Here is a 111,786-nt window from a genome sequence, read left to right as displayed (position 1 = left end):
TCACGCGCATGGGCCTGCAGGCGATCCCGATGCGCGCCGACACCGGCCCGATCGGCGGCGACCTCAGCCATGAATTCATCATCCTGGCCGATACCGGCGAGAGCCAGGTGTTCTGCCACCGCGACTTCCTCAGCCTGCCGGTACCGGGCGCTGAGACCAATTTCGGCGACGACGCCCAGATCGGCGGCATCGTCAAGGAATGGACGACGCCCTATGCGGCGACCGAGGAGATGCACGACGAGGCGGCGTGGGCCAAGGTGCCGGAAGGCGACAGGCTGTCGGCGCGCGGCATCGAGGTCGGCCACATCTTCCACTTCGGCGAGAAATACTCGAAGCCGATGGGCGCCAAGGTGACCGGCCCCGACGGCAAGGACCACTTCGTGTCGATGGGTTCCTACGGCATCGGCCCGAGCCGCCTGATCGCGGCGATCATCGAGGCGAGCCATGACGAGAACGGCATCATCTGGCCGGAGGCGGTGGCGCCGTTCGACATCGGCCTGATCAACATGAAGGTTGGTGACGGCGACTGCGACCGCATTTGCGGCGAGCTTTACGAAGCCTTCGCCAAGGCGGGCAAGGACGTGCTCTACGACGATACCGACCAGCGCGCGGGCGGCAAGTTCGCCACTGCCGACCTGATCGGCCTGCCGTGGCAGGTGATCGTCGGTCCGCGCGGGGCTGCAGCCGGCGAAGTCGAGATCAAGAACCGCAAGTCCGGCGAGCGCGAGACGCTGCCGGTGGCGCAGGCGCTGGCCAAGCTGGGCGCCGGCGCATGAACAAAGTGGCGGGGGCCAAGCCGTCCGGAGCGGGGCCGTTCTCGGTGTTCGAACGCATGGTGGCCTGGCGCTACCTGCGGGCGAAGCGCAAGGAGACGGTGATCTCGGTCATCGCCTCCATCTCCTTCCTCGGCATCATGCTGGGCGTCGCCACGCTGATCGTGGTGATGGCGGTGATGAACGGCTTCCGGGCCGAGTTGCTGACCCGCATCCTGGGTGTCAACGGCCACCTGATCGTGACGCCCGTCGACAATCCGCTCGAGGACTATGCAGCGGTCGCCGACCGCATCAACGGCGTGGCCGGTGTCAAATATGCCATTCCCCTCGTGGAAGGGCAGGTGCTGGCGCAAGGTGGCGTCGGCGGCGGCACGGGCGCGCTGGTGCGCGGTATCAGGGGTGATGACCTCGGCAAGGTGACGATCGTCGCCAACAACCTCAAGCAGGGCTCCATCGTCGGTTTCGACGGCAGCGAAGGCGTCGTCATCGGCAAGCGCATGGCCGACAGCATGGGTCTGGTGCTCGGCGAGAGCATCACGTTGATCTCGCCGGAAGGCGACGTCACGCCGCTGGGGACGACGCCGCGGGTCAAGTCGTACCCGATCGTCGGCATCTTCGAGGTCGGCATGTCGGAATACGACAGCTCGATCATCTTCATGCCGATCTCCGAGGCCCAGCTCTACTTCAAATCCGAGGGCAAGGCCGGGTCGATCGAGATCTATGTCGACGACCCGGACAATGTCGACGCGCTCCGGGCGAAGGTGGAGGAGGCGGCACAAAGGCCGATCTTCCTGACCGACTGGCGCCAACGCAACCAGACCTTCTTCTCGGCACTGCAGGTCGAGCGCAACGTCATGTTCATGATCCTCACGCTGATCGTGCTGGTGGCCGCGCTCAACATCATCTCGGGCCTGATCATGCTGGTGAAGGACAAGGGCCACGACATCGCGATCCTGCGCACGATGGGTGCCACGCGCGGGGCGATCATGCGCATATTCCTGATGACGGGCGCGGCCATCGGCGTGACAGGTACCGTCGCCGGCGTCGTCCTCGGCATCGTGATTTGCCTCAATGTCGAGCGTATCCGCCAGTTCTTCTCCTGGCTGTCGGGCACCGTGCTCTTCAATCCCGAGCTCTATTTCCTCAGCCAGCTGCCAGCCAAGATGGATGTGGGCGAGACCGTTTCCGTGGTGCTGATGGCGCTCGTGCTGTCGTTCATTGCAACGCTGTTCCCGGCCTGGCGTGCAGCGAGGCTCGATCCGGTCGAAGCGCTGAGGTACGAGTGATGGCCGCCCCCGTCATCGAGCTCAAGGGCGTCGAGCGCCACTACGAGCAGGGTTCGCGCCGGCTGACTATCCTCAGCGGCACCAATTTCGCGCTGAACCCCGGGGAAATGGTGGCGCTGGTAGCGCCGTCGGGCGCCGGCAAGTCGACGCTGCTGCATACCACAGGGCTGCTGGAGCGGCCGGACGGCGGCGACGTCATCGTCAATGGCCGCGCCTGCGGCCGGCTTTCGGACGACCAGCGCACCGCGATCCGGCGCAACGACATCGGCTTCGTCTACCAGTTCCATCATCTCCTGCCGGAATTCTCGGCGCTCGAGAACGTGATGATGCCGCAGCTGGTGAGAGGGCTGAAGCCGTCCGAGGCGAGCGCGAGGGCTGCCCAACTGCTCGACTACATGAAGATCGGCAAGCGTGCCCAGCACCGGCCGGCAGAGCTTTCCGGCGGCGAGCAGCAGCGGGTGGCGATTGCCCGCGCGGTTGCCAATGCGCCCCTGGTGCTGCTGGCGGACGAGCCGACGGGCAATCTCGACCCGGTCACGGCCGGATATGTGTTCGATGCGCTTTCGGCGCTGGTGCGGCAATCGGGCCTCGCAGCCCTGATTGCGACCCACAATCATGAACTCGCCGCACGCATGGATCGCCGGGTGACCTTGTCCGAAGGCAAGGTCGTGCCGCTGCGCTAGACGCTGTGCCGCTCGCGGTCGTGCCCGTCTGCCGCGTGGTGGACGGGCTTGGCCCTTCGACCTCTCCCTGTCGCCCAGATCCTGGCCATTTGACCGATCCTTTACGGATCGCGGGCGGCGCACGTCCACATAAATCCTTTGTTTACCCTCGATTCGCTGGCCGCAACTTGAAGCGGCCGGAGTGCAATGGCTCGCGTTGACATTTGAACAGAAATAGAACAAATTGAGAACATATTAAAAACAGGAGCGAGTTATGACCGATCTCATCCAGGATGTCGTCTCGATGGTCTGCATGAGCACCTTCCTCGTCACCATGGCGCTGTGGATCGGCGCGCTCTGAAGCAGGCGCCCGCCTGGAAACAAATCCGGGCTTGGAATGACGGGCGGCGGGGGATATCCCCGGCGCCCAATACGGGACGGTACGGCCGATCGCATTGTTCGGTAAGCCCTGCGGGCGGACGAACGCGGAAGCCTGTCAGGCAGTCTTGCGGATCGCGTCGTCGGTCGAGTTGGCCGGCCCGAAAATCTCCTCGAATGCGATCTTGAGCGCGACGTCGAGATCCTGCATCTGCACCGGAAGGCCGAGGTCGACCAGGCTGGTGACGCCGTGGTCGGTCACCCCGCACGGCACGATGCCGGAGAAATGGCCGAGGTCGGGTTCGACATTGATGGCGATGCCGTGGAAGCTCACCCAGCGCCGCAGGCGGATGCCGATTGCGGCGATCTTGTCCTCGGCGGGAGAGCCGTCGGGAAGGGCCGGGCGGTCGGGCCTGACGACCCAGACGCCGACGCGGTCCTCGCGCCGTTCGCCTTTCACGTTGAAGGCTGCGAGCGCCTCGATGATCCAGGCTTCGAGCGCAGCGACGAATGCGCGGACGTCCTCGCGCCGGCGCTTGAGGTCGAGCATGACGTAGGCCACGCGCTGGCCCGGGCCATGGTAGGTGTATTCGCCGCCGCGCCCGGACTTGAATACCGGGAAGCGATCCGGATCGACCAGGTCCTGTTCCTGGGCGCTGGTGCCCGCGGTGTATATCGGCGGGTGCTCGACGAGCCAGACCAGCTCGCCTGCGGTCCCCTGGCGAATCGCATCGGCCCGTTCCTCCATGAAGGCGAGTGCCCGATCGTAGGGCGTCAGCCCCGGTTCGATTCGCCACTCGACGGGGGGCGAGCCCGGCAAGGGCAGGAACGACGTGGCGATCTGGCTGCGTTCGGTCATCTTCAGCGTCCGTTGTTGCGCCAGATATGGCGGCTGATGCCGGAAACGTCCAGTGCGGAGCCTGCTGGCGGCGGCTTTGAGGCCAAGTTCACCGTCTTCCCCAAGGGCATGCAAGAATGATGGACGAATATCGTTCAGGACGCTTGTTTCCCCGGAAACGATTTGCTACATGCCGCGAGCCGGTTCGGACCGGCCCTTTCGTGACGTGCGGTCGTGGCGGAATTGGTAGACGCGCAGCGTTGAGGTCGCTGTGGGGCAACCCGTGGAAGTTCGAGTCTTCTCGACCGCACCAGTCACTCTCCGGTGACATTTCGCTTCGATGCGTGGCCGTGAGGCCACGATGAGAAACGGCTCGGAAATTGTTCGAGCCGTTGCGTTTTTCCGAAGATTTTCCAAGAGATTGTCGAGCGTTCCTGCCATTCAGGATCGCATTGTCCGCGTGGCTATACGCCTCGGCAGGAAAACGTCTGCCCGGAGCGGGAGGAGAGGCTCCGGGCAGGCTACGCCGGCTGCTCAGCGGCCGCGCCAGCCCAGCAGGCGCATGGCGTTGGCGGTGACGAGCACCGTGGCGCCGGTGTCGGCGAGGATCGCCGGCCACAGGCCGGTGAGGCCGGCAATCGTCGTCACCAGGAACACGGCCTTGAGGCCGAGCGCGATGGTGATGTTCTGGGCAATGTTGCCCATCACGGACTTGGACAGGGCAATCATGTCGGGGATGTCGGAAACCCGGCCGTGAAGGATGGCGGCGTCGGCTGTCTCGAGTGCCACGTCCGTGCCGCCGCCCATGGCGATGCCGAAGTCGGCGGCGGCCAGGGCGGGCGCGTCGTTGATGCCGTCGCCGACCTTGGCGACAACCTGACCCTTTTTCTGCAGTTCGCGCACGATGTTCTGCTTGTCGTCGGGGAGCAGGCCGGCGCGGACATCTATGCCGAGACCCTTGCCGATCGCCTGCCCGGTGGCCTCGTTGTCGCCGGTCAGCATCACGGTGGCGATGCCTTCCGACTTCAGCCTGGCCAAAGCGGCTATGGCATCGGGGCGCGGCTCGTCACGCATGGCAAGCAGGCCGGCCGCCTGGTCGTCGACCAAAAGCACCGAGACGGTCTTGCCGTCGGCATTGAAGGCGGCGATCCGCTGCTTCATCTCGGCCGACAGGGCGCCCAGTGCTTCGGCCGCATTCGGCGAGGCCAGGAAGACCTCTTCGCCGCCGACCTTTCCGGTCACGCCCTTGCCGGGGACCGCCTTGGCCGCGACCGCCGGCGGTATGGGCGTGCCGTCCGCCTTGGCACGGGCCAGGATGGCGAGCGCCAGCGGATGATTGGAGCCGGTTTCGAGCGCCGCGGCAAGCGAGAGCACCTTCGCCTCGGGGCGGCCGACGCTGACGATATCGGTGACCTTGGGCTTGCCTTCGGTCAGGGTTCCGGTCTTGTCGAGCGCCACCGTGGTGACGGAGCGCATCCCTTCGAGCACCGCGCCGCCCTTGAGCAGAAGCCCGCGGCGCGCACCCGCCGAAAGACCGGCGGCGATCGCAGCCGGGGTCGAGATCACCAGCGCGCACGGGCAGCCGATCAGAAGGATGGCTAGGCCCTTGTAGATCCATGCCGACCAATCGCCTCCGCCGACGAGCGGCGGCAGGATGGCGACCAGCGCGCCTACCACCAGCACCGCAGGCGTGTAGTAGGTCGAGAAGCGGTCGATGAAGCGTTCGGTCGGCGCCTTGCTCTCCTGCGCCTCTTCGACCAGCTTGATGACACGGGCGATGGTGTTGTCGGCCGCCGCAGCCGTCACCCTGACCTTGAGCACGGCATCGGTGTTGATCGTACCGGCGAAGATCGCGTCACCGACGGATTTCGATTTTGGAACGCTTTCGCCGGTCACCGGCGCTTCGTCGAGCGTGCTCGTGCCTTCGACGATCATGCCGTCGGCGGCGACGCGGTCGCCGGGTCGGATCAGAATGATGGAGCCGACCGCCAGCCCCTCCGCCGGTACCTCCCGGGTGGCGCCGCCTTCATCGAGCAGCGCGGTCTTGGGCACCAAGTCGGCAAGGCCCCGGATGCTGGCGCGCGCGCGCCGCGCGGCCACGCCCTCCAGAAGCTCGCCGATCAGGAACAGCAGCACCACCATCGAGGCTTCCTCGGTGGCGCCGATGAAGACCGCGCCGACCGCGGCGATGGTCATCAGCGTTTCGATCGAGAACGGCGTGCCGGTCCGGGCCGCGACAAGGGCACGGCGCGCCACCGGAACGAGACCGACCGCGAGCGCCACCAGGAAGGCCCAGTGGCCAAGCTGCGGCACGAACTGCCCGATTGCATAGGCGGCGATGAGGGCCGCGCCGCAGGCGATCGTCAGCTTCGCCTTGCGCGACGACCACCAGGGGCCCTCATCGAGGTCGAAATGGGCGTGGCCCGTCGTTTCGTCCGCCGTGCCATCGCCATGGGCGTGGCCGGCCGACGTGCCATGGTCGTGCCCGGAATGATCGTGGCCGGCATGGTCATGGGCACCGTGATCGTGGCTGCAGCTCGGCCTATGCACATGCTTGTTCGAGCTACCTTCGTTCGGCCGTGCTGCGCCGAGCTCCGCGACCGTGTAGCCCAGTGCCTTGACCTGCCGGGAAATCTCCGCCGAGGGAGCCTGGCCCTTGTGGGAGACGGTCATGGTGCCGGCTGAAACCGAAATGCCGACTTCGGTGATGCCGGGCAGGCGGTTTACTGCGTTCTCGATCTTGGTGGCGCAGGAGGCGCAATCCATGCCGCCGACGCGGAAACGCGTCTTGGCGATGCTGGCATCGTTCATAATCGGTCCTTTCATCCTATATGAAGCGATGCTAGAATCTCTAGTCACTATAGGATCAAGAGGAATTTGCGATGAATTTGCCCATTGGCGAGCTGGCGCGGCGCACCGGAGTCAAGGTGCCGACGATCCGCTTCTACGAGCAGATCGGGCTGATCGACGCGCCGCCGCGCACCGAAGGCAACCAAAGACGCTACGGCAAGACCGAGGTCGACCGGCTGAACTTCATCCGCCATGCCCGCGAACTCGGCTTCGAAGTCGACCACATCCGCGAATTGCTGGCGATGTCGCAGGAGCCGCAGGCCTCGTGTCACCAGGCCGACAGCATCGCCAAGTCGCATCTGCGCGAAGTCGACAGGCGCATCGAGAAGCTTCAGGCGCTGCGGGTGGAGCTTGCCCGCATGGTCGACGAATGCGGCCACGGCCGCATCTGCGACTGCCGCATCATCGAGGTCCTCGCCGACCACAGCCAGTGTACGGCAGAGCATGTGTCCTGATTGAGACAGGGCTGAAACCGGCTGTGGCCGCCGCTCCTCTCAAGGCGCATTTCATTTGATATTCCGGCCCTTTGCGGTCTAGGGATAACCCACCTCGAATCCCGAAAATCCGCAGACGGGAAGCGCCGATGGAAGCCCAGCAAGACCAGATGCACGGCGCTGACGCCGAGGCCACCGGCGCCGAGATCTACGGCGAGGACGGGGCAATCCTTCACTCGTTCCTAGCCCATATCGGGGCTGCGATCGCCGATCGCGACACGCTGACGCTGAAGCGCGACGCCGCCGGACTGCACCAGTCCGAGCTCGGCGATCTTCTCGAGGCGCTGCTTCCGGAACAGCGCCTGGCGCTCGTGGAACTCATGGGCTCCGACTTCGACTTCTCGGCGCTGACCGAGGTCGACGAGGCGATCCGCCTCGACATCGTCGACAATCTGCCGAACGAGCAGATCGCGCAGGCCGTGCAGGAGCTCGATTCCGACGACGCGGTCTACATTCTCGAAGATCTCGACGCCGAGGATCAGAACGAGATCCTGGCGCAACTGCCGTTCACGGAACGCATCCGGCTGCGCCGCTCGCTCGACTATCCAGAAGAATCGGCGGGTCGGCGCATGCAGACCGAGTTCGTCGCCGTGCCGCCTTTCTGGACCATCGGCCAGACCATCGACTACCTGCGCGACGACAAGGAGCTTCCCGACCGCTTCAGCCAGGTCTTCGTCATCGATCCGACCTTCAAGCTGCTTGGCGCGATGGATCTCGACCAGATCCTGCGCAACAAGCGCGCGGTGAAGATCGAGGAGGTGATGCACGAGACGCGCCACGCCATCCCGGCGACGATGGACCAGGAGGAGGAGGCGCGCGAGTTCGAGCAGTACGACCTCTTGTCTGCCGCCGTCGTCGACGAGAACGAGCGCCTGGTCGGCGTGCTCACCATCGACGACGTCGTCGACGTCATCCAGCAGGAAGCCGAAGAGGACCTGCTGCGCATGGGCGGCGTCGGCGACGAGGAGCTGTCGGACACGGTGGCAGCGACGTCGCGCTCGCGTGTCCCGTGGCTTTTGGTCAATCTCGGCACCGCCTTCGTCTCGGCTTCGGTCATCAGCATGTTCGGCGCCACGATCGAGGAGATGGTGGCGCTCGCCGCGCTGATGCCGATCGTGGCTTCGCTGGGCGGCAATGCCGGCACACAGACGATGACGGTGACCGTGCGTGCGCTCGCCACCCGCGACCTCGACATCTACAATGCCGGTCGCGTCATCCGCCGAGAAGTAATGGTCGGGCTTCTGAACGGTGCGGTCATCGCGTCGATCCTCGGGCTGGTGGCTGGCACGTGGTTCCAGAGCGTCGACCTCGGCTTCGTCATCGCCACCGCGATGATCCTCAACATGCTCGCCGCGGCGCTCGGCGGAATTCTCATTCCGCTGTTCCTGGACAAGCTGGGTGCGGACCCGGCCATCTCGTCATCCATCTTCACGACGATGATAACCGACGTCATCGGCTTTCTCGCCTTTCTCAGCCTCGCCACGTGGTGGCTGCACCTTGGCGCGCAGTCCGGCTAGGCGCGTCAATTGACTTTTACGTAAGTCGCGTGCGAGAATCACAGAGTCTAAGAATTTGCCCGGCTGCGCGGCCGTCTGCCGGCGCGTCCGCCCCGGCCAGCGCCCCGGCAATGTGAGGAGGCGGCGCGGCATGGCCCGCCGGGTGGAGTGGGAATGCGGGAATACTATTCGATCACGGAACTGACCCGCGAATTCGACATCTCGACGCGGACGTTGCGCTTCTATGAGGACGAGGGGCTCGTCTCGCCGGTTCGCCGCGGCAGGACGCGGCTGTTCCGGCCCTCGGACCGGCATCTCATCCGCCAGATCATGCGCGGCAAGCGACTCGGCTTCTCGATCAACGAGATCCGCGAGATCATCCAGATGTACAAGGAACCGCCCGGCGAGGTGGGGCAGCTGAAGCTGATGATCAAGCGGATCGAGGAGAAGCGCGAGGATCTGCGGCAGAAGCGGCGCGATCTGGAAGAGACGCTGGCCGAGCTGGATCAGGCGGAAGAGTCCTGTGTCGAGCGCCTGGTCGAACTCGGCGTCACCACCTGACGCCTGCTGCCGCAGGCGCCAGAGGCACGGTCAGATCCAGCGCCTGACCCTTTTCGCGTAGTCGATGTATTTCTTGCCGAAGCGGGTCTGGAGGTGCTTTTCCTCGCGCTCGATGGCGAGCTTCTGGGTCGCGAAGGCTGCGATCAGGGCCAGGGCGATGAACCAGATGCTCCCCGCGATCAGGCCGATGCCGATCATCATCAGCGTGTTGCCGAAATAGATCGGGTTGCGCGTCAGGGCGAAGGCGCCGTCCGTGACCAGATGGTCGGAAGCCTTGTCCGGCCTGATGGTCGTGTTGCCGCGCTTGAGCGCGCGCATCGCCGAAATCTCGATCGCCACGACCGCCACCACGGCAAGACCGCCGGCGGCGAACAATAGATCGGAAAGCGGCTCGGTGATCCACGGCAGCGGGAGGAACACTTCGAGCAGGATCGCGGCAGCGATCGCGGCAAGATAGATGATCGGCGGCCACGGCACCTTGTTGGGAGCGGCGGAACGATCTGTCATTGCACTCCTCCATTCTGCATTTCGCTGTCCGAGCGCGCCGTGCACATGGCCGTCGTCTCACGCACGCGGGTCGTCAGCGCCGCGCTCTGCTCACCAGCATAGAAGCGATCGAACGAATCGTCCTTCTGCAGGTCGTCGAGCACGCATGCACAGTAGCGCGCGCAGAATTCGGTGTCGCGGGTCTGCTCGCAGGACAGCTGGCAGGAACTGAGGAACGTCACCTCCCGGGTTTCGACCTGCGCGGGGAAAAATTGCGCAAAGGCCCAGACCAGCGAGATCAGCACCGGCTGGTGGATGAGATAGGCGGCGAGGCCGTGCCGTCCGACGAAGGTCAGCGGCCGCGACCATGCGCCTGCCTGCAGTGCCGCGAGCTTCTCGAACAGGCCGGCCCTCTGGGCAAGCCCGGCAACGCCGATGCCCGCCAGGACTGCGCCGAACCACGGGAACAGCGGCACGTAGTCGTTGGAACGGGGGACGACGGTCGACAGGCCGACCCACCACAGCGCCGGATGGTTGAAGATATCCGCGCGCAGGAACTGGGGCGCGGCGATGACCAGCACGGCGATGACCAGGGTCAGCAGGGGCGGCAGGCGCAGGAAGGCGAGTCCGAGTACGCTGGCGAGCGTGATCTGATGCAGGATGCCGAAGAAGATGAACGTGTTCGGCATGGCGAACCATGTCGCCACGGTGATGAGCAGCGCCGCAGCCGCCACCATGGCAAGGCGGCGCCAGTACCTGCCCCAGTGAAAGCCCTTGGTGTAGGCCATCACCAGGCTCACGCCGACCAGGAAGAGGAAGCTGGAGGCGATGGAGCGCGCGAATATCTTCCAGCCGCCATAGGCGGTCGTGCCCGGATCCATGTAGCCGAAGAACTCCAGATCCCAGGCAAGGTGGTAGATCGCCATGGCGACGAAGGCGACGCCACGGGCGATGTCGATTGTCGAGATGCGTTTCGAACGGGCCGGAGCCAGGTCGGCGGACAGTTGGATCGTCATGGATATCACTTTGCAGTCTGGAGCGTTCTTGCGCCAATGCAGTACTATAATGGTTTAAACTGGGCGGTAGTGAGTAGAGTTGCGGCCGATGCACAGAGTTTCAGCGAACCGCGCAGCAAACGCGGCCATCGCGATCGCTTCACGGATATTAAGGGGCCATGCCTGCGTAGGGCTGGTGTCCGAGGGGCAGCCCTTGGGTACCGCAACATCGGTGCCGGCAGATGCATGGTCGTTTTCGATTTTGACTTGTAAGACGGCGAAAATGGCCGCCATCTCGACGCCGTCGACCCAGACATCCACGGTCGTGCGATTGTGATTTCTCTCCAGAAGGGGATTGAATACCGGGTGGAGCGAGAGGTGATTATGACGGCGCGCATCATGTCGCTGACAGAGGAACTGGTGGCGCGCTGCCATCGCGACGTCTCCGACGAGGGGCCGGACCCTGCCGCGCAGCATCTCGACGAAGACGACTATGCAAGGATGATCGAGGAGACCTTGGCCAGCCGTCCGGACGACGGTCCGCTGTGGCTTTTCGCCTACGGGTCGCTGATCTGGAAGCCGGAGGTGGAGCACACCGAGGAGAAGGTGGCGCTGGCGCGCGGCTGGCATCGTTCATTCTGCGTCAACATGACCCGCTGGCGGGCCACCCAAGCCCAGCCCGGGCTCATGATGGCGATGGATCGGGGCGGCCAGTGCAAGGGCGTGGCGCTGCGGCTCATGGATGGCGACCGCCGCCAGCAGCTGGACAAGCTGTTCCGTCGCGAGATGACGCTGAAGCCGTCGACCTACAAGCCGCGCTGGCTGAAGCTCGCCACAGCGGAGGGGCCGCTCGTCGCGCTCGGCTTCGTCGCCAACCGCAAGGGGCGCGCGTATGCCGGCGGCATTTCCGAGGACGAAGTGGTGGAGCGCATCGCCACGAGCTGCGGACACTGGGGCTCGGCCGCCGACTATCTCTACAATGTCGTGAAAAACCTCGAGCAGCGGGCAATCCACGACCGGCATCTGTGGCGCCTGCAGCATCTGGTCGCCGAGCGGATTGCGGCGAGAGCCTAGTGGGCCGACGCCGCATTCGCGCCTCCCGGCGTCGGAATTTGGTTTGCCGCTCCCGGCTTTTGTTTCTATAATTGCCGCCATCGTCGGTTCCGTTCGGAATCAAGAGGGAATGCGGTGAGGGCGTTTTTTGCCCGAAGCCGCGGCTGCCCCCGCAACTGTATGCGGTTAGCTCTCCCCAAAGGCCACTGAAGCTTGCTTCGGGAAGGCGGGGAAGGGTGTCGATCCGCAAGCCAGGAGACCTGCCGGCGACGGGAAATGAACTCTGTGCCCTCGGGTGGAGGGCGAAAGGACATCGACATGACGACTGTTTCTTCCGCGATCGGCGCCGGCGTTTCTGCTCAGTCGCGCAACATGCAGCTTGCCATGGCGGCGCTGCTCGGCCTGTTCTTCGTCGGTTTCCTCGGCTTCTCGCAGATGGAAGTGGTGCACAACGCCGCCCACGACTACCGCCACTCGATGGGCTTTCCCTGCCACTGACGAAGGCCTTCCGACATGTCTGTCTTTCGCAACGTCGTGTTCGTCGCGGCGATCAGCGGCCTATTGGCCGGCGTGATCCTGGCTGCGCTTCAGACCTATTCGACCGATCCGCTGATCTTCAAGGCAGAAACCTACGAGAACGCCGGCGGCCATGACCATCTCGCGGCGCCGGCCGCCGGGACCGAAATGTCCGCCCCGGCCGCCGACGCCCAAGCTGCGGCACCGCAGGAGCCCGAGGCGGAGGCCTGGGCGCCAGCCGACGGTATCGAGCGTTTCGCCTATTCGGCGCTCGCCAACGTGGTGAGCGGCGTGGCCTTCGCCCTGATCCTGGTCGCGGCCTCCGAGTTTGCCGGCGGCATCGCCAACTGGCGCCAGGGCGTGTTCTGGGGCTTTGCCGGCTTCGCCGTGTTCACGCTCGCGCCCGGCCTCGGATTGCCGCCGGAACTGCCGGCAATGCCGGCCGCCGATCTCGGCGACCGCCAGGTCTGGTGGACGCTCACGGTGCTCGCCACCGCCGCGGGCCTCGCGCTCATCGCATTCCGCAAGTCGCTGCCGCTCGCCATCCTGGGCGTCGCCCTGATCGTCGCGCCGCATGTCGTGGGCGCACCGCAGCCGGCGAGCCACGAGACGCCGATCCCGGCGGATCTGCACCGCAGTTTCGTCGTCGCCACCACGATATCCAACCTCGTGTTCTGGGTCGTCCTCGGTGCCGTTGCAGGCTTCGTGCGCGGCCGCTTCATGGGTGAGCGAGGCGAAGCGCTGCGCGGGCATCTTGCCTGAGAAGCTGACTTTCCTGCTCGGCGGGGCGCGCTCCGGCAAGAGCGCCCACGCCGAGCGCCTCGTGACCCAGCATCCCGCGCCGTGGACCTACATCGCCACGGCGCAAGCCTATGACCAGGAGATGCGCGAGCGCATCGACATCCATCGCGCCCGGCGCGGTGAGGGGTGGCATACGCTCGACGCGCCGCTGGATCTTACTGGCGCGCTCGGCGGCGTCCCGGACGGTGCGCCGGTGCTGGTCGATTGCCTGACGCTCTGGCTTTCCAACCACATGCTTGCGGACCATGACGTCGAGGCAGAGAGCGCGAGCCTCGCGGCGCTTCTGGCGCGGCCGCGCGGCCCGTGGTTCGTCGTCGCCAACGAGGTCGGCCTCGGCATCGTGCCGGACAATGCGCTTGGCCGCCGTTTCCGCGACGCGGCCGGACGGCTCAATCAACAGGTGGCGGCAGGTTCCGACGAGGTACTGTTCATGGTCGCCGGCCTGCCGATGAAGGTGAAATGACATGAAGACCATCGACGACCAGGAAGCCGAGCGGCACCGCGCCAAAATGGCCAAGCGCAAGGCGGTGCAGGACGCCGAGGTGGCAGGCAAGACCATCGTCGAGAAGGGCCTTTTGATCGTCAATACCGGTCCGGGCAAAGGCAAGTCGACGGCGGCCTTCGGGCTGGCGCTGCGCATGCTCGGCTACGGCCATCGGGTCGGGGTGGTGCAGTTCATCAAGGGTGCCTGGCACTCGGGCGAGCAGGACGCCTTCGCGGCCTTCGGCGACCGCGTCGTCTGGCACACGATGGGCGAGGGTTTCACCTGGGAGACCCAGGACATCAAGCGCGACGTCGCCGCCGCGGAAGCCGCATGGGCGAAGGCGCAGGAGCTGCTGGCCGATCCGAGCATCGCGCTCGTCGTGCTCGACGAGCTCAACATCGCGCTGCGCTACGACTACCTCGACCTCGACGCCGTGGTTGCAGCGCTCAAAAGCCGGCGCGAGGGGCTGCATGTCGTCGTCACCGGCCGCAACGCCAAGCCGGCGCTGGTGGAGGCGGCCGATCTCGTCACCGAAATGGGCGCGACCAAGCACCATTTCTCGGCGGGCGTGAAGGCGCAGAAGGGGATCGAGTTCTGACCATAGGGCCGTCTTAGAGCCAGAAAGCTAGTCCGACCAGTCCGATGGCGCCGACCAGTACAGCATCGGCGGTCCAATAGAGACGCAGGGCGGCACGGATGTCTGCGGCGTTGGCTTCGCGCCTGCCGCCGGCGCCCATGAAGGTGTCGTCGACCATCACCCCGCCATAGCTGCGCGGACCGGCGAGCGCCAGGCCGAGTGCGCCCGCCATGGCGGCTTCCGGCCAGCCGGCATTGGGCGAGCGGTGCTTCTTCGCATCGCGCCAGATCGCGTGCCAGGCCGCCTTCGGGTCGGCGCCGGGCACCACGAAGGCGGCGAGCACGATTGCCAAGGCCGTCAGGCGCGAGGCCGGCAGGTTGATGAGGTCGTCGAAGCGGGCGGCCGCCCAGCCGAAGGCCTCGTGGCGCGGCGTGCGGTGGCCGATCATCGAATCGGCGGTGTTGGCGGCCTTGTAGGCGGCACCGCCGGCAAAGCCGAGGACGGCCAGCCAGAAGGCCGGGGCGGTGATGCCGTCGGAAAAGTTCTCGGCGAGGCTTTCGATGGCGGCGCGGCTTACACCGGCCTCGTCGAGGCGTTCCGGGTCGCGTCCGACGATCTGGGAGACGGCCTTGCGGCCGGCGGCGAGGCCGCCGCCGTCGAGCGCGTCGGCCACGGCACGGACGTGGATGCCGAGGCTGCGCTGGGCGACGAGACTGCTCGCCGCGACCGCCGTCAAGAGAATGCCGAAGGGCAGGAGGCCGAAAAGGCGCTCGATGGCGAATGCGATGGCGGCGGGAACGGCGACGATGACGACGAGGGCTGCCACGCCCCAGATGCGGCGTATGGCGTCGGTATCGGTGGCGCGGTTGAGGCTCTTGTCGAGAAAGGATATCAGCTGTCCGATCCAGATGACCGGGTGGCCGAACTTGCGCACGAGCCGGTCCGGATAGCCGAGGCCGAGTTCAACCAGAAGCGACAGGAAGGCAAGCGGAAAAGACATGACGCTTCTTGCAGGACGAAGGACTGGGACGGTCGATCACGGCGGCAGCCTGGAGCGGGCGAGGGCGCTGTTTCCGGGAGCGCCCGAGCCGTTCGTCGACCTTTCGACCGGGATCAATCCGCACTCCTATCCGCTTTTCGACCTGCCCGCCACAGCCTTGTCACGCCTGCCTGAGCCTGGAAGGGCGCGCGATCTTTCGGCGGTGGCGGCGACGGCCTACGGCGCGCCGTCGGCAGCCAACGTCGTGCCGGCGCCGGGCACTCAGATTCTCTTGCCGCGCATCGCGTCGCTGGTGCCACCGGGCCGCGCCTTCGTGCTCGGCCCTACATATCAGGAGCATGCCCGAGCCGCCGCCATCGCCGGTCACGAGGTGGCCGAGGTCCGCGACTTCGCGCGCCTCGCCGATGCCAACCTCGCGGTCGTGGTCAACCCGAACAATCCTGACGGGCGGGTGGTCACGCGCCTGGAACTGCTCGGCCTTGCGGAGAAGATGCGAGCGAAGGGAGGGCTGCTCGTGGTCGACGAGGCCTTCATGGATGTCGGCCCCGGCGCTGAAAGCCTTGCCGGCGACGTCGACCAGGGTGGCATCATCGTCCTGCGCTCCTTCGGGAAGTTCTACGGGCTTGCAGGAATTCGGCTCGGCTTCGCGCTCGCTCATGGCTCGATCGCTGAACGGCTCGAGGAAGAGCTTGGCCCCTGGTCGGTGGCGGTGCCGGCGCTGGAATACGGCATCAAGGCGCTCTCCGACGGCGCCTGGCAGACGGACATGCGTGCGACACTCGCCCAGGCCGCGCATCGGCTCGACCAGGCGTTCGCGCGCGCAGGCGTGGTCACTACGGGAGGTACCTCGCTGTTCCGCCATGTCGATATCGCCGACTCTGCCGGGCTGTTCCGGGCGCTCGGCCGCGAGGGCATTCTCGTGCGCGCCTTCGCCGACCGGCCGACACAGCTGCGCTGCGGCTTGCCCGGACATGAGGTCGAGTGGCGGCGGCTCGACGTGGCGCTGGGCGACTGGGCCCAAGACCGCCAGGCGGTGCGAAGATGAGCAATTCGACGATCCATGTCTGCCCGCTGTCGAAAGTGGACGAAACCGTCCTTCGCGTCGGCGCCGGGCGGCTGATCTCGCTGCTTTCGGCCGGCACCGAGATGACGCGGCCGGGATCGCTCCGCGCCGAGGATCACCTGCTCTTGAACATGCATGACATCGCCGCGGAGCAGGACGGCATGACGCTGCCCGGCGAGATCCATGTGCGCCGGTTGCTGGATTTTGCGGAAAGCTGGAACCGGGCGCGGCCGCTGGCGATCAACTGCTATGCCGGCGTCAGCCGCTCGACGGCCTCCGCCTACATCATTGCGGCGGCGCTTGCGCCGTCGCGCGACGAGGCGGAACTCGCAGCACGCCTGCGGCGCCTGTCGCCGACCGCCACGCCCAATCCGCGGCTGATAGCGGTCGCCGACCAGATTCTCGGCCGCAATGGCCGGATGATCGCCGCGGTCGCCGCGATCGGCCGCGGCGCAGACTGTTTCGAGGGCGTGCCCTTCTGCCTGGAGATTTAGGGCAGCCAGTCGGAAAGCTTGGCCTTGCGGATGTCGTGCATCAGCCGAACGAAGCCCTCGGCCTGATGCTCGGCCGTCAGCCGGCCTTTTTCGGCCGTGGCGATCGCGGCATTGCCGACCACGCCATGCGGGTTGAGGTCGGAGGCGACCCAGGCGTAGGCGTGGGTGCCTGTCTGGCGCAGCAGCTCGAACGCCTCCTCGGCACGCGCGACGTTCGAGATGAAATTCTCGGCCTTGCTCATGTCGACAAGGTCGGGCCGGAAATGCAGCATCAGCGAGGTCTCGACGTCACCGCCATGGATGCCGTGGCGGTCCTCCAGCTCTGGATACATGCCGGCCGGCCGGCCGAAGCGCTGCCAGCTCGTCTTCACCGCGAGCATGTCGAAGCGCACGCGCATTTCGCGCGTGACGATGCCCATGATCTCCTCGTTGCCGCCGTGCGAATTGACGATCACGAACTTGCGGATGCCGGCACGTGCGATGGAGACGCCAAGTTCGGTCCAGGCCTCGATCAGGGTCGACGGCGGCAGGGTGATGGTGCCCGGCGCATGGACATGTTCATTCGACTTGCCGACTGCCTGGATCGGCAGAAAACGCACGTCGAGCTCGTCGGGCAGGCGCGCGATCACTTCGTCGAGCATGCCGGCCATGATGGTCGTGTCGGTCGAGACGGGCAGATGTGGTCCGTGCTGCTCGATCGCCGCGACCGGAAGCACCGCGATGGTGTTCTCGGGATCGATCGATGCGTATTCGGTGGTCCGGTAGTCGCCCCACCATCTTCTCTTGCCCGCCATCGTCCGATCCTCTTCCTCGATGCTGTTGACGATCTACGTCCTGAGCCATGCCGGCGCAATCAGCCGGCGGCGATCACCTCGATTTCCACCTTGAACTCCGGCCGGGTGAAGCCGGACACGATCATCAGCGTCGAAGCCGGGGCGGGGTCGGAGAACAGCCTGTCGCGCACGTCCATGTAGGGCCGCATGTGGATCCGGTCCGTCACATAGGCATTGATGCGCACGACGTCGTTGAGGGTCAGGCTCGCCTCGCCGAGGATTGCGGAGATGTTGCGGAAGCAGAGCTCGGCCTGCGCGCCGGCGTCCTCGGGCACCGTGTCGTCGGGCCCGACGCCGAGCTGGCCAGAGCACAGCACGAGCCGCTTGCCTGCCGGGACCTCGACGCCGTGGCTGTAGCGCGCGAATGGCGCCTTGATCGATTTGGGCAGCAGAAATCTCAACATAGGGCTCTCCATTCACGTGGAGCCTAAAGCCGTCACCACCTTCGTTTCAAGATACTCTGCGCCGATCAGCCCGTCATGGACAGGCGCCCGAAAAATAGGCACTGTGCCGTTCCGAAGGCATGAACCATCCGGCCTTTCCGCGCATGTCGAGGCCAAGCATGTCGAGGCCAAACCCAAGCAGCCGGCGCGGAGCGACATTGGCATGTGCCTTGCTTGAAGCAACGTTGCGGTCTTGACCCCGGCGCGGTCGGCAGGGGCTAACGGAGGGTGGTGCTTATGAGCGAATTTCTGAAAGTGTCGGCAGGGGCGGCGGCAGTGCTCGTCGCCGCTTCGTTCGGCGCCGGGGCGGCCGAGAAGGTCACCTTCATGACCAACTGGCTCGCCCAGGCCGAGCATGGCGGCTACTACCAGGCCGTTGCCGACGGCACTTATGCGGCCTGCGGCCTCGACGTGACGATCGCCCAGGGTGGGCCGCAGGTGAGCGGACGTCCGCTGCTGCTCGCCGGCAAGATCGATTTCTATATGGGCGGCAACCTGCTCCAGGCGTTCGACGCCGTGCAGCAGAACATTCCGCTCCGCATCGTCGCGGCATCGTTCCAGAAGGAGCCGCAGGTGGTGATGTCGCATCCCGGCCAGGGATTGGACAAGTGGGAAGACCTGCCGAGGGCCGAGCAGTACATCATCGGCGACGAAGGCGCCCAGAGCTTCCTGCTGTGGATGGCCACCGACCACGGCTTCGACGTCTCCAAGCGCGTGCCCTACACCTTCAATCCCGCGCCCTTCATCGCCAATCCGAAGTCGATCCAGCAGGGCTATGTCACGTCCGAGCCCTTCGCGGTGGAAAAGGAGGGTGGCTTCAAGCCCAACGTCTTCCTGTTGGCCGACTACGGTTTCGACACCTACGCCACGACGATCGAAGCGATGCAGAAGACGATCGACGAGCGTCCGCAGGTGGTGCAGTGTTTCGTCGATGGCTCGGCCAAGGGCTGGTACAATTATCTCTACGGCGACAACAAGGCCGCCAACGAGATGATCAAGAAGGACAATCCGGACATCACCGACGAGCAGATCGGCTTCTCCATCGAGCAGATGAAGAAGTACGGAATCGTCGATTCGGGCGATACGGAGAAGTTCGGCATCGGCGCCATGACCGACGAGCGGATCAAGAGCTTCTACGACAAGATGGTGAAGGCAAAGGTCCTGCCTGCGGGCATCGACATCGCCAAGGCCTATACGCTCGACTTCGTCAACAAGGGTGTCGGCATCGACCTCAAGAAGTGAAGCCAGCCGAAACATGATGCCCCAGCAGACCAGCATGGCAGGAACCGGGGCAGTGGAGGGCGGCAATCCGCTGCTTGTCCTGCGCGGCGTCGGGAAAAGCTTCTCGAACGGCGTCGTCGCATTGCGCGACGTCGACCTGACGATCCGGGAGGGCGACTTTGTCAGCCTGCTCGGGCCGTCCGGCTGCGGCAAGTCGACGGCCTTGCGCATCATCGCCGGGCTGTCTTCCCCGAGCTCGGGCGCTCTCGACTGGCATAAGGCCCTCGGAGACGACTGCGTCGGCTTCGTCTTCCAGGAGCCGACGCTGCTGCCCTGGGCCAGCGTGTTCGACAATGTCTGGCTGCCGCTGCGGCTGCGGGGCGTGTCGCGGGAGGCGGCGGGGCCGGCGGTGATGGAGATGCTGGAGCGGGTCCACCTCGCTGGCTTCGAGGCGGCGGTGCCGCGCGAACTCTCGGGCGGCATGAAGATGCGCGTCTCGATCGCGCGTGGGCTGGTCACCAAGCCGCGGCTGCTGCTCATGGACGAGCCGTTTGCCGCTCTCGACGAGATCACTCGCTTCCGCCTCAACAACGACCTGCTGGAGCTTTGGCAGGACGAGCGCTTCACCGTGGTCTTCGTCACCCACAGCGTGTTCGAGAGCGTGTTCCTGGCGAACCGGATCGTGGTGATGGCGGCGCGGCCGGGGCGGGTGTTCGAGGAGTTCGCGGTCGACGCGCCCTATCCCCGGGACGAGACGTTCCGCACCTCTACCGACTACGCGGCACTTTGCCGGCGCGCGTCCGCCGTGCTTTCCTCGGCTATCCATTCCACGGGTGGGGCGAGCCATGGCGATCATTGAACAGGCAGGTGTCGTGCTCGATCCGGAGGAAGCTCGGCGTGTCCGCGCCGAGCGGCTGGAGCGCCTGGGCAAGTGGCTTTTGCCGCTGGCGATCATGGTGGTCGCCATCTGGCTGTGGGATCGCATCTGCGTGTGGAACGAGATCCCGCAATACATCCTGCCGCGGCCGGGCGTGGTGCTGGACACGCTCTTCAAGGACGCGCCGCTGTTGTTTTCGTCGCTGCTGGTGACGCTTAGGATCACCTTCCTCAGCCTGCTGCTCGCCGTCGTCGGCGGCGTGGGGCTTGCGGTGCTGTTCGCCCAGTCGAAATGGGTCGAGATGTCGTTCTTCCCCTTCGCGGTCGTGCTGCAGGTGACGCCGATCGTGGCGATCTTTCCGCTCATCAACATCTATGTCGACAACCAGACGGCCAAGCTCTTGCTGTGTGCCTGGATCGTCGCGTTCTTCCCGATCCTGTCGAACACGACGCTCGGTCTCAATTCCGTCGACCGCAACCTGCGCGACCTGTTCAAGATGAACGGCGCCACGCGCTGGCAGCAGCTGTGGCACCTGCGCCTGCCGGCGGCGATGCCCTATTTCCTCGGCGGCCTGAAGATCGCCGGCGGCCTGTCGCTGATCGGTGCGGTGGTCGCGGAATTCGTCGCCGGTGCTTCAGGGCAGTCCGCGGGGCTTGCCTCTCGCATCATCGAGGCCGGCTATCGGCTCAATGCGCCGCGCCTCTTCGCGGCGCTCATCCTCATTTCGGTGACCGGCATCCTGATCTTCCTCGTGCTGTCACTGGTTTCCCACCTGGTTCTGCGGCGCTGGCACGAAAGCGCGCTCAAGCAGGAGCGCTAGCCGTGACCTTTCCGAATTCCGGCACTTACCGTCTGTCCAGTGGGCGTTTCCATTCGTCGCTCGCGCCCGGCCTGTCCCTGGTGGTGGACGGCGATGGGTTTGCGCTGGTCGACATCGAGGTGGCGGAGGGCAGGATAGCCCACATCGGTGCTGCTACGAACGCGCCGGGCGGCTTCGACCTGAAGGGCCGCATCGTCCTGCCCTGTTTCGTCGACTGCCACACCCATATCGACAAGGGGCACATCTGGCCGCGCCGACCCAATCCCGACGGCTCGTTCATGGGCGCGCTGGCCGCGACGGAGGCCGACTGCGCGGCGCGCTGGAACGCCGAGGACGTAGCGCGCCGCATGGATTTTTCGCTGCGCACCGCCTACGCGCATGGCACCAGGGCGATGCGCACGCACCTCGACAGCGCAGCACCGCAGGAAGAAATCTCCTGGCCGGTCTTCGAAGAAATGCGCGAACGCTGGCGCGGCCGCATCGATCTTCAGGCCGCCTGCCTGTTCGGCATCGAGGCGGTACGCGACCGCGACTGGTTCGCCGGCATGGCGCGGCGCGTCGCCGGGGCACATGGCGTGTTGGGCGCGGTGACATACATGATGCCCGACCTCGACGAGCTGCTGGACCTCATGTTCCGTACTGCCTCTGAGCACGGCCTCGATCTCGACTTCCATGCCGACGAGACGGACGACGTCGACGCCGTGTCGCTGTGCAAGATCGCCGAGGCCGCGCTGCGGCATCGCTTCGAGGGCAGGATCCTCGTCGGCCATTGCTGTTCGCTGGCGCGCCAGCCGGACGGAGAGGTTCTCGGCACGCTGGACAAGGTCTACAAGGCCGGGATCGGCGTCGTCTCCCTGCCGATGTGCAATCTCTACCTGCAGGACCGGCGGCAGGACGCGACGACCCCGCGCTGGCGCGGCGTGACGCTGCTGCACGAGATGAAGGCGCGCGGCATCCCGGTCTGCGTCGCCTCCGACAATGTCCGCGACCCCTTCTATGCCTATGGCGATCTCGACATGCTCGAGGTCTATCGCATGGCGACGCGCATCCTGCATTTCGACCACCCCGTGGCCGACTGGCCCAGGGCTGTTACCGCTACCCCTGGACAAATGATGCGCCTCGACGGCGCGGGCGTGCTCGCGGCGGGCGGTCCGGCCGACTTCATCGTCTTCAAGGGCCGCAACTGGACCGAGCTCCTGTCTCGGCCCGAGTCCGACCGGATCGTCGTGCGCGACGGACGGCCGATCGATACCGCATTGCCCGACTATTCCGAACTCGATGATCTGATGGGGTGAGACGATGGACCTTGCCGGGCTGAAGCGCGATCTCGACGGGCTGAAGATCGAGGACAACGAAAAGATCGTGCAGCAGAAGAGCCGCGACTTCTACTGGTACAGCCCAGTGCTGAAGCGCCAGCTCGACCATGTCACCGGCGACCTGATCGTTTCGCCCAGGAACGAGGCGGAGGTCATCCGCACGCTCGCCGCCTGCTACAGGCATGGCGTGCCGGTCACCCCACGCGGCACCGGCACGGGCAATTACGGCCAGGCGATGCCGCTTTCGGGCGGCGTCGTGCTCAGCCTCGCCGAGATGAACCAGGTGACGGCGATCTCGCCGGGCCGGGTGGTCAGCGGGCCGGGGGCGGTGCTGGCAGACATCGACCGCGCCACACGCGCCCATTCCGGCCAGGAACTCAGGCTTCACCCCTCGACTTACAACACCGCCTCCATCGGCGGCTTCATCGCGGGCGGCTCGGGCGGTGTCGGCTCGATCAATTTCGGCGGCCTGCGCGATTTCGGCAACGTGATCAGGCTGCGCGTCGTGACCATGGAGGCCGAACCGAAGGTCCTCGAACTCACCGGCGAGGCGCTGCACAAGGTCACCCACGCCTACGGCACCAACGGCCTCATCACCGAGGTCGAGATGCCGCTGGCGGCATCCTACGACTGGGTCGACGTGATCGTCGGCTTCGACAGCTTCATGGGAGCTGCCCGCTACGGCAATGCGCTGGCCTGCCAGGACGGCATCCTTGCCAAGCTCGTCACGCCGATCGCGGCACCCGTCCCCTTCGCCTATTTCAAGCGCCACCAGCGCTTCCTGCGCGAGGAGCAGAGCATCTGCGTGGTCATGGTCGCGCCGCATTCGCTGGATGCGTTTCTCGCCTTCACCCGCCGCGAGGGCGGCGAGGTGGTGTTCAACGCGGCGACCGCCGACGACACCAAGGGCCTGCCACCGGCCTATGAGCTGGCCTGGAACCACACGACGCTCAGGGCCCTGCGGGTCGATCCGTCGATCACCTACCTGCAGTCGCTCTATCCATTCCCGAACCAGCTGGCGCTGGTGGAGAAGATGGACGCGATGTTCCCGGGCGAGGTCTTCTCGCATCTCGAATTCGTGCGCTTCGACGGCAACATCACCTGCTTCGGGCTGCCGCTGGTCAAGTTCACCACGGAAGAGCGGCTCGACGAGATCGTCCGCCTGCACGAGGACAATGGCTGCCCCATCTTCAACCCGCATCGCTTCACCCTGGAGGAGGGCGGCATGAAGCAGACGGACGACGTCCAGCTCGCCTTCAAGCGCGAGGCCGACCCGAGCGGGCTGCTCAATCCTGGAAAGATGATCGCCTGGGAAAACCCGAACTACGATTACCGAAGCGGCAAGACTTTTCTCTTCAAGGGCTTGCAGAAGGCAAGCTGAACTGCGCGATGAAGATCCTCGTGCTCTATGCCCATCCCGTCGAGACGAGCTTCAATGCCGAGCTTCACCGGCTCATCGTGCAGCGGCTGGAAGCCGCCGGGCACGAAGTGGACGATTGCGATCTCTATGCCGAGGATTTCGATCCGCGGCTGACGCGGGCCGAGCGGCTCGGCTACCACGAGGCGAGGTCGGACGGCGATGCGGTCGCGTCCTATGTCCGGCGCCTGCGCAGCGCCGAGGGGCTGGTGCTGTGCTTCCCGGTCTGGAACTATGGCTATCCGGCCATATTGAAGGGGTTCTTCGATCGCGTGTTCCTGCCAGGGGTGTCGTTCAGGCTAGTCGACGGCAAAGTGGTGCCGATGCTGCACAACATCCGCAAGGTCGTTGCGGTCGCCACCTATGGCGGCAGCAGGCTGCGCGCCATGCTGATGGGCGATCCGCCGCGCAAGCTCGTCGGGCGGGTGCTGCGCGCCAACGTCCGTCCAGGTGCGCCGGTGGCCTACCTGGCGCACTACTCACTGAATCTCTCGACCGACAGGACGCGCAAGGCCTTCATGCGCAAAGTGGCAGACAGGATGGACCGGTTCTGATGCGGGTGCTGATCGTCTATTGCCATCCGGTGCCCGACAGTTTCTGCGCCGCGGTCTGCGAGACCGCACTGGAAGCGATCAAGGCCAAGGGGTGCGAGGCGCGGCTGCTCGACCTCTATGCCGAGAACTTCGATCCGGTGATGCGCTGCGACGAGCGGCGGTTCTACAACGACCGCGCCCCGATCGATCCGACCCTGCAGGTCCACATCGACCACATCAAATGGGCGGAGGAAATCGTCTTCATCTACCCGACCTGGTGGTACGGGTTGCCGGCGATGCTCAAGGGCTGGCTCGATCGCGTCTGGGCGACCGACGTCGCCTTCGAACTGCCCAAGGGCAAGGGTGCGATCAGGCCACTGATGACCAACATCTCCAAGATCGCGGTCGTGACGACCTGTGGCGCACCGCGCCTGTGGTCGCACCTCGTCGGCCATCCCGGGCGGAAGACAATCCTGCGCGGCATCAGGGCTCTGTGCGCGAGGCGCTGTCGCACGCTGTTCCTGGCGCATTACCTCATGGACAGTTCGACGCCGGAATCGCGCGGTGCCTTCCTCGACCACGTGAAGCGCAAGCTCACGGCCTTCTGACCTACACGCGTACGCGCTCGGCCCTGGGATCGTACATGGGCCTGAGCGAGGCCTCGGCAGCGAAGCGATCACCGGCGATCTCGATCTCGTAGCTGGAGCCAAGTACGTCGGCTTCGGTCTCGTTGGCGCATGGCACGTAGCCGAGGCCGATGGCGCCGCCGAGGTGGTGGCCGTAGTTGCCCGAGGTGATCGTGCCGACGATCCTGCCGTCGCGGACGATGGCCTCGTTGTGGAACAGCAGAGGCTCGGGGTTCGTCAGCCGGAACTGGACCAGTCGACGGGAAAGGCCTGCCTCGCGCTTGCGCAGCACCGCGTCGCGGCCGATGAACTCGCCCTTCCCGGTCTTCACGGCAAAGCCGAGGCCAGCCTCAAGGACATGATCCTCGTCGGTGATGTCGTGGCCGAAATGGCGGAAGGCCTTCTCGATGCGACAGGAATCGAGCGTGTGCAGGCCGCAGAGTTTCAGCCCGAGATCGGCTCCGGCCTCCTCGATCGTTTCGAACACATGGGCCGCCTGGTCTGTCGGGACATAGAGCTCCCAACCGAGTTCGCCGACATAGGTGACGCGGTGGGCGCGGGCGAGGCCCATGCCGATCTCGATCTCCTGCCAGGTGCCGAACGGATTCTTGTCATTGGAGAAATCGTTGGGGCTCACTCTCTCGATAAGTTTCCGCGCGCTCGGCCCCATCAGGCAGAGCACACTTTCGGAGGCCGTCACATCGGTGACGACGACGAACTCGTCGCCCAGATGCCTGCGGAACCAGGCGAGGTCGCGCTGCAGCGTGGCACCGGGGACGACGGCCAGGAAGGCCGTGGGCGAAAGGCGCGTGACGGTCAGGTCGCTTTCGATGCCGCCGCGCCGGTTGAGCATCTGGGTGTAGACGATGCGGCCCGGCTCGACGTCCATGTCGTTGGCGCAGAGCCGCTGCAGGTAGGCCAGCACGTCGCGGCCCTCGATGCGGATCTTGCCGAAGGAGGTCATGTCGAACAGGCCGACGCCGTTGCGGACGGCAAGGTGCTCGTTACGCTGATTGTCGAACCAGTTCTGCCGCTTCCATGAGTATTTGTAGTCGCGTTCCTGGCCTTCGCTGGCGAACCAGTTGGCGCGCTCCCAGCCGGCGACTTCGCCGAACACCGCGCCGCGTGCCTTCAGGTGCTCGTGCAGCGGCGAGCGGCGGACGCCTCTGGAGGTCGCCATCTGGCGATAGGGGAAATGATCGGCGTAGAGCAGGCCGAGCGTTTCCGAGACACGCTCTTTCAGGTAGCGCCGGTTCTTCTGGAACGGCTGGGCACGGCGGATATCGACTTCCCAGAGGTCGAACGGCGCCTCGCCATCGTGGATCCACTGCGCCAGCGCCATGCCGGCGCCGCCCGAGGAGACGATGCCGATGGAGTTGTAGCCGGCGGCCACCCAGTAGCCGTCGAGTTCCGGCGCCTCGCCGAGATAGTAGCGGTCGTCCGGGGTAAAACTCTCGGGGCCGTTGAAGAAGGTATGGACGCCGGCGGTTTCCAGAATCGGCATGCGGTTCACGCCCATTTCGAGGATCGGCGCGAAATGGTCCATGTCCTCGGGCAACTGGTCGAAGCAGAAGTCCTCGCGTATGCAGTCCATGCCCCAGGGTTTCGCGACCGGCTCGAAGGCGCCCAGCATCATCTTGCCGGCGTCTTCCTTGTAGTAGGCGCATTCGTCGGGCACGCGCAGCACGGGCAGGCGGCCAAGCCCCTGGATCGCCTCGGTGACCAGGTAGAAATGCTCGCAGGCATGCAGCGGGATGGTGACGCCGTTCTGCTCGCCAAGCTCGCGCGCCCACATGCCGGCGCAGTTGACGACGATGTCGGTCTCGATGGTGCCCTGTTCGCCGCCTTGCGCCCATGACACGCCGGAGACGCGGCCGTCCTTGGTGTGGACCTTGGTGACCTTGACGTTCTCGACGATCCTGGCGCCGCGCTGGCGGGCGCCCTTGGCGAGCGCCATGGCGATATTGGCCGGATCGCATTGGCCGTCGAGCGGCAGGTGAACGGCGCCGACCACGTCGGACACATTGAGATGCGGGTACATCTCCTTGACTTCGCTGGGCGATATCTCGCGCACGTCGACGTTGAAGGCGCGCGCAAGCGACGCCTGCCGGTAGATCTCGTGCTTGCGTTCCTCGGTCAGTGCCACCGTGATGGAGCCGACCTGGCGCATGCCGGTGGCGACGCCGGTCTCGGCCTCGAGCTTGACGTAGAGGTCGGCCGAGTATTTCGCCAGCCGCGTCATGTTCTGCGAGGCGCGCAGCTGCCCGATCAACCCCGCCGCGTGCCATGTCGTGCCTGAGGTGAGCTGCTTGCGCTCCAGAAGCACGATGTCGGTCCAGCCGAGCTTCGCCAGGTGATAGGCGACGGAGCAGCCGGACACGCCGCCGCCGATGATGACGGCGCGGGCACGGGCGGGGATTTCGGTCATGCGGCAGACCTCTCGTAGCTGTTGGCAAAGCGTCTGAGACGACCGGCGGCCTCCCTGAGCACGTCGTCGGGCTGGCACAGGCTGATGCGAATGTGACCTGCAGCGGCTTCGCCGAAGCTCACGCCGGGCATGACGGCGACCTTCTCGCGTTCGAGAAGGTTCCAGGCGAATTTCTCGCAGTCGGGCTCGATGGCGCTGATGTCGAGCATGACATACATGCCGCCTTCGGAGCCGCGCACGGTGACGTTGTTGAGGCCGCGCACGGCGTCGAGGAAGTGGGCGCGCCGGTCGGCATAGGTCTTGGCGATCCACTCGACGCCGAAGTCGTTTTCCAGCGCCTCGATCGCCGCGCGGCTGACGAAATCGGTCAGGCCGTAGGTGGTGACCAGGTTGAGGTTGATGATCAGCGACACGAGCTCGGCAGGGGCGGTGAGCCAGCCGATGCGCCAGCCGGTCATGCCGTGGCTCTTGGACATCGAGTTGATGACCAGCGTGCGCTCGGCCATGCCCGGCAGGGCGCGCGGCGACACGTGCTCGCCGCCTCCGAGCGTCCAGTAGACCTCGTCTGAAAGCAGCCAGAGGTCGCGCCTGATGCACAGCTCGGCGATGTCTTCCAGGCATCTTCTGGAATAGACGGCGCCCGTCGGGTTGTTCGGCGTGTTGATCAGGATCGAGCGCGTGTTGGGCTTCAGCGCCTTCTCGATCTCGTCGGCGCGCGGCTGGAAGCCGTCTGCGGCATGGGCCTCGACGACAGTGTAGCTGGCGCCTGCGGCCCGGAAGGTGCCGGGGTAGGTGGCATAGTAGGGGGCCACGACCACGGCATGGTCACCCGGATCGTGCGTCGCCTGCACCGCGGCATAGAGCGCGGCCTGGCCGCCCGGGGTGGCGAGGATCTCGGCGAGTGCGGTGTCGACGCCGGTGCAGCGAGTGGTGACCTTGGCCATGGCGGCGCGCAGGCGCGGCAGGCCGGGCAACTGCGTGTAGTGGTGATGGCCAGCTCGCACGGCTTCAACGCAGGCCTCGACCGTTTCGGATGGCGTGTCGAAGTCGTGGTCGCCGACAGACAGCATGATGATGTCCTCGCCGGCCTGCTTGCGGGTCATGGCGGCGAAATGCACTTCCCAGCCGTCTTTGCCGGAGGGGACGATGCCGGAGATGCGGGAGGATGGCTTGGGCATCTCAGGCTCCCGCCGCCAGCGTCAGCAGGCCGGAAGTGTTCAGGCGCGTCGTCAGCGATCTGTATTCGGCAATGGTCGGATGGGGCGTGTCGCCGGCGTGGCCGTGCGTTGCCGTGACGACCACCACCCGGGCGCCGGCGGCTTCGGCGGCCTGGATGCCGGCCGGCGCATCCTCGAAGACCAGGCAGTCCTGCGGCTGCTGGCCGAGGCGCTGGGCGCCGAGCAGGAAGCAATCGGGGGCGGGCTTGCCGTTGGCGACGTCTTCCCCCGTGATCATCAGTTGCGGCACCGGCAGGCCGGCGGCTTCCAGCCTGCGGATGGCAAGCCGGCGCGGCGAGGAGGTGACGATCGCCCAGCGCTCGGGCGGCAAGGCGGTGAGGAATGCGGCAGCGCCCTCGATGGAAACCACGCCTTCGACGTCGTCGAATTCGGCCTGCGTCAGGAACTCGACCTCGGCCATCACGTCGACGCCGGGCAGGTTCAGATTGCGGATCGTCTCGACAGCGCGAACGCCGTGGATGGTCGGCAGGAAGGTCTCCACGTCGAGGCCGTGCCGGACCGCCCAGGCGGACCAGACGCGTTCGGCGGCGGCGATCGAGCTCAAGATGGTGCCGTCCATGTCGAACATGAAGGCGCCGAAGGCGCGATCGGGGAAGGGAAGGGACATTATGAGCGTAGCCTTTCGTTCTCGGGATCCCACAAGGGCTTGTCCTGCTGGACCGTGGCGCCGAAGCGCTCCCCGAAAATCTCGACTTCGACGGTTGCGCCCGGCACGGCCAGATCGGCACGCAGCATGCCTAGCGCGATCGATTTGTCCACCCTGTGGCCCCAGCCTCCTGACGTGGTCTCACCGACAATCTGGCCATTGTGCCAGAGCGTCGACATGTAGGGCGCGTCGCACTCGCCGGGACTGTCGATCACCAGCGTGACGAAGCGCTTTTTCACGCCCTGCTGTTTCTCGCTGAGTAGTGCCGCCTTGCCACGGAATTGGGGCTTGTCCCATTTGACGAAGCGCTCGAGCCCGCCCTGGAGCACGGTGTAGTCGGTCGAAAGGTCGCCCTTCCAGGCGCGGTAACCCTTCTCCAGCCGGAGTGCGTCGAGCGCGAACATGCCGAATGGCTTGAGGCCATGCTTTTGGCCGGCCGCCCAGACGGCGTCGAAGACATTGGCCGTATCGTCGACCTTTGTATGGATTTCCCAGCCTAGCTCGCCAGCGAAGGAGACGCGCACCAGCTTGGCCCAGCGTCCGGCGATGGTGGTTTCCTGATGCGTCAGCCATGGTGCGGCGAGGTCTGCCTCGCAGACCTCGACCAGGATTTTCCTGGAGTTGGGGCCCGCGAGGATCTGGGTCGAGTATTCCTCTGTGCGGTCGATCAGCTTGAAAGTCGCGTCTGCTGGCATGTGCGACTTCAGCCACTCGAAATCGTGCCATTGCGCCACTGCCGCCGTGATCAGCGTCATCAGGTTTTCGGCATGGCGGACAACCGACACCTCGGTGACGATGCGGCCGTGATCGTCGGCGAAGTAGCACAGGCCGATGCGCCCGACCTTGGGTACTGAGCCTGTGACCTGCGTCTCAAGCCATACGGCGGCACCCGGGCCGTCGAGGTTGAAACGGCTGAAGCCGGGCAGGTCGAGGATACCGGCGGCATCACGTACGGCGAGACATTCCTCGCGGATTCTTTGCTCCCATGGACCGGAACGGGAGAAGGTCTGGGTGGAATCCTCCGAAATGTCGTCGCCGGGCTTGGCGTACCAGGTGGCGCGCTCCCAGCCATTGTAGGCGTTGAACTGGGCGCCGAGGGCGGCGATCCGGTCGTGGATGGGCGAGAGCTTGCGGTTGCGGGCCGCCGGCCGGGCGTGGCGAGGGAAGTGGATGGCGTATTCGTGGCCGTAGACCTCCATGCCCTTGGCGATCGCGTAGTCGGGGGCAGCGGCGAACGAGGTGAAGCGGCGCGGGTCGCAGGACCACATGTCCCATTCGGTCTCGCCCTGCGTCACCCACTCGGCCAGAACCTTGCCGGCACCACCCGCCTGGGCGATGCCGAAGGTGAAGACGCAGGCCTCGAAGGCGTTGGGCACGCCCGGCATCGGACCGATCAGCGGGTTGCCGTCGGGCGCGTAGGGGATCGGGCCGTTGATGACCTTGGACAGGCCGGCGGTGCCGAGGATCGGCACGCGGCGGACGGCATCGTCGAGGTACCACTCCAGCCGCTCCAGGTCGTCGGGATAGAGCTGGAAGGAGAAGTCGGCCGGCATCGGATCGTCACCGGTTGCCCAATGGGCGCGGCAGTTGCGCTCATAGGGGCCGAGATTCATGCCGTTCTTCTCCTGGCGCAGGTAGTAGGAGGTGTCGACGTCGCGCAGCAGCGGCAGCTTCTGGCCGGCCTCGCGCGACCAAGCGGCGAGCTCGGGGATTTCGTCGAACAGAATGTACTGGTGGCTCATCACCATCATCGGCACGTCGCGGCCGAACATTTTTCCCACCTCTGCCGCGCGATAGCCGGCGGCGTTGACCACTTTTTCGCAGCGGATCTCGCCCTTTTCGGTCGAAACAACCCACTCGTCCTTGTCACGGCGAACCGAAATCACCGGGCAGAAGCGGATGATCTTCGCGCCCATGTCGCGCGCGCCCTTGGCGAGCGCCTGGGTCAGCTGGGCCGGGTCGATGTCACCGTCGTTGGGATCGTAGAGGGCGCCCTTGAGCTCATGCGTTTCGATGAAGGGATAGCGGCGCTTGATCTCGTCGAGGCCGATGACGTCGATGTCCATGCCCTGGTAGCGGCCCATGCCTTTGGCGCGCTGGAACTCCTGCATGCGTTCCTTTGTGTGGGCGAGGCGGATCGAGCCGGTGACGTGATAGTTCATGGGATAGTCGACCTCCGCCGCCAGCCCGCGGTAGAGTTCGGTCGAATAGCGCTGCATGTTCATCAGCGACCAGGACGACGAGAAGGTCGGCACGTTGCCGGCGGCATGCCAGGTCGAGCCCGAGGTCAGCTCGTTCTTTTCAAGGAGCATGCAGTCGGTCCAGCCCGCCTTGGCGAGGTGGTAGAGCGACGAGACGCCGACCGCACCCCCGCCGATGATCACCACCCGTGCCGTGCTCAGCAACTCAGCCATGATTTCCTCCCCAGAAACGATCAGTAGACTGGCGGCGCCACGATCCAGATGACCACCGCAGGCACCGAGCCCGGGTTCCGCCACCGGAACGGCTTATGGTCGAAGCGGAAACTGTCGCCCTCGTTCAGGCTGTGCCAGGTACCGTCGATCTCGATGTCGAAGCGGCCCGAGACGACGTAACCGGCCTCTTCGGTGGGGCGCGTCGCCGGCTCGGCCAGTTCGGCGCCTGGCGCAAAGATCGAGCGGAGCATTTCGAAGCTGCCGCCGAGGTCGGGCGACAGGAGCTCTTCCACCAGTCCCGAATCGCTCGTTCCCAGCGTCCGCCTCCGGCCTGAGCGGACGATGACGCCGCGCTCGGCCTCGAGCGGCGCCTCATGGGCGAAGAACAGGCTGATTGGCACGCCGAACAACTCGGCGAAGGCCCTGAGATCGCCGAGGGACGGCGTCGACAGACCGCGCTCGACCTGGCTGACCCAGCCGACGGAGCGGCCGAGCTTGAGGGCGATCTCGGCCAGGGTCAGCCCGCGGGACTTGCGCAGCGCGCGCAAATCGGCGGCGAGCAGATCGCCCGCGACGTCGAGTTCGGCGGAGGCATTCGCTGCGGGGTTCAAGTTTGGCTACCTCGCATGAAAAATCTCATCGGAATTTCATATGAGGCCAGTTCCGTGAAATTCTCAAGGGAATTTTCATGGTCCAGCAAGTTTCGCTTGCGGGACTCTCGGCTACGGTGCAAAGGCTGGCAAACGGACGGTTGGAGGGGCGTCCGCGCAGCGATGCCATGGGGACCGCCGATGCTGGCACCGGAGAACAAACCGCAGGACAGTGACGAGACGGCGATCGTCGACGAGGCGATCGTGTCGCGCCGGTCCGTGCGCGCCTTCCTGCCCACGCCAGTGGACGAGGCGGTGATCCGCGACATCCTCGATGTGGCGGCGCGCGCGCCCTCGGGCACCAACATGCAGCCGTGGAAGGTCTATGTGACCTCCGGCGAGACGCTGCGCGGTATCAGCGATGCCATCCTCACTTCCGGCGTGCGCGCCGAGAAGGCCGTCTGGGACGAATACAAATATTATCCCGACCAGTTCTTCGAGCCTTATCTCGGCCGCCGTCGCGCCAACGGCTTCGGCCTCTACGGGGTGCTCGGCATCGGCCGCAGGGACGTCGACCGGATGCGCGCCCAGCATGACCGCAACTTTCTCTTCTTCGATGCGCCCGTCGGCATGATCTTCACCATCGATCGCAGGCTCAACCAGGGCTCCTGGATCGACTACGGCATGTTCCTGCAGAACATCATGATCGCGGCGCGGGCGAGGGGATTGCATACCTGCCCGCAGGCGGCGTTCGCCCCCTACCACCGCCAGATCCGGCCGGTGCTCGGCATTCCCGACGAGGAAGTCGTCGTCTGCGGCATGGCGCTCGGGCACGAGGACACGAGTAAGCCGGAAAGCGCTTTCCGGACAGACCGCGCGCCGCTCGAAGACTGGGTTCAGTTCCTGAAATAGGTCAGGCGCCCGGGCGTTTGCCGATGTAGGCGCAGCATTCCAGTTCGACCTGAGCACCCAGCGCCAGGCCATTGGCGCCGAATGCCGAGCGTGCCGGCAGGCGGTCAGGGTCGAAATAGCCGACATAGACCTTGTTGAATTCGGGCCACTTAGCCATGTCGGCCAGCATGACCGTGCATTTGAAGATGTCGGCCATGCCGAGGCCGTTCTCCGCGAGCACTGCCTTGATGTTCTCCATCGTCTGCTGTGTTTCGGCTTCCATGCCGCCGGGCACGAGTTCCAGCGTGCCGGGCCGATTGCCGAGCGCGCCCGAGAGGTAGAGCACGTCGCCGACCCGCACCGCCTGGCTGAATGGCAGCTTGAGCGCCTTTGCTTGCGCCGAATTGATGAATTCCATGGCCATCCCCCTCAACGAGCACATATTGACCGGAACACGCTCGGCTCGCTAGTCGGGTCAGGGCAGGGAATCTGCGGCGTCAGTCCCCGCAAAGGCTCAAGATGGTCTCCCGAAGCCACTGGTGCGCGGCGTCGCTGTCGCGGCGCCTGTGCCAGATCTGCTCAAAGCCGAAGGCCGGAATGGCGAAAGGCGGTTCGAAGACGGCAAGGGCGTTGGCCTCGACCGATGGCGGCAGGATACGCCGCGCCACGGTCAGCACGAGATCGGTACCGGCAATGAGCCCGGGTGCTGCGCCCCAATGCGGCATAAGCAGCGCGACACGGCGCTTCTCGCCGATGGCCGCAAGCGCGGAATCGACCTCGCTTTCGACATCGGCACGCAGGGCCACGAGGGCGTGCGGGCGCGCAAGGTAGGCGCTAAGATCCATGCTCGTTGCGCCACCCAACGAGGCAGCATTGGCAAGGCAGGCGTATCGCTCTTCGAACAGCTGCAAGGCCCGCATCGACCTTTCGAGTGTGGGAAAGACGCCGAAGGCCAGGTCGATCTCGCCGTCCATCACCTGTGCCGTCATCGACTCGCGGCTCGACTGGCTTATCTCGAGATCGATGCCGGGTGCCTGCGTCCGCAACGCCGGCAGGAGGCGGGGGAGGATCACGGTCGCACCGTAGTCCGACATGGCGAGGCGGAAGGTGCGCCTCTCGGTCGCCGGATCGAAGCCGGCGGGTACGAGGAGGCGGCGCATGCGATCGAGTGCGTCGGCAAGCAGTGGCGCGATCTCCATGGCGCGCGCCGTTGGCTGCAAACCGCCGCCATGTCTGACCAGCAGCGGGTCGTCGAGGAGGTGGCGCAGGCGCGCAAGCGCGTGGCTGACCGCGGGTTGGCTCCGGTTGAGGCGAATGGCGGCGCGCGAGACATGCCGCTCGGCCAGGAGCGCCTCGAGGACCACGAGCAGATTGAGGTCGATGCCGGAGAGATTATTCATCCGGTGCATGTTATCGGTAAGGATTGTGAATTTCCATAAGTATGACGGATGGCATATCTCCGGGGAGTAGATACGGAGATACTCAATGCCGCAGTCCTCATCGTTGCTGGTCGCAGCCTTGCTCGCCGGGGCAGCAGTTCCGTTTCAGGCCGGCGCCAATGCCATGCTTGGGCGCCTGCTCGGCCACCCGCTCTGGGCGACGCTGGTTTCGCTCGCCATCAGCGTCGTGCTGATCGTCCCCGTCATGCTTGCGTCGAGGGTGCCGGTGCCGATGGTGGGTGCCCTGTTCAAGGGACCGTGGTGGATCTGGATCGGCGGCGTCGGCGGGGTGATCTACATCACAGCGGCACTTCTGCTTTCGCCGAAAGTCGGCGCTGCCAGCTTCATCGTGGCGGTGATCGCCGGCCAGATGGCGACGTCCCTCCTCATCGACCACTTCGGTCTGATGAATTTTGCGCAGCGGCCCGCCACGCTTGCGCGCGTCGCGGGGCTGCTCCTGATCGTCGCCGGCCTGGTGGTCACCCAATGGGCGAACTCCACCAAACCTGATCAGAATCGTTCGGGGAGCGCGATCGAAGCTGGCACGGCGGAGTAGCAAGCGCTCTCCGCGCACTTGCCTCAGACCACCTCGTAGCCGACCTCGTCGGCGGCGTGGCAGAGCATCTTCCAGAACGAGCGGGCGAAGGAGCGGAAGACGTAGAGGTCGAACCGCGCTGCCCCGCTTCGCTGGATCTGGGTGAAGATATCGTGATGGGCCGTCGATATGCCCGAGCCGATCGGGAATGCCGCCTGCTCGAAGTCTACGGCAAAGAGCTTGCCCAGCACCCACTCCGCCCTGGCGCCTTCGATGCGGATGGCGGTCCGGCCGTGTGAAAGGTCGGTGACCGTGCCGGTGCTCGACGGAACCGTGCCTGCCAGCGCGGTGGCCAGTCCTTCCGAGGCGTCGGTGACGAGGAACTTTCCGGGCGCGAAGCCGAATGCCGAATGGCGTTCAGAGACCGCGCCTGCACCCGCGCCATCGGCGAGGCTGAGTTTCGTGACCGAGGCGATCACCCCCATCAGCGCCTTTTCCTCGCCCGGCCATGCGGCGACCTGCACGATCGAGCCGGGAGCGATCTCGGACAGGGTCACGCCCACGCCATCGGCAAAGTTGCCGTGCGAGCCGGGCCGGAAGGCCTGTGCGAGCGGTGAAAGCTGCTCAACCATGCATGCGCTTCCCTTCGGGGTCGAAGAAGTGGTGGCTGACGATCTCGACCGGGCCGAAGCGGTTGCGCAGCGGGTCGGAGACCTGGGCGCGCTTGCCGTGGCGGGACTTGCCGGCCGAGACCAGCGCCAGCGCGATATATTTGCCGAGCGCCGGGGAGAAGCAGGCGGCGGTGATGTGGCCGAGCGAGCCGTGCGGGTTTTCCGGATCGGCCTGCATGACGATGTGGGCGCCGCCGTTGAGCGGCCGGTTGTCGAGCGAAACGATGCCCACCAGTTCGAGCCGCTCGGGGGCGGTGAGGCCTTCGCGGTCCATCATCGCCGAGCCGATGAACGGCTTCTTCTTGGACAGCATCCAGCCGAGATGCAGGTCGCGCCCTGTGGTCCGGCCGTCGATCTCGGCGCCGGTGACATGGCCCTTCTCGATGCGCATGGTGCCGAGCGCCTCGAGCCCATAGGGCACCATGCCGTGCGGCTTGCCCGCCTCGACCAGCGCCTCCCAGACATGGATGCCATGGCCGGCGCCCGAGTAGACCTCGAAGGCCATCTCGCCGGAGAAGGAGAGGCGGCAGATCATGACGGGCGCGCCGGCGATTTCGCCGCGGACGATGCCCATGAAGGGCAGCGTCTCGTTGTCGACCTTGGTGCCGGTGACGCAGGAGGCGAGGATTTCACGGGCCTTGGGGCCGCCGATGGCAGCACCCGCCCACTGGTCGGTGACAGAGGTCAAGTGGACCCTCAAGTCGGGCCAGACGACGTCGAGGAAATATTCGAGATGCTGCATGACCTTGCCGGCATTGGCTGTCGTCGTGGTCATCAGGAAGTCGTCTTCGCCCAGCCGCCAAGTGGTGCCGTCGTCGAAGGCAATGCCGTCCTCGCGCAGCATCAGCCCGTAGCGGGCCTTGCCGACGGAAAGGGTGGAGAAGACGTTGGTGTAGACGCGATCGAGGAACTCGGCGGCGTCCGGACCTTGTACGGCGATCTTGCCAAGGGTGGAGACGTCGACGATGCCGGCGGCGTCGCGCGTAGTTCCCGCCTCGCGAACATAGGCCTGCTCGACGGTCTCGCCGGGGTCGCCATAGATCATCGGGCGGAACCAGAGGCCGGCCGAATACATGGTCGCGCCGTTGTCGACATGCCAGTCGTGCATCGGCGTCAGCCGTTCCGGCTTCAGGTCGCCGAAACGCTCGGCAGCCAGCGAGCCGACCGACACCGGAGCGAAGGGCGGGCGGAACCGCGTGGTGCCGACCTCGGGGATCGGCTTGCCGACAGCCTCGGCCATGATCGCGAGACCCGGCACGTTGGAGCCCTTGCCCTGGTCGGTGGCCATGCCGAGCGTGGTGTAGCGCTTGAGATGCTCGACCGAGACGAAACCCTCGAGATGGGCAAGCCGCACGTCGTCGGCGGTGACGTCATGCTGGAAGTCGACGAAGGCCTTGCCCTTGGCCCTGATCTCGAACACCGGCGCGGGACGGGGGTCGAGCGACGCCGGCTCGACATGCGGCAACATATCGACCCTGACCGGCGGAAGGTCGGCCGCCTTGCGGCCGGCGGCAAAGCCCTCGGCGATGGCTTCGGCCGTCGCGAAGGTTCCGTTGAAGGCGCCCGCACCGACCCAGCCCTTGTCCGGCCGTGGCGGCAGGAAGGCCTGCAGGTCGGCGTCCCACACCGGGCGCGCGCCCGCCTGGCTGGCGAGGTGGATGGTCGGCGACCAGCCCCCCGACACGACCAGGCAGTCGGTCGCGATCGCGCGCGCTTCTCCCGAGATCACGCCCGAGGCCTGATCGAAATGCGCCAGCTTGATACCGGTGAGCTTCTTGCCGCCCTCGGTGCCGACGACGGCTCGGCCTGTCAGCAATTCGGCTCCGGCCTCCTTCGCCAGCGCCCGGCATGCGTCGCTGACGTCCCGGCGCAGGTCGATCATGGCGACGATCGCGGCACCCGCCCTGGCGAGTGATGCCGCCGCAAGATAGGCGCTGTCGTTGTTGGCGAAGACGGCGATCTTGTCGCCTGGCAGGACACCGTACTGATTGGCGTAGCGCATTGCCGCGCTCGCCATCATGACGCCGGGCCGATCGTTGCCCGGGAAGACCAGCGGCCGCTCGAATGCGCCGGTGGCGAGCACGACGCTCCCGGCGCGGATCGTCCAGTGGCGATGGCGCGGAGCACCCTTGGCAGGCGAGGGCTCGTGGTCGGAGACACGCTCCAGGGCGGCAATCGTGTTGCCGTCGTAGTAGCCCCAGACGGTGGTGCGCTTGAGCAGGCGGACGTTGTTGTGTTCCTTGAGTTCGCCGACGATGTCGGTTGCCCATGTCGCTGCGGGCTCGCCGTCGATGGTCTCGCCGGACCAGTTGGCCGAGCCGCCGAATTCAGGGTCCAGTTCGGCGAGGATGACGCGCGCGCCAGAGGCGGCCGCTTCGCGCGCGGCGGAAAGGCCGGCGGGGCCAGAGCCGACCACCAGCACGTCGCAAAAGGCGTTCATGCGCTCGTAGCGCGACGGGTCGGGCGTGTGGCCGGCGCGGCCGAGGCCGGCGGCGCGGCGGATGATGTGCTCGCACATCATCCAGAAGCGGGTGCCCTTGAGCGGGCCGATCGCCGGGCCCATGAAGGTCTTGTAGTAGAAGCCCGCCGAGATGAACTTGCCGCCGAGTTGATTGACCGCGCTCACGTCAAAGGCGAGCGAGGGGAAACGGTTCTGGCTGACGGCGACCAGCCCGTCATAGATCTCGACCGTCGTCGCGGGTAGGTTCGGCTCGCGGACGTCGCCGCGCAGCACCGTCACCAGGGCATTCGGTTCGTCGACGCCGGCGGTCAGCACGCCACGCGGGCGATGGTACTTGAAGGAGCGGCCGAACAGCATGACGCCATTGGCGAGCAGCGCCGAGGCCAGCGTGTCGCCCTGATGTCCGGCGTAGGAAACCCCGTCGAAGGTGAAGCGGATGGTGCGCAGCCGGTCGACGAGGCCGCCCGAGGGTATACGGCGCGGGCTCATGCCTTGACTCCGGGCTTGCGACGTCCGTGGACAGGCGCGCCATGTTCGCGCGCGAAGCGGACGCTCGAAATTTCGTGGGTGAGGGTGTCGCGCACCACGGCGAGATGTGACCGGCAGCCGCCGGCGTGCTGCCAGATCTCGTTGTGCGCGCCGGCAGGGTTCAGCCGGTCATAGACATAGGCATGCCAGGCGACCTGGTCGGTCGAGGCGGGATCGGGGCGAGTGCGGTTGCCATCGCCCTGGTAGGCGAATTCGGAAACGTCGCGCGGGCCGCAATAAGGACAGGTGATGAGCATGGATCGGAACCCTAGTGCAGGCGCGGTGTCGGCCCCTGGCCCTTGTCGTCGATGACGGTGCCACGGCTGAAACGGTCGAGGGTGAAGGGTGCTGTGAGTTCGTGCGGCGCGTCCTTGGCAATCGTGTAGGCGAAGCACAGCCCCGAGGCAGGCGTGGCCTTGAAGCCGCCGTAGCACCAGCCGCAATTGAGATACATGCCGGGCAAGGGGCCGGCGGTGATGATCGGCGAGCCGTCCATCGACATGTCGCAGACGCCGCCCCAGGAGCGCAGCACGCGCACGGTGGCGAGCGAGGGGAACACCGCCAGCATCTCGCTCATCACCTCCTCGACGATGGGCAGGTTTCCGCGCTGGGCGTAGCTGTTGTAGCCGTCGAGGTCGCCGCCGTAGATCAGGCCGCCCTTGTCGGACTGGCCGACGTAGAAATGGCCCATGCCGAAGGTCAGCACGGTGTCGAGGAACGGCTTCAGCGATTCGGAGACGAAGGCCTGCAGGACGTAGCTTTCGATCGGCATGCGCTCGATGCCGGCGAGCTGCAGCACGCGACCCGTGCTGCCGGCCACCGCGACAGCCACCTTCTTGGCGCGGATCTCGCCGCGATTGGTGGTGACGCCGACGACACGGTCGCCGTCGCGCAGGAAGCCGGTGACCTCGCAGTTCTCGATGATGTCGACGCCGCGGCGGTCGGCGCCGCGCGCATAACCCCAGGCCACCGCATCGTGGCGGGCGGTGCCGGCGCGCTCCTGCATCAGTCCGCCGATGACGGGGAACCGCGCCGATTGCGACATGTCCATGCCGGGCACCCGGCGGGCGATCTCGGCGGGCGTCATCAGATGCGCGTCGGTGCCGAGATGGCGCATGGCATTGCCCTTGCGGGCGAGATCGTCCAATTGCGCGGGTGTGTGGGCAAGATTGAGCACGCCGCGCTGGGAGAACATGACGTTGTAGTTGAGATCGTGGGAGAGGTTCTCCCACATCTTCATCGAGTGCTCGTAGAAGCGCGTGTTCTGCGGCAGCAGGTAGTTGGAGCGTACGGCGGTCGTGTTGCGCCCGACATTGCCCGAGCCGAGATAACCTTTCTCGAGTACCGCCACGTTGGTGATACCGTACTCCTTGGCCAGGTAGTAGGCGGTGGCAAGACCATGGCCGCCGCCGCCGATGACGATCACCTCGTATGACGGCTTGGGCGCCGGCTTGCGCCAGGCCGGCTTCCAGTCGCGATTGCCCGAGAGCGCGTTTCTCAGCAGCGAAAACGCCGAATATTCCGCCATACTTGATGCCATCCTTCGATCTGTGCGCGGAGACTATAGTCGGGTTCGCCAAACTGAAGCCAATATTTCGCCATGGCCTTTCGATAGGCCGACCTCCACCACCGGATTTGCGGTCGACTTGCCCGCCCGGATACCGGTCTCTATCAATGGCGCGCCCTCGCGCATTTCATCCACATAGTGAGTCGCAGACCTGACATGCTCGTTTCCGCAGCCCGGCGCGTCGCCGTTTCACTGATCCTAGTCGCATTCGCATGCTGGATGCCGGCCGCCGCGCAGGACCTCGGCAGGGCGCCCGCCGGCGTCATCGCCGATCAGCAGGAGGTCATCGCCAGCGTCAGCGGCAAGGTGGACACGCTGCAGCGCAAGCTCGACCAGAGCCAGGAGGACGATGCGGCCCTGGTCGAAATCCGGCTCCAGCTCGAACAGCTGTCGCGCGAGCTGCTGCAGAGCGGCGTTGCCTTCCGTCCGCGCCTTGCCGAGATCAACGCGCGTCTCGAACAACTCGGCAAGCCGCCGGCCGAAGGCCAGCCGGCAGAATCGGACGTCGTCACCAACGAGCGCAAGGCGTTGACCAACGAGAAGGCCGAGATCAATGCGGTGCTCGGCGTCGCCGAAAACCTTTCGATCCGCATCAACAAGATAGTCGGCCAGATCACGGAAATCCGGCGGGACCTGTTCCAGAGCCTGCTCACCAAGCGCTACGAGATCGATTTCGCGCTCGTGTTCGAAGTCATCGACAACTTCGAAACCGAAATGAGCGACCTGTACCGCACGGTGTCGTCGTGGATTCGCTTCGTCGTCAGCTTCAAGCTCAAGTCCATGCTGGCGGCCACCTTCTTTGCGCTGGCTGCGGCCGCAGTCATCGTCATGGGCGGCAGGCGGCTCTTCGGCCGCCTGTTCGAGCCGGACGCGAGGGTGGAGGATCCATCCTATCTCAGCCGCCTTTCGGTCGCCTTCTGGTCGACGTTGATGCAGACCCTGGCGGTGATCGTCTTCCTTGGCGTCACCTATTTCCTCTACGACTATTTCGGCGTGCTGCGCGGCGACATCGGCGCGATGATGTCGTCGCTGTTCTACGTCATCGGCATCGTCTTATTCGTCTCGCGCCTGGGCACGGCCGTGCTCGCGCCCAAACTGCCCAACTGGCGGCTGATCGCGGTCGAAAGCGGGGCGGCGCGCTGGCTGATGCTCTTGATCATCGCCACCGCCTTCTTCACCGGTCTGGACTACCTCTTGAGCTCCGTCTACCGCGTGCTCGGCTCTCCGATCACGCTGACGGTCGGCGAGGCCCTGGTCTCGACCGTCATCATCGGCGTGCTCGTCGTCCTCATCGGCATGGTGAAGCCGTTCGTCGACGAGAACGGCCAGCCCAAGCCGTGGCCGCGGACGCTCCGCTACTTCCTCTACCTGCTCGGCGGCGTGACCATAGCCGCCGCGCTCCTTGGCTATATCGGCCTGGCGCGCTTCGTCTCGCAGCAGATTGTGGTCACCGGCGCGATCCTCGCCACCATGTATATCGGCTTCCTTTCGTCACGTGCGATCAACGAGGAAGACGCCTTCGCCAAGACCACGGTCGGGCGTCGGATCCAGAGGCTGTTCAAGCTCGACGAGACTACGCTCGACCAGCTTGGCCTCGTGACCAGCATCGTCATCAACCTGATCGTCATCGTCATCGGCGTGCCACTGATCCTGTTCCAGTGGGGCTTTCAAACGGGGGACATGACGACCTGGCTCTACAAGGTGGGCGCAGGCTTCCAGATCGGCACGTTCACCTTCTCGCCGGTCGGCATCCTATCGGGCATCGTCGTCTTCGCCATCGGCTACTTCCTGACGCGCTGGTTCCAGGGCTGGCTCGACGGCTCGGTCATGGCGCGCGGCAAGGTGGACGCCGGCGTGCGCAACTCGATCCGGGTGGCCGTGGGCTATGCGGGCTTTGCCATCGCGGCGCTGATCGCGATCTCTTCGGCAGGCCTCGATCTTTCGAACCTGGCCCTGGTTGCCGGCGCACTCTCCCTCGGTATCGGTTTCGGCCTGCAGAACGTGGTGTCGAACTTCGTCTCGGGCCTGATCCTTCTCGCGGAACGGCCGTTCAAGGTCGGCGACTGGATCGTCGCCGGCCAGGTCTCGGGCACGGTCAAGAAGATCAGCGTGCGCGCCACCGAGATCGAGACCTTCCAGCGCCAGTCGGTGATCCTGCCCAATTCGGAACTGATCAACGGCGCGGTCGGCAACTGGACCCATCGCAACAAGCTCGGTCGCATCGACATCAAGGTCGGCGTTGCCTACGACTCCGACGTCAAGCGCGCGCATGAGATCATGCTCGACGTGGTGCGTTCGCACCCGATGGTGCTGAAGAACCCAGAGCCGTTCGTGCTCTTCGCCAATTTCGGCACGGCTGCATTAGAGTTCGAGGTCCGCTTCTTCCTGGCCGACGTGCTAGCCGGCAACAGCGTCCAGAACGACATCCGCTTCGCCATCCTCGAGACCTTCGCGCGCGAACATATCCATATACCCTCGGCGCCGCGCGCCCAGGATCCCAAGCCTGCCGAAAAATGGCCGGCCGACGACGAGCAGGCGGAAGCCCAGGTAGCCCTGGAGGAAGAGGCCCGCAGCAAGCGGGCGGCGGCGGCTTCGGAACGCAAGCCCGGGCGGCGGCGGAAACCCGACCCGGAATAGGGCGGGGAGCGAGGCTTTGGCAAATTGTGGCATGAACAAGGCATTCAGTTGCCGTTCAGCTTCGAACTCATATAAGCTCATCCGCAAAGGCGAAAATGCCTTGCAAAGATGAACCAGAGGCGGTGGAAACACCGATGATGAAATGAATAGGTTTCTTGTCGCCGCAGGCGCGCTTTTCCTGGCCATGTCGGGTGCGGCGCATGCCGCGAGCGCTGTAAACCTGGACTCCGAGCCGCGCACGCTGATCGTGACGGAAGGCGGTTCCAAGTCGGAGCTGGCGCTTGCCGCCGGCGAGACGGTGGAGTTCTGCCCGAGCGGCTGTTTCGTGACCATGCCCAATGGCGACCGCGAGGCGCTGACGGGCTCTGAAACGGTCGAGATCTCCGGCGGCGTCGCCCGCATCAAGTAGGTTCACATCCCGCCAGTTCGACGAAGGGCCGGCATCTGTCCGGCCCTTTCCATTTGCGGCCGCCCGAACCGATCCGGACAGGTCTCGCCGCCGAGGTCGCGCGCCGTTTTCGCAATGTCGCAAACAGGCTGCAATCGCACGACACTGCCCTATAGTGTGCGCGCAATATCATCTCGGAGTCGTGGGAAATGGCAGAGTTTCCGAAAAGGGCGAAGGTCGTCATCGTCGGGCTTGGCGGTATCGTGGGCGCATCCATCGCCCATCACCTGATCGAGCGTGGCTGGGACGACATCGTCGGCATCGACAAGTCGGGCGTTCCGACCGACATCGGCTCGACCGCGCATGCCTCGGACTTCTGCTACACGACCAGCCACGACTATCTGTCGGTCTGGACGACGCAGTATTCCATCGATTTCTACGAGAAGATGGGCCACTACGCCCGCATCGGCGGTCTCGAGGTCGCCCGCACCGGCGACGACACCTGGATGGAAGAGATCAAGCGCAAGCTATCTTCCGCCAAGGCTTTCGGCACGCGCGCGCACTATGTCTCGCCCTCTGAAATCAAGGCGATGTTCCCGCTGATCGAGGAAGATCAGGTGATGGGCGGCATGTTCGATCCCGACGCCGGCCTCGTCATTCCGCGCTCGCAGACGGTTGCCGGGAAGCTGGTCGATGCCGCCGAAAAATCCGGCAAGCTCCAGGCCTTCGGGAATACGCCGGCCACCTCTCTGATCGTCGAGGGGGGGCGCATCAAGGGCGTAGTCACCCATCGCGGAACCATCATGGCCGATCATGTCGTCGTCTGCGCCGGCATCTGGGGCCGCCTGATCGCCGAGATGGTGGGCGAGGACCTGCCGGTCATGCCGGTCGACCATCCGCTGACCTTCTTCGGCCCGTACAGCGAGTTCGAGGGCACCGGCAAGGAAATCGGCTTCCCGCTGCTGCGCGACCAGGGCAATTCCGCCTACATGCGCGACACAGGAGACCCCAAGACCACCGAGGGCGGCCAGATCGAGTGGGGCTATTACGAGACCACCAATCCGCGCCTCTGCCACCCGCGCGAGATCCTCGAAAAGCACGAGGCGCGCCTGTCGCCGTCGCAGCGCGACCTCGACATGGAACAGATCATGGCGCCGCTGGAGCGCGCCATGGAACTGACGCCGATCCTCGGCGAGATCGGCTACAACGAAAGCCACTCCTTCAACGGCCTGCTGCAGGTGTCGGCCGCCGGTGGCCCTTCCTGCGGCGAGAGCCAGAAGGTGCGTGGTCTCTGGTACTGCGTCGCCATCTGGGTGAAGGACGGTCCCGGCTACGGCAAGCTGATCGCCGACTGGATGACCGACGGCCGCACCGAGATCGACCACAATTCGATCGACTACGCCCGCTTCTATCCGCACCAGCTGGAAGAGAAGTTCATCGAGGGCCGCACCTTCGAGGCCGCCCAGAAGATCTATTTCCCGGCCGTGCACACCCGCGAGCCTTACGCCACCGGGCGCAACGTCAAGCGTTCGCCCTTCTACGAGCGCGAGGTCGAGCTCGGCGGCCACTTCATGGAACTCGGCGGCTGGGAGCGTGCGCATGGCTACAAGGCCAACGAGCACCTGCTGGAGAAGTACGGCAACCGCGTGCCGGTGCGCGAGAACGAGTGGGATTCCAGGCACTTCTGGCGCGTTTCCAACGCCGAGCATCTGGCGATGAGCGAGGATTGCGGCATCGTCAACCTCTCGCATTTCCACATGGTCGACATCGAAGGTCCCGATCATGTCGAGCTGCTGGAATGGCTATGCGCCGCCAAGATCGGTGGGGACGGCAATGTCGGCAAGGGTATCTATACGCACTTCCTCGACGACGAGGGTATGGTTCGCGCCGACTTCACCGTCTTCCGCATGGCCGACCGCTGCCGCCTCGTGAACGGCGCCGACGCCGGCCCGCGCGATTTCCACTACATGAAGCGCGTGGCCGAGGATCGCGGCCTCGACGTCACCGTCACCGACGTCTCTGAGAAGTTCATCACAATCGGCATCTGGGGCCCGAATGCCCGTGAGACGCTGAAGAAGGTGGTCGCGGACCCTGCCGGTCTCGATCAGGAAAACTTTGCCTTCGCGGCGATCAAGCAGATCGAGATCGCGGGCAAGCCGGTCACCGCTTTCCGCATCTCCTATGTCGGCGAGCAGGGCTGGGAACTACACATGAGGTACGAGGACGGCCTTGCCGTCTGGGATGCGCTGCGCTCGACCGGCGTCATGGCCTTCGGCGTCGAGACCTATGCCAATTCGCGCCGCATGGAAAAGAGCCTGCGCCTGCAGAATGCCGACCTGCTCACCCAGTACAACCTCATCGAGGCCGACCTTGCCCGTCCGAAGGTCAAGGATGCCGATTTCCGCGGCAAGGCGAAGCATCTCGAGTACAAGGCGCGCGAGCACCAGCCCGCAATGCTCTGCACGCTCGTCATGACCGAGAACACCGACAGGAACGGCGTCAAGCGCTATCCGGTCGGCACGCTGCCGGTGTTGGACCCGTTGACCGGCGAAACGCTGGTCGACGAACTCGGCCGCCGCTCCTACACGACCTCCGTCGCCTTCGGTCCGACCATCGGCAAGAACATCGCGCTTGCCTACCTGCCGCACGCCTATGCCCAGGAAGGCCGCAAGCTGAATGTCGAGTATTTCGCCGAGACCTATCCGGTCGAGGTGGTCGGCATCGGCTATAAGCCGCTCTACGATCCGGAGAACCTCAAGCCGCGAAGCTGAGGGTAGGGCGGGCAAGCTGTATGAACTGCTGCTTCTGACAGCCCGGCTCCGCAAGAGCCAAGGCTGCTCTCGCAAAAATGTGAACGGAAAAGCCCGGGATTTCGCCCGGGCTTTTCTTTTGAAGCCGCCGATTCTCGCTTACCCTCTGGGAATGTCTGCTGTGGCCCAAGCTCTTCTCGCAGGCAGCGCCGCAATGGCGCTGGTGCTTGGGCTGGCGCCGCAATCGGCTGGCGCCGAACAGGTGGATGTCGAACTGGTCCTGGCGGTCGACGTCTCGCTCTCCATGTCTCCGGACGAGCTCGAGATCCAGCGCCACGGCTACGCCGCGGCTCTTACCCACGAACGGGTGCTGGAGGCGATCGCCGAGGGCGCCTACGGCAAGATCGCGGTCACCTATGTCGAATGGGCCGGGTCGACCTCCCAGGTCGTCGTGGTGCCGTGGACGGTCATCGCCAATCGCGCGGATGCCGAGCGGGTGGTGCAGCAGCTCACCGCCAAGCCGCCCAACAGCGCCCGGCGCACCTCGATCTCGAGCGCGCTCGAATTCGGCAGCGACCTCTTCGCGGAGAGCGCATTTCGCAGCGCCAAGCGCGTGATCGACATTTCCGGCGACGGTCCCAACAACCAGGGAGCGCCGGTCGACATCATCCGCGACGGCGTGGTGGCCCAGGGCATCACCATCAACGGCCTGCCGCTGATGACCAATGGCGGCTTCGGCAGTGCCTACGATGTCGAGGATCTCGACCGCTATTACGCCGACTGCGTGATCGGCGGGCCGGGCGCCTTCATGATCCCGGTCAACGGCTGGGACCAGTTCCCGGAAGCGGTCCGCCGCAAGCTCGTGCTGGAACTCGCTGGGCCGGATTCGCCGCAGTGGGCCGCCGAGGAAGCCGCCCATCCGCCCGTGACGTTGGCTCAGGCGCGGCCGAAATACGACTGCCTGATCGGCGAGAAGCTCTGGCGTGACCGATCATGGCTGTGGGACAGCAGGTGACGGTCGCCCGCTTCTGCCGGCAAGCCCCGTTAGGCTGCGATCAACTGCTTGCGGTCGATCCGTTCCTGTTGCGGCGAGCGGGCGTAGAGTTCCCGGTAGCACTTCGAGAAGTGCGAGGCCGACACGAAGCCGCAGGCGACTGCCACTTCGACGACCGGCATCGACGACTGGATCAGCAGGTGGCGGGCGCGGTCGAGCCTGATCTCGAGATAGTAGCGGGCAGGGGAACGGCCCATCTCGGTACGGAACAGGCGCTCGATCTGCCGACGCGACAGGCCGACATGATCGGCGATCTCGATCAGCGACAGCGGCTCGGAAAGATTCGCCTCCATCAATTCGATGATGGTGAGCACCTTGGAGTTCTGCACGCCGAGGCGCGCCCTGAGGGGCAGGCGCTGGCGGTCGGTCGGGCTGCGCACGCGGTCGGTCAGCACCTGTTCGCACACCCGGTTGACCAGGTTGTCGTCGAAGTCGTCGCCGATCAGCTTGAGCATCATGTCGAGCGCTGCGGTGCCGCCGGCGCAGGTGTAGATATTCTGGTCCACCTCGAACAGGTCGGCATAGACATTGGCCTTGGGGAAGGCCTCGGAGAAGCCCGGCAGGTTCTCCCAGTGGATGGCGCAGCGCTTGTTGGAAAGCAGGCCCGCATTGGCGAGCACGTAGGCGCCGGTGCAGAGCCCGCCCACCGCGACGCCGCGGTTGTACTCCTCGCGCAGCCAGGCGAAGACCGACTTGTTGCTGTAGGTCTCGACATTGATGCCGGTGCAGACGATGACCATGGACGGACGCTCCGGCCCCGACATCTTCTTGCGCTCCTCTTCGAGCGAGGAGGTGACCGCGCATTCCACGCCATTGGAGGCGCGCACGCCCTTGCCGTCGATGCTGGCGAGCCGCCACTTGTAGGCTTCGTAGCCGAGCATGCGGTTGGCGATGCGCAGTGGATCGAGAGCCGTCGCGAAGGCGACCATGGTGAAATCGGGGACGAGGAAGAACACAAGCGATCTTTTGATCGGATGTTTGATGGCGTTCAAGGAACCCTCACGCTGACCGGAAACGGCGCGAACCTGATGTCGCGAATAGCATAGCGACAACAGCAAATTCCCTTGCTGTCAATGGGGTTGAAGCTGTCGCTAAAATTAAATTTGCGACATGGCTCGCGGCGAGCCGGCCGGGCTATGAGATATGGCGTTTGTATGGCCGCCGCCTAATAAAACAAACCGCCGCTCCGGATTGTCCGGAGGGCGGTCAAGTATCTCGGCCCGCGGGAGTGACGGACCGGATCGGTCAGCCGACCAGCATGCCGAGTCGGTTGGCAGCCAGCGCCGCGGTCTGGCCGGGCATGGTGCGCGCCAGGCGGTCCCTCTCGATCGCGGTGGAAAGGGCGGTCTGGCGGCGGCGGCCGAAAAGGCGGGCGAACATCTTCATGACGGGTCTCCATGCATCAGGCTTATACGGGTGCCTTCGCGCGCTGGAGTGGGGCATCTCGTTTGGTGAGGCGGATATAGTGGTTGTCTGCGGCGCGAAATGCGTCGAATGCGAAGCGCCGCACCTCAAAAGCGACACCAGATTGCGACATGGGTGGCTGGTGACCGCCGCGGAGCGCGATCCGCTGCCGCAAGAGGCCCGGAGGTTGCTTCTGCAGGTATTTGCCGCCCACTGCCGGCGGTTGCCCACGGTGCGGTCAGGCATCGCGGAAGGGGCTCGTCAGTTCCGTCTGCGACAGCCCCTTCCAGAAAAACGTCAGGCCAGTTCTCCGCTGCGACCGCGGCGATAGCCGGTCCTGGAATCGGCGACCTCCGGCCAGCCGATGTCCTTCTGCAGTTCGAGCGGCAGCGAACGGATCGACCGTTCGGTCAGATAGCGGGCACGGGCTGCGTTGAATTCTGTGGCAAGGTGCCCGATGGTCGAGAGAATGGACATTGCGGTTTCCTTTCCTGCTGAACCGGGTCAAGGCCGGCTTGAGGTGCCCGCCCGGTGGGCACCGCTGGTTTCGAACCGTTTTCCGCGCAATCCGCGCCAACTCTTCCGGGCTCTCAAAGCGACTGTTGAGCTTGCTTTGACGGTGTTGACTATCGCTCGTCGATGAGGTTCAATCAAACGAAATGAAATGATGGCTTCGATCAGAAATATTGAATGGCAAGCTTCATGAACGCGCCACTCAATCACCCGCTCCCCTTGCTCGACCTGGATGTGCTCCGCACCTTCGTGGCGATCGCCGAGACTGGCAGCTTCACGACGGCCGCGAACGCGGTGTTCCGCACGCCGTCGGCCGTCTCGATGCAGATCAAGAAGCTCGAGGACATCCTCGGCCGCTCGGTGTTCGCGCGTGATGCACGCTCGGTGTCGCTCACCACGGATGGCGAGATGCTGCTTGGCTATGCACGCCGCCTGCTGGCGATCAACCGCGAGGCGGTGTCGAAGTTCATCATTCCCGACATCGTCGGCGTGGTGAGGTTGGGCTCGCCCGACGATTTCGGCGAACGCGTATTGCCGCATGTGCTCAAGCGCTTCGCGCAGACGCATCCGGCGATCGCCGTCGATGTCGTCATCGATCAAAGCAGCAACCTCAGGCGCCGCATGGACGATCGCGCGCTCGACATCACGCTTTTGACCAATTCGTGCAAGGCGGTGGCTGCCGGCAGCGAAGTGCTCTTGACCGAGCCGATCGTCTGGGCCGGAGCCAAGGGCGGCTGCGCCCACATGCGCGAGCCGCTGCCCGTGTCGCTGTGGGAAGAGGGCTGCGCGTGGCGGGCAGGGGCGCTCGAGGCGCTGGGCCGGGAGGGCCGCAACTATCGCGTCGCCTATATGAGCGCGCATACGGCCGGCCAGCGGGCGGCGATCCTGTCCGACCTCGCGGTCGCGCCGCTGCCCAAGTCGTTCCTCGGCGAGGAACTTGTCGAACTGGGTCCCAAGGACGGAATGCCCGAGATCGGCAACTACAGCCTGGCGATGATCGTGGCGCCCGAAGCAAGCGCCCCGGTCAAGGCGGCGGCCGATCACATCCGGGCAGCCTTCGAGGCGTTCAACCTGACCGGCAAATTCTAGGCAACGGTCGGGGCGCAGCGGGCGCCCAGGCAATCCCCGAGCGCCCAGCGGGAAACGCGCCTAGAGGGCTGTCGCTTCGACACCCTGCAAGGCGATGATCCTCGTCTTGGCACAGCGTTCGCGGATCGCCTTCAGCCGATCGTACTCCGGCGAATCGTACCAGCGCATCAGCGAATCCATATCCGGAAACTCGACGATGACGAGGCGGTGCGGCTGCCAGTCGCCCTCCAGGACCTTGGTCGTCCCGCCGCGTCCGAGATATCTTCCGCCGTAGCGTTGCTCGGTGGCGGGGACTTCGCGCTTGTATTCCTCGAAAGCTGCGGCGTCGGTGACATCGACATCGGCGATCAGATAGGCAGCCATGGCAGCGCCTCCCTTGAAGTGCCTAGCTCAGCGCCGCATCGCGCCGGACATCCAGCGGAAAACCTTGGCCATGAGCGACGGGGGCGGCGTCCAGTCCAGGTCGCGCTGGATCTCGGGTGGCAGCGCATTCATGACGCGAGCCGTCCGGCGTGCGCGGCGAGATTGGTTGTAGCCGGCGCGGATGCGGCCGATTTCGTCGAAAAATGGCATCTCAGCCCCGTCCCATGCTGGAATCCGGTGGTCGCTACGCCGGCTTGAGCGAGGCGAGCAGGCGCCGGTCGGCTGCGGCGGACCGGCCGGCGCCGTGACGGCGAAGCGGCAGCATGCGAACCTTTTCGGCGAAGGTCATGCGCAGCGCGTTTTCCGCCGGTCGAACGCAATGACATTCGATGCAGGGGCCAGCGGGCCGACCGGCCAGCCGAGCTCGGCCTGTATGTCGAGCGGCAGCCTGTCCATCAGCATGGCCACGCGGCCATATTTGTGGACCTGACCGGCGACGCCAGTGCCGTGAGCAGTCTGCCCGTCGATCCAGCCAAGCTCGATCTGCAGCTCGCGCGGCAGGCCGTTCATCATCGCCTCGATGCGGCCGTCGCGGCGCGCATGCCGAAGCACGGCCCCAAACTGGTGGAACTCACCGATGATGGACATGGGCTTCTCCCGGGTTGAGGGTCGACGACGCGACGCAAGACTTGATGCCTCGCCGACCCGGCAGAAGAATATGTTCGTTTCTGTTTCGAATTGATTGCGCTGCGACGCAGGTATGTTTCATTATGGGGGCGAAACTGAAACAGACGCGTCGCAGGCTTTCTGGCTCAACGACCGGGAAATACGGTCGAACGGGGCCGTCGCCTTGGTTCGCCCTCAAGGGCAGGCCAACCGATATCCTTCTGGACTTCCGGCGGAAGCTGGTTGAGCGAGCGGACGATCTGGGCATCGCGACGCGCCTTGCGGATGGCCGCACCATAGCGGCCAATCGTACTCATGATCGACATTACGTCTTCCTTTCATCCGTCCGCCGATGTGGGCAAAAACCCCACAGGCGGCGTTCGATGATCGGAATTTAGTTCGATCTTGTTTCGTATCGATTTCGTTCCATCAGCAACTGCTGGTGGAGCGGTTACGCTGCGGAAACATGTCCGCAACACCATCATATCACGAAAATTGCCGTGCGGACGCGACGTTCAACGCTCAGTCGCGGACGCGGCGGGCGGCGCGTTCCTCGCGCGATCGGCGTCTCGGCGCGGCTGCGTCGGCATCGCCTTCGCCGACCGCCTTGCGCGGCGGCAGCTTGACCTGTTCGGCGAGCTTGGGGAACGGATCGACCTTGTTGGGCAGCGCCATAGCGTTGACGAAGAGCTGCTGGAAATGCGGCTCGAGCGCGGTCTCGATCTTTTCGATGCGTCCGACCTCGACTTCGATCTCGCGGCGATGGTTGCGATTGAGCAGTGCCATCAACGCGCCGGTGCCGGCGGCATTGCCGACCGCCTTGACCTCGGCGAGATCGCAATCCGGGATGAGGCCGAGCACCATTGCGTATTTCGGGTCGATGAAGGAGCCGAAGGCGCCGGCGAAGCGGATCGTGTCGACTGTCTCCACGCCCTGCTTTTCCATGAGCAGCTTCACGCCGGCATAGAGCGCGGCCTTTGCCAGCTGGATGGCGCGGACGTCGTTCTGGGTGACGGTGATGCGCGGTTCGCCCTGGCGGCCTTCGCGCAGCAGGTAGGAGAAGGTGCGCCCGTTCGGGATGATGCGCGGGCTTTTGGCCGCAAGCGAGCCGTCGATCACGCCGTCCTCCGAGATGATGCCGGAGAGGTACATCTCGGCCACGACCTCGATGATTGCCGAACCGCAGATGCCGGTCACGCCCGTCTTCCAGGAGGCCTCTTCGAAACCTTCCTCGTCCGACCATTGCTCGGTGCCGATCACGTGATAGCGCGGCTCCAGCGTTTCCGGATCGATGCGCACGCGCTCGATGGCGCCGGGCGCCGCGCGCTGGCCTCCCGAGATCTCGGCGCCTTCGAAGGCCGGACCGGTGGGGGAGGAGGCGGCGACGACACGGTTCCTGTTGCCCAGGACGATCTCGGCGTTGGTGCCGACGTCGACGAGCAGCATCATCTTGTCCTGGCGATAGGGCCCTTCCGACAGCGTGGCGCCCGCGGCGTCGGCGCCGACATGGCCGGCGATGCAGGGCAGGGTGTAGAGCCTGGCGCCCTGGGAAACGTCGATGCCGACCTCATGCGCCCAGAACTGCAGCGCGCCCGACACGGCCAGCGCGAACGGCGCCTGGCCGAGTTCCGTCGGATCGATGCCGAGGAACAGATGGTGCATGATCGGATTGGCGACGAAGACGCAGTCGTAGATGTCGTTGCGGTCGACGTTGCCTTCCTCGCAGACCTTGCCGATCAGCGAGTTGACCGCCTCGCGCACGGCCTTGGTCATGGCCTCGCGCCCGTCGGGGTTCATCATCACGTAGGAGACGCGGCTCATCAGATCTTCGCCGAAACGGATCTGCGGATTTGAGGTGCCTGAAGAGGCCGCGATGCGACCGGACAAGAGCGATACCAGATGCATCGCGATGGTGGTCGAGCCGATGTCGCAGGCGATGCCGTAGGCCTCGTTCTTGAGACCGGGGAACAGACCGATGATGAAGGGCCGCGACGTATCCATGTCGCGGTGGACGACCGCGGTCACTCCCCACTTGCCAGGGCTGACTTCGGGCTGGTCGGGCAGCTTGGTGCGCAGGATCTTCTGGATCTGAGGAATGAGGTGGGGGGCGATCAGCAGGTCCTTCCAGCCCCAGTCCTTCTCGAGAGCCGCCTTCAGCCGGTCGAGGTCGCCGAGCGGCTTGTGCATGTCGGGTTCCTCGACCTCGACGTAGCAGAGTTGGACGGCGGCATTGCGCTCGATGACGCGATCGGTCGCGGCCTTGCGCACGACCTGTGCATTGATGACCGTGTCCTGCGGCACGTCGATGACGAGGTCGCCCTGGATCGTGGCGGAGCAGGAGAGGCGGCGTCCTTCGGGCAGGCCGCGGACGCGCTCATAGCGCTCCTCCTTCGGGCCCTTGGGCGAGATGTGGCCGAGCGACGACACGATCTTGTGCTTGGCGAAATTGCCTTCCTGCACCTCGATCTGGCAGCGGCCGCAGGTGGCGCGCCCGCCGCACACGCTTTCGACATAGACGCCGAGCTGGCGTGCGGCGTCAAGCACTGGCGTTCCCACCGGGAACCGGCCGCGCTTGCCCGAGGGCATGAAGAGGACCAGCGGATCTGTGATGTTGGCGGGAGAGTTCATGGCATGCTGCTTTCCGAAATGCATTCAGGGGCGCTGCTCGATGGCGCCCCTCTCTGTCCTGCCGGACATCTCCCCCACGAGGAGGGAGACTGGATTTCACTGCCGCCCCACCTCATTTGCCGAGGTTTCAGGAGAAACGACGACAAAGCGGCCGCCTGATCTCCCCGCTTGCGGGGGAGATGTCCGGCAGGACCGAGGTGGGCGACGTAGAGCACAGGCTTATCCGATCATCCCCTTGCCATCCGGGCCTCGCGGCCGCCGCGGCGGCGTCCGCCTGCGGCTCCGCCGTCGGTCGGCGATGTCACGGCGACGGGCGCAGGCGCAGCGTGCTCGCCCGGCTTGTAGTCCTTGTAGGTCTTGATCCAGGTTGTGCAGTGCTCGTCGGTACCGTTGAGCACGTTGGCGCCGCGCACCGCTTCCATCTCCTGCGGGCGGCAGGGGTTCATGATGGCGGACGTCATGCCTGCGCCGATGACCATCGGGATGAAGGCGGCGTTGATGCCGTGACGGTGCGGCAGGCCGAAGGAGATGTTCGACAGGCCGCAGGTGGTGTTGACCTTGAGCTCCTCGCGCAGGCGCCGCAGCAGCGCAAACACCTGGCGGCCGGCGTCGCCCAACGCGCCGATCGGCATGACCAGCGGGTCGACCACGACGTCATGGGCAGGAATGCCGTGGTCGGCGCAGCGCTCGACGATCTTCTTGGCAACGGCGAAGCGGACGTCCGGGTCCATCGAAATGCCGGTCTCGTCGTTGGAAATGGCGACGACCGGCACGTTGTACTTCTTGACCAGCGGCAGGATGGCTTCGAGCTTCTCTTCCTCGCCGGTGACGGAGTTGACCAGCGGGCGGCCCTTGGCGACCTTGAGCGCCGCCTCGATGGCAGCCGTCACGGAGCTGTCGATCGACACCGGCAGGTCGACGAGGTTCTGGACGATCTCGAGAGTCTGGACCAGCAGCGCCGGCTCGGTCGCGTTGGGGTCGACGGCGGTCACGCCTGCATTGACGTCGAGCATGGTGGCGCCGGCCGCGGCCTGTTCGAGGGCGTCCTTGATGACGGTCTCGAAGTTGCCGGCAACCATCTCCGCCGCCAGCTTCTTGCGGCCGGTGGGATTGATGCGCTCGCCGATCACGCAGAAGGGCTGATCGAAGCCGATGATGATTTCCTTGGTTGCCGAGGCAACGATCGTGCGGGTCATGAATCCTCTCCGTAAGATATAAAGATTTCTTTATATCGTTATCTGTTTTAGTTCAAGCGCGAAGGCCACCTGGTGGCGTCAATGCGCGGATTTCACCATCTCGACCTGGGACTCGGTCATATCGTCGTGCAGCAGGTGGTCGAGCCGGTCGGCGACGATCTGGTCGTCGGCGCGCGCTTCGCGCCTCCAGGGCCGGCGCGATTTGAGCACGCCCGATTCATCGACGATCTCCGCGACATACTCCTCCTGGCGATAGGCCATCACATGGACGCCGGAGACGCCAGGAATTTCCTTCACCTCGTTGATGATGTCGATGCAGAGCTGCTTGCCTTCCTTCTTCTGGTCCTGGGCGCCCTCGAGCCGCTTGATGATTGCATCCGGGATATGGATGCCGGGCACGTTGGAGCGGATCCACTTGGCGGTCTTGGCCGAGGCAAGCGGGCCCACGCCGCAGAGGACGAAGACCTTTTCGGTGAAGCCGAGGTCGCGCGCCTTCTGCATGAAGGTTTTGAACATGGGCACGTCGAAGCAGTACTGGGTCTGCACGAACTGGGCGCCGGCGGCGATCTTCTTGCCCAGATGGATGGGCCGGAAATCGTAGGGCGGGGCGAAGGGGTTGACGGCGGCGCCCAGGAAAAGCTGCGGCGGCGTGGTCAGCTTGCGGCCCGACAGGAACTTGCCGTTGTCGCGCATGATGCGGATGGTTTCGAGCAGTGACATGGAGTCGAGGTCGAACACCGGCTTGGCGCCCGGCTGGTCGCCGGCCTGCACGCCGTCGCCGGTCAGGCAGAGGATGTTGGCGACCCCCATGGCCGCAGCCCCAAGGACGTCGCCCTGTATGGCGATGCGGTTCTTGTCGCGACAGGCGATCTGCATGATGGGCGCGTAGCCCATGCGGGTGAGGAGTGCGCAGATGCCGACCGAAGACATGTGGCAGTTGGCGCCGGAAGCGTCGACCGCGTTGATGCCGTCGACCCAGCCGTCGAAGATCTTCGCCCGCTCGTAGACGTCCTGCGGATTGGCGCTGTCGGGCGGATTGAGCTCCGTGGTCACGGCGAACTCGCCGCGACGAAGCACGCGCTCGAGCCGCCCGCGCGACGAATGGCCGGGCAGGGGATCGAGTGGCAGTTCGATGCCCTCGGGGTTCTCGTCGGGGTGGCGCGGGCGAGGCGGGGTCATGCGACTTCCTTCTTTGCGGCTTCGCTGGCGGCAGCGGCCTGTGCCGTTACCCGCAGCCAGGCCGAGGTTTCGCGCAGCGACTGGTCGACCGGCTTCTGGACGTTGAGGATGGCATCGCCGTGGGTCATGTTGCGCGAACCCTCCCAGGCCTTCACCCAGACGCAGGGCATGTCGGGCTCGACCTCGCAATTGCCGTTGGCGCGTACGCCGCCGCAAGGGCCGTTGCGCAATTGCTTCGGGCAATTCATCGGGCACGACATGCCGGTCGAGGACAGCACGCACTGGCCGCACATGCGGCAGTCGAACATGAAGCCCTTGACGTGCTTCTCGACGAATTTCACGGGTGCCTCGACGCGGCCGTAGCCGATCTTCTTCCACAGCGGGTGAAGCGTCAGGAAGGCGTCGGCGAAGCGGCCGTAGAACCATTCGAGAAGGCGCGAATGGCGCACGGACCAGAGCCGCACGGTGTAGCTGCGCTGGACGCGCCGCTGCGGCGACACGTCAGCTGGCTTGTAATCGCTCTTGGGCGCAGCCTTCTTGACGAGCGTCGCCTGGGTGACGACGGGATGCGCCGTCGCGTTGGTTTTCGGCTGAGTGTCAACCATCGTCCTTGCCGCCTGCCTTGACGAGAGCGACCAGCCGCTCCCGGGGAAATTTCGCATCGAGCTCTGCCATAGCCTTCTCGGCCTCGGTCTCGAGGTCGTCGCCGACCGGGACGGGATCGGCCTTGCGCCACTCAGCCAGATAGGCGTCGGTGTCGCCGGCGCCCGTGCGCATCGCACACATGTCGATCGCCTCGGTAAAGCGCAGCGGCAGTTCGCGCTTGGCGTTCTGCCGGCCCTTCTTGACGATCACCTGTGCTGGGATGTCGCGCCAGTAGACGATGATGAGATCGGCCATTTCAGTCTCGCTTTCAGTGTGTTGAGCATTGCCGCAACCATTGGGGTGCCGCTTGTTATGGGACGACGCGCGCGCATTCAAAAGCGACGCGTCTCAGTGTCGCGAAGAGGACGCGCAACGGCGGTTCGTGTGGAGCCGACACCGTGGCATCGGATTTCGCCGTGCAGGTGTGGCGGTTGGGAAGGGGAAGCATGTGTGCCGGGGGCGGGAGGAGCCCGGGGAGCGATTCATCCCAGCCAGGCGAGGAAGGCGTGCGTGGCGAAACCGGCTCCGCCCACGACCACTCCGATGACAGCCAGCGATGCCGCGCCGACGACGCTGCCAACGGCAAACAGGATGCCGTCCCGCTCCGACAACGCCAATCCCAAAAGGGCGGTGGCAAAAGCGGGCAACCAGTTGCCGAGCGGTATCGGCAGGGTGATCGAGACCGACAGGATGAGCGCGATGAAGCCGATCACCCGGTCGCCCTGCCGACGCCAGAACGGCCAGTAGCGCGGCCGGACCACTTCCTCGAGGCGGATGAGCCGCGGGACGATCCAGTCGGTGATCGTGCGGAACTGTTCTGCGCTGAGCGAGCGCCTGGTGATGAAGCTGGGCAGCCAGGCCCGACTGCTGCCGAAGGTCATCTGGGCGGCCACGATCAGCAGCGGCAGTCCCAGCACCGCCGAAGCCCCGGGCGGGAGCGGAAGCAGGTTGAAGGCTGCGAACAGCACCAGAAGCGGCGCGAAGCTGCGCTTGCCGAGCGTGTCGCGGATGTCGCCTATCGAAACCTGGTCCTTGGCGTCGTGGGCGAGCTGGGCGAAAATCTCCGAAAGCCGGCGCCCGCGCCGCCGACGCGGTGCGGCATCGATCTCTCCCCCCTCGAAACCGTCCATGTGCTGCTTCATGAACCCTTTCGCCCAGCTGCGGCAGCGCCTCTCGACGCGCCGTCCCCATCGCAGTGTGCGACCGCCAGGTTAATCCTTGATGACGTCTGAAGGCAGCAATGTGATACCGGCGCGCGCCGATTGCAACGTCAGCGGCGAAATTCGAGGATGTCGAGCTTGGATTCGTAGTAGGGGGCCGGGAACTCGATGCGCCATTCGCTCGGTCCGGTGCGGAAGGCATAGCCGACCTGGTCGGTGTCGGGGCCGCGTCCGTAGGCCTTCGGATTCTCGCCCGACACGTAACCGGAGCCGAGATAGATCAGGCGGGTGTCGCCGTCGGTGTAGAAGCGGCCTTTCGTCCGCTGCGATCCGCTGAGCTTCTCCAGCATCCAGCCGGAGCCGTCGTCGCTGACCCGGCAGCGGAACCAGTCATAGACGACGAGTTCGCCGATGCCGCCTGCCTTGACGGTGCGGCATTGCCACGCGCCGGTCATGTCGAAATCGGAAAAGGACACGGGCTTCTTCGACTCGATCGCATCGAGGATGGCGACTTCGCGCGCAAGGCCGGCCTTGGCCTCCTGAAGCGCTTCCTTGCGGGTGGCGTCGTACTTCTCCAGCCTGGCCTTGTCCGCCGGCGTCATCAGCTTCTGCACCACGCCGTCGGCCTGGGCCGCGGCTGCGAACAACGACAGGAGGGCGGCGAGCGTGAATTTGCGAACGATCATCGGATTCTCCCCTGGCGCCCGGTCCGGGGGAATCGGACGCTTCATTGATCTGCAGTTTTCGAGGTCGCGTTGGCAAGTGCCGAGGAGAGGTCGCCATAGCCGGTGGCCCGGCGCTCGTAGACGAGCCCGAGCATCTTCGCTGCGTCCTCGGCCACCTTGTCGAGCGCCGGGTCGTCGGTCTGGGCGAGATAGATCAGCTTTTCGTAGTTGCCGAAGTAGTCGGTGACCAGTTCGGGATGCCGGTCGAGGCCGAGCGGCCTGATGAAGAATGCCTCGAACTGCCGGCACAGGAAGTCGGTCATGTAGAACGACATCATGTCGGCGTCGGCGACCTTGGCGTAGGCCTCGGCGCCTTGATAGAAGGCAAAGCAGTGCGGTCCGGCTATGCGTTCGACGCCGTGCTTTTCGCAGACGCGGTCGAGCAGGCCGCCGGTGCCGCAATCGGCATAGCCGACATAGATCTGGGTGTAGCCCTCGGCCTTCGCCTCGGCGATCGCCTTGTCCATCGCAGGCGCGATGCGGTCGGGATGAAAGTGGAATTCGGCGGGCAGGCAGGTCAGTTCAAGGTGTTCCAGCCCCAACTGCTGCTTGACCGCCAGAATCTCGCGCGCGATCATGCCGCAGCCTATGACCAGCAGCTTGTCGGCAGATTTCCGTTGTTGTGTTCGCGGCGTGCCCATGCAAACGGTTCTGCGGGGTTGGGTTCAGGGGCGAATCTACAGAACGAGGGAGACACCGTCCATGAAACTGTCACGTCTGGCACCGATCGTCGTCATCGCCTGCGCGCTCGCGCTCGCCTCCTGCGCCAACACCATTCGCGGCGTCGGCAAGGACGTAAAGGGCACCGCCAACGCCATCGAAGACACGGTCAACTAGTTTCGGCCGCGACGCGCCATTCTCGTTTTAGATTGGGACCAAAGGACCGCGCTGCAAGGCGCGGCCCTTTTTGCTGTCGGCCGATCAGGCGGTAGCGCGCAGGTTGTGCTTGCGCTTCATGTAGTCCTTGGCGGTTTCGACGGCCACCGCGGCATCGCGGCAATATGCGTCGGCACCGACGGCCTTGCCGAACTCTTCGTTGAGCGGGGCGCCGCCGACGAGCACGACATAGTCGTCGCGGATGCCCTTTTCCTTCATCGTGTCGATGACCACCTTCATGTAGGGCATGGTGGTGGTCAGCAGCGCCGACATGCCGATGATGTCGGGCTGATGCTCCTCGATGGCGGCCAGGTAGTTCTCGACCGGGTTGTTGATGCCGAGATCGATGACGTCGAAGCCGGCACCTTCCATCATCATGCCGACGAGGTTTTTGCCGATGTCGTGGATGTCGCCCTTGACCGTTCCGATCACGAGCTTGCCCTGCTTTGGCGCGCCGGTGGCGGCGAGCAGCGGGCGCAGGATCGACATGCCGGCCTTCATCGCGTTTGCCGAGAGCAGCACTTCCGGCACGAACAGGATGCCGTCGCGGAAGTCCTCGCCGACGATGCGCATGCCTTCGACCAGCGCCTCGGTCAGGACCTTATACGGCTCCCAGCCGCGCTCCAGGAGGATGTTGGTGCCTTCCTCGATTTCCTCCTTGAGCCCGTCATAGAGGTCGTCGTGCATCTGCTGCACGAGTTCGTCGTCGGAAAGCTCGGAGAGGATGATTTCGTCGTCGGACATCTTTGGGGGCTCCCTCGGGCAGGCCAATCAGCGGCGTGCGGCTATCGCGCTATACCTAGCTTGTAAGCGTCGCAAATCCATAGCTGATTTGCGACTTCCTGCAAGACGAAAGCGACTGACAATCTCGCGGATTTCTTGTCGAATTTGCGACAGCTCTTGGCGCTGACAAGCCGTTTCGCTAAGGGTGCTTGGCTACGATCCGGCAAGGAGCCGCCGAGGGCGGTGCAAAACGGATTCAGGGAAGAAACGATCATGAGCGAGAACCCGTCACTCGATCAAGAGCAGGCAGGCGGCAGGCGGGGGCGCGGCGACCGGGGCGGCGCGGCCGCTCGGCGCGCGGCTCGCAGCGGCGGCGGCCCGGGCACCCAGCTGACCTACATCCGCCGCAAGGTGAATGTTTACGAGGTACTGAACGAGGAGGGCCTCGCCCTCATCGAAAAGAACGCCGATACCGTGCTCGAAGAGATCGGCATCGAGTTCCGCGACGACGCCGAGGCGCTGCAGCTTTGGAAAGAAGCCGGCTGTGACGTGAAGGGCGAGCGGGTTCACTTCCCCAAGGGGCTGTGCCGCGAACTGCTGAAGACCGCACCCTCCATCTACACCCAGCATGCGCGCAATCCCGAGCGGTCGGTGCAGATCGGCGGCGACGGCACGGTGTTCGCGCCGGTCTACGGCCCGCCCTTCGTGCGCGACCTCGATGGCAACCGCCGCTATGCGACGATCGAGGATTTCCGCAATTTCGTGAAGCTGGCCTACATGGCGCCGTCGATCCATCATTCGGGCGGCACGGTGTGCGAACCGGTCGACGTGCCGGTCAACAAGCGCCATCTCGACATGGTCTATTCGCACATCCGTTATTCGGACAAACCGTTCATGGGCTCGGTTACGGCCCCCGAACGCGCCGAAGACACCATCTCGATGGCCAAGATCGTGTTCGGCGACGACTTCGTCGAGAACAACACGGTGCTGACCAGCCTGATCAACGCCAACTCGCCGATGGTCTTCGACGAGACCATGCTGGGCGCGGCCAAGGTCTATGCCCGCCACAACCAGGCCTGCATCGTCACCCCGTTCATCCTCGCCGGCGCCATGAGCCCGGTGACGGTGGCCGGCACGCTGACGCAGGTGCTGGCCGAGGTGCTGGCCGGCGCCTCGTTCACGCAGCTGATCCGCAAGGGCGCTCCGGTACTGTTCGGCACCTTCGCCTCGTCGATCTCGATGCAGTCGGGTGCGCCGACCTTCGGCACGCCGGAGCCGTCGCTGGTGTCCTACGGCGCGGCCCAGCTCGCCCGCCGTCTCGGCCTGCCGTTCCGTACCGGCGGCTCGCTGTGCGCTTCGAAGATCCCGGACGCGCAGGCGGCCTATGAAAGCGCCAACACGCTGAATTCGACGCTGCTCGCCGGCACCAACTTCGTGCTGCACTCGGCGGGCTGGCTCGAGGGCGGTCTCGCCTCCTGCTACGAGAAGTTCATGATGGACATCGATCAGCTCGGCATGCAGCAGAAACTTGCCGAGGGCGTCGATCTTTCGGAGAACGGCCAGGCGATGGACGCCATCCGCCAGGTCGGTCCGGGCAGCCACTTCCTCGGCTGCGACCACACCCAGGCGAATTTCCAGTCGGCCTTCTACCGCTCCAACATCGCCGACAACAATTCCTACGAGCAGTGGCTGGCCGAAGGCCAGAAGTCGGCACCGCAGCGTGCCAACGAGCTTGCCCGGCGCTGGCTCGAAACCTACGAGGCGCCTTATCTCGATCCGGGCATCGATGACGGTCTCAAGGACTTCATCGCCAGGAAGAAGGAGTCGATGCCCGACGCCTTCACTTGAAGGGAGCCCGTTACAGGCGGGGCTAAAGTCGCCAACATCATCCACAAGGAAGTCTGGCGGAGTGCATTCTCCGATCCGGACCGGAAGGGGTGATGTCCGACGACGGCGGCCCGACCGGACAAATCGCCGCCGCGCTGGCCGAGCATGGGCTCATCCCGCGCGGCGGTTTTGTTTTTGAAGCCGGCGAGGAGGCGCCGCCAGGCCCGTCCGGTAGGGCGGCCAGGTCGTTGCTGCTGATAGGGCAGGCGGGAGCCGCGCCCTGGCGTCATTTCGAGCGTTGGCGCGAGGCCCAGCCGGCAGGTCTCGAAAACCCTCTGGACAGCTGGTCGCGGCAGGTGATCGGGCAGGTTGCAAACGACTTCGGTGCCCGTGTCGTCTCGCCTTCGGACCGGCCCCACCTGCCTTTCCAGCAATGGGCAATGCGCGCCGAGGGACTTCGGCCTTCGCCGCTGGGCATCCTCATGCATCCCCAATACGGACTTTGGCATGCCTATCGCGGCGCGTTGCTGTTTGATGTCGAAATCGAAATTCCGGAAGTTCGCGGACAGAGTCATCTTTGCGATCTATGTGTTGGAAAACCCTGCCTTAAATCCTGCCCGGTAGGAGCCTATTCGGTAGCCGGGTTTGCCTATGAAGACTGCCTTGCGCATGTGCGTGGTCCGGCGGGCGGCGCCTGCCGCAGCAGCGGTTGCCTCGACCGCAACGCCTGCCCCCAAGGTCTCGCTTACCGATATCCGGAGGCGGTGCAGGCCTTCCACATGAAGAGTTTTGCGGGCCTCTGAGCGGCTTGCTGGTTCAATCGCTCTCGGATAGCGGAATCCGGCATGGCGCAGGGCGTCGGCTATACGATCGCCGCCTTCGGTCCTCTGCCGGTCGGGCTAATCCGTGATCGGACCGGCGGCTGTGCGGCCACCGCGTTCCTGTTCGTCGCGCTGGCGCTCGGCGCCGCCATCGTGGCAATGGGGGCTGGCCGCGCCCTTCATGTCGGCGCAAGGACCATCCGCGTCTCCGGCGGGCCTGAAGTCGAACGTTGCGGCCAGGGGATAAGCCCCTATCTTTGCTGCTGTGCCGAGCAGAAGGAGATCAGCCATGGCCAGCGGGAGATCGAGGCAAAGACACCGGACGGCGTTGCCAGGGCCGGCCTGTTCAGGTCCACCGACAAAGTCCGCGCCGGCGTCATTCTGTATATGGATGCCTTCGGACCGCGTCCGGCGCTCGACCAGATGGCCGAACGGCTGGCGGGGCAGGGCTATGTCGTCCTGGTGCCGGATCTGTTCTACCGCGCCGGCGCCTACGGCCCGTTCGACGCCAAGACGGCGTTTGCCGAAGAGAAAACCCGCACTGAGTTGCGCGCCCTGATAGGCGGCACCACCCAGGCGATGACGATGCGCGATACCGGCGCCTTCATCGAAGCACTCGTGGCTGAAGGCGTATCCGGTTCGATCGGGACCGTCGGCTATTGCATGGGCGGCTCACGCGCGCTGAACGCGGCCGCCGCGCAGCCGGACCGCATCGTCGCGGCGGCCAGCTTCCATGGCGGCAACCTGGCCGGCGATGCGCCCGACAGCCCGCACCGCAACGCGGCCCGGCTCAAGGCGCGCGTCTATGTCGGTTCCGCCGGCGTCGATGGCAGTTTTCCACCGGAACAGTCGGCGTTGCTCGCCGAGGCACTGCGTTCTGCAGGCGTCGACCACATCATCGAAAACTATGTCGGCATGGGGCACGGCTGGTGCGTTCCCGACCATGGCGTCTACGATGCCGCCGGCGCCGAACGACACTGGAAGCGCCTGCTGACGCTGTTCGACGAAACGTTGGGCTAGCCGCCGGCTTTGCCAATTCCGCCGCGTTCGGCTATCAGGCCGGCGAAATGCGCCCGGGCTGAGCCGGGCGTCGACGATCTCACCAGTGGAAAGCCTTGATGCAATCATTCGACGTCGTGGTGATCGGCGCGGGCGCGGCCGGCATGATGTGTGCAGCCGAGGCCGGCAAGCGCGGCCGCTCGGTGCTGATCGTCGACCATGCGGCTGCGCCGGGCGAAAAGATCCGAATTTCCGGCGGCGGCCGCTGCAACTTCACCAACATCAATGCCGCGCCGAAGCATTTTCTCTCGCAGAACCCGCATTTCTGCATTTCGGCGCTGAGCCGCTACACCCAGAAAAACTTCATCGACCTCGTCGAGCGCTACGGCATCGCCTATCACGAGAAGACGCTCGGCCAGCTGTTCTGCGACGGCTCGGCACGCCAGATCATCGACATGCTGGTTGCCGAGATGCGCGACGGCGGTGTCGAGATGCGGCTCGCCACCAAGGTCGAAGGCGTCAGCCGGATCGGCGACGGCTTCGAACTTGCGCTGACCGGCGGCAAGGTTCGGTGCTCGTCGCTTGTCGTCGCCTGCGGCGGCAAATCGATCCCCAAGATGGGCGCGACCGGCTTCGGCTATGAGATTGCGGAACAGTTCGGCCTGCCGGTGGTCGAGACACGGCCTGCGCTGGTACCTCTCACCTTCGACGCCAACACGCTTGCGAAGCTGGCCCCACTCTCCGGCGTCGCCGTCGATGCCGAAGTCGGCTGCGGCAAGGCGAGCTTTGCCGAGGCGATGCTGTTCACCCATCGCGGCATCAGCGGGCCTTCGATCCTGCAGATCTCGTCCTACTGGCGCGAGGGCGACGAGATCGCGATCTCGATGCTCCCCGGAGCAGACGTCGCGGGCCTCTTGCGCGAGGCCAAGCGTACCAACGGTCGCCAGGCGGTCCAGACCGTCCTTGCCGCACATCTGCCCAGGAAGCTCGCCCAGACAATCGCCGAGCGGCTCGGCTTCAACGGCAATCTCGCCGATCTCAACGACGCCCACCTGAAGGCGGTCGATGCAGCGGTCAATCAGTGGCGCATCAAGCCGGCCGGTTCGGAGGGCTACCGCACGGCGGAGGTGACGCTCGGCGGGGTCGATACGCGTGCGCTCGACCAGAAGACCATGCAGGCCAAATCGGTGCCCGGCCTCTATTTCATCGGCGAAGTCGTCGATGTCACCGGCTGGCTTGGCGGCTACAATTTCCAGTGGGCCTGGTCGTCGGGCTGGGTGGCCGGACAAGCCGTCTAAAAAATTCTTTCCGCCACCCCAAGGATCGTCCAAAAGCTTTCGTCCAAGGGGCGATGATGGTGATGATGCTGGACGAGGGCGAGGCCTCCGACGCCGATCTGGTCGGACGAGCGCGCGACGGCGACAGGCAGGCTTTCGGCGAACTCGTCGGAAGGCACTACGATTTCATCCATCGCGTCGCCTGGCGCTGGTGCGGCAACCGGCCGGATGCGGAGGACATCGCCCAGGAGGTGTGCGCACGGTTAGGCCGCGCCATCCGCGACTATCGCGGCGGCTCCGCCTTCACCACCTGGCTCTACGCGATGACGCTGAATGCCGCGCGCGATGCGTCGCGCAAATCCGCGAGGGAGACGGCGAAGACTGCGGCCTATGGTGTCCACGCGCTGGTTGCGGGCGAACCCGAGGCGGGCGAAGACCCGGCGGAAGCTCTGTGGGCTGCCGTCCGCCAATTGCCCGACAAGCAGCGCGACGCGATCCTCCTCGTCTATGGCGAAGGCTTGTCGCATGCCGATGCCGCCGAGGCGATGGCGGTCGCCGAGGCCACCGTCTCCTGGCACATCCATGAAGCGAAGAAACGGCTGAAGCTGCTGATGCGCTCGGCCGGGGAAGAATGATCATGGTCGACGACAATGAACTCGACGTGCTCAGGAACATGCAGGCGCCGGCGCCGAATGCCGAGGCGAAGGCGCGCGCGCTGGCGGCTGCCATGTCTGCCTACGACGAAGAAAAAATCTCTCCGGCGGCCCAAGGAACGGGCAAGGACAATCGTCTCACCGAACGAGCAAGGAAGCTCTGGAGAGACATCATGCAGAAGAAGCTGATCGCGGCGCCGGCACTAGCCGGGCTCGTCGCCCTGCCGATTGCGGGTTACGCCACGTTCTACCTGATAGAGGAATCGCCGTTCCGTTTGCCGGCGCCTGAGGCCAAGCAGGAGGCGCGCGAGCGCGTCGAGCCGTCGACTGCAGCACAGCAAGCTGCCAAGCCGAACGCCGAGGCAGGCCGGATCGCCGAAACCCTCACTGCGGCCAGGGCGAAATCCGACGTTGCCGACGAGGAAGCAGCCGCGACGAACGAAGCCGCGCCCGCGATGCCCGCGCCGGCGCCGATGGCCGACGCGGCGGCGCCCGTCGTCCGGATGACCGCGCCTCAGGGCATGCCCACCCTCATGGCCGAGCCGCAGGGCGCCATCGCCCCGTCGGACCTGCCGATGCCGCGCGAGGAAAATCGCGACCGCATCGAGGACTTCAAGACCAACCCGGTGCGCTCGGCGCTGGAGGATCCGGTTTCGACCTTCTCCATCGACGTCGACACGGCGTCCTATTCCTTCGTCCGCCGTTCGCTGAAGGAAGGCATCCTTCCCCAGCCCGACACCGTGCGCGTCGAGGAAATGGTCAACTACTTCCCCTACGAATGGAAGGGGCCGGAGCAGGCGTCGACGCCGTTCAACGCGACGGTAAGCGTCATGCCGACGCCGTGGAGCGACAGCACCAGGCTGATGCATGTCGCGATCAAAGGCTACGACGTGCAGCCGGTGGAACGGCCGAAGGCGAACCTGGTGTTCCTCATCGACGTGTCGGGTTCAATGGACGAACCGGACAAGCTGCCGCTGCTGCGCTCGGCATTCCGGCTTCTGGTCAACAAGCTCGCTGCCGACGACACCGTCTCTATCGTGACCTATGCCGGCGATGCTGGGACAGTGCTCGAGCCGACCAAGGCTTCCGAGCGTGACAAAATCCTTGCCGCCATCGATACTTTGACGCCTGGAGGTTCCACCGCTGGCGAGGCGGGCATTCGCGAGGCCTACCGGCTGGCGCAGAAGAGCTTCGTCAAGGACGGCATCAACCGTGTCATGCTTGCCACCGACGGCGACTTCAATGTCGGCCAGACCGATGACGACGACCTCAAGCGGCTGATCGAGGACAAGCGCAAGTCGGGCGTGTTCCTGTCGGTGTTCGGCTTCGGCCGCGGCAATCTCAACGACCAGATGATGCAGACGATCGCCCAGAACGGCAACGGCACCGCCGCCTATATCGACACGCTGGCGGAAGCCGAGAAGGTGCTGGTGCAGGATGCGTCGTCAACGCTGTTCCCGATCGCCAAGGACGTGAAGATCCAGGTCGAGTTCAATCCCGCGACGGTCGCGGAATATCGCCTGATCGGCTACGAGACGCGGGCGCTCAACCGCGAGGACTTCAACAACGACCGCGTCGACGCAGGCGAGATCGGCTCCGGCCATTCAGTGACGGCGATCTACGAGATCACGCCGAAGGGCAGCCCGGCGGTGGCGATGGATCCGCTGCGCTACGGCCAGGCGGCCACGAACAATGGCGGTGTCGCCAACGCCGACGAATATGCCTTCGTCAAGATCCGCTACAAGGCGCCCGACGGCGACGTGAGCAAGCTGATCACCACGCCGGTGACCAAGGCGAACGAGGTGGTGAGTTTCGATGCCGCCGGCACCGACCAGCGCTTTTCGGTGGCGGTGGCCGCCTTCGGCCAGAAGCTGCGCGACGAGGATGCGACGTCAAAGTTCGGCTTCGACCGGATCGCCGAGATCGCTTCGGCGGCACGCGGTGCCGACCCCTACGGCTATCGCGCCGAATTCCTGTCACTGGTACGGCTGGCTTCTTCGCTCCAGGGCACCAAGCAATAGGCTGCCGCTTCAGGGTCAGGCAAGGGCAGGTGGGCAGGCCGGCGGAAAGGGGGCTTTCCGCCGGTCGATCTTTTGTGGTCTCTAGGGGGGGCACCCGAAGTGATTGGGCACCGGAGAGCTGAATGGCCGACAGGCAGTTGGACGAATGGGACATCGCGCATGGCGGCCTGCGCTCGTTGTCGTCTCGCGAGATCAAGGCGTTCTGGGACGGTTATCTCGCACGGCGCAACGATCCCAGGATACGCCATGGCAGCCTCTATTCGCGCTGGCGGCACGTCTCCGACGATCTGGTCGTTTCGCTCTACCTCACCAATCGAAGCGTCGGGCTGTTCGTGCGTGGCCAGCGTGGCGAGGGCCACGCCACGACCGTAAACCGGCTTTCGGCGTTCGAGCCCGGTCTCGGGCAGGCGCTGGGCGCCAGCCTGCGCGGCGAATACAAGCTCTGCTATCTGTCCAACCACCCCGTCTCGATGATCGATCCGGCCAACTGGCCGGCGGCCTATGAATGGCTGGAACGACGGGAAGAGCACTTCAGTAAGACCCTGGGCGACATTGTCGTTGGTGCGTAGACGCTAGGCAGTGCTGGATTTCGTGCCGGAAAAACAGCCGCATCGGCATGAGTGGATACTGGCCGTAAGTCACTGAAAATAATCTTAAAATTTGTGAAGTTTTAAGTCGGCGAGGGTGCTTCTCGTTGGCCGCTTTCGTGCGGCTGGGCATGCTCGTTCGGCAGAAAAGTTGCGTTCTATCTTGCAAAAGATATATCGTTGAATAGATATAGCTATATGAAGCAAACATCCTGGAGAGGTACTCACATGTTCAACCACCCAAATTTCAATCATCGCTGCGGCGGAGAATGGTCCATGTCGGGCCAGCATGAAGGCGGCAGGGGCGGCGGCCGGCATGGCCGCGGCGGTCCTTTCGGTCGCCATCGCGGCGGACCCTTCGGCGGCCGCGGGCCGCGCATGTTCGATCCCGGCGCGCTGCGCCTGGTCGTCCTCGGATTGATCGCCGAGGAGCCGCGCCACGGCTACGACATCATCAAGGCGCTGGAAGCCAAGTTCCAGGGTGCCTACAGCCCGAGCCCGGGCGCGATCTATCCGATGCTGCAGATGCTGGAGGAGGCGGACCTCGTGTCGTCGACCGCCGATGGCAACAAGCGGCTCTATTCGATCACCGAAGAGGGCAAGGCCTATCTCGCGGAAAACGCGGCGGAGCTCGCCAAGATCAATGCCCAGATCGACGAAGCTTCGACGCAGGTCAGTGGTGTGGCGCTCGGCGACGAGGTCAAGGCCCTGAACTTCGCCGTGTTCAGCCGGCTGCGCAGCGGGTCGCTGACAGCGGCGCAGGCCGAGAAGGCGCGCGAAATCCTCAAGAAGGCGCGGCGCGACCTCGAGGACCTCTGATCCTTGCCGCTCCCGACTCTGAAGTTCCAGCCTTAGGGCGGGAACTTCAGACAATTCAAGTCAAAAGCTCACGTCTTCGCGAACCGGATCGCAACGATCCGCGGCTAGGACAGCCATCGGGTAAGACGGGGGCTTGGAATGCAGGTTGATGGTCCGACTTCTGGCGCGATGGCGTTCGCGCCCGCTTCGGCTGTTTCACAGCCTCGCGCGGCGGGCCGCGCCGAAAACGTCGGGGCCGCAAAAGCCACACGGGCCGAGAGCCTAGCCGGCGGCGGCACAAGTGCGCTGGACGATGCGCACCGCACGGCGTTGTCCGCGTTGCGCAACCAGCGATTTGGCCTGGTCATGGAAAGGCTTGCGGGCGTCCGGATATCGGATGCCCTTGCGGCGATGCGGCCGGTCGAAGGGGCAGGGACCGACATCAGGTCGGCCCTCGCCCGCTACGATGAGAACAGCTGAACAGATCAGCTACGGCGGCGGCGTTCGCGGCGGCCCTCGCCGCCTTCGCCCGACCCGGCATCAGCCAGCTTGTTGCGCATGGGGCCGATGCGCTCGATGATGATCTCGACAGTCGGGCGCGCTTCCTTCCGGTGGCCGTCGAGCGCCTTGCGCATCGCGGCCAGGTGCTCGAACGAGGTGCCGCAGCAGCCGCCGATGATCCTGGCGCCGCCGTCGACCGCGAGCCGCACGTAATCCGACATCAGTTCCGGCGTGCCTGAATAGTGGATCTCGGTTCCGCGAAACTCGGGAATGCCGCAGTTGCCCTTGACGATGACGGTCGCTTCCGGCTTGGCCGCGGTCATGTCCAGCAGCGAGGCGAGGATGTCGGAAGCGCCGACGCCGCAATTGGCGCCGACGCCCAGCGGCGCCTCGGCCAGCCCATCCGCGACGGCGTGGATGTCCTTGGGCAAAAGCCCCATCATGGTGCGACCGGCGGTGTCGAACGAACCGGTATAGGTATAGGGCAGGCCAACGCGGATGGCGGCCTCGGCGGCGGCGCGGATTTCGTCCGGCGCCGACATGGTCTCGATCCAGGCGACTTCGGCGCCGCCGGCCTTCAGGCCCTCGATCTGTTCGGCGAAGGCGTCGACCGCCTGGTCGTAGGTCAGCGCACCGAGCGGCACCAGGAGCTCGCCGGTCGGGCCGACTGAGCCAGCGACGATGACCTTGCGGCCGGCCTTGTCGGCAACCGAACGGGCGATCTCGGCGGCGCGCTTGTTGAGTTCGAAAACGCGATCCTGCGCGTGATGCAGCTTGAGCCGGTGGCGCGTGCCGCCGAACGAATTGGTGAGGATGATGTCGGCGCCGGCATCGACGAACTTCTGGTGCAGCGTCTCGATCTTCTCGGGCGCGCTTTCGTTCCAAAGCTCAGGAGCCTCGCCGGCCTCCAAGCCCATGCCGAACAGGTTGGTACCGGTGGCGCCATCGGCAAGCAGGATGCCCTTTTCGGCGAGCAGGGCGTCGATCGGATTGGCGGTCATCGAGACGGCTTTCATGTGAATGGAAGATGGATAAGGATATAAAGAAGTCTTTATGTCCAGTCAACGCCTGGCATGTCGGCGGCGGCGATCTCCGCGTGCCGGTGTCCAGTCCCGGTGGGTGCCGGCGGGCGGCGATCAGCGGGTGAAGAAGCTTGTCGCCAGCTTGCGGGCGAAGGCCGCCGTCTCGTGCGGGTTGATGTCGGCGGCGCGGATCAGGTTCTCGAAGTGGCGGGTCAGGGTGCGGATCGGCTCGGTGGCGTAGAGCACCAGGTACATGTCGCCCACATAGAGAGCGGCGCGCGCCTGGCCGAAGATCGTGTAGGGCACCGAGTAGCGCAACCGGCCATCGTAGAGAAACAGGCGGAAGGTCGGATAGAGGTCGTCGAGCAGGTCGGCCATGTGGCGCAGTTGCGCCCGGCGGTCGCGGTCGGGGAGACCCGACCAGACGCCCAGCCCGCGCGCGAAAATCTCCAGCGTGTGGCGCGGCATGCAGACCTCCATGTCGGTCTCCGGCCTTCGGTTGTAGTCGATCCGGTATTGCGTCTCGCCGGCCTGCGCCTCGCGGCTCTTGTTCGAGATGTCGGCCTCGTAGTCGATCAGCGCCTCGGTGCGCAAAAGGTCGGGAATGCCGGCCGGCACGTAGCGGATCTTGGTGCCCGCCGCTTCCGCGTGCCACTTGGCAATCAGCGTCCGCTCGAAGCCGCCCGATGCCTCCTCGATTTCGAGGCTCTCGCGTATCTCGCCGGTGACGCCTTCGTCCTGGCTGAGGCCGAGCAGCCAGTCGAGCGAGATCTTGTGGGTCGAGGCGATCGTCAGCAGCGTTTCGGCCCGGGGCAGGCGCGTCGTGGCGCCCGACAGCAGTTGCGACAGCGCCGAGCGGTCGATGCCGATGGAGGCCGCGAATGCCGACTGGTTGAGCCCCGAGCGATGAACCAGCGTCTTGATGCGCTCCCTGAACACTTCCGATAGATCGCGTTTGTCCATGGCTGGCTCTTCCCGGATTCGAATTGCTTCCGCCGGCATGTCGGCGCGCGGAATTAGATTTAGCTTCCATGTTGTTTACTAAATATAACATCTGCGGCCTAAGAAGCGCAATGTAAACATTATGTACGCATTGTCGCGTTGAAGCCCTGCATGATTACTGACAACATTATGTCAGGAACCATCAGGTTCCAGCATGAGGGGACAGCAGGCATCAGCATGGCAAAGAGCAGAAAAAGGCGCAGCACGACCACGGCGGTGGAGTGGCCGACAGTATTTCTCATCGCTGCCTGTTATGCGCTCTGGCTCGTCGCCGGCGGGCTGCTGTGGCCGACCTTTCCCATCGTGGCCCTGATTGTCCTGTCTCTGATGGTGGCGCTTCAATCGTCACTGGTGCACGAAGTGCTGCACGGCCATCCGACCCGCAATGCGCTGGTCAACGAAGCGCTGGTGTCGCTTCCGATCGGTCTCCTCTGGCCGTACCGGCGCTTCAAGACCATTCATCTGCGCCACCATGCCGACGAGAAGCTGACCGACCCGTTCGATGATCCCGAGAGCTACTATCGGGCGCTGTGGCAGCACGAGCAGCTGCCGGGGGCGATGAAGTTCGTGCTCAAGGTCAACAATACCATGGCAGGGCGCTTCGTGCTCGGGCCGCTTCTGTCTTGCATCGGCTTCTTCATCGATGATGCGAAGTCGATCGCTGCCGGCGACAAGGCGATCCGCAAGGCCTGGCTTCTGCACGGGGCGGGACTCGCGGTGGTCCTTCCGGTCATCCAGTTCGGCTTCGGCATACCGATCTGGCTCTATGTGCTGGTTCCCGTCTGGCTCGGACATTCGGTGATCTCCGTCCGCACTTTTGCGGAACACCAATGGTCCGAGCATCCGGAAGGGCGCACGATCATCGTCGAACGCTCGCCGCTGTCCATCCTGTTCCTCAACAACAACCTGCATTTCGTCCACCACAAGAGCCCCACCGTCGCCTGGTACAAGCTGCCGGCGCTGTTTCGCGCACGTCGCGACGAGTGGCTCAGGATGAACAAGGGCTATGCCTATCCGAACTACCTGTCGCTGATCCGCGCCTATGCGTTCCGCGCTAAGGAGCCGGTGTGCCATCCAGTGCTGCGCCGCACGCCGGAGGCGGGCAGGGCGTTTGCGCCGCGCATCAGGGCGCGCAACGTCAATGGGCTGGGTACGGCGCCCGTACCCGCAGAACCACCGAAAGAATGAAGCCTCTTTCGCTTGCCAGCAGATGAAATCCAGCTTGAAATAATGCGATGAGCGCCTTCATAGCCGCACTACCCATGTATGACTGGCCCGAAATACGGGCGGATGTCGATGCCCAGTGGGCAACCCTGCGCGACCGGCTGCGGGCAGCGGGATACGACGCGCCAGAGCGCCTTGCCCGCTGCAACCGCGACATGCCGGCCGTTCCAGGGGGGATCCGCAACCGTGCCGGCGAGGTGATCGCTCCCGACCCGGCGACATTGCCACCGGAAGATTTCGATTTGGCGACGATGTTCCGGCATCCGCAGCTCTTGGTCGGCCAGACCTGCTGGGGACCCATGGAGAAGACCGGGCTTGCTGCGGAAGTTCGGGTCATCGGCCAGCCGAGCTACGACGGCATCGAGGGCGGGCGCGGCGATCTCTATTCCAGTGCGATCGTCATGCGAGCGGGCGCTGTGGCCTCGCCAGTCGCCGCGACGGCGGACAATGCGGCGCAGATCCCGCTGGAGCTCATCCGCGGCAAGCGCTTCGCTTTCAATAGCCGGGATTCAATGTCTGGCTATGACGGCATTTCCCGCGACCTCGCGGCTCTGGGCGAAAGTCTCGATATCTTCTCCGAGCAGGTGGAGAGCGGCGGCCATCGCTCATCGCTCGCCTATATCGTCGAAGGCAGGGCCGACGTGGCAACCGTCGATTGCCGGAGCTGGACGCTGGCGCAACGTTTCGAGCCAGCGGCCAAGGGGCTTGTCGTCGTCGGCTGGACAGGCAAGCGCAAGGGCCTGCCGTTCATCACGGCGGCCAGTACACCCGGCCCGGAGAAACTCATCGACGTCATTGCCGGAATGGCCTGAGCTCCTCACGCAATTGAGGGTTCCGGGCGTCCAGATCATTTTGCCTGCGGCGCCGAGGCTGGGGTCTTTACCAGCCGTATGATCCTGACTTGACGGTCAGTTTCCTTCCGGCTGAACAGCATGGGAACATCGAGGCGTACCATGGGAATGCCAGGCACATAGCCAGCCTTGGCGACGAGACCGAGCAGTTCCTCGCTCGGTTGCTGGCCGTCGAGGAGGGCGATGACGGCCGGCTCCTGAAGCTGCTTGGTGAAATCCGGCACTTCCGACGACAGTATCGTGAGGGCCGGATCGACCAGCTTGAGGTTGCCGATCCAGTGCCAATTGGACACTACGGTTCAAACCGGCTCTTCGGCGACCATGCCGCGATAGAGGGTACCATAGTCGATGCGGGCGATGCTGCCCCTGCCGTCGCCGCCATAAAGATGCATGTACCAGGTAAATGGCAGCACGAGGATCGCCAAGGTGGCGGCCACGCTGATGACGATGGTCTGCGCCGTCCTGCCTTTCTTGCCCAGGCTGTCCAGCCGCATGGCCAGCGCCACGGGCAGGAACAACAGCAGAGGCAGCATCCAGCGGTCCCGAAACGTGGTGGCTCCGCTGGCGAGAGCCAGGAACAGTCCTATGGCGAGGCCCGCAAGGATCGTTCGCCACATCAATTTCTCCAAGACGGGAAGGCGCTGGTCAGCGGTAAAAGGCCGGGCACGCGCCGCGAGGAGTGCGGCCGCGAAAACGGCAACGGGCAGCACGGCAAAGTTGAACGCTGCCCGGGTGAATCCTCGAATCCCGAGCCAGGCCGCAGCCAACTGGCCCTGATCTGAAGCCAATCCGAATTTGTAGCCACGGGCGACCAGTTCACCGGGATGGGTCGCATTCCAGTAGAGCGTCGGCGCACAGACGAGCATGGCGACGCCGATGCTGACGAGAAAGCGGCGGTCCAGGATTATCGCCCGGGTTTCGCTCAGCGACAGCACTGCAACCACGATGGCACCGAGCAGTATCAGGTCGTTGTACTTAGCCAGAATGGCGGCGCCCATCGCAAGTCCGAACACCGCATAGACCAAGGTGGATTGCCGCTGCAACAGCCAGGCCAGTACCAAAAGCATCAGCGAGCCCAGGGCAAAGACGGCTACCGAATGCGACAGCGTATGCTGCATTTCCCAGAATATCTGCGGAAAGAGCAGCACGCCGAACAAGGCAGTCACCGCAGCACGGCGGGAATAACCGAACTTCAGCACGGCGAGCAGGATCGCCGACGTCGCCACGAACATCATCGAGTATTTGACGAGCTTGAGCGTGAGTACGCTCGGGCCAAACAGTTGCGCCACCAGCCAGCCGAGCCAAGTGTACAGGGGCGGTTGCGAGCCGCCGTAGCCAGCCTGCAATTCGGTCATGTACATCAGTTGTTCGGCGTCATCGACGCCAACCCCGGTGCCCACGACTTGGGACAGCAGGGTCATCGCCACCACCTGAAGGCCGGCATAGACGGCCAGCACCACGATGATTGCGTCGAACCGGCCGATCTTGCCTTCGGCAAGCCAGTCGGCCTGCGCCGCGTGAAATCGAAAAGAAGGGATAGATGCCAGTCTGCTCTGCATGCGCGCCAAGTATCATGGAAGACCATGCTTCTCAATCGTGACGCGAAGTCACCTACGTAACTTCTCGCCACGGCGCGAAGTCTAAGAGTGCTGGCCCCTCGCCAAGCAATAAAATGTATTCGGTCTGGCTTCTAGCAGTTCGACACATAGACGTGTTCGGTCGCCAAAACAACCAGCCGCGCTCTGGCGTACTCACCCGCCCAGCAAGCGCGCATCGAGCGGGTAGGCGGAGAGCTGCTCATGACCGGCCTCAGTGACGAGCACCTGTTCTTCGATCTTGACACCTTCATGCCCGCCGAGGCGGCCGATATAGCTTTCGACGCAGACAACCATGCCCGGTTCCAGCACGCCGTCGGGCGTGTCGGCTGTCCAGTCGGAAGCGTGGGGCAGGGTCGGGTATTCGTCTGCCAGGCCGACACCGTGATAGAGCACGCCATAGCGCGCCGGGAAGCAGTCGGGCGGCGGCACCGCCGAGCGCTCGACCAGTTCACGAAACCCGATGCCGGGCCGGAGCAATGCGACATTGTGGGCGATCTGGTCGGCGGCAATTCTGTAGAGGTCGCGCTGTTCGCCGGTGGGGGCGCCATCACCGCATAGCCATGTGCGCGACAGGTCGGCGCAGAAGCCGTAGGGGCCGATGAGATCGGTGTCGAAGGCGACGAGGTCGCCCACTTGAACAATGCGCGACGAGCACTCCTGGAACCACGGATTGGTGCGCGGGCCCGACGACAGCAGCCGGGTTTCGATCCATTCGCCGCCGCGGGCAATGTTGCCGCGGTGCAGTTCGGCCCAGAGTTCGTTCTCGGAGATGCCGGGACGGAGCGCTGCCTCCATCTCGGCCATGGCTGCCTCGCAGGCGACGACGGCGCGGCGCATGCAGAGGATCTCGTCCGGCGACTTGATCAGGCGGGCGTTCTCCATCACCGCCTCGCCATTGCCGACCGAGATGCCGAGCCGGGCAAGTGCCGCGACGCCCTCGTGATCCAGATGGTCGACGGCGATGCAGCCGTTGCTGCCGCCATGCTCGCGGACGACGTCGGCGATGCCCCGAGCCCAGCGCTCCACCTTCATAGCGGTCAGCTCGCCGCTGTAGAGATACATCCACGACACCGCCGGCCGAACCTCGTCGACGACGCCCGAATGGTCCGACAGGTGCTCGCAGGAGAAGTAGTCGAACAGCACCACCGGCCCGTCGGTGGCGACGAAGCAGTGGCGGGTCGGGTTGTGCGCCACCCACAGCTGCATGTTGGTCGAGTCGGTGGCGTAGCGGATGTTGACGGGGTCGTAGAGCAGGGCGCCGGCACAGCCGCGCCGCCGGAGTTCAGAGCGGATGCGGTCGAGGCGATAGCGCCGCATGGCGCCAAGATCGGGCGCGGCAATGCCGGCCGCCGCCCATTCGGCCTCGGCGACCGCGCCATAGCCGAGAACATGGCTGTTGAGGTCTGCTGCCTTTGCGCGGGCCTGCTCGCGCAGTGCTTCCGTCGAACCGGGTTCGAACGGCATGATCTTGCGGTGGCGGCCGAAGTTGCCTTTTGACGGGTTGTCCATCAGCGGGCACCCGAAGATTGCAGAGGTTTGCGTTTCTTCGCGCCCCCCTCTGTCCTGCCGGACATCTCCCCCGCAAGGGGGGAGATCAGCAGTTGGGACCTCTGCGCATTCTTTGGAACTGTCGAGATTGGAAGAGACGAATGTGACAGCCAATCTCCCCCCTTGAGGGGGAGATGTCCGGCAGGACAGAGGGGGGCAACATAGAGCATCAGCTTTCCCTCGTGCCCCGCAAAGCCTTACCCCCGCATCTTGTCGCCGCTCGGGTCGAAGGGCGGCTCGACATTGATGCGCGCCGGGCGGCGCTTGCCAAGGATTTCGATCTCGAACAGGCCCTCCGCCTCGTTTTCGGCGAGCGCTGCCGGCACATAGCCCTGCGCCATCGACTTCTGGACATAGTGGGCATAGCCGCCCGAGGTCACCCAGCCGACCACGCGCCATTCGCCGTCGACGATGCCGCGCACGGCGGAGGCGCCGGTGGCGGCGTCTGAACCGCGCACTTCCTTGCCGGTCTCGTCGAAACGCGGCGCGCCATAGCCATGCGGCTTCTCGACCGTACCGAAGTCCTTGTCGCCGATCCTGGCCCAGATCGGCTCGTCGCCCATCACGTCGGCGTCGAGAGCGTCGACATAGAAGGAGACGCGGCGCAGCTTCGGTCCCTCGGCATGTTCCTTGGCGGCTGCCTCGCGGCCGATGAAGTCGTTCTTCTCGAGCTTGATGAAGCGTTCCATCGAACCCTCGAAAGGACCGTAGATCGGGCGAAGCTCGCGGAACCAGGTCGGGAAGTTCTTTTCCAGGCGCATCGAGAGCAGGGCGCGCATGCCGAAATCGACGATGCCGAACTCCTCGCCGGCCTCCCTGATCGCCTTGTAGACCAGCCGCTGATAGGCGGGCGCCATCCAGATCTCGTAGCCGAGGTCGCCGGTGTAGGTGATGCGGTTGACCCTGCAGGGCGCGCCGCCGACGGCCATCTCGCGGAAGTCCATGAAGCGGAAGGCCTTGCTCGACACGTCGACGTCGACGAGCTTGGCGAGCAGCGCCTGCGACTTCGGGCCGGCGATGGACAGGCCGACGAGCGTCTGGTCGAAGCGGTGGATGCGCACCGAACCGTCCTTGGGCAAGTGCTTTTCGAACCAGCGCATGTGGTATTTCTGCGCCGCCGACGAGCCCCAGATCATGAACTTGTCGTCGCCGGTCTTGGCGATGGTGAAGTCGCCGATCAGCCGGCCGAACTCGTTCAGCATCGGCGTCAGCACGATGCGGCCCTTCTTCGGCATGCGGTTGGTCATCAGCCGGTTGAGGAAGTCCTCCGCGGCGGGACCCGACACCTCGTATTTGGCGAAGTTGGCGATCTCGGTGACGCCGACACGCTCGCGGGTGGCGCGGACCTCGTTGCCGATATGCTCGAAGTCGTTGGAGCGGTGGAACGAAACGATGTCCCTGGGCTCGGTGCCCTCAGGCGCGAACCACAGCGGCGTCTCCAAGCCCCAGCTGTCGCCCATGACGGCGTTGTTGGCGACCATCGTGTCGTAGAGCGGAGTCGTTTGTGCCGGCCTGGCGGCCGGGAGCTCTTCATTGGGGAAGCGGATCGAGAAGCGGCGCGAATAGTTCTCGCGCACCTTGGCGTTGGTGTAGCGCAGGCTCGCCCATTCGCCGAAGCGGGCGACATCCATGCCCCAGACGTCGAAACCCGGGTCGCCATGGACCATCCAGTTGGACAGCGCGAGGCCGACGCCGCCGCCCTGGCTGAAGCCGGCCATGACCGCGCAGGCGCACCAGAAATTGGTCAGGCCCTGGACCGGGCCGACCAGCGGGTTGCCGTCGGGAGCGAAGGTGAAGGGGCCGTTGATGACCTGCTTGATGCCGGCGTTCGCAATGCCGGGGAAATGCTGGAAGCCGATTTCGAGCGAGGGTGCGATGCGGTCGAGGTCGGGCGCCAGCAACTCGTGGCCGAAATCCCACGGCGTGTTGACCGGCGACCAGGGCTTGCAAGCCTTCTCATAGGTGCCGAGCAGGATGCCGTTGCGCTCCTGGCGCGTGTAGATCTCGCCCTTGAAGTCGAGCACGCCGATCATCTCGCGGCCGGTTTCCTTGTTGAAGGCCTCGACCTCGGGCATCGGCTCGGTGAGCAGGTACATGTGCTCCATGGCCAGCACCGGCAGCTCGACGCCGACCATGCGGCCGACCTCGCGCGCCCACAGGCCGCCGCAGTTGACGACGTGCTCGGCCCTGACGGTGCCCTGTTCGGTCACGACGTTCCAGGTGCCGTCTGGATCCTGCGTCAGCTCCTTGACCGGATTGCGCAGCACGATTTCGGCGCCGAGCTTCTTCGCCGCCTTGGCATAGGCGTGCGTGGTTCCGGAGGGGTCGAGATGGCCCTCGACCGGGTCCCACATGGCGCCGACGAAGTGCTTCTCGTCCATCAGCGGGAACATCTTCTTGGCTTCGGACGGCGTGATCAGCTCGGTGTCCATGCCGAGATAGCGGCCCTTGGCATGCGCCAGGCGCAGGAAATCCATGCGCTCGGGGCTGTCGGCGAGCATGACGCCGCCGGTGAGATGCAGCGAGCAGGACTGGCCCGAAATCTCCTCCAGCTCCTTGTAGAGCTGCACCGTGTAGGCTTGCAGCTTGGCGACGTTGGGGTCGCCGTTGAGGGTGTGGAAGCCGCCGGCGGCGTGCCAGGACGAGCCGGAGGTCAGCTCCGAGCGCTCGATCAGCATGACGTCGGTCCAGCCGGCGCGAGCGAGGTGATAGAGCACCGAGCAGCCCACCACGCCGCCGCCGATGACAACCGCTTTCACATGGGATTTCATGAGGTTATATCCAAGTTTGAAGTATTCGATTCAGCGTGGAAGAGCCTTGGAGGCCCCTCTGGTCAAAAATCCGTCGGTGCGCCGCCTTCGGCCTTGCGCTTGTCGACGAAGGCGTTGAGCTCCTCGCGGATCGCCGGGTCGATCCACGGCTCCTCGTAGGCGGCGAGGCGCTCCTTCCAGATGCGGTTGGCGCGCTGGATCGCGGTCGGCGAGCCGGCCTCCGCCCAGGTCTCGAAATTGCGCCAGTCGGAGATGATCGGCGCGTAGAAGGCGGTCTTGTAGCGCGACTGGGTGTGGGCGGTGCCGAAGAAGTGGCCGCCGGGACCGACGTCGCGGATGGCATCGATGGCGAGCGCGTCCTCGGAGAGATCGAGCGGCGTCAGGAACTCCGCCACCATCTGCAGGAGGTCGATGTCGAGGATGGTCTTTTCGTAGGAGCAGGTCAGCCCGCCCTCGAGCCAGCCGGCGGCGTGCTTGACGAAGTTGCCGCCGCCCTGGACGCAGCCCCACAGCGAGAACACGCTCTCATAGGCAGCCTGCGCATCCACGGTGTTCGCCGCGCAGACATTGGAGGTGCGGTAGGGAATGTTGTAGCGGCGCGCGAGCTGACCGCCGACCAGCTGCGCCTTCATGTATTCAGGCGTACCGAAGGCGGGCGCACCCGACTTCATGTCGACGTTCGAGGTGAACCCGCCATAACCCACCGGCGCACCCTTTCGCACCATCTGCGAGAAGGCGAGGGCGGCGAGCGCCTCGGCGTTCTGCTGCACCAGCGCGCCGGCGATCGTCACGGGAGCCATGGCGCCGGAAAGCGTGAATGGCGTCACGACCACCAATTGCCCGTGCGACGACATCTGCACGATGCCTTCCATCATGGGAACGTCGAGCTTGAGCGGCGAGTTGGTGTTGATGATGGTCAGGACCGACGGCTCCTCAACGAACTGCTCCATCGAGACGCCGCGGGCGATGCGGGCGATCTCCATGCCGTCGACGTTGCGTTCCTTGCCCAGCGAGTAGCAGTGGAACACCTTGTCGGTCAGCAGCGCGAAGTCGCGCAGGCAGTCGAGGTGGCGGACGGACGGGTGGATGTCCACCGGCTCGACCGGATAACCGCCCGTGACATGCAGGATGTTGTGCATCTGCCCGAGCTTGACCAAATTGCGGAAGTCCTGGTGGTTGCCGGCGCGGCGGCCGCGATCGGTATCCGAACAATTCGGCGCCGAGGCCATCTGCGCGAAGATGACGTTGTCGCCGCCGAAGCGGACGTTGTGCGCCGGGTTGCGGGCGTGAAGCGTCACCTCCGAGGGGCAGGATGCCATGTATTCCATGATCATGTCGGGGTCGAAGCGGACGCGATGAGAGCCTTCGGCCACATCGGCGCCATGGCGCTTCATCGTGGCGCGCGCCTCGTCGTGGAGAACCTCGACGCCGATCTCCTTGAGCACGCGCAGCGAGGCGAGATGGATCGATTCCAGCTCGTCGTCGGAGACCAGTTTCGTCGGGGAAAAGGGGATCTTCAGCTGTCGGAAAGGTGGCTGCTCGAAAGCCGAAGAGCCGGACCGCTTGCCGGCACGGCCGCCACGTCGGGCTCGTTCTGCGGCGGCAGCCGGTTCGGCAGAGGTCAGGGCCACGGTCATCGGAATCCTCACGGCATGTCGAATTTGTCGTGGGCATATTGGACCGGGCGGTCGGCACTCATTGCGGAAGCGGCGACCAATAGCGCGAGGGAAGCGACATGCCACGATGCCGGAATGTCGGGAACGCAGCCGGCGCTGTCGCGAGGCAGATGAGACCAGCGGCGGTCGCCGGACCGCCGCCGGTCGGCGAGAGGTCAGTCGGCCTTGGCCACGTGCCAGACACCACCCTTGCCGTTGCCGGTCATGTCGCCGGCCTTCTTGTCCTGGGCGAACGTGTAGAGGGGCTTGCCCTCATAGGCCCACATCTTGGAGCCGTCGTCGCGGGTGACGAGCGTCCATTCGCCCTCGTCCTTGGCGTCGGCAGCGGCCATCAAGGGCGGCCAGTTCTTGGCGCAGTCGCCGTTGCAGGCGGACTTGCCGGCGCTGTCCTTGTCATAGGTGTAGAGCGTCATGCCGCTGGCGTCAGTGTAGATCTTGCCGGCAGAGCTATCCATGACCTTGGCCGGTTCGGCGGCAAAACTTGCCGCCGTGCTCAGGAACAGGAGGGCGAGGGCTGAAGCTACGGTTTTCATGCTGATTGACTCCCTGGGGATCTGTCTCGGCCGACAGGACGCCGGCCCACAGGCAGCTAACGTTCCCAACAGGCCTGGTATTCCGGTACTCCGGCGAAACGGCTGGTTGTGCTTGTCGTTGGGCGAGGTCGCGGGTTACATTGACTGCATGAGCGCGCCTCAAGCCCATGCCCCTGCGCAGGCTGCATCGAAGCCGTCGCCGCGTACCCGGCACGCCGAGCTTCTGCGGCTCTGCGCGCGCATCGGCTATTCGCCGCCACGCCTTGCTTGAATCCGCACCGGCAGTTGCCGGATTGATTCAAGAAGAAGGCACAACCCAATGACCTATCAGAATTATTCGCTGAAGCAGCTTCAGCAGATCGACGCCGCGCATCACCTCCACCCCTTCACCGACCACAAGGAACTGCGCGAAATCGGGTCGCGCATGATCACCCGCGCCGAAGGACCGTTCATCTACGATTCGGAAGGGGCGGAAATCCTCGACGGCATGGCCGGCCTGTGGTGCGTGAACATCGGCTACGGCCGCAACGAGCTGGCCGAGGCGGCCTATGCCCAGATGAAGGAGCTGCCGTACTACAACTCCTTCTTCAAGTGCACGACGCCGACGCCGGTGCTGCTTTCCAAGAAGCTGGCCGAGCTCGCGCCGAAGAACATCAGCCAGGTGTTCTACGGTTCGTCGGGTTCGGAAGCCAACGACACCGCCCTCAGGCTCGTGCGCCATTACTGGGCGCTTCAGGGCAAGCCGAACAAGAACCGCATCATCTCGCGCAAGATGGCCTATCACGGCTCTACGGTCGCCGGCACGTCGCTCGGCGGCATGGAAGGCATGCACAGCCAGCTCGGCGGCGCGGTGCCCAACATCGTCCATGTGATGATGCCCTATGCCTACGAGCTCGCTTTGCCGGGCGAGAGCGATGACGATTTCGGCCTGCGCGCCGCCAAGGCCGTCGAGGACGCCATTGTCGAGGCAGGTGCCGACAACGTCGCCGCCTTTATCGGCGAGCCGGTCATGGGCGCGGGCGGCGTGAAGATTCCGCCGGCAAGCTACTGGCCGGAAGTGCAGCGCATCTGCCGCAAGCACGACGTGCTTCTCATGCTGGACGAGGTCATCACCGGCTACGGGCGCACCGGCGAGTGGTTCGCGGCCCAGACCTTCGGAATCGAGCCCGACACGATCACCACTGCAAAAGCCCTGACCTCCGGCTACCAGCCGCTTTCGGCGCTGCTGGTCGGCGATCGCATCGCATCGACGCTGGTGGAGAAGGGCGGCGAGTTCTATCACGGCTACACCTATTCGGGGCATCCCGTGGCCTGCGCGGTGGCGCTCAAGAACCTCGAGATCATCGAGCGCGAAGGCCTTGTCGAGCGGGTCAAGAAGGACACCGGTCCATATTTCGCGCGGATGCTCAAGGAACGCATCGCCGGTCATGGTCTGGTGGGCGAGGTGCGCTCCGTCGGCCTGATGGGAGCCATCGAAATCGTCAAGGACAAGGCGACCAAGGAGCGGTTTTCGCCGGTCGGCAGCGCAGCGGTCGCGGTGCGTGACCATGCCATTGCCAACGGCATGATGCTGCGCGCTACCGGCGATTCGATGATCCTGTCGCCGCCGCTGATCTGGACCCGCGCCACCATCGACATGGCCGGCGACCGGATACTCAAGGCGCTCGATCTCGCCGAGCGCGACCTGAGGAAGGCCTGACATCGGGGCCGGGCAGGGCAACCTGTCCGGCCCTTCTCTATCCAGGGAGGAAAAGATGAGCGGCAAACCGATCGTGCCATTGATCGAGTACGAGCAGGCAAGCGACGCAGTCCGCGCCGTCTATGACGACATCATGGCTACCAGGAAGGTCGACTGGATCAACAACTTCTGGAAGGTGCTGGCGCATGATCCGGCGCTGCTGAAGCGAACCTGGGAGACGCTGCGCGAGGTGATGGCGCCCGGCACGCTCGACCCGCTCGTCAAGGAAATGATCTACATCGCCGTTTCGGCGACCAATGGCTGCGAATATTGCACCTATTCGCACACCGCTTCGGCACGCGCCAAGGGCCTCAGCGAGACGCAGCTGATGGAACTGCTGGCGGTCGTTGGCATGGCCAACGAGACCAACCGGCTGGCGAACGCCTTGCGCCCGCCGGTCGATGTCCAGTTCGAACCCAGGGGCTAGCCGCTTTACGCTTGTTCGCGATCAACGGCAGGTCTATTGTGCACTGCACAATAGACCTGCCGTTCGTTGCAGACTGAACAGGAACGGCATGCAGTCGGAGAGGTTCGCATGGGCAGCAAGCGGTTTGCGCGGGCTTCGCGCCAGTCGACGGCCATTGCCGGCAGCCTGATGCTAGCGCCCATGGTCGCGGCCATGCGGCTGCCGATGATGGCGACCGAGGCGAGGTCCGGCAGGATGCTCAACGGCGAAAGCCTGACCGCAGTCACCGAGAAGACCGCCGCGATGGCGGAGGGCGTCGTTGCGGCGCAGATCTCCTACTTCAACTCGGCCATGCAGTTCTGGCCCGAGGTGCTTGCGGGCAAGGCGCCTTCGGTACTCACCGGCGTCGCCGCGCAGCGCTCGGTTGCAGCCGCGCTGCGTCCGGCCAGCAAGCGGGTGAAGGCGAACTTTCGGCGGCTGTCGACGAAATCGACCGACAGGAGCGGCTGAAGCGGGGGGAACGCAAAAACCGCGTCCCGAACGGGAACGCGGCTTTGCCACTTGAACGCATGGCCCCTCGCTACGCTTGACCGGCGAAGGTTACGGCTCCGGTACGCGAGACCTGATCCGGAGCGCGACGGCTGCGATGACCGCCTTGCAAACCTTTTTAACCGGACATCGTTACCGCGTGGTTATCGAGAGCTTAATCAATTCTAAATTTTGAGCTTTTTCGACTTGCTGCCGGCTTCCGGCAGCGAAATCGACTGCCGGAAGGATTCCAGATAGGCACGAATGTCTTGCCGGGCCGCGCGCGTCGTCAGCCGGCTTCGCCGCGCAGGAATTTGATGATGCCCGAGAAGTCGGTGCCGCCATGGCCCTGGCCGGCAAACAGCGAATAGAGCTGCGTCGCTTCGGCGCCGAGCGGCGTGGCGGCGCCCGCCTGCTGGGCGGCTTCCTGCGACAGCTTCAGGTCCTTCAGCATCAGGGCCGCGGCAAAGCCCGGCTGGTAGTCGCGATTGGCCGGCGAGTTCGGCACCGGGCCCGGGACCGGGCAGTAGGAGGTCAGCGACCAGCACTGGCCTGACGAGGTCGAGGCCACGTCGAACAGCGCCTGATGCGAAAGCCCGAGCCTTTCGGCGAGAACGAAGGCTTCGGCGACGCCGATCATCGAGATGCCGAGGATCATGTTGTTGCAGATCTTGGCGGCCTGGCCGGCACCGGCCTCGCCGCAATGGACTATGCGGCCGGCCATCGGCTTCAACACCGGCTCGGCCACATCGAAGGCGGCCTTGGCGCCGCCCGCCATGAAGGTCAGCGTGCCGGCGGCCGCGCCGCCCGTTCCGCCGGACACCGGGGCGTCGACGGAGAGCAGGCCGTGCCTGCCGGCGATGGCGTGCGCCTTGCGGGCGGATTCGACATCGATCGTCGAAGAATCAATGAGAAGGGCGCCTTTCTTCACCTTGGGCGCGATATCCTCGTAGACCGACAGCACATGCTTGCCGGCCGGCAGCATGGTGATCACGACATCGGCGTCCTTCACGGCCGCCACCGCGTTGGCCATCACCACGACGCCGTTGCTTTTCGCCGTTTCGAGATGCTCGGGCATCAGGTCGAAGCCATGGACGGCATGCCCGGCCTTGACGAGGTTGGCTGCCATGGGGTTGCCCATGTTGCCCAGGCCGATGAAGGCGATGGTGGTCATTGAGGGGTCCTCCGTAGGGAAGGGAGTAAGGTAGTAAGGTAGTAAGGGAGTAGGGGAGTAGGGGAATAAGGTGTGGGAATGCGGAGTCTTACTCCCCTATTCTCCTATTCCCTTACTCCCCTAAGCCCTCCCGATCAGTTGCCGCGCGATGATGACGCGCATGATCTCGTTGGTGCCTTCGAGGATCTGGTGGACACGCAGGTCGCGCACCAGCTTCTCGATGCCGTAGTCGTGCAGGTAGCCGTAGCCGCCGAGTATCTGCAGGGCGTTGTTGGCCACGTTGAAGCCGGTGTCGGTAACCAAGCGCTTGGCCATGGCCGACCACTTCGAGGCGTCATGCGCCTTGCGGTCGAGCTTGGAGGCGGCGGCATAGAGGAACAGCCGGGCGGCCTGGAGTTCGGTTTCCATGTCGGCGAGGCGGAACTGCAGCGCCTGGAAGCGGTCGATTGTCTGGCCAAAGGCCTTGCGCTCGGCGGCATAGGCGAGCGCCTTGTCGAGCGCCGACTGCGCGCCGCCGACCGAGCAGGCGGCGATGTTGAGGCGTCCGCCGTCGAGGCCGGCCATGGCGATGCCGAAGCCCGCCCCTTCGGCGGAGAGCAGGTTCTCGGCCGGCACCTTGCAATCGTCGAAGATCACCTGGCGGGTCGACTGCATATGCCAGCCCATCTTGTGCTCGTTGGCGCCGAAGGACAGGCCCGGCGCATCCTTGGGCACGACGAGTGCCGAAATTCCCTTGGGGCCGTCGGCGCCGGTACGCACCATGGCGACATAAACGTCACTGTCGCCGGCGCCGGAGATGAATTGCTTGGTGCCGTTCAGGACGTAGTCGCTGCCGTTGCCGCCACTGCGCACGGCCTTGGTCTTGAGGGCGGCCGCATCCGAACCCGAGCCCGGTTCGGTCAGGCAGTAGCTCGCCAGCCATTCCATAGACGTCAGCTTGGGCAGCAAGCGCTGGCGCTGCTCCTCGTTGCCGAAGCGATCGATCATAGAGGCGGCCATGTTGTGGATGGAAATGAAGGAGGAGAAACCCGGGCAGGCCTGCGCCAGTTGCTCGAACACGAGCACGGCGTCGAGGCGACTGAGCGCCGAGCCGCCGACATCCTCCTTGACATACAGGCCACCGAAGCCGAGCTGGCCGGTCTCGCGAATGACGTCTTCGGGGAAGTGCTTGGCCTTGTCCCATTCGAGGGCGTAGGGGGCAACTCGCTCGGCGGCAAAGCTGCCCGCCATTTCACGGATTGCCAGTTGGTCTTCGTTGAGTTCGAATTGACCGGCTGTCGCTTCGATTGCGGCGTCCATGTCGGCCTCCCTGACGTTTTTGGCTATGCGCGGCGATCAATCTAGACCAATGATGCGCCCGCGCAACCCGATGACCGACAGAGCGGCTGTGCGAAAATGCGTGGGCGACAATCGACGTGACGACAATTTTTGATGAGCTGCTGGCGGCGTTCCGGGACTATCTGGAAAGCAGGGCCGACGTTCCAACGGTTCGTGATTTTCTCACCGACATCGACTGGGCGATGCCCGCCAGGGCGCTCGAGCCGAAGGCCATTCCGGGTTCGAGTCTTCTCGACCGCACCGTCGACCTTGCGTCCGACGCAACGCGACCGCTGGCGGCACTGCTTGCCCGGCACCGGGACCAGCTCCAATGGGGACAGACCTACGCAGCCGCCGATTTCGGCCAGCATTTCATCGACAACTACGGCTGGGTCGAGCTGTTCGGCACGCGCGGGCATTTCGACAACGACAAAGTTGCGGCCGGCTTCCTCGTCCTCGGGCCGGGGATCGAATATCCCGACCATCACCACATCGCCGAGGAACTCTACGTTCCGCTGACCGGCGGCACCGAGTGGCGGATAGGGGATGCTGCCTATCGGATGCGCGGGGCCGACGAGGTCGTGCATCACGCCTCGAACGTCGATCACGCCATGCGTACCGGCACAGAGCCGCTGATTGCGCTCTATCTCTGGCGTGGCGGGCCGTTGGCCCAGCGCTCGACGATCACCGCAAACCGGGGAGCCGAGTGATCATGGCCAAGGCGATCATGCTGCAGGGCACCGGCTCGGACGTCGGCAAGACGGTGCTGGTCGCGGGGCTGTGCCGGGCCGCGCGCAATCGCGGTCTCAGCGTCAGGCCGTTCAAGCCGCAGAACATGTCGAACAACGCCGCGGTGGCCGACCTTCCCGGCGAAGCGGGCGGCGGCGAGATCGGCCGGGCGCAATGGCTGCAAGCGATCGCATGCGGGGTCAAACCGTCCATCCACATGAACCCGGTGCTGCTCAAGCCGCAGAGCGACGTCGGCAGCCAGGTGATCGTGCAGGGCAAGGTCTTTGGCCAGGCCAAAGCGCGCGACTACCAGCAGCTCAAGCCGCAGCTGATGGGCGCGGTGCTCGATTCCTGGGAAAAGCTGGGCGAGGGCGCCGACCTCGTCATCGTCGAGGGCGCCGGCTCGCCGGCGGAGATCAACCTCAGACCGCGCGACATCGCCAATATGGGATTTGCCACCCGCGCCGACGTGCCGGTGATCCTCGTCGGCGACATCGACCGCGGTGGCGTGATTGCTTCGGTGGCCGGAACGCATCTCATCCTGCCCGAGGACGACCGGCGGATGATCGTCGGCTACCTCATCAACAAGTTCCGCGGCGACGCCAGCCTGTTCGACGAGGGAATCGAAGCGATCGGCCGGTTCACCGGCTGGCGCTGCTTCGGCGTCGTGCCCTGGCTCAAGGCCGCGGCCCTGCTGCCGTCTGAGGATTCGGTGATCCTCGAACGCCTCGCCGGCGGCGAGAAGCGCGCTCTCAAGGTCGCTGTCCCGATGCTTGGACGCATCGCCAATTTCGACGATCTCGACCCGCTGCGCGCCGAGCCGCAGGTGGAGGTGGTGTTCGTGGCGCCCGGCCAGCCGCTTCCCGACGATGCCGGGCTGGTGGTCATCCCCGGCTCCAAGTCGACCATCGCCGACCTCATCGGCTTCCGTGGCAACGGCTGGGATCGCGATCTCGAGGCGCATCGCCGCCGCGGCGGCCATGTGGTCGGCATATGCGGCGGCTACCAGATGCTCGGGCAGGTAGTGCGCGATCCGCACGGCATCGAGGGCAGCGTCAAGGAGACGCCGGGGCTCGGGCTCCTGGACATCGAGACGGTGATGGAACCGGAAAAGACGGTGCGCAATGTCGAGGCACGTTCCGTGCGCTACGACGAGCCACTCTCGGGCTACGAGATCCATCTCGGCCGCACGACAGGCCCCGACTGCGCCCGTCCGGCGGCCATCATCAACGGCGTCGAGGACGGCGCGACGTCGGCGGACGGGAAGGTGTTCGGCACCTACATGCACGGGCTGTTCAGCGCCGATGGCTTCCGCGGCCGCTTCCTCGAAAGTCTCGGCATCAGGGGCGGCGGCATCGACTATCCGGCCGAGGTCGAGCGTGCGCTGGACGAAATCGCCGCCGAACTCGAACGCCACCTCGATTGCGACGCGATCTTCGCGGCGGCGCGCTAGAAGATCAGAACCCGAGCAGCAGCCGCAGCGGATTGGTCGGGTCGATCAGCAGCTTGATGGCGAGCGCCACGCAGGTACAGACCAGCAGCGGCTTGATGAGCTTGGCGCCGCTGCGCATGGCCATGTGCGCACCGAGCCGCGCGCCGAGGAACTGGGCTGCGCCCATCACCAGCCCGACCTTCCAATAGACAGCGCCGACGAAGGCAAAGGCCAGCAGGCCACCGATGTTGGATGCGAAGTTCAACAGCTTGGTGTGGGCGGTCGCCTTGAGCACGCCGTAGCCCGCGAGCGCCACGAAGGCGAGCATGAAGAACGAGCCGGTGCCGGGGCCGAACAGGCCGTCGTAGAAGCCGATCGCCGGCACCACGGTCACGCCGAACAGGAAGGGCGAAATGCGATGAGTGCGGTCGACGTCGTCCATGTTCGGCTTGAAGGCGAAATAGAGCGCGATGGCGACCAGAAGGATCGGCATCAGCACGCGCAATATGTCGCCTGGAAGCACCGTTGCCAGCAGCGCGCCGAAGATGGAGCCGATGCAGGAGACTGCGGCCCATGGCAGTTGCCTGCGGACATCGACGTGGCCCTTCGCGGCATAGGTCATCGTGGCCGAGCCGGATCCGAACAGCGACTGCAGCTTGTTGGTGCCGAGCGCATCGACCGGTGGCAGGCCGGCGAGCAGTAGCGCCGGGATGGTGATCAGTCCGCCGCCCCCGGCGATGGAATCGATGAAGCCGGCGATGAAGGCCGCCGCAGTCAGGACAAGGATGGTATCGGTGGCGATTTCGAACATCTGCGCCGGCTTTGCGCTGGAGGGATCGGCGCCTTCGACCACAGCCGACCGGCCGGTGCAATAGCGGCGGCGACCCGGCCGTTAGGCCAAGTGTATTTCGCAGAGCTTTGTTCTATATCGGAGACAGCAACCGCCGGAGGGGAGAGGATTCGCATGGCAACAGGACTGCTGGCCCAGATTCGTTCGCTGTTCGAAGGCGATGCCGGCGTGCGCAAGGTGGCCGACGATCCGGTGCTTTCGGCCGAACTGCTTCTGTTGTTCCGCATGATCCTCGCCGACGGGGTGGCAAGCGAGAGCGAGATGGCTGCGTTCCGCCGCATCTGCGCCGAAGCCTTCGGCATCTCCGGCGAGAGCATCGATGCGGTCGTCGAACATCTCAACGACTTCGGCTACGAGACCAACGGCTCCCAGGCTATCGCCATGTTCCAGGGCCTCGACGTCGAACGGCGTAAGCTCCTGGCGCGCCACATGGCCGACATCGCCAAGGCGGACGCGCATCTGGCCGAAAACGAGGTCAGGCTGCTGCGCCGCACGCTCGAACTGCTCGGCATCAGCCCGGTCGATGTCGTGAAGCGATAGGGCATCACGTGGCTCAGGGTCGCGATGCATCGCATCGCCCTGGCGTTCGCTCACCCTTGTTCCTGAAGCTTCCGCGCAATTGCCCTGTGCAGGTCGGGCGCTGCCGAGACCAGCGCCTGGGCTGCTTCCGACCGCGGGTGATCGAGCACTTCGGCCGTCTTGCCGCGCTCGACGATCCGCCCTTCATGCATGACCAGCACGTCGTCGGTGATGGCCCGCGCCACAGTCAGGTCGTGGGTGATGAACAGGTAGCCGACGCCTAGGCGATGGTTCAGTTCGGCGAACAGGTCGAGGATCTGGGCGCGGATCGAGACGTCGAGCGCGGAAACCGGCTCGTCGGCGACCACCAGCTTGGGCCGCGTGATGATGGCGCGCGCGATCGACAGGCGCTGACGCTGCCCGCCGGAGAATTCGTGCGGATATTTTTCCATGTCGGCGCGGCCGAGCCCGACCTCGTGCAGGGCACGGGCCACCATGTCGCGCCGCTCCTTGCGGTCGGGCTTGCGGTCGAGCAGGTGCAGCGGCTCGGCTACCAGGCGCTCCACCGTGTGGCGTGGGTCGAATGAGCCGTATGGATCCTGGAAGACGACCTGCATGTTGCGGCGCGGGCGTCTCAGTTCCTCATCGCTGGCGCGGGTGGTGTCGAGCCCGCGGAACTTGACGGTCCCTGACGTTGGCCTGTCGAGTGCGAGGATCATGCGGGCGAGGGTGGACTTGCCGCAACCGGAACGTCCGACCAGTGCCACCGATGCGCCGGGTTTCATCGTCAGCGAGACATTGTCGACTGCCCGGACGGGGTCTGGCTTCGAGAACAGCGACCTGCGGCGGCCGGGATAGTCCCGCGTGACGTTGGAGAGTTCGAGCAGGTTGTCGCCTTCGTCGACATGCGGCTTCGCCCGGGCCGGCATATGCATGGAAGCGAGCGCCAGCTGGCGCGTATATGGATGGCTTGCCTCAGAGAGCGTGCGGGCGGTCTCTCCGGCATCGGTGACCGCACCCTGGCGCAGAATCGTGATCCTGTCGGCCATCTCGGTCACCACGGCCAGGTCGTGCGAGATGAACAGCAGGCTCATCCGGTTCTCGGTGACGAGTTCGCGCAGCAGGTCGAGGATCTGCGCCTGCAGCACCACGTCCAGTGCCGTCGTCGGTTCGTCGGCGATGAGCAGCTTGGGCTTCAGCGCGCAGGCGATGGCGATGGCGACGCGCTGGCGCTGGCCGCCGGAGAGCTCGTGGGGATAGCGCGACAGCGGGAACTTCTGTTCGGGCAGGCCGACCCGGTCGAGGATTTTCCGCGCCCGTTCTTCCGCGTCTGCGCGGCTCGCCCGCGTGTGCCAGCGAATGCCTTCGGCGACCTGTTCGCCGATGGTCTTGACCGGGTTAAGCGCCGTCATCGGCTCCTGGAACACCATGCCGATGTCGTCGCCGCGCAGCGCGCACATCTGCTGTTCGGTCGCGCCGAGAATGTCGATGCCGTCGAAGGCGATGCGCCCGCTCATCCGGGCCGTGGCGGGCGCGAGCCGCATGACCGCGAGCGCGGTCATCGACTTGCCGGAGCCGGATTCGCCGACCAGTCCCATCACCTCGCCGGGGGCGATGGCAAGGTCGACCTCCTTCAGCACCGGCAGGGAGCCGATCGCGAGCGACAGCTTTTCGATCGAAAGCAGGCTCATGGCCGGCGTCTCGCGCGCGGGTCGAAGATGTCGGAGATGCCGTCGCCGAGCAGGTTGAGACCGAGAACCGTCAGCAGGATGGCGCAGCCGGGGAACAGCGCCAGCCATGGTGCTACCATCATCACTGTCTGGGCGTCGAACAGCATGCGGCCCCAGCTCGGCATCGGCGGCTGGGCGCCGAGCCCGACATAGGATAGGCCGGCCTCCGCCAGGATGCCGAGTGCGAACTGGATGGTGCCCTGGACGAGCAGCAGGTTGGCGATGTTGGGCAAGATGTGCTCGACGGTGATGCGCGCCTGGCCCTTGCCGGCGGCGCGTGCGGCGAGGATGTATTCGCGCGGCCAGATTGCTAGAGAGCCGGCGCGGGCGACGCGGGCGAAGACCGGTATGTTGAAGATGCCGATGGCGACGACAGCGTTGATGGCGCTGGGGCCGAAGACCGCCGTGATCATCACGGCCGACAGCAGCGCCGGGAAGGCGAAGACCAGGTCGTTCAGCCGCATCAGCGTCTCGTCGAGCCAGCCGCCGCGTGCGGCCGCCCAGCCGCCCAGCGGAACCCCGATACCCATGTCGATGCCGACGGCAACGAGAGCCACGGCGATCGAATTGCGCGAGCCGACCATGATCATCGACAGCACGTCGCGGCCGAAGTGGTCGGTTCCGAACCAGTGCACCGACGAGGGGGGCTGCATGCGGTCGGCGACGACGAGCTTGGTGACGTCGAACGGCGTCCAGAAGAACGACGCCAGCGCCATTGCGGCAACCACCAGCGTGATCAACAGGCCCAGGACGAAGGAGCGGTTGGCGAGCGCCCTGCCGACGACGTCGCCCAGGGTCTCGGGCTTGTAGTGGACCGCGTCGCTCATTGGCGCGTCCTCAGGCGCGGATCGACGAGCGCATAGGACAGGTCGACCACGAGATTGACCAGCACGACGGTGGCGACCAGCAGCATGACCACGCTCTCGACCACGATCAGGTCGCGCTGGGTGATCGCCTGGAACACCAGCCGGCCGAGGCCGGGCAGGTAGAAGACGTTCTCGATGATGATGGTGCCGGCGAGCAGGAAGGCGAACTGCAGGCCCATGATGGTGAGCACGGGGATCATGGCGTTGCGCAGCGCATGGCGCCACAACACGGCGTGCATCGGCATGCCCTTGGCGCGGGCCGTTCGGATGTAGTCCTCGCCGAGCACTTCGATGAGGGCCGCGCGGGTGACGCGGCTCAATATGGCGGCCTGCGGCAGGGCAAGTGCGACCGCCGGCAGGATCAGCGCCTTGAGCGCCGGCCATGCGCCGCCGCTCCAGCCGGGGAAGCCACCGGCCGGTACCAGCCGGAGCCACACCGCAAAGACATAGACCAGAAGCAGCGCGAACCAGAAATTGGGCATCGCCACGCCGACCTGCGCCACGGCCATGGCGGCGGTATCGGCGGCCTTGCCGCGCCGGGCGGCGGCGAACAGTCCGACGGGGATGGCAATCAGCGTCGACAGCGCGAGCGCGATGACTGCGAGCGGCAGCGAAACGACGAGCCGCTCCTTGATGAGATCGATGACAGGCACGGAATATGTGTAGGACCTGCCGAAATCGAGCGACAGCAGGCCGCGCGCCCAGTCGAGGTAGCGCACGATCAGGGGCTGGTTCAGCCCCATCTGCTCGCGCAGGAGTTCGACCTGTGCGTCGCTTGCGTTCATGCCGAGCATCAGCCGCGCGGGATCGCCCGGAACCACCTCGAGCATCAGGAACACCACGACCGACGCGACCACGAGGGTTGCAACACCGATCAGCAGGCGTTTGAGCAGATAGGCGGTCATCGGCCCAAACTGCCCGAGAAAACACCGCTCCGAAAGCTCGCGGGGGTGGCGGAGCGGTGCCTTTTCACAGAACTCTCGTCAGTCGACCCACTTGACCTTGGTCAGGTCGTTGGCCTGGATCGGCGAATTCTCCCAGAGGCCCTCGACCTTCGCGTCCCGGATTCCCACCTTGGGGAGCTCGAAAAGGAAGCCGTTCACTGCGTCGTCGGCGAGAATCTTCTGCGCCTGCTTGTAGAGTTCGGTGCGCTTGGCCTCGTCCGAGGTCAGGTTGAGCTCGTCGATGACCTTGTTGAATACCGGATTGTCGTAGCCGAAATAGTAGTCCTTGCGGGCATAGATATCGATGTCGTTGGGCTCGGTGTGCGAGACGATCGACAGGTCGTAGTCCTTGTCGGTGAAGACCTGCTTCAGCCAGTCGGCCCATTCGACAGGAATTATCTGAAGGTCGATGCCGATCTCGCGCAACTGCGAGGCGACGATCTCGCCGCCCTGGCGGGCGTAGCCCACCGGCGGCAGCTTCAGCGTCGCCTTGAAGCCCTCCGGATAGCCGGCTTCCTTGAGCAGTTCCTTGGCCTTGGCGACATCGTGCGGGTAGGTGCCGGTCTGGTCGACATAGGCCGGGTTGTGCGGAGCGAAATGCGAGCCGATCGGCGTGCCGAGCCCGCCCGAGGCGCCGTCGATGATCGCCTTGCGGTCGATGGCATGCGCGATCGCCTGGCGTACCTTGAGGTTGTCGAAGGGCTTGCGCTTGTTGTTGGTGGACAGGACAGTCTCGCCTTCGGTCGTGCCGATCACCACCTTGAAACGCGGATCGGCTTTCACCTGCGCCAGCGCATCGCCCAACTGGAAGTTGGGCAGCGCCTGCACGTCGCCCGAGAGCAGGGCAGGGATTGCCGCCGCCGCATCCGGAATGATGCGGAACTCGGCCTTGTCGAGTGCGATTGCGTCGCCCCAGTAGCCGTCGGCCTTGACGAGCGTGATCGACGCGCCCTTGGCCCAGTTCTGGAACTTGAACGGTCCGGTTCCGACAGGCTTTTCCTTGTTTGTGTCGGCCGATTCGGGCGCCACGATCACGGCGTCGCCCCAGCCGAGATTGTAGAGGAAGGAGCCGAGCGGGTTCTTCAGCGTCACCTTGACGGTCGCCGGGTCGACGACCTCGACGGTGTCGATCGGCGCGAACAGGCCTTTCTGTGCGTTGAGCGAATTTTCGGCGCGGGCGCGGTCGAGCGAGAACTTCACGTCATCGGCATTGAAGTCGGTGCCGTCGTGGAATTTCACGCCTGAGCGCAGCTTGAAGGTGTAGGTCTTGCCGTCATCGGAGATCGTCCAGCTCTCGGCGAGATCGGGCAGCACCTCGCCGCGCTGGCCGATCCGGGTCAGCCCTTCGAAGACATTGGCATAGAGCACCTCGTCGATCGCGGCGGCGGCACCCGCGGTCGGGTCGAGATGCGGAGGCTCCAGCGGAATGCCCAGCACCAGGTCGGTGCGCGCAGCCATGGCGGCCGTGCTCGATGCCAGCGCGATCACGGCGGCTGCGAGAATGGTGTTCCACTGCTTCATCTCTGGTCTCCCCGCTTCGATGTGGTCGGGCCGGATAGAAGCGCGAATTTCCGGCCGCGTAAATCAAGTTTGTTGCAATCTTTCCGGCATTGCCGAAAAAGGAATTCCTGACTTGCCGTGCGCAGTTGCTTGGCCGTTCAGCCGTTGAACTGGCCACGCAGCAATATATCGAGGCCGACGGCCATCACCTTCGCCGATTGAACCATGTCGTCTATGCCCACCCACTCGTCGGGCCGGTGGGCGAGGTCGAGAATACCCGGGCCATAGGCGATGCAATCGTACAGATGGCCGATGCGGGCGATATGTTTCTGGTCGTAGGTGCCGGGAGAAATGACATATTCCGGCTCCCTGTCGAAGATCGCCCTGATACCTTCGGCGATTGCCGAGGGCACCGGCGCGTCGCGCTCGGTCATCAGCGGCTGCACCTCCATGATGTCGCGGATCTCGTAATCGAATTTTTTCCGTTCGCGCTTGAGCCGCTCGAGGATGCTCGTCACTTCGCTTTTCACGTCGTCGATGTCCTCTTCCAGCAGGAAGCGGCGGTCGATGGTCAGCCGGCAGGAATCGGGTACGTTGGGCGAGGGCAGCCCGGGGCGGAAATCGTCGGTCTGGCCGCCATGGACGGAATTGATGTTCATGGTCGAGCGCCGCGCGCCCTCGGGCACCACCGGCATGCGCGTCGTCTTGCGGTCTAGGGCCGGGAAGAGCTCCCGTTCGAAGGCTTCGAGCACCGCGCCCATGTGGCGGACGGCGCAATCGCCTAGGAAGGGCATCGAGCCGTGGGCGATCTCGCCCTTGGTCTCTATCTCCGCCCACCAGACGCCGCGATGGCCGAGGCAGATTCGGTCCTTGTTGAGCGGCTCGGGAATGATGACGTGGTCGACCTTCGGCTTGGAGAAGTAGCCCTTGCCGGCGAGATAGGCGACGCCGCCGAACCCGCCTGACTCCTCGTCGACAGTGCCCGAGATTTCGATGGCGCCGGGAAAGTCGGGGTTGACGTCCATTAAGGCTTCGGCGGCGATGATCGAGGCGGCGAGGCCGCCCTTCATGTCGCAGGCGCCGCGGCCGTAGACGCGGCCGTCGCGGACGACGCCGGCAAACGGGTCGAGGCTCCAACCTTCGCCGGCTTCCACGACATCGATATGCGAGTTGAAATGGACGGTCTGGCCTTTCGTCCTGCCGTCGAAGCGGGCGATGACATTGATACGCGGATAGCGGTCGGTGTCGCCGGGCGTGCCTTCGGCGCGGACGTACTCGACGCTGAAGCCGCGCTTGGCCAGGCGCTTGCCGATGTACTCGGCGCAGGGCCCGTAGGCGTCGCCGGGCGGGTTGATGGTCGGGAAGCGGATCAGTTCCGCGGCAAGCTCCGCCACTTCGTCGCGACGATCGTCTATGGTCTTGAAAAGCTTGTCATGCATGCGGTCGACGTCAACCCGATTGACCTTGATCGACCGCCAGTCTTGCGCATCCTTGCCGGCGTGTCGAGCGCAGCTGCCCGGATGTCCGGGCAGCATGGCAAGGTCATTGCCTCTACGGGCGGACGGCCGTCACTTCGATTTCGACCAGCCAGCCGGGTGCGACCAAGCCCGCGACCTGCATCACCGAGCGTGCCGGCAGGTTGGGCTGTACCTCGGTGCCGAAGAACTGCGTGTAGCCTTCCATGAAGCCGGCGAAATCCATCTTGCCGCCCTTTTCGGGGTCGCCGACGAGGAAGACCTGCATCTTCACCACGTCACCCATCTTGAGCCCGAGGTCGGCAAGGGTCTTGTCGACCGACTTCAGCACCGATTCGGTTTGAGTCTTGGTGTTGCCATAGGCGGCAATGCTGCCCTTGTCGGCTTTCTCGTCGACGACCGAGGGCACGGCGCCGCTGACATAGACTGTTGTCCTACCCGCCGGGACCTCCACGGCCCGCGCGATCGGAAAATCCGAGTTCGGCGTCTTGTGGCGTATAACCTCCTCGGCCGTCGCGTTGCCGGCAAGCAGGAGGGTAGCCGCCAGCGTGGCAGCAATCCGCATCTTGGTCATCACGTTCTCCTATCATGAAGGGCAGGCGAGACCGCCGGAGCCGGCGGTCTCGAAGCTCAGCGGGCGCCGGCGACGTCCTCGACCGTCACCGCGTCCTTGTAGTCGTTGCCGAAATTGCTCCGCAGGTAGTTGACGACCGCGGCCACCTGCTCGTCGCTCATCATCTTGCCGACGGGCGGCATCCCCTTGAGGCCGTGCAGGACGACGTAGACGGGATAGGCGCCGGAGGCGAGGTTCTCGTTCTTGGCCAGTGCCGGATATCTGCCGGCGCCGACCGCCCCCTGTCCCTGGTCCATGTGGCAGGCCTGGCAGACATTGGCGTAGAGTTCCTGGCCGGTCTTCTCCGAGAATTTGTCGCCCTCGCTGAGCGTCGCACCGGCAGAATCGGCGAGTGCCGCGGTTGCGAAAAGAACGGCTGCGAACGCCGCCGCGGCGAAATGGCCGATGGGCCGTGCAAGTTGTTGGGTCATTGTGGCGTGCCTTGCGAAAACGGGAGGTGAGGGATGGCGAGGCATGGCCGTCATCCCGTGACGACGCGTTGATGCAGCCGGGTGATCGCATCGAGCGACGAAAGGATCGCGCCCTCCATCCAGGCTGGAATGTAGGAGGCGTGCTCGCCTGCCAGCACGATGCGCCCGTCGATCTTGCAGAGGTTCTCGTAGTGCTCCTTGCGGGCTTCCTCGGTCCAGTCGCCGGCGCAGCCCAGCGTGAAGGGCGAGCGGTGCCAGGCCATGGAGATACCGTTCTCGAACTCGTCCTTGTATTGCGGATGGATCATCGTCCCGTATTCGACGGCGCGCTTGACGCGCTCCTCCGGCGGCATGGCGGTGAACTCGTAGGAGTGCGGCCCGTTCCATGTGTAGGCGCCGAGCAGCACGCCCTTGCCGTCGGTGTTGAAGCTGGTGCTTGGGTAGGAAATCTGGGTGATCGGCAGGTCGGTGTAGCTGACGCCGCCGAAGATCAGCTCGTCTTGCTCCCAGAAGCGGCGCTTGAACTGCAGGCCGACCTTGACCGACGAGGCATAGGGAACGGCCTCGATGGCGGCCTGCATGGGCGCGCTGACGTTGAGCTCGATCTGGCTCAGGATGGTGAGCGGAATGGTGCAGATGCACCAGTCGGCCTTTTCCTCGACCATGGTTCCGGGCTTCTGCTGGTCCTCGTAGGTGACGGTGACGCCCTTGTCGTCCTGGTGAATCTTGGTGACCTTGGCGTGATAGGTGATGAGATCGCCGACCTCCTTGGTAAAGGCCTTGCCGATCATGTCGATGCCGCCCACCGGCTGGAACATGGTCGTCTGGAATTCGTAGAGGGCGAAGTTGGCAAGGTTGCTCCACAAGCCCGAGCTCAAGATGTCCTTGAGCGCAATCGGGTCGCTCGGCGCCGGCACAGCGGTCAGGCCACCGCCGGGATCCTTGGCAAAACCGCGGAACTCGGATGTCGCGACGCTCTTGGCGTAGGCGTAGTCCTTGTCGAGCGCCCCCCAGGAGCGCAGCGCCTCGAGCAGCATCTCCTGGTCTTCCTTGGTGACGCCGCCTTCGAGCTTGCCGGTGTGCGCCACCTTGGCGAGCAGTTCGGAGACATGCCCCTGGAAGTCGATCTTGATGTCGCGCACGCGCTGTGGCTTGCCGCCGAAGGCCTTGGACGAATGCAGGAAGGCATTGTGGTTGAGCTGCTGGAACGGCTCCAGCTTGACGCCGAGACGCCGGCAATAGGCCAGCAGGCCGTTGTGGTGGTAAGGAATGCGCCATGGTCCGGGATTGAGGTAGAGCCCCTCGTCGAACTCGCATTTCTGCGTAGCGCCGCCGAGTTCGGTGTAGGTGTCGCCGCCGCGCAGCGTCCAGTTTCGACCGCCCGAACGGCTGTTGTATTCGAGGATCTTGACCTTGTAGCCGACCTGACGGAGTTCGAGCGCCGCGGTCATGCCGGCAAGGCCCGAACCCAGGATCAGCACCGTGGCGCCCTTGGGGTCGCCTTCCAGCTTTGGCGGTCCCCGGTAGCCGGATTCGACCGCCAGACCGAGGCTGGTCATTGCCTGATACATTGCCGCCGAGCCGGCCGTGAGGCCGATCAGCGAAAGCAGGTTGCGCCGGCTTATGCCGCTAAGTGGTTCGGATTGTTGCATGATTAAAGATCCTCCGGGCGACGGTCCGCACACGGCCGCACGTTGTCTTGTTGGGCGGCGTGGAGAAAATCCTTCCAGCCGTGGGAGGAGCCTATGCTCATACAAAGTCGAGTCAACTGGGCCAGAGCCGGGCGGCGATAGGGGCTGGAGAGCGACAATCGAAGCCGGCAAAGGGCGTTTCGGGCGCCTAAAATGGCAGTCTGGGCGGTGGTTTCGCCCATGGCGCTAGATTTACCAACCGTACAACTTTTCGTGTTCCCATTCCTTTGGGTAAGGCAGAATTGCTGCCGGTCGGGGAGTGCGCGCAAGATGTACAAAGCTCTCTTCATGGCCGCGGTCCTGGCGATTGCCGGATTTCCTGCACGGGCCGCCGCCGACGTACTTGTGGCCAGGGTCAACATTTCGACGCAGACCATGACCGTCACGATCGACGGGCGGGTGATTCATCGCTGGCCGGTGTCCACGGCCCGCAGGGGATATGTGACGCCCCGCGGCAACTGGCGGCCCAAGCGGCTGCACCGGATGTGGTACTCGAGCAAATACGAGAACTCGCCGATGCCCTATTCGGTCTTTTACAACGGTGGCTATGCGATCCACGGCACGGGAGCGGTGAGGTCGCTTGGCCGGCCTGCCTCCCACGGCTGCGTCAGGCTCAATGTCGCCAATGCGGCGCGGTTCTATTCCTTGGTCCGGGAGGTCGGGACCCAAAACACCCGGATCATCGTCGCAAACTGAGCCGGCGTCGCCCCGGCCTCGCGACCCAAGAACCTGCATCGGGCAGCGCCTGCTATATTGGAAATATTTGCGATTTTAACTTGCCCGAGGGTCGGTGGCGACTGTGCTCTGTTGCAGAATTGTATCATGCCGGAGACGAAATCTGCGGTCGGGACAGATGTGAGTGCCTCCTCAATTGCCAGTGGCCAAGCAGGTGCTAAATTAAGGTGGCTACCTATTTCGGGGTAAGGTGGGTCTTCATGAAGCGACTTTTGGCTGGTGCGATGCTTGCGGTGGTTGCCTCTCCCGCATTCGCGGCGGATGTGGTGGCGCCGATCGCCGAGGAGCCTGTCGCGTCGGGGCCACGGATCGCGGGCCATGTCGAGGCATTTCTGGGCGGCCTCTGGATCGATGCAGAAGGCGGTAATGACGGTGGATGGGTGGCGGGGGGCGCTGCCCGACTCAACTTTCCGATAGACGTGCGCTGGAACGTTCAAGGCGACCTGTTCGCCGATGGCGCTTGGTTCGACGAGGGCGATTTCAACAGCTATGGCGGCGCCGTGCATGCCTACTGGCGCGATCCCAGCAGTTTTGCAGCGGGCGGATTTGCGACCATCACCGGCTATGGCGGCGACTCAGGGCCCGGGGACGCATATACCTTCACGGTCGGCCCGGAGGCTCAGGTCTACTTCGACAACGTCACGCTATACGGCCAAGCCTACTACGGACAGCTTCGCGAATCCGGATCATCGGATCACGCCGATATATGGGGCGTTCGCGGCGTGGCACGCTACTTCGTTCAACCAAATCTGCGCTTCGATGGCGAGCTTGGCTATCGCTCCGTCGACGTGTCCGATGGTGCGGACTCGGTTACTGCGGCTCTGCAGGGCAATTACCGTTTTGACGGCACGCCTTGGACGGTCTTCGGGCGCTATCAGTTCGACCGTCTGACCGGCCTGAGCAGCGATGGCGTCAACCTCCACAAGCTGGTTCTCGGCGTGCGCGCCACATTCGGCGCCGACACGCTTCTGGACGAGGATCGCAATGGTGCGACCATGGATACGCAGCGGTCCAGCTACCTGTTCTTCTAGACAGGATTTCGCAGAGACGGGCCTGCGACGGCCGGGGAGTGGGGGCTCCCCGGCCTTTCTATTTCGGGCCGGACTTTAGCTGCCCGAACTAAGTTCCTCATGTGGTTTAGACAAATTTTGCCGTAGACTTACGTTTTCGGGCATTTCCTTTCGTCGAGCGCCTGAGTAGGACTCATCGCAGGGAGGTTGCCGGATGAAGTCTGAACAGCGTGTGGCCCTTTCGGAACCCGTGTCCGACGAGGTCCGCAAGACGACCTGCTACATGTGCGCCTGCCGCTGCGGCATCGACGTCCATCTCAAGGACGGGAAGATCCGCTACATCGAAGGCAACAGGGACCATCCGGTCAATCGCGGCGTGCTGTGCGCCAAGGGCTCCGCCGGCATCATGCAGCACTACGCCCCGGCTCGGCTGCGCGCGCCGATGCTCAGGACCGGACCGCGCGGATCGGGCGAATACAAGGAAATCTCCTGGGACGAGGCGCTGGCGCTCGCCACCCGATGGCTCGACGAGGTGCGGCAGTCCGACCCGAAGAAGCTCGCCTTCTTCACCGGCCGCGACCAGTCGCAATCATTGACCGGCTTCTGGGCGCAGCAGTTCGGCACGCCAAATTACGCTGCCCATGGCGGCTTCTGCTCGGTCAATATGGCTGCCGCCGGCATCATGACCATCGGCGGGGCGTTCTGGGAGTTCGGCGCTCCGGACTGGGACCGGACCAAGCTGTTCGTCATGTTCGGGGTGGCCGAGGATCACGATTCCAATCCCATCAAGATCGGCATTTCCAAGCTCAAGAAGCGCGGCGCCCGCTTCGTCTCGGTCAATCCAGTGCGGACAGGCTACTCCGCGGTCGCCGACAACTGGATCGGCATACGGCCGGGTACCGACGGCCTTTTGATCCTGTCGCTGGTCCATGAACTGCTCAAGGCACGCAAGATCGACGTCGACTACATCGTCCGCTACTCCAACGCGACGTGGCTGGTGGTCGATGCGCCAGGCACGGCCGAGCATGGCCTCTTCCTGCGCGACAAGGACGGCAAGGTCCAGATCCACGAAACGGTGACGGAGCAGGTCGTGCCGCTGGGAACGCCGGGCGCGCGAGCCGGGCTTTCCGGTCGGGTCGAGCTGCCGGACGGCCGTATTGCGGTGCCCGCGTTCCAGCTGCTCGCCGAAAAATATCTCGATCCGCAATATGCGCCGGAGGCGGTTGCCAAGGAAACCGGCGTTCCAGCCGAGATCATCCGCGGCCTGGCGGCCGAAATCGCGCGTGTGGCCTTCGACGAGGCCATCGTCGTCGATCAGCCGTGGACGGACGTCAACGGCCAGCACCACGATGGCTTCGTCGGTCGGCCGGTGTCGTTCCATGCGATGCGGGGCCTGTCGGCCCATTCCAACGGCTTCCAGACGGCGCGGGCGCTGCACATGCTGCAGGTGCTCATCGGGGCCGTCGACTGTCCCGGCGGGTTCCGCTTCGAGCCGCCTTACCCCAAGCCGGTCGAGGCGCATCCCACGCCGCACGGCAAGGCCGAGCATTTCGGTTCCAACAAGCCGCTGTCGGGTCCGCATCTCGGTTTTCCGCGCGGCCCGGAGGACCTACTGGTCGACGGCGACGGCCGGCCGATGCGCATCGACAAGGCATTTTCCTGGGACGCGCCGATCTCGGCCCACGGGCTGATGCACATGGTGATCGCCAATGCGCATGCCGGCGATCCATATCCGGTCGACCTGATGTTCCTCTACATGGCCAACATGGCCTGGAACTCGTCGATGAACACGGCCGGTGTCATCAGGATGCTGGAGGACAAGGACCCGGAGACCGGCGAATACCGCATTCCGAAGATCATCTATTCCGACGCCTATTCGTCGGAGATGGTCGCCTATGCCGACCTCATCCTGCCCGACACGACCTATCTCGAGCGGCACGACTGCATCTCGCTGCTCGACAGGCCGATCTCCGAGCCCGACGCGGTGCAGGACGCCATACGCTGGCCGGTGGTTCAGCCAGACCGCGACGTGCGCCCCTTCCAGACGGTGCTGCTCGATCTCGGCGCGCGGCTGAGACTGCCGGGCTTCGCCGACAACCACGGCAAGCCGCTCTACAAGGATTACGCCGACTACATCGTACGTCACGAACGTCGCCCGGGCATCGGGCCGCTGGCGGGCTTCCGCGGCAGCAAGGGCGACCGTGCCGGGCGCGGGGCGATCAATCCCGAACAGATCGAACGCTACATCGAAAACGGCTCGTTCTTTTCGGCCCACATTCCGCTCGAGGCGCAGTTCTTCAAGCACGCCAACCAAGCCTACCAGGAGTTCGGCGTGCGCATGGGCTTCTTTGACGAACCCAAGCCGGTCACCTTCCAGCTGTACCAGGAGACGCTGCAGAAATTCCGGCTTTCGGCGGACGGCGTGCGCGAGCCGGTGGCGCCGGAAACGCACCGGCAGCGCATCCTCGACACCTTCGACCCGCTGCCGGTCTGGTACCGGCCCTTCGAGGAGGCGGCCGTCAGCGCAAGCGAATTCCCCTATCACGCCATCACTCAGCGGCCGGCGGCGATGTATCATTCCTGGGGATCGATGAACGCCTGGCTCAGGCAGATCCACACGAAGAACCCGCTCTATGTGCCCGGCGCGATCTGCGACGAACTCGGGCTGGCCACCGGCGACTGGGTCTGGGTCATCTCGCATCACGGACGCATCAAGGTCGAGATCGCGCGCATGGAGGCGGTGAACCCGAACACGATCTGGACCTGGAACGCGATCGGCAAGCGCGAGGGTGCATGGGCGCTCGACAGGGACGCGCCGGAAGCGAAAAAAGGCTTCCTGATGAACCACTTGATCCACGAGCTTCTACCGCCGAAGGGCGATGGGCTGCGCTGGTCGAACTCCGACCCGATCACCGGCCAAGCGGCGTGGTACGATCTCAGGGTGAGGATCGAGAAAGCGGAGCGCTCAGAGGTCAGCGAACCGCAATTTTCCGCCGTGTCCCGAGAGCGGCCGCACGTGGATGAACTACGCTACGGTCAGGAGTGGTCACGTTGATGACGATTGGCGCGGCGATTCGACTGCATTTCCTCTCCCCGTCTAAGGGGAGAGGATGCCGACCGGCAGGTGAGGGGCAACAATCCCATCAAAGGCTCGCGCTGCCCTTCATCCGGTCCTTCGGACCACCTTCTGCCCGTGAACGGGGAGAAGGAAGGGGGAACCCATGACCAGCCTGCCCAATTTGCCGACGCCGAAAAGGCTCGGCCTCGTCATCGACCTCGACGTCTGCGTCGGCTGCCACGCTTGCGTCATCAGCTGCAAGGAATGGAACACCGGTGGCCATGGGGCAGCGCTTTCCGACCAGAATCCCTATGGCGCCGATGTCTCCGGCACCTTCCTCAACCGCATCCACAGCTTCGAGGTGGTTCCCGAGGGCGGGCAGGTCATCGGCGAGGCGGGCGAGGCACGCATCGTGCATTTCCCGAAGTCCTGCCTGCATTGTGAGGACGCGCCCTGCGTCAGCGTCTGCCCGACGGGCGCTTCCTACAAGCGTGCCGATGACGGCATCGTGCTCGTCGACGAGGACAAGTGCATCGGCTGCGGGTTGTGCGCCTGGTCCTGCGCCTATGGCGCGCGCGAGATGGACCTCGCCGCCGGCGTGATGAAGAAATGCACGCTCTGCATCGACCGCATCTACAATGAGACTCTTCAAGAGATCGACCGCGTTCCATCCTGCGTGCGGACCTGCCCGGTCAATGCCCGGCACTACGGCGACCTTGGCGATCCATCCTCGCAGGTGTCGCGGATGGTGGCAGAACGCGGCGGCTTCGATCTGATGCCGGAGCAAGGCACACGACCCACCAACAAATACCTGCCGCCGCGGCCACGCAAACCGCTCGCCGCAAGCTCGGCGGTGCTGGCTGAAAATACCGACGGGGCCAAAGGCTTCTTCGCCTGGCTCGACGGCATGCTGGACCGAATCTGACATATGCATCCCGCGCCTTCCATCATCGTCTTCACCACGCTGTCCGGCATGGGCTACGGGCTCGCTGCAATCCTCGGGCTCGGCCTGCTCGACCCAGGGGCCATGGCCACCAAGATCGCGCACGTTCTTGCGCTGGCGATGATCGCCGGCGGCCTGCTGTCGTCGACGCTGCATCTGGGCAATCCGCAGCGCGCCTGGCGGGCGCTGTCGCAATGGCGCTCGAGCTGGCTGTCGCGCGAGGGCGCGATGGCGATCGCGACCTTCGCGCCCCTGACCGTATCGGCCTGGCTATCAATGATCGAAGGGCGATACCTGCCGCCGGTCGGGTTTCTCGGGGCAGCAATGTGCCTTGCGACGGTCTACTGCACTGCGATGATCTATGCCTCGCTGCGGGCGGTGCAGGCCTGGAACACCCAGCTTACGCCGCTCTGCTACCTGCTGTTCGCCGCCGCGGGCGGGCTCACCCTCACGACTATGTTCGCTGCAACTTCTGGCAACGGCGCGTGGCTCCCTGGCATCCTGGCCATGGTGGCGATTGCCGCTGCCTGGATAGCCAAGAACCTGTGGTGGACCCGGCTGCGCACCATGGCGCCGCTTTCGACGCCTGAAAGCGCCACTGGGCTCGGCAATATCGGCCGCGTGCGGCTGTTCGAGCGGCCGCACATCAACGACAACTACCTGACGCGCGAAATGGGCTTCAAGGTCGCCCGCAAGCATGCCCGGAAGCTGTCCAACCTCGCGATGATCGCCGGCGGGGCCGTGCCGATCGCGCTGCTGGTGGTCGCGATAGTCTCAGGTGCGGGCGCCGTGGCCATCGTGGCGTCGGCGCTGGCGGTGGCATTTTATGCGCTGGGCCTCGTCGTCGAGCGCTGGCTGTTCTTCGCCGAGGCACGCCACGCCGTGATGAATTTTTACGGCGGATAGCGAAGTCAGGAGCGCGCCGTCAGCTTCCCGGCGGTATTGACCTTCCGCTTCTTGCCACGCGAGAGCACCCAGCGCTTGTGGAACCACATCCACTGGCCCGGATCCTCGCGGATCCAGCGTTCGACCGTGTCGTTCAACATCTGCGTCGTCAGCTGGACGTCGACGGCACCGTCGTCGCGGCGGGGCAGGTCGAGCTTGTCTTCGACCGTCAGGCGGTAGCGGTTGCCGGGCAGCCTGATGCAGTGCGCGGGGTAGACGTCGCAGTCGTAATGGCGCGCCAGCATGGCGACGACGGGGTTGGTCTCGCATTCGCGGCCGAAGAAGCTCGTCCTCAGCCCGCGATTGAATTTCTGGTCGACGAGCACGCCGACATTGCCCCCGCGGTCGAGGATGCCGGCAAGTGCAAAGGACGCGCCGCGCTGCGATGCAAGCAGATCGCCCATGCTGGAGCTGCGCGTCGAGAAGATGTACTCGGCGAGGTAGGGATTGTTTGGCGGCCTAAACAGCGCGGTGATCTTCATGCCGAAGGTGGCGGCCGCGATCGGCAGCAGCTCGAAATTGCCGAGATGGCCGGTGAAGACGATGTGCGGCTTGTCCTCGTTGGCGATCCTGGCGAAGTTGTCGATTCCTGAAACTTCGATGCGGCCCGGGGCCGTGGCGTTCGGATCGAAATCGAAGATCTGATCCAGGAAGATGTACTCGGCACCCAGCCGGCCCATGTTGCCCCACATGTCCAGGGCGATGGCCTCGATCTCGGCGTCGCTCTTTTCGGGATAGGCGGCACGCAGGTTGGCCACGGCCACCCGATGGCGGCCGAACCACGGGCCGACGGTGCGGGCGGCGCGGTCGGCGAAGTTCAGCGCCCTGTCCACCGGCAGCAGCCTGAGCGCCTTGAGCGCGACGAGCGCCACCTGCGCGATCAGCCAGTAGTTCAGCTGGCGCAGTCGCCGCATGATCCGCATCATCGTCGGACTGGGTATCTTGCTGGCCTTCTTGCGCGGCAATTCGGAAAAATCCTCAGTCGATGCGGAGGATGATCTTGCCGAACACGTCGCGGCCTTCCATGCGCTTGAGCGCCGTGTCGATGGAGGTGAAATCCACTTCGGTATCGATGATCGGTTTCACCAGACCGGCGGCCATTTTCTGCATGGCGTTGGCCATGTTCTCCATGCGGCAGCCGAACGAGCCGAGGATCTTCAGCTGCTGCTGGAAGAGCATCATCAGGTTCATGTCTGTCGAAACGCCCGAGGTCGAACCGCAGGTGACGAGGCGGCCGCCGCGCCTGAGGCTGAACATAGAGCCGGCCCAGGTGTCCTTGCCGACATGCTCGAAGACGACGTCGACGCCCTTCTTCTTGGTCAGCTTGCGCACCACGCCTTCGAAGCGGTCCTCGCGGTAGTTGATAACGTGGTCGGCGCCGAGCGCTTTGGCCTTGTCGATCTTGTCGTTGGAGCCGACGGTGGTGATGACCGTGCAGCCTATCTTCTTGGCGAGCTGGATCGCAGCCGTGCCGATGCCGGAGCCGCCGGCATGGACCAGGATGGTCTCGCCCGGCTCGAGCCTGGCGTTGTCGAACAGCATGTGCTCGACCGTACCGAAGGTGACGGGTGCAACCGCAGCGCCGATGGCGTCGACGCCAGGAGGGGCCGGGACGAGGAGGCGCGCCGGCAGGTTTATCCTTTCCTGGGCGAAGCCGTCGAGATGGAAGCCGTGCACGCCCGAAACGTGCTCGCAGAGATTGTCGCGGCCTTCGCGGCAAGGGCGGCAGAGGCCGCAGGTGCGGGCGCCGTAGATGGAGACGAGCTGGCCGGGGGCAAGGCCGGTCACGCCTGGGCCGACCTGGTCGACTTCGCCGGAGGCTTCGGCGCCGATCACCAGGGGCATCTTGCGCTTGGCGAAGGCCATGCCGCGCCAGCCCCAGACGTCGATGTGGTTGAGCGCGACGGCCTTGATGCGGAGCGTGACTTCGCCGAGGCCGGGAGGTGGGGGCGGGGCAATGTCCACCTGCTCGAGCCGGCGGTCCTCAACGAGCTGTAGTGCGCGCATGGTGTCGCTCAATCCTTGTCGCTGCGGCGCCGGGTGCATCGTGGTCGATGCCTAAAGGGCGCCGCAGTGCCGAAAATCAGTTAGGCGGTCGCTTAGACCGGTTCCCGCGCCATGACAAGGCAGGTGTTCTGGCCGCCGAAGCCGAAGGAGTTGGAGAGCACTGTGCGAACCTTGGCTTCCCGCTTCACATTCGGCACCACGTCGAGTTCGATCGACGGATCGGGATTGTCGTAGTTGATCGTCGGCGGGATCACGCCTTCGCGCATGGTCATCAGCGAGAAGGCGGCCTCGATCGCGCCTGCCGCCGAGAGCGTGTGGCCGATCATCGACTTGTTGGACGACACCGGAATCTTGCGGATGCGCTCGCCGAACACGGTCGAAAGCGACATGTGCTCCATCTTGTCGTTTTCGGGCGTCGAGGTGCCGTGAGCGTTGACGTAGTCGATCTCGTCCTCGCCGAGGCCAGCGTCGGCAAGGGCCGCCTTGACCGCGCCAATGGCCGGCGAACCGTCCGGCTTGGAGCGGGTGCGGTGAAAATCGTCGGCCTTTTCGCCGCAGCCGCGCAGGATGCCGAGCACTTCGGCGCCGCGGGCAAGCGCGCTTTCCAGAGACTCGAGTACCAGCGCAGCTGATCCTTCGGCGAGCACGAAACCGTCACGGTCCTTGGAGAACGGCTTCGACGCCTTTTCCGGAACGTCGTTGTTGGTCGACAGCGCCGACAGCAGCGAAAAGCGGATCAGCGCCTCGGCAGTGGCCGAGCCGTCGGCGCCGATCGAGAGCGCGCGGTCGCACTCGCCGCGGCGGATCGCCTCGACGCCGAGCTGGATGGCGGTGGCGCCCGATGCACAGGCGGTCGACAGCGTGATCGGGAGGCCGCGTGTGCCGAAGCGGTCGGCAAGGCGGTCGGCTATCGAGCCGAACTGCGAGGTGTCGAACATGTCGAGCGAATTGAGGTTGCGGGCGACACGCAGCAGGCGCTCGGAAGCGGAGCCCTGATCGTCGCCGGCATAGAGCGCGAAGCGGTCGGCCCAATCGAGCTCGACCGGTGGGGAGGCCAGGAACAGCGGACCGTCGAAGTCGCCGGTGTCGAAGCCCGCTTCGGCCACGGCCTCCTGTGCGGCCGTTTCCGCGAGCTCGTAGGTCAGGGCACTGGAGCCCTTGTTGCTCGATGGCAGGAAGTCGACCATGCCGGAGACGCGGGTGTTCAGGTGGTCGACCGGGAAGCGGGTGATCGGGTGGATGCCCGACTTGCCTGCGGTCAGCGCCGCCCAGTTGTCGGCCTTGCCGACGCCGAGCGAGGTGACGACGCCGATGCCGGTAACGGCGACGACGGGTCTGCCGAGATGATCCTTCAGATTGGCCATGTTCTGTCCTGACACCCTTCAGCGCGGCGCGGAGACGAGCGCCACGCCTTCGAATTGGTGATAGCCGACGGCTGTTGCCAGTACGTTTGTCGGCGCACCGGCAAATTCCTTCTCGCCGGCCTCGAACGCCGGGTAGCCGGCGCCGTTGTCGATGGCGAGGGCCGCGAGCGCGACCGCGAATGGAAACTGCGCTTCCTTCATGTGGCCGGTCAGCGACGAAAGTGCACGTGTCGCAATCGCGGGATTGGCGTCGAGCGCAGCCTTTTCAGCCGCGGTCGCGGCGTGCGCGCCGGACGCGCCGGAAATCGCCAGCAGATCGCCCCTGGGAAGCTCGACCTTGGCCAGGAGTTCGGCGAGCCCTGCTTCCAGGCTGCCATTGCCGCGGCGCCTGGCGCGGCCGGACACGACCGGACCCAGCTGGGCATAGATCTTCTGGCCGCGGGCCTCGGCATGTTCGCGGGATTCGAGCACCAGGAACGCGCCGCCCGAGCCGGTGACCACGCCGCCGCCTTCCGAGCCCTGCCGCTGCCATACCGGCTTCCACGGGCCGCGATGCAGATAACCGGCCAGTTCGTAACCGAGCAGCATGTCGGAATGTTCGGTCTGGAAGGCACCGCCGACCAGGACATGCGTCGACTGGCCCGAACGGATGCGCGCGGCCGCCGTCTCGATGGCGGAAACGCCGGCACCTTCCTCGCCCATGAAGGTGCGGGACGAGCCGGTGACCTTGTGGACGATCGAGATGTTGCCGGCGAGCAGATTGGAGAGCTGGGCGAGGAACAGCGTCGGCCGAAGCTCGGTCGTCAGCTTTTCGTTGAGGAGGACGCCACGGTCGCTGCGCGTGCTGGACGCATCGAGGACGCCTGCGTCGACAGATTCGTCACGCTCGCCGCCGCCAGCCGCAACCACCATGTCCATGGTCGTGCTGAGGTCGTCGTTGCCCTTGATGCCGGCGTCGTCGAGCGCCATGCCGGCAGTGTAGGTGCCGAGCCTCTGCCAGGTCTCCATCTGCCGCTGGTCGCCGCGCTTGGTGATCTGCAGGCCCCAGTCGATCTCGGGCAGCGGGTGGATGGTGTAGGGCGAGAAGCGCTCGGCATCGATGACCGGCGTCGCACCGGGGGTGCTCAGCTTGTCCCAATGCGCCCCGCCGCCTTCGCCGAGCGAGGAGACGAGGCCGATGCCAGTGATGACGACGTCGCGGTTGGCCATGGACGGCGTTCGCCTGCTCAGGCGTTCTTGGCCGCGACGAGCGCGTCGATCTTGGCGCAGAGGTTCTTCATGACGAAGTATTCGTCGGTCGAAGCCTTGCCGTCATTGACTTCCTGCGTCCACTTCTCGAGCGGCACCTTGATGCCGAACGCCTTGTCGATGGCAAAGACGATGTCCAGGAAGTCGAGGCTGTCGATGCCCAGGTCGTCGATGGTGTGGCTCTCGGGCGTGATGGTGTCGAGGTCGATCTCGCTGGTCTCGGCAATGATCTTGGCGACTTTCTCGAAGGTCGTGGACACGGCTTTTCCTTTGGTGAGGGCGGTCATGAACCCGGGACAGATTCTGCGCGCATAGTTTTGTCGGGCTGTCTAATCGGTTTTTCCGGACAGGAAAAGGCCAAATCCTGTGCCTTCATTGGGCGTCCGGTCCCGTACGTTGGGGAAGGCACGTCAAAAGACGATGCGGCCGAGCACATGCAGGTTCTCTCCCTGGAGCCCTACGATGACGGCTTCGCCTTCGCGCGCCGATGCGCCCGTCAGCGCCTGGATGTTCTCGAGATGGGTCAC

The 111,786-nt window shown here is 65.0% G+C and carries 109 protein-coding genes, 1 tRNA gene and 1 riboswitch (2 of these 111 running past the window's edge); of the genes, 50 read left to right on the top strand and 60 right to left on the bottom strand.

Translation table 11 applies throughout. The annotated features are described in order from the left end of the window. The 3 genes in view from proS to J2X50_RS01915 are tightly spaced (each overlapping or abutting the next) and all read left to right on the top strand, a layout consistent with a single transcriptional unit that may run on beyond the window. Window positions 1-776 carry the 3' portion of a proline--tRNA ligase gene (gene proS, locus J2X50_RS01925; RefSeq protein ID WP_429090984.1) on the top strand. 553 nt of this gene lie to the left of the window's left edge, so only the last 776 of its 1,329 coding nucleotides appear in the window; the start codon falls outside the window, past its left edge; its stop codon occupies window positions 774-776. Then, window positions 773-2,059, top strand: coding sequence for a lipoprotein-releasing ABC transporter permease subunit (locus tag J2X50_RS01920; RefSeq protein WP_429090982.1), 1,287 nt, complete (start codon window positions 773-775; stop codon window positions 2,057-2,059). Before proS ends, J2X50_RS01920 begins: the two co-directional genes overlap by 4 nt. Next, entirely contained in the window at window positions 2,059-2,742 is a 684-nt protein-coding gene (locus tag J2X50_RS01915; RefSeq protein WP_429090980.1) for an ABC transporter ATP-binding protein, read from the top strand. The genes J2X50_RS01920 and J2X50_RS01915 overlap by 1 nt, the downstream gene beginning before the upstream one ends. 475 nt (window positions 2,743-3,217) lie before the next feature. Here J2X50_RS01915 and lipB read toward each other — a convergent pair whose 3' ends face one another. Continuing rightward, complete coding sequence (lipB, locus tag J2X50_RS01910) at window positions 3,218-3,958, bottom strand: lipoyl(octanoyl) transferase LipB (RefSeq protein WP_429090979.1); 741 nt, start codon at window positions 3,956-3,958, stop codon at window positions 3,218-3,220. Window positions 3,959-4,165: 207 nt separating this feature from the next. Between lipB and J2X50_RS01905 the strand changes: the two genes are divergently transcribed. Further along, window positions 4,166-4,250: transfer RNA gene (locus J2X50_RS01905), tRNA-Leu, on the top strand. Window positions 4,251-4,471: 221 nt separating this feature from the next. On the opposite strand, the gene J2X50_RS01900 is transcribed toward J2X50_RS01905, so the two are convergent. Continuing rightward, the gene (locus J2X50_RS01900; RefSeq protein ID WP_429090977.1) at window positions 4,472-6,748 is read right to left on the bottom strand and encodes a heavy metal translocating P-type ATPase; all 2,277 of its coding nucleotides are present in this window, start codon (window positions 6,746-6,748) and stop codon (window positions 4,472-4,474) included. Window positions 6,749-6,819: 71 nt separating this feature from the next. Between J2X50_RS01900 and J2X50_RS01895 the strand changes: the two genes are divergently transcribed. From J2X50_RS01895 to J2X50_RS01885, 3 genes are all read left to right on the top strand, one after another. After that, window positions 6,820-7,242: a MerR family transcriptional regulator gene (locus J2X50_RS01895; protein ID WP_429090975.1), complete on the top strand. Its 423-nt coding sequence runs from the start codon at window positions 6,820-6,822 to the stop codon at window positions 7,240-7,242. A 128-nt stretch (window positions 7,243-7,370) separates the two neighbouring features. Next, window positions 7,371-8,798: a magnesium transporter gene (mgtE, locus tag J2X50_RS01890; RefSeq protein WP_429090973.1), complete on the top strand. Its 1,428-nt coding sequence runs from the start codon at window positions 7,371-7,373 to the stop codon at window positions 8,796-8,798. Between the two features lie 153 nt (window positions 8,799-8,951). Beyond that, window positions 8,952-9,338 (top strand): MerR family transcriptional regulator, encoded by a 387-nt coding sequence (locus tag J2X50_RS01885; RefSeq protein ID WP_340038876.1) that lies wholly within the window; start codon window positions 8,952-8,954, stop codon window positions 9,336-9,338. A 30-nt stretch (window positions 9,339-9,368) separates the two neighbouring features. Here the strand turns inward: J2X50_RS01885 and J2X50_RS01880 are convergent, their stop codons facing one another. From J2X50_RS01880 to J2X50_RS01870, 3 genes are read right to left on the bottom strand one after another with little or no spacing between them, the layout of a single operon-like run. Beyond that, window positions 9,369-9,845, bottom strand: a complete 477-nt coding sequence (locus tag J2X50_RS01880) for a methyltransferase family protein (protein WP_429090972.1) — start codon at window positions 9,843-9,845, stop codon at window positions 9,369-9,371. After that, window positions 9,842-10,840, bottom strand: a complete 999-nt coding sequence (locus tag J2X50_RS01875; protein ID WP_429090971.1) for a heparan-alpha-glucosaminide N-acetyltransferase — start codon at window positions 10,838-10,840, stop codon at window positions 9,842-9,844. Before J2X50_RS01875 ends, J2X50_RS01880 begins: the two co-directional genes overlap by 4 nt. 54 nt (window positions 10,841-10,894) lie before the next feature. Continuing rightward, complete coding sequence (locus tag J2X50_RS01870; protein WP_429090969.1) at window positions 10,895-11,254, bottom strand: hypothetical protein; 360 nt, start codon at window positions 11,252-11,254, stop codon at window positions 10,895-10,897. Between J2X50_RS01870 and J2X50_RS01865 the strand changes: the two genes are divergently transcribed. The 5 genes from J2X50_RS01865 to cobO all read left to right on the top strand — a co-directional run bounded on the left by J2X50_RS01865 (window position 11,219) and on the right by cobO (window position 14,271). Next, entirely contained in the window at window positions 11,219-11,893 is a 675-nt protein-coding gene (locus J2X50_RS01865) for a gamma-glutamylcyclotransferase (protein ID WP_429090968.1), read from the top strand. The genes J2X50_RS01870 and J2X50_RS01865 overlap by 36 nt on opposite strands. A 67-nt stretch (window positions 11,894-11,960) precedes the next feature. Continuing rightward, window positions 11,961-12,154: riboswitch (cobalamin riboswitch) on the top strand. A 36-nt stretch (window positions 12,155-12,190) separates the two neighbouring features. Next, a complete protein-coding gene (locus J2X50_RS01860) occupies window positions 12,191-12,370 on the top strand; it encodes a CbtB domain-containing protein (RefSeq protein WP_340038881.1) in 180 nt (59 codons plus the stop codon). Window positions 12,371-12,385: 15 nt separating this feature from the next. Beyond that, on the top strand, window positions 12,386-13,150 hold the full coding sequence (locus J2X50_RS01855; RefSeq protein WP_429090967.1) for a CbtA family protein: 765 nt from the start codon (window positions 12,386-12,388) through the stop codon (window positions 13,148-13,150). Then, window positions 13,143-13,652 (top strand): bifunctional adenosylcobinamide kinase/adenosylcobinamide-phosphate guanylyltransferase, encoded by a 510-nt coding sequence (gene cobU, locus J2X50_RS01850; RefSeq protein ID WP_429090966.1) that lies wholly within the window; start codon window positions 13,143-13,145, stop codon window positions 13,650-13,652. The genes J2X50_RS01855 and cobU overlap by 8 nt, the downstream gene beginning before the upstream one ends. Window position 13,653: 1 nt before the next feature. Further along, a complete protein-coding gene (gene cobO / locus J2X50_RS01845) occupies window positions 13,654-14,271 on the top strand; it encodes a cob(I)yrinic acid a,c-diamide adenosyltransferase (RefSeq protein WP_429090965.1) in 618 nt (205 codons plus the stop codon). A 13-nt stretch (window positions 14,272-14,284) separates the two neighbouring features. On the opposite strand, the gene cbiB is transcribed toward cobO, so the two are convergent. After that, on the bottom strand, window positions 14,285-15,250 hold the full coding sequence (gene cbiB, locus J2X50_RS01840) for an adenosylcobinamide-phosphate synthase CbiB (RefSeq protein WP_429090963.1): 966 nt from the start codon (window positions 15,248-15,250) through the stop codon (window positions 14,285-14,287). On the opposite strand from cbiB, the gene cobD reads away from it, so the two are divergent. Both cobD and J2X50_RS01830 read left to right on the top strand, forming a co-directional pair. Then, window positions 15,249-16,295: a threonine-phosphate decarboxylase CobD gene (gene cobD, locus J2X50_RS01835; RefSeq protein WP_429090961.1), complete on the top strand. Its 1,047-nt coding sequence runs from the start codon at window positions 15,249-15,251 to the stop codon at window positions 16,293-16,295. The genes cbiB and cobD overlap by 2 nt on opposite strands. Further along, a complete protein-coding gene (locus J2X50_RS01830; RefSeq protein WP_429090959.1) occupies window positions 16,292-16,807 on the top strand; it encodes a tyrosine phosphatase family protein in 516 nt (171 codons plus the stop codon). The genes cobD and J2X50_RS01830 overlap by 4 nt, the downstream gene beginning before the upstream one ends. Here J2X50_RS01830 and J2X50_RS01825 read toward each other — a convergent pair. Both J2X50_RS01825 and J2X50_RS01820 read right to left on the bottom strand, forming a co-directional pair. Next, window positions 16,804-17,601 carry a creatininase family protein gene (locus J2X50_RS01825; protein WP_429090957.1) on the bottom strand — a complete coding sequence of 266 codons (798 nt, stop codon included), beginning with the start codon at window positions 17,599-17,601 and terminating at the stop codon, window positions 16,804-16,806. The two genes, J2X50_RS01830 and J2X50_RS01825, sit on opposite strands and share 4 nt — an antisense overlap. A 59-nt stretch (window positions 17,602-17,660) precedes the next feature. Then, on the bottom strand, window positions 17,661-18,044 hold the full coding sequence (locus J2X50_RS01820) for a RidA family protein (protein WP_429090956.1): 384 nt from the start codon (window positions 18,042-18,044) through the stop codon (window positions 17,661-17,663). A gap of 276 nt (window positions 18,045-18,320) precedes the next feature. Between J2X50_RS01820 and J2X50_RS01815 the strand changes: the two genes are divergently transcribed. From J2X50_RS01815 to J2X50_RS01785, 7 genes are read left to right on the top strand one after another with little or no spacing between them, the layout of a single operon-like run. Further along, window positions 18,321-19,325 (top strand): ABC transporter substrate-binding protein, encoded by a 1,005-nt coding sequence (locus J2X50_RS01815; protein ID WP_429090954.1) that lies wholly within the window; start codon window positions 18,321-18,323, stop codon window positions 19,323-19,325. A 34-nt stretch (window positions 19,326-19,359) separates the two neighbouring features. Beyond that, complete coding sequence (locus J2X50_RS01810) at window positions 19,360-20,163, top strand: ABC transporter ATP-binding protein (protein ID WP_429090952.1); 804 nt, start codon at window positions 19,360-19,362, stop codon at window positions 20,161-20,163. After that, entirely contained in the window at window positions 20,150-21,001 is an 852-nt protein-coding gene (locus J2X50_RS01805) for an ABC transporter permease (protein WP_429090950.1), read from the top strand. Before J2X50_RS01810 ends, J2X50_RS01805 begins: the two co-directional genes overlap by 14 nt. A 2-nt stretch (window positions 21,002-21,003) precedes the next feature. Beyond that, complete coding sequence (locus J2X50_RS01800) at window positions 21,004-22,296, top strand: cytosine deaminase (RefSeq protein ID WP_429090948.1); 1,293 nt, start codon at window positions 21,004-21,006, stop codon at window positions 22,294-22,296. A 4-nt stretch (window positions 22,297-22,300) separates the two neighbouring features. Further along, window positions 22,301-23,698, top strand: coding sequence for an FAD-binding oxidoreductase (locus J2X50_RS01795; protein ID WP_429090946.1), 1,398 nt, complete (start codon window positions 22,301-22,303; stop codon window positions 23,696-23,698). 8 nt (window positions 23,699-23,706) lie between these two features. Next, complete coding sequence (locus J2X50_RS01790) at window positions 23,707-24,288, top strand: NAD(P)H-dependent oxidoreductase (protein WP_429090944.1); 582 nt, start codon at window positions 23,707-23,709, stop codon at window positions 24,286-24,288. Then, entirely contained in the window at window positions 24,288-24,875 is a 588-nt protein-coding gene (locus J2X50_RS01785; protein WP_429090942.1) for an NAD(P)H-dependent oxidoreductase, read from the top strand. The genes J2X50_RS01790 and J2X50_RS01785 overlap by 1 nt, the downstream gene beginning before the upstream one ends. 1 nt (window position 24,876) lies before the next feature. Here J2X50_RS01785 and J2X50_RS01780 read toward each other — a convergent pair whose 3' ends face one another. The 5 genes from J2X50_RS01780 to J2X50_RS01760 are packed head-to-tail and all read right to left on the bottom strand — an operon-like array spanning window position 24,877 to window position 32,230. Next, window positions 24,877-27,321 (bottom strand): GcvT family protein, encoded by a 2,445-nt coding sequence (locus tag J2X50_RS01780; protein ID WP_429090940.1) that lies wholly within the window; start codon window positions 27,319-27,321, stop codon window positions 24,877-24,879. Beyond that, window positions 27,318-28,499 carry a pyridoxal phosphate-dependent aminotransferase gene (locus tag J2X50_RS01775; RefSeq protein WP_429090939.1) on the bottom strand — a complete coding sequence of 394 codons (1,182 nt, stop codon included), beginning with the start codon at window positions 28,497-28,499 and terminating at the stop codon, window positions 27,318-27,320. Before J2X50_RS01775 ends, J2X50_RS01780 begins: the two co-directional genes overlap by 4 nt. A 1-nt stretch (window position 28,500) precedes the next feature. After that, window positions 28,501-29,166, bottom strand: a complete 666-nt coding sequence (locus J2X50_RS01770; protein WP_429090937.1) for an HAD family hydrolase — start codon at window positions 29,164-29,166, stop codon at window positions 28,501-28,503. Continuing rightward, the gene (locus J2X50_RS01765; protein WP_429090935.1) at window positions 29,166-31,619 is read right to left on the bottom strand and encodes a GcvT family protein; all 2,454 of its coding nucleotides are present in this window, start codon (window positions 31,617-31,619) and stop codon (window positions 29,166-29,168) included. The genes J2X50_RS01770 and J2X50_RS01765 overlap by 1 nt, the downstream gene beginning before the upstream one ends. Window positions 31,620-31,639: 20 nt before the next feature. Further along, window positions 31,640-32,230, bottom strand: a complete 591-nt coding sequence (locus J2X50_RS01760) for a helix-turn-helix domain-containing protein (protein WP_429090933.1) — start codon at window positions 32,228-32,230, stop codon at window positions 31,640-31,642. 180 nt (window positions 32,231-32,410) lie between these two features. Here J2X50_RS01760 and J2X50_RS01755 point away from each other — a divergent pair, with 180 nt between their 5' ends. Beyond that, complete coding sequence (locus J2X50_RS01755; RefSeq protein ID WP_429090932.1) at window positions 32,411-33,121, top strand: nitroreductase; 711 nt, start codon at window positions 32,411-32,413, stop codon at window positions 33,119-33,121. 1 nt (window position 33,122) lies between these two features. Here the strand turns inward: J2X50_RS01755 and J2X50_RS01750 are convergent, their stop codons facing one another. Both J2X50_RS01750 and J2X50_RS01745 read right to left on the bottom strand, forming a co-directional pair. Next, entirely contained in the window at window positions 33,123-33,518 is a 396-nt protein-coding gene (locus J2X50_RS01750; protein ID WP_347965160.1) for a RidA family protein, read from the bottom strand. Window positions 33,519-33,597: 79 nt separating this feature from the next. Beyond that, on the bottom strand, window positions 33,598-34,500 hold the full coding sequence (locus tag J2X50_RS01745; protein WP_429090931.1) for a LysR family transcriptional regulator: 903 nt from the start codon (window positions 34,498-34,500) through the stop codon (window positions 33,598-33,600). Window positions 34,501-34,585: 85 nt separating this feature from the next. Between J2X50_RS01745 and J2X50_RS01740 the strand changes: the two genes are divergently transcribed. Beyond that, window positions 34,586-35,095, top strand: coding sequence for a DMT family transporter (locus J2X50_RS01740; RefSeq protein ID WP_429090929.1), 510 nt, complete (start codon window positions 34,586-34,588; stop codon window positions 35,093-35,095). 23 nt (window positions 35,096-35,118) lie between these two features. On the opposite strand, the gene soxG is transcribed toward J2X50_RS01740, so the two are convergent. From soxG to J2X50_RS01720, 4 genes are read right to left on the bottom strand one after another with little or no spacing between them, the layout of a single operon-like run. After that, a complete protein-coding gene (gene soxG, locus J2X50_RS01735) occupies window positions 35,119-35,706 on the bottom strand; it encodes a sarcosine oxidase subunit gamma family protein (protein ID WP_429090927.1) in 588 nt (195 codons plus the stop codon). Continuing rightward, complete coding sequence (locus J2X50_RS01730) at window positions 35,699-38,695, bottom strand: sarcosine oxidase subunit alpha family protein (RefSeq protein ID WP_429090926.1); 2,997 nt, start codon at window positions 38,693-38,695, stop codon at window positions 35,699-35,701. Before J2X50_RS01730 ends, soxG begins: the two co-directional genes overlap by 8 nt. Further along, window positions 38,692-38,991 (bottom strand): sarcosine oxidase subunit delta, encoded by a 300-nt coding sequence (locus J2X50_RS01725; protein ID WP_429090925.1) that lies wholly within the window; start codon window positions 38,989-38,991, stop codon window positions 38,692-38,694. Before J2X50_RS01725 ends, J2X50_RS01730 begins: the two co-directional genes overlap by 4 nt. Before the next feature lie 11 nt (window positions 38,992-39,002). After that, the gene (locus J2X50_RS01720; RefSeq protein WP_429090924.1) at window positions 39,003-40,262 is read right to left on the bottom strand and encodes a sarcosine oxidase subunit beta family protein; all 1,260 of its coding nucleotides are present in this window, start codon (window positions 40,260-40,262) and stop codon (window positions 39,003-39,005) included. Window positions 40,263-40,457: 195 nt separating this feature from the next. Between J2X50_RS01720 and J2X50_RS01715 the strand changes: the two genes are divergently transcribed. From J2X50_RS01715 to J2X50_RS01700, 4 genes are all read left to right on the top strand, one after another. Then, window positions 40,458-42,938, top strand: coding sequence for a mechanosensitive ion channel domain-containing protein (locus J2X50_RS01715; protein WP_429090922.1), 2,481 nt, complete (start codon window positions 40,458-40,460; stop codon window positions 42,936-42,938). A gap of 142 nt (window positions 42,939-43,080) precedes the next feature. Continuing rightward, a complete protein-coding gene (locus tag J2X50_RS01710) occupies window positions 43,081-43,347 on the top strand; it encodes a hypothetical protein (protein ID WP_340038910.1) in 267 nt (88 codons plus the stop codon). Between the two features lie 188 nt (window positions 43,348-43,535). Beyond that, window positions 43,536-46,097 carry a GcvT family protein gene (locus tag J2X50_RS01705; protein ID WP_429090921.1) on the top strand — a complete coding sequence of 854 codons (2,562 nt, stop codon included), beginning with the start codon at window positions 43,536-43,538 and terminating at the stop codon, window positions 46,095-46,097. A 151-nt stretch (window positions 46,098-46,248) separates the two neighbouring features. Continuing rightward, window positions 46,249-47,091, top strand: coding sequence for a DUF1194 domain-containing protein (locus tag J2X50_RS01700; RefSeq protein WP_429090919.1), 843 nt, complete (start codon window positions 46,249-46,251; stop codon window positions 47,089-47,091). A gap of 29 nt (window positions 47,092-47,120) precedes the next feature. On the opposite strand, the gene J2X50_RS01695 is transcribed toward J2X50_RS01700, so the two are convergent. The 3 genes from J2X50_RS01695 to J2X50_RS01685 all read right to left on the bottom strand — a co-directional run bounded on the left by J2X50_RS01695 (window position 47,121) and on the right by J2X50_RS01685 (window position 49,011). Beyond that, window positions 47,121-48,059 carry a GlxA family transcriptional regulator gene (locus J2X50_RS01695; RefSeq protein ID WP_429091824.1) on the bottom strand — a complete coding sequence of 313 codons (939 nt, stop codon included), beginning with the start codon at window positions 48,057-48,059 and terminating at the stop codon, window positions 47,121-47,123. 316 nt (window positions 48,060-48,375) lie between these two features. Beyond that, on the bottom strand, window positions 48,376-48,516 hold the full coding sequence (locus tag J2X50_RS01690; protein ID WP_429090917.1) for a hypothetical protein: 141 nt from the start codon (window positions 48,514-48,516) through the stop codon (window positions 48,376-48,378). A 315-nt stretch (window positions 48,517-48,831) separates the two neighbouring features. Beyond that, complete coding sequence (locus tag J2X50_RS01685; RefSeq protein WP_429090915.1) at window positions 48,832-49,011, bottom strand: hypothetical protein; 180 nt, start codon at window positions 49,009-49,011, stop codon at window positions 48,832-48,834. A gap of 225 nt (window positions 49,012-49,236) precedes the next feature. Between J2X50_RS01685 and J2X50_RS01680 the strand changes: the two genes are divergently transcribed. Further along, entirely contained in the window at window positions 49,237-50,136 is a 900-nt protein-coding gene (locus J2X50_RS01680; RefSeq protein WP_429090913.1) for a LysR substrate-binding domain-containing protein, read from the top strand. Between the two features lie 60 nt (window positions 50,137-50,196). On the opposite strand, the gene J2X50_RS01675 is transcribed toward J2X50_RS01680, so the two are convergent. The 12 genes from J2X50_RS01675 to J2X50_RS01620 form a co-directional block, all read right to left on the bottom strand. Then, window positions 50,197-50,499 carry a DUF1330 domain-containing protein gene (locus J2X50_RS01675; RefSeq protein WP_429090911.1) on the bottom strand — a complete coding sequence of 101 codons (303 nt, stop codon included), beginning with the start codon at window positions 50,497-50,499 and terminating at the stop codon, window positions 50,197-50,199. Between the two features lie 27 nt (window positions 50,500-50,526). Continuing rightward, a complete protein-coding gene (locus J2X50_RS01670; RefSeq protein WP_429090910.1) occupies window positions 50,527-50,709 on the bottom strand; it encodes a hypothetical protein in 183 nt (60 codons plus the stop codon). Window positions 50,710-50,844: 135 nt separating this feature from the next. After that, window positions 50,845-51,147, bottom strand: coding sequence for a hypothetical protein (locus J2X50_RS01665; protein ID WP_429090908.1), 303 nt, complete (start codon window positions 51,145-51,147; stop codon window positions 50,845-50,847). Between the two features lie 164 nt (window positions 51,148-51,311). Next, complete coding sequence (locus J2X50_RS01660; RefSeq protein WP_429090906.1) at window positions 51,312-51,491, bottom strand: hypothetical protein; 180 nt, start codon at window positions 51,489-51,491, stop codon at window positions 51,312-51,314. A 196-nt stretch (window positions 51,492-51,687) separates the two neighbouring features. Beyond that, on the bottom strand, window positions 51,688-53,793 hold the full coding sequence (locus tag J2X50_RS01655; protein ID WP_429090905.1) for an ASKHA domain-containing protein: 2,106 nt from the start codon (window positions 53,791-53,793) through the stop codon (window positions 51,688-51,690). A gap of 227 nt (window positions 53,794-54,020) precedes the next feature. Continuing rightward, complete coding sequence (locus J2X50_RS01650; protein WP_429090903.1) at window positions 54,021-54,989, bottom strand: methyltetrahydrofolate cobalamin methyltransferase; 969 nt, start codon at window positions 54,987-54,989, stop codon at window positions 54,021-54,023. 78 nt (window positions 54,990-55,067) lie between these two features. Continuing rightward, a complete protein-coding gene (locus J2X50_RS01645) occupies window positions 55,068-56,168 on the bottom strand; it encodes a methylenetetrahydrofolate reductase (RefSeq protein ID WP_429090901.1) in 1,101 nt (366 codons plus the stop codon). Continuing rightward, window positions 56,165-56,773, bottom strand: a complete 609-nt coding sequence (locus J2X50_RS01640; RefSeq protein ID WP_429090899.1) for a methylenetetrahydrofolate reductase C-terminal domain-containing protein — start codon at window positions 56,771-56,773, stop codon at window positions 56,165-56,167. The genes J2X50_RS01645 and J2X50_RS01640 overlap by 4 nt, the downstream gene beginning before the upstream one ends. Further along, on the bottom strand, window positions 56,766-57,068 hold the full coding sequence (locus J2X50_RS01635; protein WP_429090898.1) for a virulence factor: 303 nt from the start codon (window positions 57,066-57,068) through the stop codon (window positions 56,766-56,768). The genes J2X50_RS01640 and J2X50_RS01635 overlap by 8 nt, the downstream gene beginning before the upstream one ends. A 227-nt stretch (window positions 57,069-57,295) precedes the next feature. Further along, entirely contained in the window at window positions 57,296-57,955 is a 660-nt protein-coding gene (locus J2X50_RS01630; protein WP_429090896.1) for an exopolysaccharide biosynthesis protein, read from the bottom strand. 128 nt (window positions 57,956-58,083) lie between these two features. After that, window positions 58,084-58,659, bottom strand: coding sequence for a DUF4893 domain-containing protein (locus J2X50_RS01625; protein WP_429090895.1), 576 nt, complete (start codon window positions 58,657-58,659; stop codon window positions 58,084-58,086). 41 nt (window positions 58,660-58,700) lie between these two features. Next, a complete protein-coding gene (locus tag J2X50_RS01620; protein WP_429090893.1) occupies window positions 58,701-59,339 on the bottom strand; it encodes a DUF1638 domain-containing protein in 639 nt (212 codons plus the stop codon). A 61-nt stretch (window positions 59,340-59,400) separates the two neighbouring features. Between J2X50_RS01620 and J2X50_RS01615 the strand changes: the two genes are divergently transcribed. Beyond that, window positions 59,401-59,535, top strand: coding sequence for an entericidin EcnAB (locus J2X50_RS01615; RefSeq protein ID WP_340038929.1), 135 nt, complete (start codon window positions 59,401-59,403; stop codon window positions 59,533-59,535). Window positions 59,536-59,619: 84 nt separating this feature from the next. Here J2X50_RS01615 and J2X50_RS01610 read toward each other — a convergent pair whose 3' ends face one another. Continuing rightward, window positions 59,620-60,318 (bottom strand): corrinoid protein, encoded by a 699-nt coding sequence (locus J2X50_RS01610; protein WP_429090891.1) that lies wholly within the window; start codon window positions 60,316-60,318, stop codon window positions 59,620-59,622. Between the two features lie 252 nt (window positions 60,319-60,570). On the opposite strand from J2X50_RS01610, the gene J2X50_RS01605 reads away from it, so the two are divergent. The 8 genes from J2X50_RS01605 (at window position 60,571) to J2X50_RS01570 (ending at window position 69,301) form a co-directional block, all read left to right on the top strand. Next, on the top strand, window positions 60,571-62,145 hold the full coding sequence (locus J2X50_RS01605; RefSeq protein WP_429090890.1) for a trimethylamine methyltransferase family protein: 1,575 nt from the start codon (window positions 60,571-60,573) through the stop codon (window positions 62,143-62,145). Between the two features lie 92 nt (window positions 62,146-62,237). Continuing rightward, entirely contained in the window at window positions 62,238-62,927 is a 690-nt protein-coding gene (locus J2X50_RS01600; RefSeq protein WP_429090888.1) for a hypothetical protein, read from the top strand. A gap of 300 nt (window positions 62,928-63,227) precedes the next feature. Then, window positions 63,228-63,965 carry a dienelactone hydrolase family protein gene (locus tag J2X50_RS01595; RefSeq protein WP_429091822.1) on the top strand — a complete coding sequence of 246 codons (738 nt, stop codon included), beginning with the start codon at window positions 63,228-63,230 and terminating at the stop codon, window positions 63,963-63,965. Window positions 63,966-64,063: 98 nt separating this feature from the next. Next, window positions 64,064-65,242, top strand: coding sequence for an NAD(P)/FAD-dependent oxidoreductase (locus tag J2X50_RS01590; protein WP_429090886.1), 1,179 nt, complete (start codon window positions 64,064-64,066; stop codon window positions 65,240-65,242). 56 nt (window positions 65,243-65,298) lie between these two features. Continuing rightward, window positions 65,299-65,856 (top strand): RNA polymerase sigma factor, encoded by a 558-nt coding sequence (locus J2X50_RS01585; RefSeq protein ID WP_429090885.1) that lies wholly within the window; start codon window positions 65,299-65,301, stop codon window positions 65,854-65,856. Between the two features lie 2 nt (window positions 65,857-65,858). Next, window positions 65,859-67,895, top strand: coding sequence for a vWA domain-containing protein (locus J2X50_RS01580; RefSeq protein ID WP_429090883.1), 2,037 nt, complete (start codon window positions 65,859-65,861; stop codon window positions 67,893-67,895). A 122-nt stretch (window positions 67,896-68,017) separates the two neighbouring features. Next, complete coding sequence (locus J2X50_RS01575; RefSeq protein ID WP_429090881.1) at window positions 68,018-68,464, top strand: hypothetical protein; 447 nt, start codon at window positions 68,018-68,020, stop codon at window positions 68,462-68,464. A 294-nt stretch (window positions 68,465-68,758) separates the two neighbouring features. Beyond that, window positions 68,759-69,301 (top strand): PadR family transcriptional regulator, encoded by a 543-nt coding sequence (locus J2X50_RS01570; protein WP_429090879.1) that lies wholly within the window; start codon window positions 68,759-68,761, stop codon window positions 69,299-69,301. Window positions 69,302-69,765: 464 nt separating this feature from the next. Here the strand turns inward: J2X50_RS01570 and bmt are convergent, their stop codons facing one another. Both bmt and J2X50_RS01560 read right to left on the bottom strand, forming a co-directional pair. Next, window positions 69,766-70,797, bottom strand: coding sequence for a betaine--homocysteine S-methyltransferase (gene bmt / locus J2X50_RS01565; RefSeq protein WP_429090877.1), 1,032 nt, complete (start codon window positions 70,795-70,797; stop codon window positions 69,766-69,768). A 120-nt stretch (window positions 70,798-70,917) separates the two neighbouring features. Next, a complete protein-coding gene (locus tag J2X50_RS01560; RefSeq protein ID WP_429090875.1) occupies window positions 70,918-71,766 on the bottom strand; it encodes a helix-turn-helix domain-containing protein in 849 nt (282 codons plus the stop codon). Between the two features lie 216 nt (window positions 71,767-71,982). Here J2X50_RS01560 and J2X50_RS01555 point away from each other — a divergent pair, with 216 nt between their 5' ends. Beyond that, window positions 71,983-72,993: a fatty acid desaturase gene (locus tag J2X50_RS01555; RefSeq protein WP_429090873.1), complete on the top strand. Its 1,011-nt coding sequence runs from the start codon at window positions 71,983-71,985 to the stop codon at window positions 72,991-72,993. A gap of 47 nt (window positions 72,994-73,040) precedes the next feature. Continuing rightward, window positions 73,041-73,841 (top strand): phosphate/phosphite/phosphonate ABC transporter substrate-binding protein, encoded by an 801-nt coding sequence (locus J2X50_RS01550; protein ID WP_429090871.1) that lies wholly within the window; start codon window positions 73,041-73,043, stop codon window positions 73,839-73,841. A 35-nt stretch (window positions 73,842-73,876) separates the two neighbouring features. On the opposite strand, the gene J2X50_RS01545 is transcribed toward J2X50_RS01550, so the two are convergent. The 6 genes from J2X50_RS01545 to J2X50_RS01520 all read right to left on the bottom strand — a co-directional run bounded on the left by J2X50_RS01545 (window position 73,877) and on the right by J2X50_RS01520 (window position 82,006). Next, complete coding sequence (locus J2X50_RS01545; RefSeq protein WP_429090869.1) at window positions 73,877-74,173, bottom strand: hypothetical protein; 297 nt, start codon at window positions 74,171-74,173, stop codon at window positions 73,877-73,879. Between the two features lie 6 nt (window positions 74,174-74,179). Beyond that, entirely contained in the window at window positions 74,180-75,439 is a 1,260-nt protein-coding gene (locus J2X50_RS01540; protein ID WP_429090868.1) for a glycosyltransferase family 39 protein, read from the bottom strand. 192 nt (window positions 75,440-75,631) lie between these two features. Beyond that, a complete protein-coding gene (locus tag J2X50_RS01535) occupies window positions 75,632-76,987 on the bottom strand; it encodes a M24 family metallopeptidase (protein WP_429090866.1) in 1,356 nt (451 codons plus the stop codon). 236 nt (window positions 76,988-77,223) lie between these two features. Next, window positions 77,224-79,797: a GcvT family protein gene (locus J2X50_RS01530; RefSeq protein WP_429090864.1), complete on the bottom strand. Its 2,574-nt coding sequence runs from the start codon at window positions 79,795-79,797 to the stop codon at window positions 77,224-77,226. 62 nt (window positions 79,798-79,859) lie between these two features. Then, window positions 79,860-81,434 carry a trimethylamine methyltransferase family protein gene (locus J2X50_RS01525; protein ID WP_347965200.1) on the bottom strand — a complete coding sequence of 525 codons (1,575 nt, stop codon included), beginning with the start codon at window positions 81,432-81,434 and terminating at the stop codon, window positions 79,860-79,862. 194 nt (window positions 81,435-81,628) lie between these two features. Further along, on the bottom strand, window positions 81,629-82,006 hold the full coding sequence (locus tag J2X50_RS01520) for a COG4315 family predicted lipoprotein (RefSeq protein ID WP_429090863.1): 378 nt from the start codon (window positions 82,004-82,006) through the stop codon (window positions 81,629-81,631). 319 nt (window positions 82,007-82,325) lie between these two features. Between J2X50_RS01520 and J2X50_RS01515 the strand changes: the two genes are divergently transcribed. The 3 genes from J2X50_RS01515 to J2X50_RS01505 all read left to right on the top strand — a co-directional run bounded on the left by J2X50_RS01515 (window position 82,326) and on the right by J2X50_RS01505 (window position 84,660). Continuing rightward, on the top strand, window positions 82,326-83,705 hold the full coding sequence (locus J2X50_RS01515; protein WP_429090861.1) for an aspartate aminotransferase family protein: 1,380 nt from the start codon (window positions 82,326-82,328) through the stop codon (window positions 83,703-83,705). A gap of 55 nt (window positions 83,706-83,760) precedes the next feature. Next, window positions 83,761-84,171, top strand: coding sequence for a carboxymuconolactone decarboxylase family protein (locus tag J2X50_RS01510; protein ID WP_429090859.1), 411 nt, complete (start codon window positions 83,761-83,763; stop codon window positions 84,169-84,171). 108 nt (window positions 84,172-84,279) lie between these two features. Beyond that, a complete protein-coding gene (locus J2X50_RS01505; protein WP_429090857.1) occupies window positions 84,280-84,660 on the top strand; it encodes a hypothetical protein in 381 nt (126 codons plus the stop codon). A 307-nt stretch (window positions 84,661-84,967) separates the two neighbouring features. Here the strand turns inward: J2X50_RS01505 and mmsB are convergent, their stop codons facing one another. Both mmsB and J2X50_RS01495 read right to left on the bottom strand, forming a co-directional pair. Further along, window positions 84,968-85,852, bottom strand: coding sequence for a 3-hydroxyisobutyrate dehydrogenase (gene mmsB / locus J2X50_RS01500; protein ID WP_429090855.1), 885 nt, complete (start codon window positions 85,850-85,852; stop codon window positions 84,968-84,970). A gap of 120 nt (window positions 85,853-85,972) precedes the next feature. After that, window positions 85,973-87,151 (bottom strand): isobutyryl-CoA dehydrogenase, encoded by a 1,179-nt coding sequence (locus tag J2X50_RS01495; RefSeq protein ID WP_429090853.1) that lies wholly within the window; start codon window positions 87,149-87,151, stop codon window positions 85,973-85,975. A gap of 116 nt (window positions 87,152-87,267) precedes the next feature. Between J2X50_RS01495 and J2X50_RS01490 the strand changes: the two genes are divergently transcribed. Then, the gene (locus tag J2X50_RS01490; protein ID WP_429090852.1) at window positions 87,268-87,879 is read left to right on the top strand and encodes a dimethylsulfonioproprionate lyase family protein; all 612 of its coding nucleotides are present in this window, start codon (window positions 87,268-87,270) and stop codon (window positions 87,877-87,879) included. 2 nt (window positions 87,880-87,881) lie between these two features. Continuing rightward, the gene (locus tag J2X50_RS01485) at window positions 87,882-89,351 is read left to right on the top strand and encodes a cobyric acid synthase (protein ID WP_429090850.1); all 1,470 of its coding nucleotides are present in this window, start codon (window positions 87,882-87,884) and stop codon (window positions 89,349-89,351) included. Between the two features lie 4 nt (window positions 89,352-89,355). Here J2X50_RS01485 and J2X50_RS01480 read toward each other — a convergent pair whose 3' ends face one another. Continuing rightward, window positions 89,356-90,141, bottom strand: coding sequence for a TSUP family transporter (locus J2X50_RS01480; RefSeq protein ID WP_429090848.1), 786 nt, complete (start codon window positions 90,139-90,141; stop codon window positions 89,356-89,358). 153 nt (window positions 90,142-90,294) lie between these two features. Here J2X50_RS01480 and J2X50_RS01475 point away from each other — a divergent pair, with 153 nt between their 5' ends. Further along, a complete protein-coding gene (locus J2X50_RS01475) occupies window positions 90,295-90,720 on the top strand; it encodes a TerB family tellurite resistance protein (RefSeq protein ID WP_429090846.1) in 426 nt (141 codons plus the stop codon). 50 nt (window positions 90,721-90,770) lie between these two features. Here the strand turns inward: J2X50_RS01475 and J2X50_RS01470 are convergent, their stop codons facing one another. The 8 genes from J2X50_RS01470 to J2X50_RS01435 all read right to left on the bottom strand — a co-directional run bounded on the left by J2X50_RS01470 (window position 90,771) and on the right by J2X50_RS01435 (window position 99,910). Then, window positions 90,771-92,390, bottom strand: a complete 1,620-nt coding sequence (locus J2X50_RS01470) for an ABC transporter ATP-binding protein (RefSeq protein ID WP_429090845.1) — start codon at window positions 92,388-92,390, stop codon at window positions 90,771-90,773. Then, the gene (locus tag J2X50_RS01465) at window positions 92,387-93,256 is read right to left on the bottom strand and encodes an ABC transporter permease (protein WP_429090843.1); all 870 of its coding nucleotides are present in this window, start codon (window positions 93,254-93,256) and stop codon (window positions 92,387-92,389) included. Before J2X50_RS01465 ends, J2X50_RS01470 begins: the two co-directional genes overlap by 4 nt. Beyond that, the gene (locus J2X50_RS01460; protein ID WP_429090842.1) at window positions 93,253-94,200 is read right to left on the bottom strand and encodes an ABC transporter permease; all 948 of its coding nucleotides are present in this window, start codon (window positions 94,198-94,200) and stop codon (window positions 93,253-93,255) included. The genes J2X50_RS01465 and J2X50_RS01460 overlap by 4 nt, the downstream gene beginning before the upstream one ends. A 78-nt stretch (window positions 94,201-94,278) precedes the next feature. Next, window positions 94,279-95,760 carry an ABC transporter substrate-binding protein gene (locus tag J2X50_RS01455; protein ID WP_429090840.1) on the bottom strand — a complete coding sequence of 494 codons (1,482 nt, stop codon included), beginning with the start codon at window positions 95,758-95,760 and terminating at the stop codon, window positions 94,279-94,281. Between the two features lie 137 nt (window positions 95,761-95,897). Next, a complete protein-coding gene (locus tag J2X50_RS01450) occupies window positions 95,898-97,178 on the bottom strand; it encodes an acetylornithine deacetylase/succinyl-diaminopimelate desuccinylase family protein (RefSeq protein WP_429090838.1) in 1,281 nt (426 codons plus the stop codon). A gap of 112 nt (window positions 97,179-97,290) precedes the next feature. Beyond that, on the bottom strand, window positions 97,291-97,788 hold the full coding sequence (locus J2X50_RS01445; protein ID WP_429090836.1) for a RidA family protein: 498 nt from the start codon (window positions 97,786-97,788) through the stop codon (window positions 97,291-97,293). A gap of 56 nt (window positions 97,789-97,844) precedes the next feature. Then, complete coding sequence (locus tag J2X50_RS01440) at window positions 97,845-98,258, bottom strand: c-type cytochrome (protein ID WP_429090834.1); 414 nt, start codon at window positions 98,256-98,258, stop codon at window positions 97,845-97,847. 50 nt (window positions 98,259-98,308) lie between these two features. Then, entirely contained in the window at window positions 98,309-99,910 is a 1,602-nt protein-coding gene (locus J2X50_RS01435; RefSeq protein ID WP_429090832.1) for a flavin monoamine oxidase family protein, read from the bottom strand. A 309-nt stretch (window positions 99,911-100,219) separates the two neighbouring features. Here J2X50_RS01435 and J2X50_RS01430 point away from each other — a divergent pair, with 309 nt between their 5' ends. The 5 genes from J2X50_RS01430 to J2X50_RS01410 all read left to right on the top strand — a co-directional run bounded on the left by J2X50_RS01430 (window position 100,220) and on the right by J2X50_RS01410 (window position 106,601). Next, window positions 100,220-100,645: a L,D-transpeptidase gene (locus J2X50_RS01430; protein ID WP_429090830.1), complete on the top strand. Its 426-nt coding sequence runs from the start codon at window positions 100,220-100,222 to the stop codon at window positions 100,643-100,645. A gap of 239 nt (window positions 100,646-100,884) precedes the next feature. Continuing rightward, entirely contained in the window at window positions 100,885-101,715 is an 831-nt protein-coding gene (locus J2X50_RS01425; RefSeq protein WP_429090828.1) for a hypothetical protein, read from the top strand. Window positions 101,716-101,908: 193 nt separating this feature from the next. After that, window positions 101,909-104,749, top strand: a complete 2,841-nt coding sequence (locus J2X50_RS01420) for a molybdopterin oxidoreductase family protein (RefSeq protein WP_429090827.1) — start codon at window positions 101,909-101,911, stop codon at window positions 104,747-104,749. Window positions 104,750-104,915: 166 nt separating this feature from the next. Further along, a complete protein-coding gene (locus J2X50_RS01415; protein ID WP_429090826.1) occupies window positions 104,916-105,677 on the top strand; it encodes a 4Fe-4S dicluster domain-containing protein in 762 nt (253 codons plus the stop codon). 3 nt (window positions 105,678-105,680) lie between these two features. Then, window positions 105,681-106,601 (top strand): dimethyl sulfoxide reductase anchor subunit family protein, encoded by a 921-nt coding sequence (locus J2X50_RS01410; RefSeq protein ID WP_429090824.1) that lies wholly within the window; start codon window positions 105,681-105,683, stop codon window positions 106,599-106,601. A gap of 5 nt (window positions 106,602-106,606) precedes the next feature. Here the strand turns inward: J2X50_RS01410 and J2X50_RS01405 are convergent, their stop codons facing one another. From J2X50_RS01405 to J2X50_RS01380, 6 genes are all read right to left on the bottom strand, one after another. After that, the gene (locus tag J2X50_RS01405; protein ID WP_429091819.1) at window positions 106,607-107,566 is read right to left on the bottom strand and encodes a lipid A biosynthesis lauroyl acyltransferase; all 960 of its coding nucleotides are present in this window, start codon (window positions 107,564-107,566) and stop codon (window positions 106,607-106,609) included. A 52-nt stretch (window positions 107,567-107,618) separates the two neighbouring features. After that, window positions 107,619-108,647 carry a zinc-binding dehydrogenase gene (locus J2X50_RS01400; RefSeq protein WP_429090822.1) on the bottom strand — a complete coding sequence of 343 codons (1,029 nt, stop codon included), beginning with the start codon at window positions 108,645-108,647 and terminating at the stop codon, window positions 107,619-107,621. Between the two features lie 92 nt (window positions 108,648-108,739). Beyond that, window positions 108,740-110,011 carry a beta-ketoacyl-ACP synthase gene (locus J2X50_RS01395; protein ID WP_429090820.1) on the bottom strand — a complete coding sequence of 424 codons (1,272 nt, stop codon included), beginning with the start codon at window positions 110,009-110,011 and terminating at the stop codon, window positions 108,740-108,742. An 18-nt stretch (window positions 110,012-110,029) separates the two neighbouring features. Continuing rightward, complete coding sequence (locus tag J2X50_RS01390) at window positions 110,030-111,220, bottom strand: beta-ketoacyl-ACP synthase (protein ID WP_429090819.1); 1,191 nt, start codon at window positions 111,218-111,220, stop codon at window positions 110,030-110,032. Window positions 111,221-111,237: 17 nt separating this feature from the next. After that, a complete protein-coding gene (locus tag J2X50_RS01385) occupies window positions 111,238-111,519 on the bottom strand; it encodes an acyl carrier protein (RefSeq protein WP_429090818.1) in 282 nt (93 codons plus the stop codon). 150 nt (window positions 111,520-111,669) lie between these two features. After that, window positions 111,670-111,786 carry the 3' end of a histidine phosphatase family protein gene (locus J2X50_RS01380; protein WP_429090816.1) on the bottom strand. 429 nt of this gene lie beyond the right edge of the window, so the window shows 117 of its 546 coding nt (coding positions 430-546); its start codon lies beyond the right edge, outside the window; it ends in the stop codon at window positions 111,670-111,672.

This window comes from Aminobacter sp. BE322, from assembly GCF_050433525.1.
Lineage (GTDB): Bacteria > Pseudomonadota > Alphaproteobacteria > Rhizobiales > Rhizobiaceae > Aminobacter.
Note: the sequence above shows the minus strand (reverse complement) of the source record. Positions and strands in the feature narration are given on the sequence as shown.

Bases quoted from the DNA above. Each gene is read 5' to 3' on its own strand.
- bmt (WP_429090877.1), bottom strand. From the start codon at position 70,797: ATGAAAGCCGTCTCGATGACCGCCAATCCGATCGACGCCCTGCTCGCC.
- J2X50_RS01475 (WP_429090846.1), top strand. From the start codon at position 90,295: ATGGCAACAGGACTGCTGGCCCAGATTCGTTCGCTGTTCGAAGGCGAT.
- J2X50_RS01785 (WP_429090942.1), top strand. From the start codon at position 24,288: ATGCGGGTGCTGATCGTCTATTGCCATCCGGTGCCCGACAGTTTCTGC.
- J2X50_RS01445 (WP_429090836.1), bottom strand. From the start codon at position 97,788: ATGACCAAGATGCGGATTGCTGCCACGCTGGCGGCTACCCTCCTGCTT.
- J2X50_RS01650 (WP_429090903.1), bottom strand. From the start codon at position 54,989: ATGACCCGCACGATCGTTGCCTCGGCAACCAAGGAAATCATCATCGGC.
- J2X50_RS01805 (WP_429090950.1), top strand. From the start codon at position 20,150: ATGGCGATCATTGAACAGGCAGGTGTCGTGCTCGATCCGGAGGAAGCT.
- J2X50_RS01535 (WP_429090866.1), bottom strand. From the start codon at position 76,987: ATGGACAACCCGTCAAAAGGCAACTTCGGCCGCCACCGCAAGATCATG.
- J2X50_RS01750 (WP_347965160.1), bottom strand. From the start codon at position 33,518: ATGGAATTCATCAATTCGGCGCAAGCAAAGGCGCTCAAGCTGCCATTC.
- cobO (WP_429090965.1), top strand. From the start codon at position 13,654: ATGAAGACCATCGACGACCAGGAAGCCGAGCGGCACCGCGCCAAAATG.
- J2X50_RS01460 (WP_429090842.1), bottom strand. From the start codon at position 94,200: ATGACCGCCTATCTGCTCAAACGCCTGCTGATCGGTGTTGCAACCCTC.
- J2X50_RS01680 (WP_429090913.1), top strand. From the start codon at position 49,237: ATGAACGCGCCACTCAATCACCCGCTCCCCTTGCTCGACCTGGATGTG.
- J2X50_RS01615 (WP_340038929.1), top strand. From the start codon at position 59,401: ATGAAACTGTCACGTCTGGCACCGATCGTCGTCATCGCCTGCGCGCTC.
- J2X50_RS01870 (WP_429090969.1), bottom strand. From the start codon at position 11,254: ATGGCAGCGCGCCACCAGTTCCTCTGTCAGCGACATGATGCGCGCCGT.
- J2X50_RS01470 (WP_429090845.1), bottom strand. From the start codon at position 92,390: ATGAGCCTGCTTTCGATCGAAAAGCTGTCGCTCGCGATCGGCTCCCTG.
- J2X50_RS01715 (WP_429090922.1), top strand. From the start codon at position 40,458: ATGCTCGTTTCCGCAGCCCGGCGCGTCGCCGTTTCACTGATCCTAGTC.
- J2X50_RS01825 (WP_429090957.1), bottom strand. From the start codon at position 17,601: ATGGCGGGCAAGAGAAGATGGTGGGGCGACTACCGGACCACCGAATAC.
- J2X50_RS01795 (WP_429090946.1), top strand. From the start codon at position 22,301: ATGGACCTTGCCGGGCTGAAGCGCGATCTCGACGGGCTGAAGATCGAG.
- J2X50_RS01525 (WP_347965200.1), bottom strand. From the start codon at position 81,434: ATGACCGTGGCCCTGACCTCTGCCGAACCGGCTGCCGCCGCAGAACGA.
- J2X50_RS01690 (WP_429090917.1), bottom strand. From the start codon at position 48,516: ATGAAGATGTTCGCCCGCCTTTTCGGCCGCCGCCGCCAGACCGCCCTT.
- J2X50_RS01830 (WP_429090959.1), top strand. From the start codon at position 16,292: ATGAGCAATTCGACGATCCATGTCTGCCCGCTGTCGAAAGTGGACGAA.
- J2X50_RS01740 (WP_429090929.1), top strand. From the start codon at position 34,586: ATGCCGCAGTCCTCATCGTTGCTGGTCGCAGCCTTGCTCGCCGGGGCA.
- J2X50_RS01505 (WP_429090857.1), top strand. From the start codon at position 84,280: ATGGGCAGCAAGCGGTTTGCGCGGGCTTCGCGCCAGTCGACGGCCATT.
- J2X50_RS01695 (WP_429091824.1), bottom strand. From the start codon at position 48,059: ATGGTCGCCTTCGCGACGGCTCTCGATCCACTGCGCATCGCCAACCGC.
- J2X50_RS01610 (WP_429090891.1), bottom strand. From the start codon at position 60,318: ATGTCCGACGACGAAATCATCCTCTCCGAGCTTTCCGACGACGAACTC.
- J2X50_RS01630 (WP_429090896.1), bottom strand. From the start codon at position 57,955: ATGAAGCAGCACATGGACGGTTTCGAGGGGGGAGAGATCGATGCCGCA.
- J2X50_RS01670 (WP_429090910.1), bottom strand. From the start codon at position 50,709: ATGCCATTTTTCGACGAAATCGGCCGCATCCGCGCCGGCTACAACCAA.
- J2X50_RS01625 (WP_429090895.1), bottom strand. From the start codon at position 58,659: ATGATCGTTCGCAAATTCACGCTCGCCGCCCTCCTGTCGTTGTTCGCA.
- J2X50_RS01915 (WP_429090980.1), top strand. From the start codon at position 2,059: ATGGCCGCCCCCGTCATCGAGCTCAAGGGCGTCGAGCGCCACTACGAG.
- J2X50_RS01880 (WP_429090972.1), bottom strand. From the start codon at position 9,845: ATGACAGATCGTTCCGCCGCTCCCAACAAGGTGCCGTGGCCGCCGATC.
- J2X50_RS01390 (WP_429090819.1), bottom strand. From the start codon at position 111,220: ATGGCCAACCGCGACGTCGTCATCACTGGCATCGGCCTCGTCTCCTCG.
- J2X50_RS01710 (WP_340038910.1), top strand. From the start codon at position 43,081: ATGAATAGGTTTCTTGTCGCCGCAGGCGCGCTTTTCCTGGCCATGTCG.
- J2X50_RS01665 (WP_429090908.1), bottom strand. From the start codon at position 51,147: ATGTCCATCATCGGTGAGTTCCACCAGTTTGGGGCCGTGCTTCGGCAT.
- J2X50_RS01415 (WP_429090826.1), top strand. From the start codon at position 104,916: ATGACCAGCCTGCCCAATTTGCCGACGCCGAAAAGGCTCGGCCTCGTC.
- J2X50_RS01775 (WP_429090939.1), bottom strand. From the start codon at position 28,499: ATGCCCAAGCCATCCTCCCGCATCTCCGGCATCGTCCCCTCCGGCAAA.
- J2X50_RS01440 (WP_429090834.1), bottom strand. From the start codon at position 98,258: ATGACCCAACAACTTGCACGGCCCATCGGCCATTTCGCCGCGGCGGCG.
- J2X50_RS01480 (WP_429090848.1), bottom strand. From the start codon at position 90,141: ATGTTCGAAATCGCCACCGATACCATCCTTGTCCTGACTGCGGCGGCC.
- J2X50_RS01600 (WP_429090888.1), top strand. From the start codon at position 62,238: ATGTCCGACGACGGCGGCCCGACCGGACAAATCGCCGCCGCGCTGGCC.
- lipB (WP_429090979.1), bottom strand. From the start codon at position 3,958: ATGACCGAACGCAGCCAGATCGCCACGTCGTTCCTGCCCTTGCCGGGC.
- J2X50_RS01820 (WP_429090956.1), bottom strand. From the start codon at position 18,044: ATGTTGAGATTTCTGCTGCCCAAATCGATCAAGGCGCCATTCGCGCGC.
- soxG (WP_429090927.1), bottom strand. From the start codon at position 35,706: ATGGTTGAGCAGCTTTCACCGCTCGCACAGGCCTTCCGGCCCGGCTCG.
- cobD (WP_429090961.1), top strand. From the start codon at position 15,249: ATGACGCTTCTTGCAGGACGAAGGACTGGGACGGTCGATCACGGCGGC.
- J2X50_RS01435 (WP_429090832.1), bottom strand. From the start codon at position 99,910: ATGCAACAATCCGAACCACTTAGCGGCATAAGCCGGCGCAACCTGCTT.
- J2X50_RS01495 (WP_429090853.1), bottom strand. From the start codon at position 87,151: ATGGACGCCGCAATCGAAGCGACAGCCGGTCAATTCGAACTCAACGAA.
- J2X50_RS01885 (WP_340038876.1), top strand. From the start codon at position 8,952: ATGCGGGAATACTATTCGATCACGGAACTGACCCGCGAATTCGACATC.
- J2X50_RS01720 (WP_429090924.1), bottom strand. From the start codon at position 40,262: ATGGCGGAATATTCGGCGTTTTCGCTGCTGAGAAACGCGCTCTCGGGC.
- J2X50_RS01590 (WP_429090886.1), top strand. From the start codon at position 64,064: ATGCAATCATTCGACGTCGTGGTGATCGGCGCGGGCGCGGCCGGCATG.
- J2X50_RS01640 (WP_429090899.1), bottom strand. From the start codon at position 56,773: ATGGTTGACACTCAGCCGAAAACCAACGCGACGGCGCATCCCGTCGTC.
- J2X50_RS01400 (WP_429090822.1), bottom strand. From the start codon at position 108,647: ATGCGCGCACTACAGCTCGTTGAGGACCGCCGGCTCGAGCAGGTGGAC.
- J2X50_RS01405 (WP_429091819.1), bottom strand. From the start codon at position 107,566: ATGATGCGGATCATGCGGCGACTGCGCCAGCTGAACTACTGGCTGATC.
- J2X50_RS01465 (WP_429090843.1), bottom strand. From the start codon at position 93,256: ATGAGCGACGCGGTCCACTACAAGCCCGAGACCCTGGGCGACGTCGTC.
- J2X50_RS01485 (WP_429090850.1), top strand. From the start codon at position 87,882: ATGGCCAAGGCGATCATGCTGCAGGGCACCGGCTCGGACGTCGGCAAG.
- J2X50_RS01530 (WP_429090864.1), bottom strand. From the start codon at position 79,797: ATGAAATCCCATGTGAAAGCGGTTGTCATCGGCGGCGGCGTGGTGGGC.
- J2X50_RS01755 (WP_429090932.1), top strand. From the start codon at position 32,411: ATGCTGGCACCGGAGAACAAACCGCAGGACAGTGACGAGACGGCGATC.
- J2X50_RS01450 (WP_429090838.1), bottom strand. From the start codon at position 97,178: ATGCATGACAAGCTTTTCAAGACCATAGACGATCGTCGCGACGAAGTG.
- J2X50_RS01725 (WP_429090925.1), bottom strand. From the start codon at position 38,991: ATGCTCATCACCTGTCCTTATTGCGGCCCGCGCGACGTTTCCGAATTC.
- J2X50_RS01900 (WP_429090977.1), bottom strand. From the start codon at position 6,748: ATGAACGATGCCAGCATCGCCAAGACGCGTTTCCGCGTCGGCGGCATG.
- J2X50_RS01765 (WP_429090935.1), bottom strand. From the start codon at position 31,619: ATGGCTGAGTTGCTGAGCACGGCACGGGTGGTGATCATCGGCGGGGGT.
- J2X50_RS01570 (WP_429090879.1), top strand. From the start codon at position 68,759: ATGTCGGGCCAGCATGAAGGCGGCAGGGGCGGCGGCCGGCATGGCCGC.
- J2X50_RS01655 (WP_429090905.1), bottom strand. From the start codon at position 53,793: ATGAACTCTCCCGCCAACATCACAGATCCGCTGGTCCTCTTCATGCCC.
- J2X50_RS01810 (WP_429090952.1), top strand. From the start codon at position 19,360: ATGGCAGGAACCGGGGCAGTGGAGGGCGGCAATCCGCTGCTTGTCCTG.
- J2X50_RS01455 (WP_429090840.1), bottom strand. From the start codon at position 95,760: ATGAAGCAGTGGAACACCATTCTCGCAGCCGCCGTGATCGCGCTGGCA.
- J2X50_RS01540 (WP_429090868.1), bottom strand. From the start codon at position 75,439: ATGCAGAGCAGACTGGCATCTATCCCTTCTTTTCGATTTCACGCGGCG.
- J2X50_RS01920 (WP_429090982.1), top strand. From the start codon at position 773: ATGAACAAAGTGGCGGGGGCCAAGCCGTCCGGAGCGGGGCCGTTCTCG.
- J2X50_RS01585 (WP_429090885.1), top strand. From the start codon at position 65,299: ATGGTGATGATGCTGGACGAGGGCGAGGCCTCCGACGCCGATCTGGTC.
- J2X50_RS01815 (WP_429090954.1), top strand. From the start codon at position 18,321: ATGAGCGAATTTCTGAAAGTGTCGGCAGGGGCGGCGGCAGTGCTCGTC.
- mgtE (WP_429090973.1), top strand. From the start codon at position 7,371: ATGGAAGCCCAGCAAGACCAGATGCACGGCGCTGACGCCGAGGCCACC.
- J2X50_RS01635 (WP_429090898.1), bottom strand. From the start codon at position 57,068: ATGGCCGATCTCATCATCGTCTACTGGCGCGACATCCCAGCACAGGTG.
- J2X50_RS01730 (WP_429090926.1), bottom strand. From the start codon at position 38,695: ATGAGCCCGCGCCGTATACCCTCGGGCGGCCTCGTCGACCGGCTGCGC.
- J2X50_RS01645 (WP_429090901.1), bottom strand. From the start codon at position 56,168: ATGACCCCGCCTCGCCCGCGCCACCCCGACGAGAACCCCGAGGGCATC.
- J2X50_RS01860 (WP_340038881.1), top strand. From the start codon at position 12,191: ATGACGACTGTTTCTTCCGCGATCGGCGCCGGCGTTTCTGCTCAGTCG.
- J2X50_RS01675 (WP_429090911.1), bottom strand. From the start codon at position 50,499: ATGGCTGCCTATCTGATCGCCGATGTCGATGTCACCGACGCCGCAGCT.
- J2X50_RS01520 (WP_429090863.1), bottom strand. From the start codon at position 82,006: ATGAAAACCGTAGCTTCAGCCCTCGCCCTCCTGTTCCTGAGCACGGCG.
- J2X50_RS01420 (WP_429090827.1), top strand. From the start codon at position 101,909: ATGAAGTCTGAACAGCGTGTGGCCCTTTCGGAACCCGTGTCCGACGAG.
- J2X50_RS01780 (WP_429090940.1), bottom strand. From the start codon at position 27,321: ATGACCGAAATCCCCGCCCGTGCCCGCGCCGTCATCATCGGCGGCGGC.
- J2X50_RS01560 (WP_429090875.1), bottom strand. From the start codon at position 71,766: ATGGACAAACGCGATCTATCGGAAGTGTTCAGGGAGCGCATCAAGACG.
- J2X50_RS01790 (WP_429090944.1), top strand. From the start codon at position 23,707: ATGAAGATCCTCGTGCTCTATGCCCATCCCGTCGAGACGAGCTTCAAT.
- J2X50_RS01395 (WP_429090820.1), bottom strand. From the start codon at position 110,011: ATGGCCAATCTGAAGGATCATCTCGGCAGACCCGTCGTCGCCGTTACC.
- J2X50_RS01580 (WP_429090883.1), top strand. From the start codon at position 65,859: ATGGTCGACGACAATGAACTCGACGTGCTCAGGAACATGCAGGCGCCG.
- J2X50_RS01700 (WP_429090919.1), top strand. From the start codon at position 46,249: ATGTCTGCTGTGGCCCAAGCTCTTCTCGCAGGCAGCGCCGCAATGGCG.
- mmsB (WP_429090855.1), bottom strand. From the start codon at position 85,852: ATGACCACCATCGCCTTCATCGGCCTGGGCAACATGGGCAACCCCATG.
- J2X50_RS01865 (WP_429090968.1), top strand. From the start codon at position 11,219: ATGTCGCTGACAGAGGAACTGGTGGCGCGCTGCCATCGCGACGTCTCC.
- J2X50_RS01550 (WP_429090871.1), top strand. From the start codon at position 73,041: ATGAGCGCCTTCATAGCCGCACTACCCATGTATGACTGGCCCGAAATA.
- J2X50_RS01855 (WP_429090967.1), top strand. From the start codon at position 12,386: ATGTCTGTCTTTCGCAACGTCGTGTTCGTCGCGGCGATCAGCGGCCTA.
- J2X50_RS01425 (WP_429090828.1), top strand. From the start codon at position 100,885: ATGAAGCGACTTTTGGCTGGTGCGATGCTTGCGGTGGTTGCCTCTCCC.
- J2X50_RS01430 (WP_429090830.1), top strand. From the start codon at position 100,220: ATGTACAAAGCTCTCTTCATGGCCGCGGTCCTGGCGATTGCCGGATTT.
- J2X50_RS01410 (WP_429090824.1), top strand. From the start codon at position 105,681: ATGCATCCCGCGCCTTCCATCATCGTCTTCACCACGCTGTCCGGCATG.
- J2X50_RS01875 (WP_429090971.1), bottom strand. From the start codon at position 10,840: ATGACGATCCAACTGTCCGCCGACCTGGCTCCGGCCCGTTCGAAACGC.
- J2X50_RS01705 (WP_429090921.1), top strand. From the start codon at position 43,536: ATGGCAGAGTTTCCGAAAAGGGCGAAGGTCGTCATCGTCGGGCTTGGC.
- cbiB (WP_429090963.1), bottom strand. From the start codon at position 15,250: ATGTCTTTTCCGCTTGCCTTCCTGTCGCTTCTGGTTGAACTCGGCCTC.
- J2X50_RS01515 (WP_429090861.1), top strand. From the start codon at position 82,326: ATGACCTATCAGAATTATTCGCTGAAGCAGCTTCAGCAGATCGACGCC.
- J2X50_RS01685 (WP_429090915.1), bottom strand. From the start codon at position 49,011: ATGTCCATTCTCTCGACCATCGGGCACCTTGCCACAGAATTCAACGCA.
- J2X50_RS01575 (WP_429090881.1), top strand. From the start codon at position 68,018: ATGGCCGACAGGCAGTTGGACGAATGGGACATCGCGCATGGCGGCCTG.
- J2X50_RS01660 (WP_429090906.1), bottom strand. From the start codon at position 51,491: ATGTCGATCATGAGTACGATTGGCCGCTATGGTGCGGCCATCCGCAAG.
- J2X50_RS01770 (WP_429090937.1), bottom strand. From the start codon at position 29,166: ATGTCCCTTCCCTTCCCCGATCGCGCCTTCGGCGCCTTCATGTTCGAC.
- J2X50_RS01745 (WP_429090931.1), bottom strand. From the start codon at position 34,500: ATGAATAATCTCTCCGGCATCGACCTCAATCTGCTCGTGGTCCTCGAG.
- J2X50_RS01510 (WP_429090859.1), top strand. From the start codon at position 83,761: ATGAGCGGCAAACCGATCGTGCCATTGATCGAGTACGAGCAGGCAAGC.
- J2X50_RS01555 (WP_429090873.1), top strand. From the start codon at position 71,983: ATGGCAAAGAGCAGAAAAAGGCGCAGCACGACCACGGCGGTGGAGTGG.
- J2X50_RS01895 (WP_429090975.1), top strand. From the start codon at position 6,820: ATGAATTTGCCCATTGGCGAGCTGGCGCGGCGCACCGGAGTCAAGGTG.
- J2X50_RS01620 (WP_429090893.1), bottom strand. From the start codon at position 59,339: ATGGGCACGCCGCGAACACAACAACGGAAATCTGCCGACAAGCTGCTG.
- J2X50_RS01605 (WP_429090890.1), top strand. From the start codon at position 60,571: ATGAGCGAGAACCCGTCACTCGATCAAGAGCAGGCAGGCGGCAGGCGG.